117 protein-coding genes, 3 tRNA genes and 2 pseudogenes (1 of these 122 running past the window's edge) are annotated in these 115343 nt (G+C 45.9%); 52 read left to right on the top strand and 70 right to left on the bottom strand.

Features of this window, described 5'->3' with window-relative positions; translation table 11 throughout:
• Positions 1–636, bottom strand: the 5' portion of a protein-coding gene (locus tag QZZ22_RS04090) for an ABC transporter permease (RefSeq protein ID WP_292462957.1). 156 nt of this gene lie to the left of the window's left edge; the window shows 636 of its 792 coding nt (coding positions 1–636); the start codon lies at positions 634–636; its stop codon lies off the left edge, out of view.
• Positions 633–1493, bottom strand: a complete 861-nt coding sequence (locus QZZ22_RS04085) for an ABC transporter ATP-binding protein (protein WP_292463170.1) — start codon at positions 1491–1493, stop codon at positions 633–635. The genes QZZ22_RS04090 and QZZ22_RS04085 overlap by 4 nt, the downstream gene beginning before the upstream one ends.
• A gap of 182 nt (positions 1494–1675) precedes the next feature.
• Here QZZ22_RS04085 and QZZ22_RS04080 point away from each other — a divergent pair, with 182 nt between their 5' ends.
• Both QZZ22_RS04080 and QZZ22_RS04075 read left to right on the top strand, forming a co-directional pair.
• A complete protein-coding gene (locus tag QZZ22_RS04080) occupies positions 1676–2083 on the top strand; it encodes a fasciclin domain-containing protein (RefSeq protein WP_292462956.1) in 408 nt (135 codons plus the stop codon).
• A gap of 135 nt (positions 2084–2218) precedes the next feature.
• Positions 2219–2398: a CxxC-x17-CxxC domain-containing protein gene (locus tag QZZ22_RS04075; protein WP_292462955.1), complete on the top strand. Its 180-nt coding sequence runs from the start codon at positions 2219–2221 to the stop codon at positions 2396–2398.
• 252 nt (positions 2399–2650) lie between these two features.
• Here the strand turns inward: QZZ22_RS04075 and QZZ22_RS04070 are convergent.
• From QZZ22_RS04070 to QZZ22_RS04060, 3 genes are all read right to left on the bottom strand, one after another.
• Positions 2651–2728: transfer RNA gene (locus QZZ22_RS04070), tRNA-Pro, on the bottom strand.
• Positions 2729–2777: 49 nt separating this feature from the next.
• Complete coding sequence (gene ribB / locus QZZ22_RS04065) at positions 2778–3503, bottom strand: 3,4-dihydroxy-2-butanone-4-phosphate synthase (protein WP_292462954.1); 726 nt, start codon at positions 3501–3503, stop codon at positions 2778–2780.
• A 2-nt stretch (positions 3504–3505) separates the two neighbouring features.
• Positions 3506–4177 (bottom strand): winged helix-turn-helix domain-containing protein/riboflavin kinase, encoded by a 672-nt coding sequence (locus tag QZZ22_RS04060; protein WP_292462952.1) that lies wholly within the window; start codon positions 4175–4177, stop codon positions 3506–3508.
• Positions 4178–4468: 291 nt separating this feature from the next.
• Between QZZ22_RS04060 and QZZ22_RS04055 the strand changes: the two genes are divergently transcribed.
• A complete protein-coding gene (locus tag QZZ22_RS04055; protein WP_292462951.1) occupies positions 4469–5731 on the top strand; it encodes an ABC transporter substrate-binding protein in 1263 nt (420 codons plus the stop codon).
• A gap of 70 nt (positions 5732–5801) precedes the next feature.
• Here the strand turns inward: QZZ22_RS04055 and QZZ22_RS04050 are convergent.
• Positions 5802–6301, bottom strand: a pseudogene (locus QZZ22_RS04050) (IS1 family transposase).
• Between the two features lie 11 nt (positions 6302–6312).
• On the opposite strand from QZZ22_RS04050, the gene QZZ22_RS04045 reads away from it, so the two are divergent.
• The 4 genes from QZZ22_RS04045 to QZZ22_RS04030 all read left to right on the top strand — a co-directional run bounded on the left by QZZ22_RS04045 (position 6313) and on the right by QZZ22_RS04030 (position 8905).
• Entirely contained in the window at positions 6313–6600 is a 288-nt protein-coding gene (locus QZZ22_RS04045; RefSeq protein WP_292462950.1) for a hypothetical protein, read from the top strand.
• Positions 6601–6704: 104 nt separating this feature from the next.
• Positions 6705–6899, top strand: coding sequence for a hypothetical protein (locus tag QZZ22_RS04040; protein ID WP_292462949.1), 195 nt, complete (start codon positions 6705–6707; stop codon positions 6897–6899).
• 168 nt (positions 6900–7067) lie between these two features.
• Complete coding sequence (locus QZZ22_RS04035) at positions 7068–7850, top strand: hypothetical protein (RefSeq protein WP_292462948.1); 783 nt, start codon at positions 7068–7070, stop codon at positions 7848–7850.
• A 2-nt stretch (positions 7851–7852) separates the two neighbouring features.
• Positions 7853–8905 (top strand): rod shape-determining protein, encoded by a 1053-nt coding sequence (locus tag QZZ22_RS04030; RefSeq protein WP_292462947.1) that lies wholly within the window; start codon positions 7853–7855, stop codon positions 8903–8905.
• Positions 8906–9797: 892 nt separating this feature from the next.
• On the opposite strand, the gene QZZ22_RS04025 is transcribed toward QZZ22_RS04030, so the two are convergent.
• From QZZ22_RS04025 to QZZ22_RS03995, 7 genes are all read right to left on the bottom strand, one after another.
• Positions 9798–10493 (bottom strand): fibrillarin-like rRNA/tRNA 2'-O-methyltransferase, encoded by a 696-nt coding sequence (locus QZZ22_RS04025; protein ID WP_292462945.1) that lies wholly within the window; start codon positions 10491–10493, stop codon positions 9798–9800.
• Positions 10493–11416 (bottom strand): NOP5/NOP56 family protein, encoded by a 924-nt coding sequence (locus QZZ22_RS04020; protein WP_342765075.1) that lies wholly within the window; start codon positions 11414–11416, stop codon positions 10493–10495. Before QZZ22_RS04020 ends, QZZ22_RS04025 begins: the two co-directional genes overlap by 1 nt.
• 113 nt (positions 11417–11529) lie before the next feature.
• On the bottom strand, positions 11530–12489 hold the full coding sequence (locus QZZ22_RS04015; protein ID WP_292462944.1) for a beta-ribofuranosylaminobenzene 5'-phosphate synthase: 960 nt from the start codon (positions 12487–12489) through the stop codon (positions 11530–11532).
• Between the two features lie 55 nt (positions 12490–12544).
• A complete protein-coding gene (locus tag QZZ22_RS04010; RefSeq protein WP_292462943.1) occupies positions 12545–13276 on the bottom strand; it encodes a DUF2953 domain-containing protein in 732 nt (243 codons plus the stop codon).
• Positions 13277–13323: 47 nt separating this feature from the next.
• Complete coding sequence (locus tag QZZ22_RS04005; protein ID WP_292462941.1) at positions 13324–13761, bottom strand: spore germination protein GerW family protein; 438 nt, start codon at positions 13759–13761, stop codon at positions 13324–13326.
• 91 nt (positions 13762–13852) lie between these two features.
• Positions 13853–16033: an ATP-dependent DNA helicase gene (locus QZZ22_RS04000; RefSeq protein ID WP_292462939.1), complete on the bottom strand. Its 2181-nt coding sequence runs from the start codon at positions 16031–16033 to the stop codon at positions 13853–13855.
• 48 nt (positions 16034–16081) lie between these two features.
• The gene (locus QZZ22_RS03995) at positions 16082–16753 is read right to left on the bottom strand and encodes a type IV pilin (RefSeq protein ID WP_292462938.1); all 672 of its coding nucleotides are present in this window, start codon (positions 16751–16753) and stop codon (positions 16082–16084) included.
• Positions 16754–17032: 279 nt separating this feature from the next.
• On the opposite strand from QZZ22_RS03995, the gene QZZ22_RS03990 reads away from it, so the two are divergent.
• The 4 genes from QZZ22_RS03990 to pyrH all read left to right on the top strand — a co-directional run bounded on the left by QZZ22_RS03990 (position 17033) and on the right by pyrH (position 19775).
• On the top strand, positions 17033–17209 hold the full coding sequence (locus QZZ22_RS03990; RefSeq protein ID WP_015053842.1) for a 4Fe-4S binding protein: 177 nt from the start codon (positions 17033–17035) through the stop codon (positions 17207–17209).
• 70 nt (positions 17210–17279) lie between these two features.
• The gene (gene asd, locus QZZ22_RS03985; RefSeq protein WP_292462937.1) at positions 17280–18311 is read left to right on the top strand and encodes an aspartate-semialdehyde dehydrogenase; all 1032 of its coding nucleotides are present in this window, start codon (positions 17280–17282) and stop codon (positions 18309–18311) included.
• Between the two features lie 9 nt (positions 18312–18320).
• Positions 18321–19055 carry a hypothetical protein gene (locus tag QZZ22_RS03980; RefSeq protein WP_292462936.1) on the top strand — a complete coding sequence of 245 codons (735 nt, stop codon included), beginning with the start codon at positions 18321–18323 and terminating at the stop codon, positions 19053–19055.
• A gap of 15 nt (positions 19056–19070) precedes the next feature.
• A complete protein-coding gene (gene pyrH / locus QZZ22_RS03975) occupies positions 19071–19775 on the top strand; it encodes a UMP kinase (protein ID WP_292462935.1) in 705 nt (234 codons plus the stop codon).
• 22 nt (positions 19776–19797) lie between these two features.
• Here the strand turns inward: pyrH and QZZ22_RS03970 are convergent, their stop codons facing one another.
• From QZZ22_RS03970 to QZZ22_RS03960, 3 genes are all read right to left on the bottom strand, one after another.
• A complete protein-coding gene (locus tag QZZ22_RS03970; RefSeq protein WP_292462933.1) occupies positions 19798–20109 on the bottom strand; it encodes a hypothetical protein in 312 nt (103 codons plus the stop codon).
• A 276-nt stretch (positions 20110–20385) separates the two neighbouring features.
• Positions 20386–21513, bottom strand: coding sequence for an isocitrate/isopropylmalate dehydrogenase family protein (locus QZZ22_RS03965; RefSeq protein ID WP_292462931.1), 1128 nt, complete (start codon positions 21511–21513; stop codon positions 20386–20388).
• Positions 21514–21541: 28 nt separating this feature from the next.
• The gene (locus QZZ22_RS03960) at positions 21542–22021 is read right to left on the bottom strand and encodes a 3-isopropylmalate dehydratase small subunit (protein ID WP_292462930.1); all 480 of its coding nucleotides are present in this window, start codon (positions 22019–22021) and stop codon (positions 21542–21544) included.
• A gap of 168 nt (positions 22022–22189) precedes the next feature.
• On the opposite strand from QZZ22_RS03960, the gene QZZ22_RS03955 reads away from it, so the two are divergent.
• Positions 22190–22633 carry an Lrp/AsnC family transcriptional regulator gene (locus QZZ22_RS03955; protein WP_292462929.1) on the top strand — a complete coding sequence of 148 codons (444 nt, stop codon included), beginning with the start codon at positions 22190–22192 and terminating at the stop codon, positions 22631–22633.
• Here the strand turns inward: QZZ22_RS03955 and ablB are convergent, their stop codons facing one another.
• The 5 genes from ablB to QZZ22_RS03930 all read right to left on the bottom strand — a co-directional run bounded on the left by ablB (position 22634) and on the right by QZZ22_RS03930 (position 29167).
• Positions 22634–23476, bottom strand: coding sequence for a putative beta-lysine N-acetyltransferase (gene ablB, locus QZZ22_RS03950; RefSeq protein ID WP_292462927.1), 843 nt, complete (start codon positions 23474–23476; stop codon positions 22634–22636).
• Positions 23469–24782: a lysine 2,3-aminomutase gene (ablA, locus tag QZZ22_RS03945; protein WP_292462925.1), complete on the bottom strand. Its 1314-nt coding sequence runs from the start codon at positions 24780–24782 to the stop codon at positions 23469–23471. The genes ablB and ablA overlap by 8 nt, the downstream gene beginning before the upstream one ends.
• 251 nt (positions 24783–25033) lie before the next feature.
• Positions 25034–26311, bottom strand: coding sequence for a DUF87 domain-containing protein (locus QZZ22_RS03940; protein WP_292462923.1), 1278 nt, complete (start codon positions 26309–26311; stop codon positions 25034–25036).
• 319 nt (positions 26312–26630) lie between these two features.
• Positions 26631–28040, bottom strand: coding sequence for an NAD(P)/FAD-dependent oxidoreductase (locus tag QZZ22_RS03935; RefSeq protein ID WP_292462921.1), 1410 nt, complete (start codon positions 28038–28040; stop codon positions 26631–26633).
• A 59-nt stretch (positions 28041–28099) separates the two neighbouring features.
• Entirely contained in the window at positions 28100–29167 is a 1068-nt protein-coding gene (locus QZZ22_RS03930) for a formate--phosphoribosylaminoimidazolecarboxamide ligase (RefSeq protein WP_292462919.1), read from the bottom strand.
• Positions 29168–29298: 131 nt separating this feature from the next.
• Between QZZ22_RS03930 and QZZ22_RS03925 the strand changes: the two genes are divergently transcribed.
• The 3 genes from QZZ22_RS03925 to QZZ22_RS03915 are packed head-to-tail and all read left to right on the top strand — an operon-like array spanning position 29299 to position 31684.
• Positions 29299–30261, top strand: coding sequence for a helix-turn-helix domain-containing protein (locus tag QZZ22_RS03925; protein WP_292462918.1), 963 nt, complete (start codon positions 29299–29301; stop codon positions 30259–30261).
• A 16-nt stretch (positions 30262–30277) separates the two neighbouring features.
• Complete coding sequence (gene truA / locus QZZ22_RS03920; RefSeq protein ID WP_292462916.1) at positions 30278–31099, top strand: tRNA pseudouridine(38-40) synthase TruA; 822 nt, start codon at positions 30278–30280, stop codon at positions 31097–31099.
• Positions 31100–31684 carry a M48 family metallopeptidase gene (locus QZZ22_RS03915; RefSeq protein WP_292462914.1) on the top strand — a complete coding sequence of 195 codons (585 nt, stop codon included), beginning with the start codon at positions 31100–31102 and terminating at the stop codon, positions 31682–31684.
• Here QZZ22_RS03915 and QZZ22_RS03910 read toward each other — a convergent pair.
• The 6 genes from QZZ22_RS03910 to QZZ22_RS03885 all read right to left on the bottom strand — a co-directional run bounded on the left by QZZ22_RS03910 (position 31662) and on the right by QZZ22_RS03885 (position 36507).
• Positions 31662–32702: a TRM11 family methyltransferase gene (locus tag QZZ22_RS03910; RefSeq protein WP_292462912.1), complete on the bottom strand. Its 1041-nt coding sequence runs from the start codon at positions 32700–32702 to the stop codon at positions 31662–31664. The two genes, QZZ22_RS03915 and QZZ22_RS03910, sit on opposite strands and share 23 nt — an antisense overlap.
• A 52-nt stretch (positions 32703–32754) precedes the next feature.
• The gene (locus QZZ22_RS03905; protein ID WP_292462910.1) at positions 32755–33042 is read right to left on the bottom strand and encodes a DUF1805 domain-containing protein; all 288 of its coding nucleotides are present in this window, start codon (positions 33040–33042) and stop codon (positions 32755–32757) included.
• A 36-nt stretch (positions 33043–33078) separates the two neighbouring features.
• A complete protein-coding gene (locus QZZ22_RS03900; protein WP_292462908.1) occupies positions 33079–33825 on the bottom strand; it encodes a hypothetical protein in 747 nt (248 codons plus the stop codon).
• 51 nt (positions 33826–33876) lie between these two features.
• The gene (gene map, locus QZZ22_RS03895; RefSeq protein ID WP_292462906.1) at positions 33877–34773 is read right to left on the bottom strand and encodes a type II methionyl aminopeptidase; all 897 of its coding nucleotides are present in this window, start codon (positions 34771–34773) and stop codon (positions 33877–33879) included.
• 41 nt (positions 34774–34814) lie between these two features.
• On the bottom strand, positions 34815–35990 hold the full coding sequence (locus tag QZZ22_RS03890; protein WP_292462904.1) for a Xaa-Pro peptidase family protein: 1176 nt from the start codon (positions 35988–35990) through the stop codon (positions 34815–34817).
• A 91-nt stretch (positions 35991–36081) separates the two neighbouring features.
• Complete coding sequence (locus QZZ22_RS03885) at positions 36082–36507, bottom strand: hypothetical protein (protein WP_292462902.1); 426 nt, start codon at positions 36505–36507, stop codon at positions 36082–36084.
• 177 nt (positions 36508–36684) lie between these two features.
• On the opposite strand from QZZ22_RS03885, the gene QZZ22_RS03880 reads away from it, so the two are divergent.
• Complete coding sequence (locus tag QZZ22_RS03880; RefSeq protein ID WP_292462901.1) at positions 36685–36942, top strand: hypothetical protein; 258 nt, start codon at positions 36685–36687, stop codon at positions 36940–36942.
• 9 nt (positions 36943–36951) lie between these two features.
• On the opposite strand, the gene QZZ22_RS03875 is transcribed toward QZZ22_RS03880, so the two are convergent.
• Positions 36952–37764 (bottom strand): winged helix-turn-helix domain-containing protein, encoded by an 813-nt coding sequence (locus QZZ22_RS03875; RefSeq protein WP_292462899.1) that lies wholly within the window; start codon positions 37762–37764, stop codon positions 36952–36954.
• Between the two features lie 140 nt (positions 37765–37904).
• Positions 37905–38207 (bottom strand): hypothetical protein, encoded by a 303-nt coding sequence (locus QZZ22_RS03870; RefSeq protein ID WP_292462897.1) that lies wholly within the window; start codon positions 38205–38207, stop codon positions 37905–37907.
• A 923-nt stretch (positions 38208–39130) separates the two neighbouring features.
• Between QZZ22_RS03870 and QZZ22_RS03865 the strand changes: the two genes are divergently transcribed.
• Positions 39131–39916: a winged helix-turn-helix domain-containing protein gene (locus tag QZZ22_RS03865; RefSeq protein ID WP_292462896.1), complete on the top strand. Its 786-nt coding sequence runs from the start codon at positions 39131–39133 to the stop codon at positions 39914–39916.
• Positions 39917–40158: 242 nt separating this feature from the next.
• Here QZZ22_RS03865 and QZZ22_RS03860 read toward each other — a convergent pair.
• The 3 genes from QZZ22_RS03860 to QZZ22_RS03850 all read right to left on the bottom strand — a co-directional run bounded on the left by QZZ22_RS03860 (position 40159) and on the right by QZZ22_RS03850 (position 41912).
• Positions 40159–40231, bottom strand: a tRNA-Asp gene (locus QZZ22_RS03860).
• A 73-nt stretch (positions 40232–40304) separates the two neighbouring features.
• Positions 40305–40414, bottom strand: a tRNA-Tyr gene (locus tag QZZ22_RS03855).
• A 301-nt stretch (positions 40415–40715) separates the two neighbouring features.
• On the bottom strand, positions 40716–41912 hold the full coding sequence (locus QZZ22_RS03850; protein WP_292462895.1) for a methionine adenosyltransferase: 1197 nt from the start codon (positions 41910–41912) through the stop codon (positions 40716–40718).
• A 309-nt stretch (positions 41913–42221) separates the two neighbouring features.
• Between QZZ22_RS03850 and hisG the strand changes: the two genes are divergently transcribed.
• Genes hisG through hisB form a run of 3 tightly spaced genes read left to right on the top strand, consistent with a single transcriptional unit; the run spans position 42222 to position 44443 of the window.
• Positions 42222–43076 (top strand): ATP phosphoribosyltransferase, encoded by an 855-nt coding sequence (hisG, locus tag QZZ22_RS03845; protein WP_292462894.1) that lies wholly within the window; start codon positions 42222–42224, stop codon positions 43074–43076.
• Between the two features lie 8 nt (positions 43077–43084).
• Positions 43085–43825 (top strand): 1-(5-phosphoribosyl)-5-[(5-phosphoribosylamino)methylideneamino]imidazole-4-carboxamide isomerase, encoded by a 741-nt coding sequence (gene hisA / locus QZZ22_RS03840; protein WP_292462893.1) that lies wholly within the window; start codon positions 43085–43087, stop codon positions 43823–43825.
• Between the two features lie 42 nt (positions 43826–43867).
• The gene (hisB, locus tag QZZ22_RS03835; RefSeq protein ID WP_292462891.1) at positions 43868–44443 is read left to right on the top strand and encodes an imidazoleglycerol-phosphate dehydratase HisB; all 576 of its coding nucleotides are present in this window, start codon (positions 43868–43870) and stop codon (positions 44441–44443) included.
• A 6-nt stretch (positions 44444–44449) separates the two neighbouring features.
• Here the strand turns inward: hisB and QZZ22_RS03830 are convergent, their stop codons facing one another.
• The 10 genes from QZZ22_RS03830 to QZZ22_RS03785 form a co-directional block, all read right to left on the bottom strand.
• Positions 44450–46564, bottom strand: coding sequence for a helix-hairpin-helix domain-containing protein (locus tag QZZ22_RS03830; RefSeq protein ID WP_292462889.1), 2115 nt, complete (start codon positions 46562–46564; stop codon positions 44450–44452).
• A gap of 31 nt (positions 46565–46595) precedes the next feature.
• Complete coding sequence (locus tag QZZ22_RS03825; RefSeq protein WP_292462887.1) at positions 46596–47441, bottom strand: DUF4130 domain-containing protein; 846 nt, start codon at positions 47439–47441, stop codon at positions 46596–46598.
• Positions 47438–48529 carry a radical SAM protein gene (locus QZZ22_RS03820; protein WP_292462886.1) on the bottom strand — a complete coding sequence of 364 codons (1092 nt, stop codon included), beginning with the start codon at positions 48527–48529 and terminating at the stop codon, positions 47438–47440. Before QZZ22_RS03820 ends, QZZ22_RS03825 begins: the two co-directional genes overlap by 4 nt.
• Before the next feature lie 241 nt (positions 48530–48770).
• Positions 48771–49337, bottom strand: coding sequence for a winged helix-turn-helix domain-containing protein (locus QZZ22_RS03815; RefSeq protein WP_292462884.1), 567 nt, complete (start codon positions 49335–49337; stop codon positions 48771–48773).
• A 100-nt stretch (positions 49338–49437) separates the two neighbouring features.
• A complete protein-coding gene (locus QZZ22_RS03810; RefSeq protein WP_292462882.1) occupies positions 49438–50445 on the bottom strand; it encodes a TIM barrel protein in 1008 nt (335 codons plus the stop codon).
• Between the two features lie 13 nt (positions 50446–50458).
• A complete protein-coding gene (locus tag QZZ22_RS03805; protein WP_292462880.1) occupies positions 50459–51550 on the bottom strand; it encodes an adenosylcobinamide amidohydrolase in 1092 nt (363 codons plus the stop codon).
• 344 nt (positions 51551–51894) lie between these two features.
• Positions 51895–53295: an MATE family efflux transporter gene (locus tag QZZ22_RS03800; protein ID WP_292462877.1), complete on the bottom strand. Its 1401-nt coding sequence runs from the start codon at positions 53293–53295 to the stop codon at positions 51895–51897.
• Positions 53292–53777: a MarR family transcriptional regulator gene (locus tag QZZ22_RS03795; protein ID WP_292462874.1), complete on the bottom strand. Its 486-nt coding sequence runs from the start codon at positions 53775–53777 to the stop codon at positions 53292–53294. Before QZZ22_RS03795 ends, QZZ22_RS03800 begins: the two co-directional genes overlap by 4 nt.
• Before the next feature lie 79 nt (positions 53778–53856).
• Complete coding sequence (locus QZZ22_RS03790) at positions 53857–54771, bottom strand: ABC transporter ATP-binding protein (RefSeq protein ID WP_292462871.1); 915 nt, start codon at positions 54769–54771, stop codon at positions 53857–53859.
• 86 nt (positions 54772–54857) lie between these two features.
• Positions 54858–55700: a mechanosensitive ion channel family protein gene (locus QZZ22_RS03785; protein ID WP_292462868.1), complete on the bottom strand. Its 843-nt coding sequence runs from the start codon at positions 55698–55700 to the stop codon at positions 54858–54860.
• A gap of 131 nt (positions 55701–55831) precedes the next feature.
• Here QZZ22_RS03785 and QZZ22_RS03780 point away from each other — a divergent pair, with 131 nt between their 5' ends.
• From QZZ22_RS03780 to QZZ22_RS03760, 5 genes are all read left to right on the top strand, one after another.
• The gene (locus QZZ22_RS03780; protein ID WP_292462866.1) at positions 55832–57643 is read left to right on the top strand and encodes an ABC transporter permease subunit; all 1812 of its coding nucleotides are present in this window, start codon (positions 55832–55834) and stop codon (positions 57641–57643) included.
• The gene (locus QZZ22_RS03775) at positions 57636–58736 is read left to right on the top strand and encodes an ABC transporter permease (RefSeq protein WP_292462863.1); all 1101 of its coding nucleotides are present in this window, start codon (positions 57636–57638) and stop codon (positions 58734–58736) included. The genes QZZ22_RS03780 and QZZ22_RS03775 overlap by 8 nt, the downstream gene beginning before the upstream one ends.
• A gap of 26 nt (positions 58737–58762) precedes the next feature.
• Complete coding sequence (locus QZZ22_RS03770; RefSeq protein ID WP_292462860.1) at positions 58763–60595, top strand: hypothetical protein; 1833 nt, start codon at positions 58763–58765, stop codon at positions 60593–60595.
• 23 nt (positions 60596–60618) lie between these two features.
• Positions 60619–60963 (top strand): hypothetical protein, encoded by a 345-nt coding sequence (locus tag QZZ22_RS03765; RefSeq protein ID WP_292462857.1) that lies wholly within the window; start codon positions 60619–60621, stop codon positions 60961–60963.
• 137 nt (positions 60964–61100) lie between these two features.
• Entirely contained in the window at positions 61101–61277 is a 177-nt protein-coding gene (locus QZZ22_RS03760; RefSeq protein ID WP_292462854.1) for a hypothetical protein, read from the top strand.
• A 102-nt stretch (positions 61278–61379) separates the two neighbouring features.
• Here QZZ22_RS03760 and QZZ22_RS03755 read toward each other — a convergent pair whose 3' ends face one another.
• The 7 genes from QZZ22_RS03755 to QZZ22_RS03725 all read right to left on the bottom strand — a co-directional run bounded on the left by QZZ22_RS03755 (position 61380) and on the right by QZZ22_RS03725 (position 66848).
• On the bottom strand, positions 61380–61655 hold the full coding sequence (locus tag QZZ22_RS03755) for a ferritin family protein (protein WP_292462853.1): 276 nt from the start codon (positions 61653–61655) through the stop codon (positions 61380–61382).
• A 14-nt stretch (positions 61656–61669) separates the two neighbouring features.
• The gene (locus QZZ22_RS03750) at positions 61670–61954 is read right to left on the bottom strand and encodes a ferritin family protein (protein ID WP_292462850.1); all 285 of its coding nucleotides are present in this window, start codon (positions 61952–61954) and stop codon (positions 61670–61672) included.
• A 164-nt stretch (positions 61955–62118) separates the two neighbouring features.
• Positions 62119–63888: a ribosome biogenesis/translation initiation ATPase RLI gene (locus tag QZZ22_RS03745; RefSeq protein WP_292462849.1), complete on the bottom strand. Its 1770-nt coding sequence runs from the start codon at positions 63886–63888 to the stop codon at positions 62119–62121.
• 48 nt (positions 63889–63936) lie between these two features.
• Positions 63937–64356, bottom strand: a complete 420-nt coding sequence (locus QZZ22_RS03740) for a hypothetical protein (protein WP_292462847.1) — start codon at positions 64354–64356, stop codon at positions 63937–63939.
• Between the two features lie 94 nt (positions 64357–64450).
• The gene (locus tag QZZ22_RS03735; protein WP_292462845.1) at positions 64451–65464 is read right to left on the bottom strand and encodes an MBL fold metallo-hydrolase; all 1014 of its coding nucleotides are present in this window, start codon (positions 65462–65464) and stop codon (positions 64451–64453) included.
• Between the two features lie 121 nt (positions 65465–65585).
• Positions 65586–65855, bottom strand: a complete 270-nt coding sequence (locus tag QZZ22_RS03730) for a thioredoxin domain-containing protein (protein ID WP_292462843.1) — start codon at positions 65853–65855, stop codon at positions 65586–65588.
• Between the two features lie 201 nt (positions 65856–66056).
• Positions 66057–66848: a nicotinate-nucleotide pyrophosphorylase gene (locus QZZ22_RS03725; protein ID WP_292462841.1), complete on the bottom strand. Its 792-nt coding sequence runs from the start codon at positions 66846–66848 to the stop codon at positions 66057–66059.
• A 171-nt stretch (positions 66849–67019) separates the two neighbouring features.
• Here QZZ22_RS03725 and QZZ22_RS03720 point away from each other — a divergent pair, with 171 nt between their 5' ends.
• A complete protein-coding gene (locus QZZ22_RS03720; protein ID WP_292462840.1) occupies positions 67020–67784 on the top strand; it encodes a ribonuclease HI family protein in 765 nt (254 codons plus the stop codon).
• Positions 67785–67842: 58 nt separating this feature from the next.
• Here QZZ22_RS03720 and acs read toward each other — a convergent pair whose 3' ends face one another.
• The 5 genes from acs to QZZ22_RS03695 all read right to left on the bottom strand — a co-directional run bounded on the left by acs (position 67843) and on the right by QZZ22_RS03695 (position 72969).
• Positions 67843–69732, bottom strand: coding sequence for an acetate--CoA ligase (gene acs, locus QZZ22_RS03715; RefSeq protein WP_292462838.1), 1890 nt, complete (start codon positions 69730–69732; stop codon positions 67843–67845).
• Between the two features lie 346 nt (positions 69733–70078).
• A complete protein-coding gene (locus QZZ22_RS03710) occupies positions 70079–70429 on the bottom strand; it encodes a nascent polypeptide-associated complex protein (protein WP_292462836.1) in 351 nt (116 codons plus the stop codon).
• Positions 70430–70493: 64 nt separating this feature from the next.
• Positions 70494–70820, bottom strand: coding sequence for an iron-sulfur cluster assembly accessory protein (locus QZZ22_RS03705; protein WP_292462834.1), 327 nt, complete (start codon positions 70818–70820; stop codon positions 70494–70496).
• Between the two features lie 119 nt (positions 70821–70939).
• Positions 70940–72070: a hypothetical protein gene (locus QZZ22_RS03700; protein ID WP_292462832.1), complete on the bottom strand. Its 1131-nt coding sequence runs from the start codon at positions 72068–72070 to the stop codon at positions 70940–70942.
• A 134-nt stretch (positions 72071–72204) separates the two neighbouring features.
• Positions 72205–72969, bottom strand: a complete 765-nt coding sequence (locus tag QZZ22_RS03695; protein ID WP_292462830.1) for an ATPase domain-containing protein — start codon at positions 72967–72969, stop codon at positions 72205–72207.
• A gap of 141 nt (positions 72970–73110) precedes the next feature.
• Here QZZ22_RS03695 and hisI point away from each other — a divergent pair, with 141 nt between their 5' ends.
• The 3 genes from hisI (at position 73111) to QZZ22_RS03680 (ending at position 76412) form a co-directional block, all read left to right on the top strand.
• On the top strand, positions 73111–73473 hold the full coding sequence (gene hisI / locus QZZ22_RS03690; RefSeq protein WP_292462828.1) for a phosphoribosyl-AMP cyclohydrolase: 363 nt from the start codon (positions 73111–73113) through the stop codon (positions 73471–73473).
• Positions 73474–73575: 102 nt separating this feature from the next.
• The gene (locus QZZ22_RS03685) at positions 73576–75426 is read left to right on the top strand and encodes a PINc/VapC family ATPase (RefSeq protein ID WP_292462826.1); all 1851 of its coding nucleotides are present in this window, start codon (positions 73576–73578) and stop codon (positions 75424–75426) included.
• A gap of 77 nt (positions 75427–75503) precedes the next feature.
• Complete coding sequence (locus QZZ22_RS03680; RefSeq protein WP_292462825.1) at positions 75504–76412, top strand: Fic family protein; 909 nt, start codon at positions 75504–75506, stop codon at positions 76410–76412.
• A gap of 553 nt (positions 76413–76965) precedes the next feature.
• Here the strand turns inward: QZZ22_RS03680 and QZZ22_RS03675 are convergent.
• The 5 genes from QZZ22_RS03675 to QZZ22_RS03655 all read right to left on the bottom strand — a co-directional run bounded on the left by QZZ22_RS03675 (position 76966) and on the right by QZZ22_RS03655 (position 80560).
• Positions 76966–77388 carry a DUF86 domain-containing protein gene (locus QZZ22_RS03675; protein WP_292462823.1) on the bottom strand — a complete coding sequence of 141 codons (423 nt, stop codon included), beginning with the start codon at positions 77386–77388 and terminating at the stop codon, positions 76966–76968.
• Positions 77389–77835 (bottom strand): nucleotidyltransferase domain-containing protein, encoded by a 447-nt coding sequence (locus QZZ22_RS03670; protein ID WP_292462821.1) that lies wholly within the window; start codon positions 77833–77835, stop codon positions 77389–77391.
• Positions 77836–78208: 373 nt separating this feature from the next.
• The gene (locus tag QZZ22_RS03665) at positions 78209–78958 is read right to left on the bottom strand and encodes an ABC transporter permease (protein ID WP_292462819.1); all 750 of its coding nucleotides are present in this window, start codon (positions 78956–78958) and stop codon (positions 78209–78211) included.
• A 4-nt stretch (positions 78959–78962) separates the two neighbouring features.
• The gene (locus QZZ22_RS03660; protein ID WP_292462816.1) at positions 78963–79946 is read right to left on the bottom strand and encodes an ATP-binding cassette domain-containing protein; all 984 of its coding nucleotides are present in this window, start codon (positions 79944–79946) and stop codon (positions 78963–78965) included.
• A 2-nt stretch (positions 79947–79948) separates the two neighbouring features.
• Positions 79949–80560: a TetR/AcrR family transcriptional regulator gene (locus tag QZZ22_RS03655; protein WP_292462814.1), complete on the bottom strand. Its 612-nt coding sequence runs from the start codon at positions 80558–80560 to the stop codon at positions 79949–79951.
• A 623-nt stretch (positions 80561–81183) separates the two neighbouring features.
• On the opposite strand from QZZ22_RS03655, the pseudogene QZZ22_RS03650 reads away from it, so the two are divergent.
• Both QZZ22_RS03650 and QZZ22_RS03645 read left to right on the top strand, forming a co-directional pair.
• Positions 81184–82337, top strand: a pseudogene (locus QZZ22_RS03650) (ISH3 family transposase).
• A 1284-nt stretch (positions 82338–83621) separates the two neighbouring features.
• The gene (locus tag QZZ22_RS03645; RefSeq protein WP_292462811.1) at positions 83622–84080 is read left to right on the top strand and encodes a GyrI-like domain-containing protein; all 459 of its coding nucleotides are present in this window, start codon (positions 83622–83624) and stop codon (positions 84078–84080) included.
• A gap of 98 nt (positions 84081–84178) precedes the next feature.
• On the opposite strand, the gene QZZ22_RS03640 is transcribed toward QZZ22_RS03645, so the two are convergent.
• Positions 84179–84733, bottom strand: a complete 555-nt coding sequence (locus QZZ22_RS03640; RefSeq protein ID WP_292462809.1) for a DUF3795 domain-containing protein — start codon at positions 84731–84733, stop codon at positions 84179–84181.
• Between the two features lie 344 nt (positions 84734–85077).
• Between QZZ22_RS03640 and QZZ22_RS03635 the strand changes: the two genes are divergently transcribed.
• The 5 genes from QZZ22_RS03635 to QZZ22_RS03615 all read left to right on the top strand — a co-directional run bounded on the left by QZZ22_RS03635 (position 85078) and on the right by QZZ22_RS03615 (position 86659).
• On the top strand, positions 85078–85473 hold the full coding sequence (locus QZZ22_RS03635; protein ID WP_292462808.1) for a VOC family protein: 396 nt from the start codon (positions 85078–85080) through the stop codon (positions 85471–85473).
• Between the two features lie 114 nt (positions 85474–85587).
• Complete coding sequence (locus QZZ22_RS03630) at positions 85588–85719, top strand: hypothetical protein (protein ID WP_292462807.1); 132 nt, start codon at positions 85588–85590, stop codon at positions 85717–85719.
• The gene (locus QZZ22_RS03625) at positions 85712–86107 is read left to right on the top strand and encodes a DUF2283 domain-containing protein (protein ID WP_292462806.1); all 396 of its coding nucleotides are present in this window, start codon (positions 85712–85714) and stop codon (positions 86105–86107) included. The genes QZZ22_RS03630 and QZZ22_RS03625 overlap by 8 nt, the downstream gene beginning before the upstream one ends.
• 137 nt (positions 86108–86244) lie before the next feature.
• Positions 86245–86451 carry a type II toxin-antitoxin system HicB family antitoxin gene (locus QZZ22_RS03620; RefSeq protein WP_292462804.1) on the top strand — a complete coding sequence of 69 codons (207 nt, stop codon included), beginning with the start codon at positions 86245–86247 and terminating at the stop codon, positions 86449–86451.
• Positions 86444–86659 carry a type II toxin-antitoxin system HicA family toxin gene (locus QZZ22_RS03615; RefSeq protein ID WP_292463167.1) on the top strand — a complete coding sequence of 72 codons (216 nt, stop codon included), beginning with the start codon at positions 86444–86446 and terminating at the stop codon, positions 86657–86659. The genes QZZ22_RS03620 and QZZ22_RS03615 overlap by 8 nt, the downstream gene beginning before the upstream one ends.
• 37 nt (positions 86660–86696) lie before the next feature.
• Here QZZ22_RS03615 and QZZ22_RS03610 read toward each other — a convergent pair whose 3' ends face one another.
• Complete coding sequence (locus QZZ22_RS03610) at positions 86697–87254, bottom strand: class I SAM-dependent methyltransferase (protein WP_292462801.1); 558 nt, start codon at positions 87252–87254, stop codon at positions 86697–86699.
• 142 nt (positions 87255–87396) lie between these two features.
• Positions 87397–90516: a DEAD/DEAH box helicase gene (locus tag QZZ22_RS03605; RefSeq protein ID WP_292462799.1), complete on the bottom strand. Its 3120-nt coding sequence runs from the start codon at positions 90514–90516 to the stop codon at positions 87397–87399.
• A gap of 152 nt (positions 90517–90668) precedes the next feature.
• On the opposite strand from QZZ22_RS03605, the gene QZZ22_RS03600 reads away from it, so the two are divergent.
• From QZZ22_RS03600 to QZZ22_RS03590, 3 genes are all read left to right on the top strand, one after another.
• On the top strand, positions 90669–91964 hold the full coding sequence (locus QZZ22_RS03600; protein WP_292462797.1) for a UDP-glucose/GDP-mannose dehydrogenase family protein: 1296 nt from the start codon (positions 90669–90671) through the stop codon (positions 91962–91964).
• Between the two features lie 266 nt (positions 91965–92230).
• Complete coding sequence (locus QZZ22_RS03595; protein WP_292462795.1) at positions 92231–92491, top strand: hypothetical protein; 261 nt, start codon at positions 92231–92233, stop codon at positions 92489–92491.
• Between the two features lie 57 nt (positions 92492–92548).
• Positions 92549–93181: a hypothetical protein gene (locus QZZ22_RS03590; protein ID WP_292462794.1), complete on the top strand. Its 633-nt coding sequence runs from the start codon at positions 92549–92551 to the stop codon at positions 93179–93181.
• A gap of 162 nt (positions 93182–93343) precedes the next feature.
• Here QZZ22_RS03590 and QZZ22_RS03585 read toward each other — a convergent pair whose 3' ends face one another.
• The gene (locus QZZ22_RS03585; protein ID WP_292462792.1) at positions 93344–93790 is read right to left on the bottom strand and encodes a carboxypeptidase regulatory-like domain-containing protein; all 447 of its coding nucleotides are present in this window, start codon (positions 93788–93790) and stop codon (positions 93344–93346) included.
• 24 nt (positions 93791–93814) lie between these two features.
• Positions 93815–94312 carry a carboxypeptidase regulatory-like domain-containing protein gene (locus tag QZZ22_RS03580; RefSeq protein WP_292462790.1) on the bottom strand — a complete coding sequence of 166 codons (498 nt, stop codon included), beginning with the start codon at positions 94310–94312 and terminating at the stop codon, positions 93815–93817.
• A gap of 131 nt (positions 94313–94443) precedes the next feature.
• On the opposite strand from QZZ22_RS03580, the gene hisH reads away from it, so the two are divergent.
• Positions 94444–95052 (top strand): imidazole glycerol phosphate synthase subunit HisH, encoded by a 609-nt coding sequence (gene hisH, locus QZZ22_RS03575; RefSeq protein WP_292462788.1) that lies wholly within the window; start codon positions 94444–94446, stop codon positions 95050–95052.
• A gap of 21 nt (positions 95053–95073) precedes the next feature.
• The gene (locus tag QZZ22_RS03570; protein WP_292462785.1) at positions 95074–96396 is read left to right on the top strand and encodes an AIR synthase-related protein; all 1323 of its coding nucleotides are present in this window, start codon (positions 95074–95076) and stop codon (positions 96394–96396) included.
• Between the two features lies 1 nt (position 96397).
• Here QZZ22_RS03570 and QZZ22_RS03565 read toward each other — a convergent pair whose 3' ends face one another.
• Together QZZ22_RS03565 and QZZ22_RS03560 are read right to left on the bottom strand one after the other, a co-directional pair.
• On the bottom strand, positions 96398–97720 hold the full coding sequence (locus tag QZZ22_RS03565) for a nodulation protein NfeD (protein ID WP_292462783.1): 1323 nt from the start codon (positions 97718–97720) through the stop codon (positions 96398–96400).
• Positions 97721–97729: 9 nt separating this feature from the next.
• On the bottom strand, positions 97730–98497 hold the full coding sequence (locus tag QZZ22_RS03560; RefSeq protein WP_292462781.1) for a slipin family protein: 768 nt from the start codon (positions 98495–98497) through the stop codon (positions 97730–97732).
• 368 nt (positions 98498–98865) lie between these two features.
• On the opposite strand from QZZ22_RS03560, the gene QZZ22_RS03555 reads away from it, so the two are divergent.
• On the top strand, positions 98866–100989 hold the full coding sequence (locus QZZ22_RS03555) for a DHH family phosphoesterase (protein WP_292462779.1): 2124 nt from the start codon (positions 98866–98868) through the stop codon (positions 100987–100989).
• Positions 100990–101025: 36 nt separating this feature from the next.
• Here the strand turns inward: QZZ22_RS03555 and QZZ22_RS03550 are convergent, their stop codons facing one another.
• Together QZZ22_RS03550 and QZZ22_RS03545 are read right to left on the bottom strand one after the other, a co-directional pair.
• Complete coding sequence (locus QZZ22_RS03550) at positions 101026–101637, bottom strand: orotate phosphoribosyltransferase-like protein (protein WP_292462777.1); 612 nt, start codon at positions 101635–101637, stop codon at positions 101026–101028.
• Between the two features lie 55 nt (positions 101638–101692).
• Positions 101693–102169: an NOB1 family endonuclease gene (locus QZZ22_RS03545; RefSeq protein WP_292462775.1), complete on the bottom strand. Its 477-nt coding sequence runs from the start codon at positions 102167–102169 to the stop codon at positions 101693–101695.
• A gap of 365 nt (positions 102170–102534) precedes the next feature.
• On the opposite strand from QZZ22_RS03545, the gene QZZ22_RS03540 reads away from it, so the two are divergent.
• A complete protein-coding gene (locus QZZ22_RS03540; RefSeq protein WP_292463166.1) occupies positions 102535–103332 on the top strand; it encodes an NAD+ synthase in 798 nt (265 codons plus the stop codon).
• Here QZZ22_RS03540 and QZZ22_RS03535 read toward each other — a convergent pair whose 3' ends face one another.
• Positions 103333–104637 carry a tRNA(Ile)(2)-agmatinylcytidine synthase gene (locus QZZ22_RS03535; RefSeq protein ID WP_292462773.1) on the bottom strand — a complete coding sequence of 435 codons (1305 nt, stop codon included), beginning with the start codon at positions 104635–104637 and terminating at the stop codon, positions 103333–103335.
• A 137-nt stretch (positions 104638–104774) separates the two neighbouring features.
• Here QZZ22_RS03535 and QZZ22_RS03530 point away from each other — a divergent pair, with 137 nt between their 5' ends.
• The 9 genes from QZZ22_RS03530 to cofE all read left to right on the top strand — a co-directional run bounded on the left by QZZ22_RS03530 (position 104775) and on the right by cofE (position 113487).
• Positions 104775–105758: a transcriptional regulator gene (locus QZZ22_RS03530; protein WP_292462771.1), complete on the top strand. Its 984-nt coding sequence runs from the start codon at positions 104775–104777 to the stop codon at positions 105756–105758.
• 27 nt (positions 105759–105785) lie between these two features.
• Positions 105786–106394: a phosphoribosylglycinamide formyltransferase gene (purN, locus tag QZZ22_RS03525; protein WP_292462769.1), complete on the top strand. Its 609-nt coding sequence runs from the start codon at positions 105786–105788 to the stop codon at positions 106392–106394.
• A 50-nt stretch (positions 106395–106444) separates the two neighbouring features.
• Positions 106445–107680, top strand: a complete 1236-nt coding sequence (glyA, locus tag QZZ22_RS03520; RefSeq protein ID WP_292462767.1) for a serine hydroxymethyltransferase — start codon at positions 106445–106447, stop codon at positions 107678–107680.
• 38 nt (positions 107681–107718) lie between these two features.
• Positions 107719–108579, top strand: a complete 861-nt coding sequence (locus tag QZZ22_RS03515; protein ID WP_292462765.1) for a bifunctional methylenetetrahydrofolate dehydrogenase/methenyltetrahydrofolate cyclohydrolase — start codon at positions 107719–107721, stop codon at positions 108577–108579.
• An 80-nt stretch (positions 108580–108659) separates the two neighbouring features.
• Entirely contained in the window at positions 108660–109895 is a 1236-nt protein-coding gene (gene folP / locus QZZ22_RS03510) for a dihydropteroate synthase (protein WP_292462763.1), read from the top strand.
• A complete protein-coding gene (locus tag QZZ22_RS03505) occupies positions 109892–110503 on the top strand; it encodes a methylenetetrahydrofolate reductase C-terminal domain-containing protein (protein ID WP_292462761.1) in 612 nt (203 codons plus the stop codon). The genes folP and QZZ22_RS03505 overlap by 4 nt, the downstream gene beginning before the upstream one ends.
• Positions 110504–110581: 78 nt before the next feature.
• Positions 110582–111463: a methylenetetrahydrofolate reductase gene (locus QZZ22_RS03500; RefSeq protein ID WP_292463165.1), complete on the top strand. Its 882-nt coding sequence runs from the start codon at positions 110582–110584 to the stop codon at positions 111461–111463.
• Positions 111463–112710, top strand: coding sequence for a phosphomethylpyrimidine synthase ThiC (gene thiC, locus QZZ22_RS03495; RefSeq protein ID WP_292462759.1), 1248 nt, complete (start codon positions 111463–111465; stop codon positions 112708–112710). Before QZZ22_RS03500 ends, thiC begins: the two co-directional genes overlap by 1 nt.
• Positions 112711–113487, top strand: coding sequence for a coenzyme F420-0:L-glutamate ligase (gene cofE, locus QZZ22_RS03490; RefSeq protein WP_292462755.1), 777 nt, complete (start codon positions 112711–112713; stop codon positions 113485–113487). It begins immediately after the preceding gene.
• Here cofE and QZZ22_RS03485 read toward each other — a convergent pair.
• Positions 113484–114929: a dihydrolipoyl dehydrogenase gene (locus tag QZZ22_RS03485; protein ID WP_292462754.1), complete on the bottom strand. Its 1446-nt coding sequence runs from the start codon at positions 114927–114929 to the stop codon at positions 113484–113486. The two genes, cofE and QZZ22_RS03485, sit on opposite strands and share 4 nt — an antisense overlap.
• Positions 114930–115343 lie beyond the last annotated feature (414 nt).

The following is a 115343-nucleotide window of genomic DNA, read 5'->3' as shown; positions in this document are numbered from 1 at the left end:
GGCAATGGCAAAATACTGAACGGGCAGAGGCAGTGCGCTCAGGGGGAAGAAAGTACCGCTGAACAGGAACATGGGAGTGATAAAAAGCAGTACAGGATAATTGATAGACATTATATTGGGAGTAACTGCGGTGAAACACATGCCTATTGCTGCAAAGAGTAAGCCTCCCAGGAAGGCGAAGGGTATTATCAATAGTGCATATCTTATATCTATCAAGCCAAACAGTGCTATCACAGGTATCATCACCGCCGCATTGACCATGCTCCTGGTAGCGCCCCAGAGCAATTCTCCCGCAATCACATCCTCAATAGTTACAGGGGTTGCGATAATTGCATCGAAAGTCTTCTGGTAGTACATACGCACATAGGAACTGTAACTGCATTCAAAGAACGATGCGTACATCACGGAAATAGCTATGAGTGCAGGAGCGATGAAATTAGCATATGGCACGCCGTCGATGTCCTCGACAAACCTGCCAAGCCCAAAGCCAAGAGCTGACAGGTAGAGGAGAGGCTCAAGGAAAGGAGGAAGGAAGTTAAGCTTGATATCCTTCATGAAAACGTCCTTGTTCCGCTGCCAGACTTTGTAAGACTTGGAGCTGACTTTTGGAAGACTGAAATACTCGGAAATCCTCATTCCCGAAGCCTCCTGCCCGTCAGCTTGAGAAAGACATCTTCAAGGGTTGCCGGCCTTGCACTCAGCTTTGAAAGAGAGCACTCCATTGTCAGGTACTCTGCTATCTGTTTGGGATTGTCGGTGTAGATATGCACAAGGTCACCTATGACCTCATAGTTGGCCTCCTTCTTCTCCAGGCAATCGATAAGTTCCGGATTGTGCTCAGCTTCTACGATACCTGAACCCACATATTTTTCAATGACCTGCGCAGGGCTGCCTTCCACAAGGATTTTACCATAATCCATCACAACCAGCCTGTCACATAGCTTTTCTATTTCATCAAGATAGTGTGAGGTCAGTACTATTGTCACTCCCTGTTTCTTGAGAGAGCGGAGCTTGTCCCAGATCATATGGCGTGCCTGGGGATCAAGACCTACCGTAGGTTCATCGAGTATGAGCATTTTAGGACGGTTTATAAGCGCACGGGCAAGGATAAGACGGCGTTTCATGCCTCCGGAGAGGCTCTCGGTCATTGTATCCTTCTTGTCTTCAAGATGGACGAATTCCAGCAGTTCATTGGCCCTTCTTTCAGCTTCATCACGGGGTATGTCAAAATATCTTGAGAATACAAGGAGGTTCTCATACACGGTGAAATCCATATCGAGATTGTTCTCCTGAGGAACCACGCCTATATGGGACTTTATTTCCCTGGGGCGCGACATGGCATCCAGCCCGAATATCTCCAGGTTTCCGGATGTAAGAGGAGACACACACTGGATCATGCGCATGGTAGTGGTCTTACCGGCACCGTTTGGCCCCAGAAAACCAAACATTTCACCTTCCTCGATAGTGAAGCTGACATTATCTACTGCAACCAGGTCCTTGTATTTCTTGACAAGTTCCCTGGCAACTATAACCGCTACTATAAATCATCACCCTTATGGAAGTTGTGTGGAACGTTCTTATTCTTTTCGATGTAGGCTCTGTAACTGCACCGGAAGCGAACCGGTTTTTAATGAAAAGATACAATTAAGGTACAATTAAGACCCGGAGAAACAAAATGGCTGAATTGAATAACCTGATAGATACCGCCAGAAAGAAAGGTTCATTCTCAACCCTTGTTAAAGCTGCTGAAGTGCTTGAGCTTACTGGAAAGTACAGTAAGGAAGGACCATACACGGTGTTCGCGCCCTTAGAGTCGGCTTTTGAAGCAATCCCTGCCGAAGTGATAGATGAATCATTTGAGGACCACCCATATCTGCTGGGGATAATCAATTATCATATAGTTAAGGGGAAATACACAACAAATGACCTGCAGAACTTTACTTCACTTGAGACTGTCAGCGGTAAAGTACTAAAGATAACATCAAACGACGGATTCAAAATAGATAGCGCGAAAATAGTCGAAGCAGATATCGAGTGCACTAACGGCATTATCCATGCAATTGATGAGATACTTATACCCTAAGTAGACACTGTGACAAAAGTTCTTTAAGCCAGAGATGTCTAAATAGTAGTATCGATCGCTCTTACAGAATGCACCAGGGCAACATATCCTAATAGCACTCTTTTTGACCGGTTGATCAAATAGGTGGATTAAATAATGAGTGACAGAAGAAGCGGTGGCGGTTTCAGACCGAGTGGTCCAAGAGAGATGCACAAAGCAAAGTGCGCAGACTGTGGCCAGGAAACGGAGGTTCCTTTTCTACCGGATCCCGACAGACCCGTGTATTGCAGGGAATGTTACCAGAGCCATAAACCCAGCAGGCCTGATAGATATTGATATGCAGGAGATCACTACTGTACATGGTTATTGGCTTTGTATTGCCTGATTGAAAAACAGGATCTACTAAAAGGGAACAATTTAAGACAAGATCTTAAGCCAGGATACTTCTGGCTTATAGTATACTTTTTTGAGCAGGACTTTTTGTGAATAAATGGTGGGACCGCGGAGATCTGCAACCCAGATAACGCTTCTGGAGCGCGAGAAGAGGCGTAACACTTCGTGTAACACCTCAACAGCAAATGATTAAAATGGTGGGACCGCGGAGATTTGAACTCCGGTCGCTAGACCCCCAGCCTAACAGGATGGACCAGGCTACCCTACGATCCCGCGGGAATGATACTTAATACGCGTACCAGTATTTCACTCTTTCTGATGGTCAGGCCCTGCTCAGCCACAGATCATAAGCCTTAACGACTTCCCCGCCTTCGACAAAGACCAGATCCTGATTCTTTCCATATTTAATAGCATCTTCTTTTGAAAGCGCACGTCCGGTATTATCGTCAAGCATCTCACATACGACCATGGCCGGAGTTATGCCTGCGATCTTTGCAAGAGCAATGGATAGTTCGGTCTGTCCCATGCGTTCATGAACAAGAGTCCTTGCTGCACGCAGGGTTGCAACATGTCCTGGTGTACGGAACTCTTTACCGAAATCAGGAATCTCACCATCAAGGGCCCGGTCGACTATCTCTCCCAGTTTATTGATGGTCAGTGCCCTGTCATTGTCAGGAATGCCTGTGCGAGTGTCCCTGTGATTGACCCATATTGAAAATGAGGAGCGTGAATCGTACTTGAGGTCTCCGCCCTTTTCCACGATGTTGTTCAGGGAATCAGTGCTCTGGCTTGCATCCCGAAGGACATCCGCCATGAAAGGCAGGCCCAGCTTTTCAGAGGCCTGCGGGTCAAGGGCCACACATATAAGGCCGCCTGCATCCTTGCGCATCCATTTCACATCAGCCGGGGTGACAGATTTCGCAGGGATCGTGAAGTCGGTCTCAGCCTCACGCCCTTCCAGATCGAAAAGAAGTATCATTCTGCCATTTTGCAAGGCTTCTATAGCCTTGCTTATATTCTCGCTGTATCCGTTTGTAACCGCACTCATCTTCATTCACACCTTTGTGGATCCCTTACCACTATCCTGACCTTGTCATCATCATTTATCCGTAGCATTTCCCGCAGCTTCACAGGAGCTATTATCTCAAGCAGGTCCGCCGGGTAATGTGTCCTGTCCGGGATAATGACCGCCCCCTTGATGCCCTCTATCTCTATCTGATAGCATTTCCCTCCTCCAAAACTGCGCTCACCGTCACTGAAGCCGTGGACAACTACAGGCCTTATGAGAGTTATCCTGTCCCTCATCTCCGCACTCGAACCATCGAGTCTGACATTAAGGGTTCCCGGATAGGGCTTAAAACCCAGTTTGTCCCTGAACTGGGACATGTAACCCTCTTTTGAAATATAATACTGCCCTTCTCCAAGACCTGTTATGACATGTCCGTATAGTTCAAGGTCAGCATAGTCTTTGCAGAATATCTGCTGGTAATCAACATACTCTTTTTTGAGAAGCTCGATACCGATATTTGTAAGCTGGACAAGCTGTCCGCCGACAACAAGCTTTCGGGAAATGTAACCTTCCTCCTCAAGCTGTTTGAGCACCCTTGCAGCAGTCTTAGAACTGGCGGATATGTGGTGCATGAACCCAGTGGAAGATATCTTCACAGGTTTCTCGATCGCACCGAGCAATGCCAGCTTTTTAAGGGACTTTGTTGTGTACATTCATCTACCACGTTATTCTCATATTTGAGTAGAATCTCATTTATGAGAAGAGAGTAGATAAATGTTTTGTTTTAGGAAGCGAATAAAATAAAACTACTGTAGGTGCTGATGGTCAGATTAAATTAATAAATGTAGTCAAACTGAAGTTTCCGAATCTTGTTTTGAGATTAGTCTTAGAAATATTGCATAGGAGGAAGATGCCAACAACATATTAAAATGAACAAAGACTAAAAGTAGTATAAAAATATAAACATATAAATACAGATGCGCTGTATGAACTTATGTGATCTAATGAAAAGAACAACGAGTATTTTAATAGGTATATTACTTATCGCAACTCTATGGTCAGGTTGTATTGAATCGACCGGAGAGGCTACCGATGAATCTGAGGATATAACCATTGGAGCACTTTTACCGCTTACAGGAAATCTTGCCTCTATCGGAGAAGCAAGCCAGGTAGCACTTGAAGTCTCAGCCAAGGATATAAACGACTATTTCTCAGGACTCGGTTCCGGAAAGAACGTAGAAGTAATTGTGAAGGATACAGAAAGCAATCCAGAAAAGGCTCTGGAACAGCTCAAGGAACTTGATGAGATGGGGATAACGATGGTCATCGGCCCGCAGGCAAGTAATGAGGTAGAAGCTGTTCTGGACTATGCAAACGAGAATGGAATCATCCTTCTGAGTACTGCATCAACAGCTCCATCTTTAGGAATCCCTGAAGATAACCTGTTCAGGCTTGTGCCTGATGACATAAATCAGGGAATGGCATTGGCTAAATTCATGCAAGAAGATGAGATTAGTATTGTGATCCCGATGTACAGGAATGATGTATGGGGTAACGGACTCGTTGATGAGATAAAAAAGAGTTTGGAGATTCTTGATGGCACAGTTCTTGAAGGAGTTACATACGAAACAGATAACCTGGACCTTTCCACAGAAGTAGAGTCACTCAATGAGAAAGTAGTAGCAGCCACTTCAGAATACGACGAGGGGTCCATAGCTGTGGTTCTTTGTTCCTATGGAGAGGTAACAGAGATCTTTACGCTAGCCCAGAACTATCCTGCCCTTTCAGAGGTCGACTGGTATGGCACCGACGGTATAGCACTGAACAAGGGACTGATCAACAATGATGATGCAGCCGGTTTTGCTGCAGCAACCAATCTCAAGGCACCAATGTACGGATACGTGAGAGCGAATGACAGATATCAGGAGATTGTACCAAGAATCGAAGAACAGCTTGGAAGAGTTCCTGAGTCTTACGCATTGACCACATATGATGCTTGCTGGATAGCTACATTTGTTGACCTGGATGCCCTCCCGGATGACGAAGAAAGTATCAAAATGGCAATGGATACCATTACAGATACATATTTTGGAATTAGTGGATGGACAATACTCAATGAGAACGGAGACAGAGAATACTGGAACTATGACATCTGGACAGTCACCGAAGCAGATGGAAGTTACCATTGGGAACTTTACGGCAAGATACTTCTCCCTATCAAGGATAACATGATTATCATGCGTGGCGAAGAACTGATATTTGCTTAACAAATGATGGTGTATTCACACCACCATTTTTATTTTCAGTATATTAAAATTAAATAGAATTTTGGTATTGTTAATTAAGTATAGTTAATTCTTTACTCCATACTTTATCAAAAGAAGAAGAGTATTTTAGCATTTCAAGACTTTTAGTATAACACTTCGTTTTTCTTCTCAATCTTGCCAGAAAATGTCTGAATATGCTATTGTATCATTCTGATGCATAGATTTCTGCTTTTGACCGGGCATGAATGTCCTCTGGAATAAACTCTGCGTACGCTCCCCAGTTATCGGTCATTACTTCTCCGATCTCCTTCTCTAGTTCTTTCCAGAGCTTTTGTCCAGTTTTGGACAGAGACATGACTAACTCCTAAATAATGTCCTATCTAACGGAATCCCAATCCTTCAAGGCATAGCTGTAATGCTTGCCGTTTAATATAAGGGGAAAGGAGTTGATTTAAGTTCTACTGTGTAATTATATCCACAGTGGCGGCATTTATAATGTTGACGTTCGTTAACTATACCGTTCTTTTTGTGATTAAAGCTATTGCAATTGGGGAGTCCATATTTAAAAATAAGCGGTCATTATGACTGCCGGGTGTTTTGGTGTTGGGAACAACCCTTCAGGGACAGTAGAGAAGTTTGCTTCCGAGTTTAAGAAAGGGAATTACGATACACGCTATGGCTTCATGTCATACACTTATAAAGAAAACACTGACCTTGCAGCATTCGTAAGCACATGTAAGAATGTGAACCCTGACAAGTACGAGTTCATCGAGGTCACAAAAGAATACGTTGACCAGGATGCTGCGCTGGTCGATATTCGGGTCAACGAATCCACAGTAAGTCTCGAGTTCTCGCGGGAAACATTCTAGAAATTTCGCCAAAAATAGAACAAACTACAAAACAGATAGAACTGGTTAAACAGGAAGAGGAATGGAGAATAACCAGATTTCCGGAGGTGCTGACATGATACTCAATGGAGTCTATAATAATATATCCATTAATTGGCCTGAACTCAAGGTGTTCACTGTATGTTGATGAAGTTGTTGACCATGTTTTTGATAAAGAATACCAGATCAGTGAAGAGAAGGTGAGCTACGAGTTCCAGAAGAGAGGAGATACAATTCTGGAGTTTCTAAGAGTCAAAGCACACCCACAAACGGGTCACTAAGAAACGCAAATTTGTTGAATCAGTATCGTGCGTGATAAAAAGCATATAGTGTTTTTTGAATATCTCTAGTAGACTTTTATATATAACTTTTATATATATGTATTTAATTATATAATATTTATAATAATAGCGCAACCTATATATTAAACATAATATTTAATAATAGTGATGGAATCTAAATTTAGATACTATTTTGGGTCAATGGTATTCCTATCAGGCCTCATTTTATCTATAGGTGCAATAGCGTTTGCTATTATGGTTCATCTCAGGAGAACATCTGATCCCTCGGAAATAATCACCACTTATGGCTTTCTGGGTGTTGGGCTTTCCTTCACACTCTTTGGAATAAACCTCATGATGAGCCAGCGCAGGCCTTACGGTCTTTACAGCAGCGGGGTCATGATAACCGGTTTTCTGTTCTCGATTATTGGAGTAGGTTCCTTTGCGATGACCTATACAAGCAACTGGGTATATCCAACTGTCAGCTATGTGTCTTTTGCATATGCTTCTGGTATCTGTTTGCTTTCAGGAAATGCATTTGGGAACGCAGTGCTAAAGCTTATTGAAGAACGTTCTGTGCAATTGCATGAAAATGCAGCCTGCCATTACACGACAGAGGATATTGAGAAAGAAGTTGAAGAGACTTTAAACAAATCCTTTTCCGATGGCAGCCGGTTTTCTGCATTTAATCTGGATATAAAAGAAGATGAAACGGTTTTTGTCCATGGGAAAACTCTGAAAGAATCACCGCAGGACAGAATTGAGATAAAAGATAGTATCAGAGAAGTTGAATCCCTGCAAAGCGCCATCAATGGAAAGGTCAAAGTGAACGATTATGCTATCGATCTGACAACGAAAATGCTGAGTGCAACAATGAAGCAGCAGACAGAAGAACAGAACAAGAAGATGTCAAACAAACTTAAGATGAAATTGAACTCTATGAGGCGGTAAATATGGCAAAAGGATTGGACGTCGGAACAATGAACATTATCTGTGCAGAGAAAGGAAAGGGCGATTCCATTACATTTGCACAACAGAGGAACGCATTTTTGAAAATGGAAGCTGGCGACTTGGCACAAAACATGCTGGACAGCGCCAAGATACTTTACACGCAGAAGGATGAGACCATCAACGTGCTTGGTGAAGATGCTTTTAAGTTTTCGAACGTATTCAACAAGCCCATCAGAAGACCGATGAAACAGGGCATCATCAGTCCCGATGAGAAAGAGTCCATACCGATGATCAAACTGATCATTGAAAGAGTGCTAGGTAAGCCTGAGAAGGAAGGAGAGATCGTTTATATCTCAGTCCCTGCAAGTCCTGTTGACAGCAAAGTCAATGTCCTGTATCACAGCAAAACCGTTGAAGCCCTGGCAAAGAGAGTGGGTTACCAGACAAACCTGATAGATGAGGGATTGGCTGTTGTGTTCTCGGAACTCGGCGACTTCAACTTCACAGGTATCGGTATAAGTGTGGGCGCAGGTATGACAAACATTACTGTCGCTTATCTTGCAACTCCAATAGTCTCATTCAGTATTGCAAGAGGTGGGGATTGGATAGACGAACAGGTCTCCAGCGCCACAGGCGTACCTAACGAGAGAGTAACGGCAATTAAGGAAACCGACTTCTCGTTCAACTCCGACTATGAGATCGGAAGCATCCAGGGTGCACTCGCTCTCTATTATGACGCCCTGATAACTTACATCATTGCCAACCTGAAGAAGAAACTCCTGGAAGTAGCACCCCCAGATGTCGAATTCCCAATAGCCGTCGCAGGTGGCAGCAGCCGTGCAAGGGGATTCCTGGACGTATTCGAAAAGAGGATATCAGAAGCGAACCTCCCCATAAATGTCTCGAAAGTCAAAAGGAACAGGTCTACCACAGCTGATTCTAAGGACCCGATCTATTCAATTGCAAGAGGATGCCTGATCGCAGCCCTTACAAGAGAAGATGCAGAAGCTGTTCCTGCTGCAGAGGAAAAGCCTCAAAAGGCAGTCACAGCTTAATTCCTCTCTTTACTTTTTCTTTTTTATTATAGTTTTCTTTTTTTCATATGCTGGTGTTCATATCAGACCAGTTGCTTAGTCTAACTCATTCAGTAAATCCTCTGAAGCAAGTGCCGGAAACTTGTGAAGATGCAATCGATAAATTGGAAAAGGAGATGGCAAAAGCATCTACAACACATCAATCTTTTGAGATATAATTCTATCCTCGTGGAACACACCAAGCTTTTTCCTTTTGAATACCTAGAATACCATCCCAAAGCCGCTTCCCGGTTTGCTGACCTTGCCCTTGAATCTTCTTTGGATTAGCGATGGTGTCGATACTATTTGGCCATATGTAGGCATAAAACAAGATTAATAAGCATATTTGGTCTAATAGGCCAAATAAACTGATTATATTTGGCTTAGTAAACCAAATAGACGTCAAAAAACAAGTCTGTATTGGCGGCCTTAAACAGATGTTCAAATGAGCCATAGTAAAAATGACTCATCGTTGCTATTGAGAAACATTTAACTTATAAAAGTAATTATGACTGCGAGGGATTATGAACACAATTGTCAGACTCAGCAGTGAACATACAATTGCCCTCCCTGAAGAACTTATAAAGAAAATACATTTAAAACAAATGATGAGATTCTTGTTCAGATTGAAGGGGATAAACTGATTCTTTTAAAGAAGATTGGAAATTACACTGACATACTTCGTGGCCTTCATAAAGAAGTATGGGAAAATGTCGATTCCGAAGAGTTTCTGAAAAAGGAAAGGCAATCCTGAGAAAAACATGCTGAAAATTGAAGAGCATTAAAAGTATCGGAAAAATGGAATTGCCGCCTGCGGCGGGCGGTCATGTTGGCTTTAAGTCTAAGAGGAGTATACCCCATAAGCAGTTTCAGCTCATTCCTCATCTTCCACGAACATCCGCGCCACCAGACCCAGGTGATCCTCGTGGAAGGGCTCCAGTTCTTTTCTCTGCAATACTTCGAACTCCACATCAAAGCCAGTTTCCAGTTTCTGGACCTCTTCCTTGAATATGCGTTTGGGGCTGGCTACTGTGTCGATGCTTCTTGACTTGATGGAGAGCATGAGGTGACCGTGCTGTTCGAGGAAGTACTTTGAGTTGACGGCGGCTATCTCGGCCTGGTTGGGCTGGGCCACGTCCTGGAAAATGGCATCCACTTTTTCCACTATGTGGGTGTAGGATTGGGGTTTGTTGGCGTCTGCGAGTATCGGGATGATGTTGGGGCGCTGGTCGCAGAGCTGCAGCAGGTCACGCATGGTACGGGGGGAGAATTCCACCGCGTAGACCAGGCCATCCCGAAGTATATCGGAGACATGGCTTACTGTAGTGCCCGATGCTGCTCCAAGGTAGAGCACCGTGGAATCATAATGAAGGGGAATCTCAAAATTCTTGAGCACCATGGCTCCGAGCTTGCTTCTGTTGGGGTCCCACTGGCGATATTCCACGCCTTCCTCAACAATCAGGCGCTCACCGTACACACTGATTCCCGACACGAGGTTTTTCGTGGCAAGCATTTCCCTGTCATCGATATTAATACGGAATATACCGTCACTCAATTCTTCAACCGGCATTATCGTCTGCCTCCTTTCTTATTTCTGCTTTTGCCTCTGGAACCGGGTTTCCCCGCAGGTTTTGACTCCCTTTTAGGCGGAGAGGGATTAGCTGCGCGAATAGCGTTCAGTTTCTTATCCATGCTTTCCCTGATAGATGGATCCCGCTTGCCTGTATAGAAGTCCGTCCTTGCTGCAAGGCTTATCTTTGAAGCAAAAGATCTGGCAAGTTTACCCCTCTGCCACCAGGGTGCGTTCTTGATAACAACGTTATTGAAGATTATGCCATGCTTTGGAGGTGGTGTATTGCCCCGAAGGTGCTTGAAGAGAGCTCGGTGTGCGCCTATGACCTGCACTGTGCTCGAAGGGAAACTGGCAAGCTTCTGCAGGCTTCCAGCCATGCTTATCAGTCTGGCTCCAAGCAGTGCACCTGCAATATCTGACAGGTTCGGTGCCAGGGAGCCCATAGCCGTCACGATGTAGCTCTCGATGTGCCTGCGTGTGTCATAGAGACTGCAGATGTTCAGGGCGAAGGTTCTCAGCAGTTCCTCATCTGCAAAAGAGAGTTCAGAGCCCATGGACATTGACGCCTTCACAAACATCGGGTGGCTTTCAGGCACATTTGCCCGCGAACCGAAAGTGGAAACAAACCGTGCCAGTGGCTCGCCCGTCAGCTCCAGCTCAGGGAAATAGGCGCCGTACCATTCGAGCAGGCGTTCACTGAGCTCATTGGAGTTCCTGTCGATATCATCCAGCGCCTGGACCGCCTGTATGATGCGTCTGTCATCGGTATCATTACTTGATATCCTGCTCTTGGCCGCTCTTATACAGACTTCCCGCAGGAGGATATCATACTCTTCATCCAGTTCAACAAAACAGGAGTCAATAGCAGCCTGCCTCAGGTCAAGGTCTTGCAGCGCGGCACTCTGGCCGCTCTCCTGCACTGCCAGAAGCCTCTCAGCCAGCTCAGCCGGGTCCTTCCCGAAAAGCTGGCAGTCCGTTACCTCTCCCTGTTCGTTGACGTTAAGCCTGCCAAACCATGCAATGAATTCCAGGCCTATACCTCCTTTATTTCTGCGCCCGTATTGTTTGCCCTTGTGATCATAACCTTCCCACCGATAGTACTATCCAGCAGGTCCTGTGCATCCTGCATAATGTTGGAAGCATCCTCTTTATTGTCCACAACCGCATACACTGCAGGTCCGAACGAGCTCATACCTGCCCCGTATGCACCTGATTCCTGCATAAGTGCCATCACATCCCTTACAACCTGATGCTGCAGTTCCACTTCATATCGCTTGAAGCCCAGCCCCTGTATGTGATTAACAGCATGTCCAAAAGCCTCAATATCTTTTTCAATTACAGCGGGCATCATTTTCGTAAGAATAATATGGGATAGTTCCTGCACCTGTTCCAGAGGTACAGGGCAGGCCTTGCGGAAGATATCAACCTCATTTGCATCATAGGCACCCTGTACATCCGGAAGAGCAAGTACTATTTCCCAGTCGGGGAAGTCATGCCTGAAAAGTACCGGTGCCGGGTCTGCTCTGCTCGCAGATGACGGTGAGAAAGAGCCCTTGTCACTGAATCTGTGGCCCCCGTCAACGATAAAACCGCCGGTCTCAAAAGAAGCTACACCTATACCGGACGTACCTCCGCGACCTGCGGCGATTGCAAGCTCCCGCACACTCATCCCGAGGCTGTAAAGTTCATTTACAGCAGCTGCAGCTGACAATGCTGCCTGGGTCCCTGAACCAAGGCCAACGTGTGCGAACATGTCCTCTTCAATAACTATACGTACACCCTCACCGTCAGGAAGAACCTTCCTGGCTGCAGTTTCTATCCTGTCCTTCAGTATGGGTCCGCCTGTGACCTCTACCACATCAGACTTTTGTGCTGATATGACCACCTGAGGAGAACTCAGCGATATGCCCGCACCGCCATCTATCCGGCCCTGCGATGCGTTCATATCGATAAGTGTCAGATGTAACCTGGAAGGTGACGTTATTCTGATCATGAAGATGTCTATCAGTTCAGCATACTATTAAACATTAGCACTCAAGTGAAGTATTTCAACCAGGAAGCTCCTTTTTCCTGATAAGCGCCCATGAGACCCGCCTTACATCTCTGTTGAGCAGGAATGTCACAACCGCAGGCAACAGGTTCACTACCCTGAAACTCACGTCGGCAAGCATGTGCATATCCATTTTCTCCTCTGTGAAGGTCGGCTCTGCGTATAGCCTGATTCTCTCGTACTGGGTGTTCAGGTAGCCCCTGAGAGCATATATGTAGCCGCTTACTATTCCTGTATCGGCCGGATTATCTAAACCATACAGTAGATTGAATTTCATCTCCGATATGTGTATAGCCTTCAAAATATCTTCAACAAGCCGGAGTACAGGACTTAGAAGCATCCGGGCAAGATTGACTATCTTTCTGAAGGTCCATTTCTGCTTTTTTTCCTTTTTCAGACCTATAACATCTTCATCAGCAGGTTTTTGGTCTTCTGTGGATTCAGCCCCGAGAATCTTTCCTTGGGAGAGATCTTTCTCCCATTCCCTGGACTCCGGGCCTTCACGGACCTTACAGGGTACAGGCTCCCCTAGGATCTCACCCTTAACAGGCTCATCCGGGCCGCCTATCATACGGGTGTTGATGGTATAACTCAGGAAGAGCCATTTTATCTTTACCTTGTAAGATGCTTGCTTCCCGGCCTTATCAGCCTCAAGTAGTACATGGAATGAAACAAACAGGACCAAGAGTATCAGCAACGCTATCAATAATATGATTGTTTCCAGGATCATAGGCCCCTCTCACCTATAATAAGTATGGAAAGAAGAAAGGCTTAGCCTTATCTTCTTTCGACTGGCTCAATTATGATCTCGCATTCCTCTTCCGGCATCTGGCCTGCATCCTGGTTTCCGCCATCTTTTCCCTTTTTGACCTTGTCCTTCATGGACTTCATCTTATCGATAAGATCCGGGACAGAATCGATAATCTGGCCTATATCGGCTTTGCCCGAGACCGGCATCAACTTTACACCTTCGGGAGAGATCAGGATGAATGCAACTGGTTCGATCTTGGCACCAGCTCCTCCGCCGCCACCAAAACCTTCGTCCTCTCCTTTCGTCTTCCCCTCTCCACCGCCTGTACCGAATCCAAAAGAGATTTTACTTACAGGTATGATGGTGTTGGCCCCAAATACCATCGGCTCCCCGATGATGGTCTTTGTATTCACAAGTCGTTCCAGTTCACAGGATACCCCTTTAATTACATCTTCAAGTGCCATATTACAACCCCTTTTAACTGAAGAAGAATTTCTTCCTGAATTAATATTGATACTTCTACTAAAAAAGTGTATCTGGAGAATTATACGGATTTTAAGTCCTGTTATCCTGGAAAAAGTTAAGCAGAGAGTATTTTACTTTCTCAGGTTCCACGTTTATGAACTCCTCTCTTTCCTCGGGTGGGAATACCTCAAAAACAGAGAACTTACCAAACTTCCTGGGAGCATCTGTCAGGAAACGCCCGTCCAGCAATATTCTTACACCATAGTCAGCGGGCGAGCGCACGACCCTTCCCATAGCCTGCCGGATTTTGCGTATGGTAGGTATCTGCACCGCATAATCCCATCCTGCACCATAGCTGAACATGTGGTCGTATGCCGATTCAACAGCATTCATCCGGTCATTCAGGGCCGGATATCCCACGCCTACGACTATGACGGTCCTCCCCCTGCCATCACGATAGTCTATACCTTCACTGAGCGTGCCCCACAAATATGACACCAGCACAGCTTTTCCATTCTGCTCACCAATTTTAAAGAATTCCTCCCTTACTTCCTGGGATGAGACACCCACCTCATCAAGGAAAACGGGTATATCGAGCTGCTCGTTCAGTTTGCCATAGTAACGTTTGGCCTCAAAGTAGCTCTGGAAGAAGATGATGATGTTGCCTGGAGTGTTCTCCACCGCATCAAAAATAGTTTCCTCAATTGCCTGGGAAGTGTGCGGATCATCCCTGTTCTTTGCAAAAAGAGGCGGAACAGATACCGCAATTGTCAGGCGCCTTTCCAGAGGAAAAGATGTGCTGTAGGCTATTTCACAGGTATCCCTGCGGATGCCGAAGGTTGACTTCACCATATCAAAGGGACGCAATGTCGCAGACATGAGTATAGCCGAGAACACCGACTCAAAGAGCGGCTCGGTAACGTTCTTGGGAATGCATGTAAAAAGCTCCACACGGCCGTATATATCATCATTCATATCCCTTTTTACATTGAGTATGGGATAGTAGCTGAGATTGTTCGCGAGCACAAGGTATGAGGAAAGGAAATCCGCGGTGTAGCGTATATGGGATTTTTTCAGGACCTTGCTGAGACCTTTCTTGTACTGGTCTTTATAGTTCTCATCAAGCATGGAACCAAAAGCACTTGCTTCCGAGAGATTGATCTGTATATCGGGCTCATCTCCGAATCCCGCCTCTTTTGCAAGCTTGAGGAACTTACCGCTTATCATGTCGTTGCGCTCATAGGGATCGCTTATGCGTATATCATACCAGTTCCTTCCAACCCGCTCCCGCTCCCCGAACTTGAAACGTGAGGTGTAAGTGTCCCTTATCACATTGAGCAGTATCTTGAAAAGGTTGTGAGCACCACCATCAGGCATCTGGTCAAGATTGGCCTCGATCTCCGAAATGGCCTTGTCGATCGTATGCTCCGTGATGGTTATCGATGAGTGTGATCTTGCAGCAGACTCGATATTATGGGCTTCGTCAAAGATAACGATAATATCCTGTGGCTCCTTTTCCAGCCAGTTCAGGACCGTGGAGAAGATATCTGCATTCAATACATGGTGATAGTTGCAGATCACAAAGTCAGCATGCTTTAGCTCGCGCTTGAGCAGCTCGTACCCGCACATTCCTTTCTGGAAAGCGTAGTCGTTCACCTCTTCCGGTGTGCGCACATCCGCAAAGAGCCACTGCCTGAAGGATTCACTGTCTGAACGCAGGACTTCGTACAGATGGTTGCAGGACCTGTCCCTCATGTCTTTCATCTTTTCCTCTGCAACGTCCAGCTCTTTTGCAAGGGCATCACGCAGGGCTACCAGCGAGAGATCCTTTGAACGCTTGTAGTTCTCACTCGCAGATTTCATCTCTTGCTTTTTCAAGGCTATCTCGCGCTCTGTTTCAAGCAACTCAAAAGTGTTGTCTCTTTTCAGGGCACACTCATCGTAGTCCACACCATTTGGACACATGCTGGTCTTGCCCTTGACCACAGCCACTTTGACCTCGTTTGATTGTTTTATCTCGCGGGCCTCATTAATGAATTGTACCATCTGCTGATGTACATTAGTTGCAATTATCACGGTCTTCTGGAGTTGTCTGCCCACATGCAGTGATGGTGCAAGCGCACTGAGGGTCTTGCCAGTACCGCAGGCTCCCTCGAACAGGATGATCTCCTTGTTCATCAATGAGGTATGTATCTTATCCATCGCGTCCTGCTGATTAGGGTAGCAGGTGCCCTTGGGGAAATATTTCATATAACCGCGTTTCTCGCTCATTGAACACTCCTATGACCTCACATTACTTAAACGGTTTTGATAATAATGTCACTTTGCAGGAGTGACTTTGTGCTTTGCCTCAGCGATGATCTTGTTAGTGTCCCGGTCAAACACTTTTATAGTGATGACACTATCTTCTTTGAGGCCATAATTGTCGGAAGTACTGCTCATGCCTTTGATATTTACAAGTACGGAAGATGCCGCATTTCCACCTATGCTGTCCTTGCCGTTCAGAAGAAGTCGTTCCCCCGCAGACCAAACGCCGTCAGACAGGTCCGGATTCCGTGAAGCATATTGTGAAGCTTTCCCACCGTATTCAAGATTTTCATATCTGATGAATAACTCCCCCTTGGGTATTGTGTTATGAGGCCACGCACCTATAGTACTGGCACCTTCGCCAGTAATTATGATATATGTAGAGTTTGTGTGCAAAGGGCTCCCGCTAGTATGTTGAAAAACAATAAGGTTTTTCTCATACCCTATACCATTGGGATACCCTATATATGGCACCCCGCCCACCACGCTCTCGACTTCTATCACTGCCATCGGGGCAGGCTGCAGTGAAGACGAATAGTCTTTCCCATAAACCGAAGAAACGGTGATACCTGCAAGTAAAAGTGTGAGTAGTATCAGTAATACGATACCGATTACCGGAGAGATGGCAGTATTATTTGTACTTATATCGGAGGGTCCAAGAGTTGCAGGCAATGTTTTTTTCATAGTGAGACGTTTAAATGCAACTATATGAATTTTGCTTAATGAATTTATTATAATTTTACCTTAATTCAATGATAAATATGCTTTAAACAACAAATATTTAAAAGAAATAGCATAGGGAGAATCAAAAGCAAAGGTACATTATCCTCCGAACGCGTGCCTTTTTTAGATGAGCAACGATAACTTTTTATTTCATTTCTGTTATGATAGAGTGTAGATTTGTACTAATATAGTGAAGACTAGTATACAATTGCAGATCGAATGTAAAAGGAGAAAACTAAAATGGTAGCAATAATAATTGTCGATGAGTGTGTAGGTTGCGGAACATGCGTTGATGAATGTCCTTCAGAAGCGATAAGCATGAATGGTGACAACATTGCAGTCGTAGTTGCAGACGAATGTCTGGATTGCGGTGCATGTGTTGACGTGTGCCCGACAGACGCAATCAAAATGGAATAAGCACACTGCTTATTCCGGGATTTCCTATTTTTAAACTTTTAAACTTTTTATCATTCCCCGAGGAAAGGTTATGCCAGAAACGATCAGAGCAGGTATCCTGGGTGCTACCGGCGCGGTAGGACAGAGATTTGTACAGGCATTGGAGAACCACCCATGGTTCGAGATCACATGTCTTGCAGCATCAGAGAAGAGTGCAGGCAAGAAGTATGCTAAAGCAGCCAACTGGAGGCTTGAAAGCAAAATGCCTGATATAGTAACAGACATGGAGATCGTGCCAGTTGATCCAAAAAAAGTTGATGCTGACGTTGTATTCTCAGCAATGCCTTCAAGCTTTGCCAAAACAGTTGAAGCAGAGTTTGCAAAAGAAGGCTTTGTGGTAGCAAGCAATGCATCTGCTTACAGGATGGAAAAAGATATTCCCCTGGTAGTACCAGAGGTCAATGCTGACCATCTCGGGCTGATAGACGTACAGCAGGACAACCGCGGATGGGACGGATACATTGTGACAAATCCTAACTGTTCGACCATTATCATGGTGCCTACCCTCAAGCCTCTTATGCAATTTGGACTTGAATCAGTTCAGGTTGCCACTATGCAGGCCGTATCCGGCGCAGGTTATGACGGCGTTGCTTCTATGGCAATAATGGACAACATAATCCCATACATCGGTGGCGAAGAAGAAAAGATGGAAACCGAGCCACTGAAACTTCTGGGAGAGTTTGACGGGTCTGAAATTATCCCTGCGGACATCATGATCAGTGCATCATGCAACAGAGTCCCTGTTATGGACGGCCATACAGAAGCCATCTGGGCGAAGATGACAGACAACCCGACCCCTGAACAGGTCAGGCAGGTATTTCTTGATTTCAATCCAAAACTGGGAGATCTCCCGACAGAACCAAAGCAGGTCCTCATCGTCAGAGACGAGCTGGACAGGCCACAACCCCGCCTTGACAGGAATATGGGCAAGGGCATGAGCATCACAGTTGGCAGGATAAGAGAGGGTATCCGCTACACAGCAATGGGACACAACACCGTTCGCGGAGCTGCAGGTGCAAGTGTGCTTAATGCTGAACTCCTACACAAGATGGGAAAACTCTAAGGTGATATATTGAAAAAAGGCAGTACATTCAGAGTGATAGCTATCTTGTTGCTTCTTATCGCATGTACTGCCACTTTTGCAAATGCCTCGATGTTCGAACTCGAGATAGTACCTATCTCAAAGCTCATTGAGAAACCTTCGGTATATGACAGTACCACGGCCTACCGTAAAATAAGTGTCGTAGGCAACCTTTCTGAGATCAGCAAATATTCCGCAGTTCTTGCAGATGGCGATATAGTTTTGAAGACCGATGTTACAAAGATTGGACTTTTCAACGGTTTTGAACAGGGAGAGCAGATTATGCTCACCGGCGAATTCAAGCATAATCCAATCGGAGATGATATCATGTACCCTAACTACGTGCTGCGCTATCCGGTACAGGACGTGGGACAGGTCAATATAAGTGACATAAACGGGAATCCGGCCTCGTATAACGGCAAATATGTCACTGTCACAGGGAACCTTACAAGTATAGAGCTGTCAGTGGGACGCTATACGGCCATCGTTGCTGAAACAGGGACAAATGAACACATCCGGATATTCTATTACGGGGCAACTGACCTTAAACCGGGAGAGGACATAAAGATACATGGCCTTTACAACGGCGGTATCCTCCATAGCGAAAGCATGGCAAAGAACCTCTCACCCTTATCAATAACATCCCTTGTTCCTGGTTTTTCATTCATGGCAGCTCTTGCTGCCCTTGGAGCGGTGGCGATACTTTTAAGCCAAAGAAAGCGTTAACGACTAAAGATTATCATGCTGGTCGTATTATCTGTTGGTGGATCCATTCTAGCAAAGGATCTGAAGCCGGAAAGTTTTCGGGCGTATGCTGTTGCACTTAAAGAACTTGCAAAGGAAAACACCATAATAGTTGTAACAGGCGGCGGAACTGCTGCACGTGATTATATCGATGCGGCGCGCAGCGTCGGGTGTAATGAAGTAGAATGTGATTATATCGGTATCGACATAACCCGTCTGAATGCAAAGCTACTCATATCGGCATTGGGAAATGAAGCCTATCCTCAGCCACCACATGACTATGTGGAAGCCAGGGAAGCTCTGTCCTCAGGGAAGATAGTTGTTATGGGAGGTGTCATCCCCGGGCAGACAACTGATGCGGTTGCAGCCATACTGGCAGAATACCTAAGGGCTGACCTGTTCGTTATCGCAACAGCCGTTGACGGCGTATACACCGCAGATCCAAAGCAATATACGGATGCAAGAAAGTATGAAGTAATGTCACCAAAGGAACTTGTCAACATCGTCATGACCATCGAAATGAAAGCCGGGTCCAAGTCACCTGTCGACCCTCTTGCAGCAAAGATCATTGAGCGCTGTAACATAGAAACCATAGTGATGGATGGCAGCGACGCCCAGGACGTACTGCAGGCAATCATCCAGGAAAGTATAATGACCGAACCTCTGAAAGGAGCCCACTTGGGCACCCGCATCAGAGGATGAACATTGTCATAAAAATGTAATTTCAGTTATAAGCCACAAGATATTCCGGTTTCTCGTAATCCGGCTTTTCAGTCTTGTGGATGACTTCTTTCAATTTTTCCCTGGAATCTTTCAGTGTCCGGATAGTCCTCTCGAAGGTATCTATCTGTAACTTTGCCTTCTGTACTTTTTCATTTTCCTGTGTTAGCTTTTCCAGCAGTGCTTTACGCTGCTCTTCAGGTATGTTCGCGCTATCGACCTGCTGCTGGTAATGCTGAGAGATTTTCACATATTTTCGGAACATCTCGTTCATCGTATCCAGGTCCTTTTCAAGGTCTTCAATTGATCTTACCATTACATGCACCTCAATAAGCAAATTATCAGCAGGGAATCAACGCACCAGATTAGAGCAGGACTCAAATCCTTTCCCCCCGTAGCTGATATATCAATGTCAGTTATAACTTAAAGTGATGTTACTTGTATTTAAAAATATCTATACATTAGTATATAATGGTTATAATGATGATGAGGTATTAATTGAAAACGAGCGCTAACTGTAGAGTTTGCGGTAAACAACATAGAAAAATAGAAGAAAAAATAGATTGCACCCTTTCGGATGCAAGTAAGGAAGTTATTTGCCCAGTACTATCCTTGCGATATCGCTGCCGACATCGGAAGTGGTGGAAGAACCGCCCATATCATAGGTCCTTACCTTGGCATCAAGGATGTTGGTCTCAATGGCAGAAACGATAGAATCTGCAGCTTCTTTTTCACCGAGTTGCTCCATCATCATGGCACCTGCCCAGATAGTGGCTATAGGGTTAACCTTGTTCTGGCCCTTGTACTTGGGTGCCGAACCATGGATAGGCTCGAACATGCTGGTACCGTTGGGGTTGATGTTACCTCCCGGAGCCAGTCCGAGTCCGCCCTGGACCATTGCACCAAGATCAGTGATGATGTCACCGAACATATTAGGTGTTACGACCACGTCAAACCACTCAGGATTCTTCACAAACCACATGGTCATAGCATCCACATAATTGAAATCAGTGGTCACTCCGGGATGCTTAGCTGAGACAGCCTCAAATTCCTTCCTCCAGAAGCCATAGATGTCAGAGAGCACGTTTGCTTTGTCAACAGAGGATACATGTTTCCCCCTCTTTTCAGACAGGTCGAATGCATACTCGATGACCCTTTGGGTACCTTCCTTTGAGATCATGCCTATCTGGTAGGCTATTTCCTCACTGTCGGTCTCAATGTCAAGACCAAACTTGGCTGAGTAAAGGCTCCTGGAGACTTCCAACAGATCCTTACTGGTTCCACGGCTGGCTTTTCCACCTATGCCGATATAGAAGTCCTCTGTATTTTCCCTGACAACTACAAAGTCAATATCTTTGGGCGTCTTGTCCTTGATAGGTGTCCAGACTCCCTCAAGCAACTTGATCGGGCGCAGGTTCACGTATTCATCGAAATAGAACCTGGCAGCTAGCAGTATACCCTTCTCAAGGACACCGGGTGCCACCCTTGGGTCACCTATGGAACCCAGGTAGATCACAGGGTTCTTATTGAGTTCTGCAAGCGTATCCTCGGAGATAAGCTCACCTGTTTTCAGGTAGTGGTCAGCCCCATGTGGATACTCGGTCCACTCTACATCAAAGCCAAACTTCTCTCCTGCCGCATCGATAACTTTGCAGCCCTCAGCAATGATCTCTGGCCCGATACCGTCACCGGGTATTACCGGGATCTTATATTGTGTCATGTTATTCTCCTTAATCGTTATAATGGAATCAGATGGTTTTCCTGGTATATTCTATCAGGCCGCCGGCGTCCATGATACCCCTTACGAAGTCAGGAAGCGGAGTTGCCTGATATTTTTCATTCCTTGTTACATTGGTGATAACACCTGTTGCAAAGTCCACATCCAGCTCGTCACCATCCAATATCCTGTCGGTGTCAGGACATTCGAGAAGTGCTACACCGATATTGATGGAGTTCCTGAAGAAGATACGTGCAAAGGATTTGGCTATCACGCAAGATATCTTAGTACCCTTCAGGGCTATAGGTGCGTGTTCCCTTGAGGAGCCACAACCAAAGTTATTCCCTGCGACGATAATATCGCCTTCTTTTACCTGCTTTGCAAATTCCGGCCTCACGCCTTCAAAGGCATGGGCTGCAAGTTCTTTTGGGGTATTGAGGATAAGATACCTACCGGGAATAACAGCATCCGTATCTATATCATCTCCGAATTTCCAGACTCTTCCTTTCATTTTAACACCGGATTGAAACTTAGATTATCATAGTCAACGTTGAGAGCATATAATACATACTATCATACTAAATGGTAATGGTTAAAAAGAACTTTTGTATAAATATTACAGGCAGATACAAGAGAGACTTAATAAAGCCTTAATATTAGTACCCATTACTTATTATCAATGGTGAACAAAAAAGACCTGATAATACTCTCTATCCTACAGAATGGTGCCAGGATACCTATCTCTGAGATAGCCAAGAAGGTCGGTCTTAGTGAGAATGGTGTCAGGTACAGGCTGGAAAAACTGGAGGAAGAAGGATACATAAAGAACTATGTCGTCCTGCTCAATCCCAGAAAGTTCGGGAAAAAGACTTTTGCCATCTTCAACCTTGAACTGGAGAACAAACAGATAAAGACCAGCATCAGGAAACTGGCCGAGATCGAAGACCTGATAAAGATATATCAGACAACAGGGCAATACTCAATAAAAGCTTTCGGGCTTTTCGATGATGAAGAAGACCTTACTGATTTCATTAACGACAGGCTCCTGCAGGAGATACCTATCCAGAACTACAGTGTCGAGATAATCACCAAAAGTATCAAGGACGGCATATATAGTGTCTGATCAGAGCTTCTTGTGCCAGACGTTCATGCTTTCAAACCCGCCCGAGATGTTCGTATTGTTTACAAGGGTTCCTGCATACCTGTAGGAGTTACTCGAGAACACTATATTCATCCCGTAAGAACGAGCTCTTGCGATGGTATAAGCTACACGCATATCACGCCTGAGCATCTCCCGTTCCATCTCGTTAAGGAGAAAGTGCGAGTAACCCCTGCCCCGATATGAAGGCAGCGTCGCAAAATCCGTCATCTCCACAGTCATGTTCTCAGTATCCATCTCACAGGATGACAGTGCAACTATCCTGCCTTCAGTCCTGATACAGAAGTACACAAAGCCTTCTGTCATAGTCTGTAAAAGATACTCCGGGTCGAACACCGGAAATGGATAAGTGGGGAACACTTCCGTGAAAACACCGGCCATCTCCACCACATCAGCAGGGGTACAGATATCGCAACTGGCATTCATCGGAAGTCTGACCTCTTTTTCTTCATCCTGTCTCCCCAGCGCAATATTCAGGACCTTGCAATTCTCCTCAGAGCTTTCATCATACATACGGTATTGAGAAAGATACCTGCACATGAAGCTTGCATCCTCTGAACCGCCGAAAAAGCCTGGTATATGTGCTTCCTCCACATATCCTCCTGAGAGGAAATCATCCTTCAGGGAGGAAGGGATTTTGCAGAATATCTTCGAATAGCTGTTTTCAGATGCCAGAGACTCCACAGCTTCAAGTACCGGATGTATAGGGTCAGAATCCGAAGAGGACAGGCTCATCAGGTACACCCTGTCATTATGCCTGCCGTGCTGGACTACCGAATCACCCAGACGTATTATAGCATCAGTCAATGGACCTTCTCTCCACCCGTATCGTATTTCCAGGGATCAGGCTCTGCGTTTTCTCACTATCTGAAAGAAGCTCTGCGATTCCTACTGATCGGTATTCAGGTGCATCATCAAGTTTTAATTGGAGCTTACACTCCTCACAATCGCGGTCACAATATACAGGCCTGTATTCTTTAGGCTCCTTATAGGATGTGATCACCCCTTCGTAGTTACGGAGGATTACTTTATGGGTGGACCTGGATATCATATAGGAAGGAAGTATAGGTATCTTACCTCCTCCTTCAGGCGCATCGATCACGTACCTGGGAACTGCAAAACCACTTGTATGGCCGATAAGGTTTTCCATGATCTCAATGCCTTTCCCGACAGATGTCCTGAAATGTGTCAGGCCTTCGGAAAGGTCGCACTGGTACAGGTAATATGGACGCACACGATTTGCCACAAGCTTGTGGAAAAGTCGCTTCAATATCCTATAGCAATCGTTGACCCCACTGAGAAGTACGGTCTGGTTCCCCAGAGGTATACCAGCATCTGCCAGTTTTCTCAAGGCTTCCTTGGAAGAGGATGTGATCTCACGGGGATGGTTGAAATGAGTATTCACCCATATAGGATGATGCTTGCTCAGCATACTCACAAGTTCATCGGTTATGCGGTAAGGTAGTACTACAGGAGTTCTTGTACCTATCCTTATAACCTCTACATGAGATATTGAGCGCAATTCCGTGAGTATCCAGTCAAGATAGTCATCCGGAAGCATGAACGGATCCCCGCCGGACAGAAGCACATCCCTTATGTAGGGATTGCTTGCAATGTAATCGATTCCCTGCTGCACAATATACTTGTCAGGAATATGATCAATATCTCCTACCTTTCTTTTGCGAGTGCAATGCCGGCAGTACATAGCGCATACGTTGCTCACATGGAAAAGCACCCTGTCAGGATACCTGTGCGTTATTCCTGGTGCAGGACTATCCTTGTCCTCGGAAAGGGGATCGTGCATGTCATCCTCTGAAACTATCAGTTCCTTTGGTGAGGGAAATGCCTGCATGAATATGGGATCGTTATTTATGTCTTCAACTTCGATAAGTGAAAGATAGTAAGGTGTTATGGACAAGGGGAATTTTTCAAGCGTGGACTTGAGTGCTTCTTTCTCTTCAGGTTCAAACTCGATATTAAGCAGTTTTTCAAAGGTGGCTATATCTCTGACACAATGCTTGACCTGCCATTTCCAGTCTTTCCAGTTAGAAATGACGACGTCAGGATTAATTTTCTCTGCAATGTCTTGCTGTCTTTTAAGATGTGTTTTCATCGGATCACTATCCGTTGTTTAAAAGTTTAATTTATAAATGCCCAAGTTCTGAAAACTTGGATTAGAACACGATATGCTATGATATGCTGTATTACAATACTGGAGTTAATAGATTAGTAACTTTTAGAGCAATGGTTGTTCAGCAGATGGGTTATCCATCTGATATGATAATCTTCGTTTCAGTCCTTATATAATTAATTTTAAGAATCCGAGGAAAAAAGATGCTTTTTCTGCTGAAAAGGATGAAGCAATCATCCGATGTCCACAAGCTGCTCACTGCCACCGTGCCAGCTTAAGCGGGGCCTCATCCGTATAATATGAGCTGTCTCGGTGGTATCATCCACCACAAGGGCAGTTCCCCTTTCATTTCCCATTTTTCGAAGTGATTCGCCGAAATCCTCTCTCATATAAGTAGGCCTGGCTGATTCAAGAGCAATGATATCCTCCCTGGATGTAAGCCTGTGGCAGATCACAATATCAGACTGGGACATCACATCCGGATGAAGAGAAGAGGGGCGCTGTGTTGCCATGACCAGTGACAAGCCAGGCTGGCGGCCCTGCCTCAACCATTCGTTTATGAGGATATCTGAAGCCAGCGTGCTTCCCTCGCGGGGCACGAATTGCTGGGCTTCATCGATGAACATCCATACCATAGGAATTCCTTTCCCAACGGTCCTGTCACCCATAAGCATCCTCTCATATGAACGCCTTGCTTCCAGTCTTTTATGGTAAATATCCTTTGCAATAAAACCAACAATAGCCGATCGTACATCACGGTTCCGGATAGTGCTTACGTCGATAACCGCAAGAGATCCCCCTTTTACAAGATCGGATGTATCCCATCCCTCTGCCGCAAATACACCCCATGACATGGCAGTCCTGAAATAATTGTTCGCGGCAGTCCTGGAAACCACATCAGAACGCTCATCTTCCATCAATGCATCCATCACGTCCTCAAATGAAAAAGAAGATGACCTTTCTCTCAGGAACTCCAGAACCCTCACGATCAGGACACCGGCAGAAGATATCGGGTCAATGCCAAACAGCTGGCACCACTCGTAACCATCCATGTGGGAGAGAGGAATAGCAACAGGCTTTACATTTATGCCTCTCTGAACATAGCTTTCTTGACTGTTTTGCGGGACAAATACATTTGTATGAAAACCCGCAGGTTCGAGTCCCCAATCCTGCAGGGACCGAAGTTGCATGTCGTTCCCTTTTGCGAAAGTCCAGAATATTCCCATAGTGTCAATAACAACAGGTGCTATGTCCATTCTTGCAACTTCCGGCAACATAAGCAGTTCCTCAATAATGATAGACATCGTGTAGGACTTACCATATCCTCTCTTGCCGCTGACCAGGATAGCATGAGGCCTGCGAACATCCAGCTTCACATGGGAGCCTGCTGACCTGTCGCGCGCAAGGTACCTTCCAAGATACAGCATGGCACCCTCCTGTGAGCCGTCCCCGCCAAGAACATACTGCTTTTTTGATACTCCTGCGTTAAAATCTGCTGAGTAGTAATCCATGGATAACAAGGGAACAACATCATCTATAATAATTTTTCTTTTTGGTTAAAGAAAGATGCCCCATAATATATACATTTTACAGCTGGTTCAATGATATTCATGGATAATCACCAGGAAAGAAAAAAGAGAGCTACAGACACGGAGCAATAGAAAACCAAACAGGAACACATATATAGGGAAGTGAACATTTACGGCCAGAGGAAGACCTGCATTCAATCATCCATTCTTTTACAGTAGTCCTTTTTAAACGGACATATCACAACCCCAATACCCAACCAACCCATGCAGGATTCCTCTTTCTTACCTTTTTCTAGCAGGTTTACAAATTGCCGTATTCTTCTTCAAGAGCCATGATGCCTCTTGCTGCAAGCACCCCCGTAGCTGCAGAATTTATCAGGTCTCTGGAAAGGCCTGCACCATCGCCTGCTGCGAACAGGTTCCCTATACTGGTCTGCATGTGGCTGTCCACCTTCAATTTTATAGAATAGAACTTGACCTCGGGCGCGTACAGGAGGGTCGAGTCAGAGTTTACTCCGGGAATTATATTATTAAGGACTTCCAGACCTTCAATTATATCCATTACTATCCTGTGAGGCATTGCCATGGAAATATCACCAGGAGTTACATCCTTTAGAGTATTGATCACTGTGTTCTTTCTTATGTGCTGTTCTGTTGAGCGCCTGCCTCTGCGCAGGTCACCCATTCTCTGGAGGACAGGTTTTCCGCCTCCGATGGTAGTTGCCAGTTTTGCTACGGACCGTGCATACTTAATTGTGTTTTCCATAGGCTCGGTCAGTTCCACGTGCACGAGGAAAGCAAAATTAGTGTTCTCCGACTCTTTAGTATGCATCGAATGACCGTTTGTAGCAACGAATCCTTCGTATTCTTCCTTTACAACAAAACCATGTTCGTTCGTGCAGAATGTCCTGATGAAATCGTCATAGCGCCTTGTACTAATATGGAACTTGGGGTCATGATTGATCCTGGTCACTGGGTCCATTATAATGGACGGAACCTCTATACGGACCCCGATATCTACCCCGCTGAAAGAGTAAACTATGGAGTACCTGTTCACAAGTTGATTCACCCAGTCACATCCCACTCTGCCTGGCGCAAGCAGCGTGTACCGAGAGCCCAGCTTCAGGCCGTCTTCAAGCAGTACACCATGGCAGATACCATTGTCTACGATAACATCAATGACTTCTGTGTTAAGAAGGAAAGTTATTCCTTTTGATTCAAGATCCGTCTTGAGCTCAGATATCAGGGCGACAGAATTATCGGAGCCTATATGACGTTGCCTTATGTCAATGAATTTTGCACCTGCCGACGCAGCCTTCCTTTTAAGGGATTCGATCTCCCCGGCAGGAGGAGAAGATACATTGTTCGGTGCACCATACCTGAGGAATATCCTGTCAACATGATCCACCAGGCGCCAGGCAGAATCCTGGTCACCTGTGAGCTCAGAGAGAGTGCCCCCGATGTCCGGATGCAGATTGAGGGTCCCATCAGAATAAGCACCGGAACCCCCAACCCCACGCAATATAGAACATGGTTGGCAGTGCTTGCAGTTGACAACATCGCTCAGCGGGCAATCCCGTTCGCTGATATCCCTGCCCGATTCAACTATAAGAGTATTAAGACCTGAAGATGCAAGTTCATGCGCCGCAAAGAGACCCGCAGGTCCCGCACCTACGATCACAACATCATAGTCAGTATCTGAAGAAGTCAAAACATATCACACCCAGGATGCGCCATCTTTCAGGCGTATCCATGGATATGTTGGTGTCCTTATGATAAAATCTTGTCCAGTTGGTTCACGGACTTTGCGTACTTTATCTCCTGGGCTATCCTCTTACCGGTGGACAGGCCAGGCTCGATAAGATCAGAGTAAGGAGAACCATTGAGATAAAGATTGGTACCTGCAACGATCCTGGCAGATATTTCGAATACCTTGATCTCAAGGTTGTCAGTGACCACGGTCTCAAGACAGAAAGGACCGATCATGCCTCCAAAGAGACTCAGGGACTCTTCGACAACCTTTTCCCCCAGCTCGAATATGAGCGGTAGCAGAGATTCCCTGGCCACAAGAGGTACGTTACCTGTAACAACGTATGTCGGATGTATGCCTGCCTCCTCAAGTTCCCGGGGAGAACCCAGCCTGAATATCTCATCTGCATTGGACTCGACCCTGCGGTCCATGCTCAGCATCTCCAGTATGCCCTCACTAAGGCGATAGCCTTCCTGACGCAATGGAGAATAGAAATAGTGGAAATAGTACCTTGTGCCGGTTATGAATTCCTGGATCGTGAATTTCTCATCAGGTTTGAGATGCTCAGTGAACTCTTCGTAGTTCTTTGCGATGAAGAAGCCCTTACCACCCTTTGCTCCATGGTATTTGACCATGACAGGACCGTTGATATCCCTGGGATCCACCTTTCTTGGCATGTGGATACCTGCACCCTCAAGCCATACCCTCTCTTTCTCCCTGTCAGATTCCCATTCCAGCACAGCCCTGTTACCAAAAGAGGGCACTGCCAGATCTACGAAATTCTCATGACCCAGATATTCAACAAAAGATCCGTGGGGGATTATAATGGCGTTCTTTGCAACAAGCTGGTCGACAATAGACGGGATGTCCTTGTAACTATCAACTATAATGAACTCATCCGGTTTTGACCTGGGGAATGCGTCATAGAATCGGGGAGGCTTTTTAACACATATTCCTATGGTCCTGAAACCTTCCTTCCTTGCCCCGTCAAAGATCTGAAGGCTTGAGTGGGAACACACCGTTGCAATGCTAAGGTTGTCAAGGTCATAGTTCCCAATAATCTCCATTATACGTTCTTTAGTAATCATAATATAGCCCCGAAATTTACCCCATATTGTCCTATTCATTCTTTAACTTTACGAGTTATCCTCAAATAAGACTTCAAATCAGTTTGAAGTTAAAGTAAACGATATAATTACCTAAGAATATAGTATCCATAATGCAAGAAAACGAAGAAATCTCAAGTTCAGAAAAAGTTCTGATCTTGCCTCTTAATGAGGGGTCAAAAAAGATCACCCAAATCCTTTCTAATGACAGGGCCATGAAGGTCCTGGAGATCCTCACTGACAAACCGATGTCCGCAACGGATGTGGCTGAAAAACTATCAATGCCCCTTACCACTGTCAAGTACAATCTGGATGCACTGGTAGAAGTCGACCTTATCAAGGTCAAGCAGACAAAATGGAGTAAGAAGGGCAGGGAGATCAAGATATATGAACCTGTCCAGAAGTTCATAGTCGTGGCACCGGGGAGTATTCAGAAAGATAAGTCCTCAGTACTCAGCATGCTCAAGAAATACCTTGGACTTGTAGCAGGAGCCGCATTTGCAGCCACGGGCCTGGAAGCGCTTGCCAGGAGCAGAGGGTTTGGTATCGGAGCAGCTCCGTCGGGCATCGCTGCAGACACAGTTTACAGTAACACCGAATATGTTCCCAGGATGGACATTCATGAGAATGCTTCACAGGAAGTCCCCACATACGAGCCTTCCATAAGAGACGGGGCAATCCCTGTGGAAGATGAAGTTACGGGCATGGGAGTTCCAGAGGAGGATTTTAGTGGTACCGAGTCCATGGAGACAGCAACAGAGAAGGCAGTATATGATCCGGACACTGGGATTTCCGATAATTCCACATTTGATGGCTATATGCCAGAAGATATGGAATCCGGACTCGTTTCCTCGGTTCCGCCCGAGGGTTTTGATATCGATAGCCTGACAGGCTCACCGGTCATGGACAATTCCCAACTTGTAACAGACAACATGTCCATTGTATCCGAGCCTGCTTCAAGCCTGATACCATACGATCTCCTGTCCCATGTAAGCATATGGTTCCTGTTTGGCTGTCTGTTCATCATCATCCTGCTTTTCGTGAGAGAACTGTATTATAGAAAAAAGAATATATGATTCCCTGTGAACTGGCATGAGAGTAGCACTTAAGATCGCATACGTTGGCACGGGATTTCACGGGTCACAGATACAGCCGAATGTTGCAACCATTGAAGGGGAGATCTTCAGGGCACTCACGGAACTGGAGATTATCCAGGACCCCAGGTCAGCCAATTTTACAAGTGCGGGAAGGACAGATGCAGGCGTGCATGCACGTGAGCTGGTTGTCGCTTTTGATACAGATAAGATCCATCTTGCAATTCCAAGAGTTATCAATTCGAAACTGCCCACAGCTATATGGGCCTGGGCACATGCCGAAATACCTGAAGATTTCGATCCAAGAAGAGCAGCTATCGCAAGAAAGTACAGGTATATTATGAGCGGAGAGCAGTATGATATTTCAAGGATCAGGTCGGCCTCCAGAATACTGGCGGGCACTCATGATTTTTCTAATTTCTGCACCAAGGAAGGAGAGAAAAGTACCGTACGCACCATAGAGAAGGTCGATGTGAGGGTTAGCGGAACATTGACAAAGATCGATATCCAGGCAAACAGCTTCCTCTGGAATATGGTACGTAAGATCGTGACAGCTCTTACCATGGTTGGAAGTGGCGCCAGGGATGAGGCATGGCTGCAACAGATGCTTGAGCCAGAGATATATGAGGAAGGACTGGAATCCGCACCAGCATACGGGCTCACTCTTATGGAGATAACTTACCCGCAGCCCATAGAATGGTGCGAGGACGCCTACTCAATCCGTAAAGCCAACGAGAATTTTCATGAATACATGATACGCCACCGTGTCATGGCAGAAGTCATGGACCATCTGGTGCCAAAAGATCAGGGACCACACTGAATGGAACATCAGGTCACTATAAAGGATGCTGTTATCTGCTACGATGTCATCCGAAGGAAAATCAAAAACCCCAGGCTGGAGTTCAGAAAAGGCAGGTTGAAGCTGATAGTCCCGAAGGATCATTCAGGACACGAGACGATTATCCACCGTCATCGGAGATGGATATATAACCGCCATTCCCGGCTGCAGGAGACGTTTGCCGGAGCGGAGGAGATACAACTTGCTGACCGGTCGGAGGAGATTTTAAGGCTGCTTGTCGAAAACATGGTAACGGGCATATCAAAAGAACTTGGAGTTGCACCACAGGCTGTGCGTTACAGGAAAATGAGAACAAAATGGGGAAGCTGCAGCTCAAAAGGCAACCTTAACTTCAATACGCATATCCGATACCTGCCCGAAGAACTGATAGAATACATCGTGTTCCATGAGATGGTGCATCTCATTGAACTCAACCACAGTCCTGCATTTCACAGCCACATTAAAGCTCGTTTCAGCGACCACAAGGCTTACGACAGGAAACTTTCATCATACTGGCTGCTGATACAGGACCAAGTCAACAGCGTCAGTCCTTGCGCAGCACAGTGAAGGTTCTTGTAAGGCTCTTGTGAACCCGCTGGGTGAATACGTCCACAACCGAAAAGCCGGCCTTTGTAGCGTACTCAAGTACCGGGATCTCCGAAACTGCCACTGCAAGCTTACCTTTTTTCAGCACCCTGTACATCTCAGAGAAAGAATCAGAATACAGGTGATGAAGAGATTCAGCTCTTATGGCTGCCGAGCGTCCGTAAGGAGGATCGGTTGCTATCGCATCCACACTGCAGTCCTTCAGGGGAACCCGGCAGGCATCCCCGACAAGGAGGGAGTGATCTGCACCAAACATTTCAAGGTTCATCCTGGCTCCATGGGAAATCATCTGTCTCACCTCAAGTCCTATGACATGGACAGAAAGCATTCCTGCTTCTACAAGTATGCCGGCAGTGCCGCTAAAAGGGTCAAGGAGCGCTTCTCCTGGCTTCACTTCACTGATATTCACAAGGGCCCTTGCAACCCTGGGCATCAGTACACCGGGATAGAAGAAGGGTTTTTTATGGGGGGCCCTGTGCTCATAGGCACTCCTGTCAACTGACGCGACGACTGATCCAAAGACAGCCCTGTCGGTCATTATCAGCCGGAACTTGATATCGGGAGAACTAAGGTTTGCCTGATAGCCTTTACGGAAAATGACACCACCTATCCTGCCTTCGATATCTTCCCTTTTCACACCTTCCCCATAATGCTTTATTCTCTTTGAACGCACTACATAGGTGCTGCCGTATGCGATGTGTTCAGAGAGGTCACAGTCCTCAGCCAGCGATATGATGTCTTCAGCCTTAACATCACATATGCCTGCTACCCTGACAATATGATGGGACATGGCAAGCCTTTCTGCCACAGCTTTAAGTCTCATATCTATGTCAGGTGCATATCCATCGATATCAACCACGAGACACTGGTCCAGGCGGGCATGTTCCCTGAAGCTAAACCCTGCCAGCCTGAGACAGGAAAGGATCTCTTTTCGGGGAAGTTCATCGTGCTCCCCTGACAATTCAAAAGCATACAGCATGTACCGCAATAGAAGCAGGAAGTACTATTAAAGCGTTTCAATCATAAACTGGTCAGAACATCAGTTCAAGAGCTTCTTTTCCTGTCATCCCCACCTTGACACCGAGACTGATGGCTGAAGGGGTTGCGCCCACTACAGGTGCTTTCAGCATGTCTTCGAATGTTTTAACGCCTTTTACCTTGACAGCCACATCTCCCAGTGTTGTTGCAGCTTCCAGGTCAAGATAACCGCACATCACAAATCCCCGGTCCGCATTGATCAGGATCAGTGGGGCTTTCTGTAGTTGGTAGCTGAGACCAATAGCTGTCCCATTTTCAAGTTCTATTTTCTCAATTAGCATGCGTAATCACACCCTACAGATTGAAAAATGTGTAAATTAAAGTTTTGAGTTTCTCCTGAGCCTTTCAAGGAGTTTGTCTGTGGAACCCGGGAATACCTTATCCAGCGGGGAGGAGGGTTTCAGGGACTGAACATCCTGGAGATCAGTTCTTAAGGATATTGATTCCAGTGTTTGCGGGTTAGATGTTACTGTTTTATTCATGCTGAAAACTATCACAGACTCTCCCGTGAAATCAAAGTATCCTTCTACGTATGGAACAAGGCCCTGCACGCCGGTGGTGGCATTATCGACCCCGTGCACAGAGGTTATCTCAGTTCTTTCAGGCATACTGATAAACACATAAGTACCCGGCTCTCCCTGGAACCATATTCTGCCGCCCTGCTCCGGAAGAGGATCCCTGAAAGCGTAGCAGACCATGTAAATGTTGCTGACCTCACCTTTTTTAGACACAGGTCCAATGAGTTCTGAGGATATAGCGCACTCCACTCCGGAAAGGGAAATACTTGCAGAGGAGTCATTTATCTTTACATCCATTTTCCGGCTGACTGACGTGTGCAGGTTCCGCCTGCTAAAAGTGTCCATTTTGAGGAGTTCCCAGGCAGCAATGAAACCGTCCTTGTTACCCATTTCTGAATCGATGACCGATCTCATAATAACAGAACTCTCGCCTGAGTATTGCTCGGCATATTCCCACGTCATGCTTCCCATGCCCACTGTTATGTTATTCTCCCAGGAATAAGCGGCATCTACAGGGATGGAGGTGACTGTTGCAACAGATAGCATAAATAGGAAAAGGAAGACGTTATTCGGCTTCAGGGTAACGCTGCCTCCTTGTCACTTTGTTGTTACATGGCACCCGTCATCTGTTACGATGAGGGTGTGTTCAGTCTGGGAGACCATTCCTCCGGCCACTTCCTTGAGCACCGGGAATGAGTGGACTATGCCTGCCTTCTCAAGCTGGAGCAGGGAATAATCGAGCTTATCACCCTGGAGCCACCTTCTTGCAAAAGGCAGGGTCCTGTATGGCTCAAGATCCTTCAGCAATTGCCTTGCAGCAGGCAGTCTCACCGGCTTGCTGCGTATCACCTGGAAGATCTCAGTGAGGCTCCCATCAGTAACCTTTCCTGCACCATCGGTGGCGAAGGGTTCGATAGCTATGGCATCACCGGTGTGCAGTAAGGAGCCACCGCCAATCCTGCGATTGGGGACACTCGGGGAAGCATGAGGGATGTACTGGGCCAGGCCATGCCCTGTGAGATTACCTATAGGTTTGAAGCCATGTGATGTTATGGCATCCTCTATAGCTGCACCGATCTCTGAGGTGGTCACACCGTTCTTCACAGTGTCAATAGCAGCATGAAGGGCAGCTTCCGAGGCTTTTACAAGGTCACCATATCCCCCGGTGAGGTCTACTGTTATAGCTGAGTCTGCGATATAGCCATCAACATGGACACCAAGATCAAGTTTTACCACATCCGCTCCGAAAACGGTTTCATCACCCGGCAGAGGGGTCGCGTGAGCGGCCTCATCATTGCGCGAAAGGTTACATGGAAAAGCCGAACCGTCGGCTCCCAGTTCTACTGTCCGCTTCTCGACGAAATCAGCCACTTCCAGCATGCTGGTGCCAACCTTTATCCTGTCCTTTGCCTCACTTCTTACCTGCGAGAGTATCCTGCCAGCTTTAAAATATTTCTCCAAAATCTCATCTGTCATAAGGGGTACTTCTTTCATGTGCTATCTCCTGTCCTTAAATAAAATAAAGTTTTTGCGGATCACACCACAAACCGCTTTTCCATCTCTGTCAGGTTCTCATGTCCGTCAGCTGTTACAAGGATAAGATCCTCCAGACGAATGCCACCCACATCGGGATAGTACAGCCCCGGCTCGATGGTGATAACATTTCCCTCCTCAAGGACCACATCACGCTCGCCTACGGGAGGAGCCTCATGTATCTCAAGACCTACGCCATGGCCGGTAGAATGAATGAAACCCACTGATGATCCGCTTTTGTAGGTTGCATAGCCTTTCTCTTCGAATATCTCGCATACCCTGCTGTGTATATCGCTGCATCTGACACCCGGCTTTACCATTGCTATGGCAGTTTCCTGCGCCAAAAGAACAGCTTCATACATGTCTGCAAGCCTTTGGGTAGCTTCACCTTTAATCACTGTGCGGGACATATCCGCATAATATCTGTCACGTTTATTGCGGGGGAAGATATCAATGATTATGGGTTCATCTGCCATGATCAGGCCTGAACCTTCCCAGTGCGGACTGGCAGAACCTTTGCCGCATGCAACTATTGTGCCTTCGGCCTCGCAACCATGCTCAATGAGTGTGGTATCGATAACAGCGCGTACTTTCTCAGCCGTCAGGTCGTAGCCGTGGTAATTAAGGTGTCCGTTAACAACCTCTGATTTGTGTATCATTTCTGCCGCAGCTTTCATGGCAAGATTGCAGGCATCCTGCGCCTTCCTGATCTTCCCTATCTCAGCTTCACTCTTTTTGGCACGCAACTGCTGGAAGGGACTTTTTATAGCCTCAAAAGAAAACCCATCTTCCTTGAGTACCTGGGCTATATGATAGGGAAAATCCCTGGGAACGGCTATCCTGCGCGCGCCCAACTCCTGGAGCATCTGGGCCAGGCAGTCGCAATAGGCCACTGCAGGATCCCCTCTTTCCTTAGCCTTGACACGATAATCATAGTCCTGCAGGGTACGCACCCGGGAGACCCGGGATTCCAGCTCGGCCCGCTTGCGTTCCATATCAGGTACCAGGATTGTTTCGGAGGCGTCCTTTGTCTGCACGTAGGCAAATTGATCTGAAGAAAATAAATGAGTGGAATAAAATATGTCAGGGTTATTCGAATTCCCTACAATCAGAAAGGCATCGGACTTATGAGCCCTGAGAGCCTCGCTGATATCAAGCAAATTCTGTTCGGTTTTCATATTGACTATCTTGTACCTGCTAGTACAAAATTGTTGTTAAGGTTCATATGTGGGAAAGTCCCTCATGTATCCTGCCAGGTGACAGTATACTTTACTGCTCTTGCGGCCCTACCCTGATACTACTTCTGTGCGCAATGTTTTCCTGTGCATCCTCGATGAGCATCTCAATCTCATACAAGGAAGAGCTTTGCCGGGTAATCTCGACAACTACCGGCTCATCAACTGAAATATTCTCGTATGATTCACGGTCGGATACTGTCAGAATATTTCCGTCAGCCTTGATGTTGTAAGTAACATAATAATCACCAGCTGCATCGACAGTACGCGGGACATAGCTGAACACAAGCCTGTCATCGTAAGCATTCACCTCAGCCACGAACCTGTCACTATTCTGGTGCTTTTCATCCACACTGATAACCTGCATGCATCCTCCCGCGCCGTAGGAATAGTTGCCTGCAGCAGTTATTGCCACCAGGATCAGAAAAGAGATTCCAAGAACTTTTAATATATCGCCCACCGGATGCCTCCTGTTTTTAACTGATAGTGTAACTTAGGATTCATGTAGTTTGTGTAAGATTTGGATTGGCTTTGGTTTAATTCCAATTGTCCTTTATGATGTGTAATCCTCTTGTAAAATGCAGTCATTATTAGGTTATGGGAACTCAGGCGGGGATTATTCCCGCAGGGAGCAGAGATGAAAGACAGAGATGAATTTGACAGGGATATCAGAGCATGCATAGGGATGTTCGAGAATCCGGACGAAAAGACAAAAGATATCTGCAGGAGCTTTATAGACAATGTTTACATGGTCCGGGAAAAGTACAATGAAGGCGAGATAGAAGACGTGGAGGATTACAAAGAAAGGGTAATTGGCCTTTACCAGGCCATGTTCATTCTCGGCGCCGATCATTCTATCCTGGATGAGATAATGGAGCGTGTTTATCCGCAATGAACAGGAAGATCAACGCACCGTATCCGGAAACCGCACCTGGACTTCACTAACCGGAGTTGAATCCTGCAGGTACCACTCGAAAAACTCCCTTCCCCACCGGACAGTACCGGAAAAGGATGAAAAGAGTTGCACCCCATCGTAATCACCTGATGTTGTTAGAAGGCGGAAGATGGACGCATGGTCATTCATAGAGAATGTTATGAAGTTCATAGGTCGGTCATACACATAGAACTTCGTCCGGGCTGATTTTATCAGATGCCGGAGACCTTCAGGGTTTTCTTTTGTGACTTTGCGGAAAAGATCATCAGAGAGTATTACAGAGACTTCCACCCCCTTGTCTGCAAGCCCGGAGTATATCTCAATGAAATTGGGGTGCAGGAAAGTCGTGATCGTGAAAAGAGACTTTGAGGAATAGGTATTCTCCATGAACTCTCTGTTGAGTTCCATCATGTCAGTTATTGTGGGTTTTACGAATTTGCACTCTCCCAGTTCATACAACCTTTCCAACAAATGCGGAGGAATAAAATCCATGCGATGGCTTCCCCAGTAACTGAGGTCACTTTCCAGCGTTGCCACAGTACTTATCAGAGGCGCCATTTCACTGACCACCAGTTTACCGAGTGTTGTCAGTTCACACATATTACCTTCCTTGGTGATAAGGTGGGAATCCTGCAGAACATTTAGCTGTGGAAGTAGTGCCGTTCTTGTCGTATCCAGGTATTCCATGAGATACTCGATATCTTTTGGCCCCTCTTGTAATAACAAGAGCACAATCTTACGCTTTTCAGACATGAATATGGATTCAAGTAAAGTTCTTCTCAATAAATACCTCCGATCATAGAGAAAAGATAACTCTCCTGCGATTGTAATATGACCAGATGAGTATTTGCATTAAGGTATAAAAAAGAAATGATTAAGATAAGTCAAATTAGATATGATACCAGATACAATTAGGAGTATTACTAAACTGTATCTTCAATCTTATCCAGCATATTTAGCAGACTTGTCATTTTATCAACAAGTAGTTCCCCTATAATAGTCAATTTATACACCTCATCATCACTCTTGATTATGAGATGATATTCCTGTAACTCTGCCAGACAGGAAAGTAATTCTTTTTCTGGCGTATTAAAATATGCAAAGAATTGTTCCGGTGTTTTTGGTCCCTCCTTCAGAAATAATAGCGAATTCATTGTCATTTCCGATTCAAACAGCACTTTAGTTAATGATCTTTGTTTCACATTACCACGCTCTGAACCAGTCATACATCAATAAATCATAAAATTCCCTGTAAATGTTGCCACCACTGAAGAAACACATAAGGAACAATAATACTTAACATAATCTTGTGTTAATTTCTAATCATACCGCGCATATCTAAAAACAATTGAAATTATAATGATAACCATATTTCTAACGTGGTGTTAGTCTATAAATTGTAGCCACAAATGAATACAAATAATGCCCTCATCTACTCTATAGATATAATCTCAAAGCTTTATAGATCATAGTAATTGACAGCATTGATTATATGAAAAAACGAAAAACTGGTTGAATAAAGATAATGACTAATATTAAGAATTATTATATACTATAACGACTTCTATATCATAGATTATATATTAAATGCAATTTGAGATAAGATGAGGCGCCTGGAAACCACCACGCTTTAAGGCGCCTCTCTCCTAACGAATCCGAGATATTCCCCAATATCTCTTCAATTCCACTCCCGGTTTACGGTTCATTCCCCACGACCCGCAATACATAGTAAGTCATGTTCTTATTTAACCTAACCTCTGTTTAATCTAAACAAGAATACTAAGTTTTGCTTGCAAGAATTCTTTTAATGCCGCTATAATTTCAGCTTCCTCATTAATTAATACTAATTTTATACCCTTTCGAAATGATCAGCTTTCTAGATTAACTAAGACTTAATCCGTCTGCCAAACTGCACACTTGGCAGGATTTGATTTGTAGCTGTATCAGCGATATTTTTCGGAGAACAAAAATATTCTGTTATGTGAATAATGGAAAGGTTTCACCGAATCTTTACAACACTTATAATTCATGATACATATTTTTAAATTAATTATAGAGATTAAGATTTAATTCATTTTAAATAACAGTAACTTTTAATTCAAAACATCGACATCTAAAATTACAACCACTCGACAGGATATATGCCAGCATGAAAAAAGCATTGCTTGATGTTCTATTTGCCTCAGAGAAGAGAAAAAGCGTACTCTTGACCCTACAGAATGATTCCGCGAGGGCAGAGGCTATCCTCAAGTCTCTTAACACAACAAGACAAGCCTTGCTTCCTCAGATAAGGATACTCGAAGATCACCATCTTATTTCCCGTCATGAAGATACCTACAAATTGACAACTCTCGGGAAACTGATAGTTAATAAGATGGCGCCCCTTATAGATACACTGGAAGTCCTGGAAATGGATATTGATTACTGGGGTACCCATAACCTCGACTTCATCCCAGCATCTCTTCTGAAAAAAATGAACGGACTTGGGAAATGCGACATAATAAACCCGGCAATTACAGACATACACGAATTTGATAATGATTTTTATGAACGCTCCAAAGTATCAAGTTCTGTATTTAGAGTGAGTACATATTTTCATCCCATGTATTCTACTCTGTATCCCATACTGATGGAGCACAATGTTGAAATTTATCTAATCATTTCCCAAGAGGTGCTTGACAGGTTACGGGATAAGCCGGATCCTGATTTTGCAAAGCTTCTTGAGAATGATCTATTCAAATTATACGTATATCCTAAAAAAGTGAACCTGTTGACTTTTGCATATAACGATTACTACTTTTTCATGCATCTGTTCAAGGATAATGGAGAGATAGACCAAAAATACATATTGTGTTCCAAACCATCTGCACTTGAATGGGGGAAAGAGCTCTTTGAATATTATCTGAAAGATTCAGTGCCTATTAATGAAATCTAAAAGATTGTTTTTGCCATGAATCTCCGATCAGCCAGAGTTGAGAAAACAGCGAGTGCCCTGGGTACATATTTAAAAAACCATCAAAGCAATTATTCACAATAAATACATCATTTACACCTACAACAATCACAAGATACCGGGACATGTCAAATTTTAAAAAAGATACAATTTTTCCACAATTTACATTAAAAGCCAGATGAAATATAAAAACAATCCCGGAAGAGCCGGGATTGAAGATTTAGCGCCCGAACCGGGATTCGAACCCGGGTCGAAGCCTCGACAGGGCTTCATGATAGGCCTCTACACTATTCGGACACGCGGAGGTTATCGCTTTTGAGCACCCCTAAAAGGAACTCTTAGCATATAAACCTTTTTCTGGTTTTGGAAGTCCCGCCTCCCAGACTCGAACCGGGGACATCGCGGTGCCTGCGCGGTATGTGTGAACAAGTCACATGAACCATACTACAGCCGCGCACTCTACCACTGAGTTAAGGCGGGTCTTGCAAACCATGAATCGTCACGGCATTGCTGTGCGATGTAACACTCCAATACGCACAATAATACTTATCTCTTTCGCCGCAAAATCCACTGGATCCTGGAAAGGTATAGCAACAGGACAATATTAAGCGTTGATTAAAAACAATAGCAACAAAGACAACAGCAAGATGAGACAAATACAAATACAAATACAAAAAATAAGCATTTTTAGGGAACCTCTGCCAGTCTGAGGCCAGCATACGGAAATATTTCATGTCTCCCGGACTATCCGGGAGACTTAGGACCTTAACAGAGCAACGGATCAGAACGTATCCAGTTCGCCCTTGCTAACCATCTCTGTTATTCGGGTGATGTTGGACAGCCATTCATCCATGACACCTTCGGTTTCCGCCCTGACGGATGCGAAGTTTGCGCCGTCTTCCGGGATAATCTGGGCGCTTGCCACAAGAGGCTGGTCTATAGGTTTGCCTATCTGGGACAGCAGGCGTATGTAGACATCCTGAACCTCGGGTACGGCCTTTACAACATCTCTTGCCATCTGGGTGGACAGCAGGTTGTATATCTTACCTATATGGTTTATAGGGTTCTTGCCGCTGGTAGCTTCCATGCTCATAGGCCTGCCCGGTGTGATTAGCCCGTTACAGCGATTACCACGTCCTACTGAGCCGTCATCACCCATCTCTGCAGATGTACCTGTAACGGTCAGGAAAATAGAACCACAGCTTGCATTGTCTCCTGTGTTGAGCGCTGCAGAAACGTTCCTGTCAGTACGCTTCATCGCAAGATCAGTTACATAATCCACTATCTCTTCCTTGAGATTGATATAGTGATCCATATCATCGATATGGCGACCTACCATTCCGCAGCAGATCGTAAGAGAGATATCATTATCATCTCTGAGTCCCATGACCTTGATATCGGTCCCTATGCCCGGAATTTTCGTTTTAAGGTCAGTGATGAGTTTCCTCTCGGCCTCATAGACGATCTGCTCAAGTTCCGAGAAAGGAGCGTGGCCGATGCCAAAAGAAGTGTCGTTTGCAACCGGCACTTTGGTCCTGTTGAAAACATCCCTCAGGTCGGATGAGCCCGTACCCATTTTACAGTCGATGATCATGTCCCTTTCCAGGTCCAGATCGATTATATTCTTGCGGATATAGTCCCTCGCAGCTGAAAGGGCCACTGACTCCGCAGGTATCTCTACACCTTCGAATTCTTTTGTGGCCCTTCCCACGAGCAGGGCATAAATGGGCTGGATAACTTCTCCACCACCAAATTTAGGACTGGACCTGCCGGCCACGATCTGTGTCTCATCAGTATTGTGATGCAGCACGACACCGCACTTTTTGATATATTCCTTACATAATGCACGGCTTACTGCCTCTGAAAGGCCATCCGAAATGCTGTCAGGGTGGCCAACACCCTTTCTTTCCACAATTTCGATCTTTTGCTTTTCAATAGGCGTTTGTATCAGGTGTTCGACGTTGATATTACGCATCATTTTTTGACCCTCGTATGAATAAATAACAACTGCAAGAATAAATAATCGGACAGATAATTAAGTATTCTTCCTGTATCAACTATCAACGTATTATTTAATATTAACTCTCAACCATTATTACCCTGGGTAATTATATATGCATAGGAGCAATCGTTAATGATACATCCATCAGCGTGAAATCTATATCATATAAAGGACTTTGTGAGAACATTCCAAATAACAACCGGACATTACCGGACAATACCATATAACTGCCCGGCACATTAAACGATAACATGCCCGGTATTCACTTTTACCAGAAGGATATACATGATACGTATTGCCATACCCAACAAAGGGCGCCTGCACGACCCAACAGTCACCCTGCTCAAGGAAGCGGGACTCCCTGTGCTCGAAGGCAGCACAAGGAAGCTTTTTGCAAAAACCACTGATCCTGAGATCACGTATCTTTTCGCGCGGGCTGCAGACATACCCGAGTACGTCCAGGATGGTGCAGCAGATGTGGGCATCACCGGTCTTGACCTGATAAACGAAACAGATGCCAGCGTAGAAGTGCTGCTGGACCTTAAGTTCGGAAGCGCCAATCTTGTACTGGCGGTCCCGGAAGATTCGCCCATAACATCCGCAGAGCAGCTTAAAGGCATGCGTGTGGCTACTGAATTCCCAAACATCACCCGTAAGTACTTCGAGAACGCAGGAGTGGGAATAGAAATAATAAAGGTCAGTGGCGCATGTGAGATGACACCGCATGTCGGCATTGCCGACGCGATAGTGGACATCTCAAGTTCAGGTACCACCCTTGTCACAAATCATCTCAAAATGATAGAAAAGGTATTCTCTTCTTCAGTTTACCTGATAGCGAACAAAAAAAGCATGGACAAGGATGGCAAGATCAGCCAGATAAAGACTGCTGTTGAAAGTGTGCTGCGTGCGAAAGGAAAACGCTATCTTATGATGAACGTACCTGCCGAAAGCCTTGAGAAGGTCAAGAAGGTGCTTCCGGGTCTTGCAGGTCCGACCGTGATGAAAGTAGAGTCTGATGAAGCCATGCTTGCAGTCCATGCCGTGGTCCAGTCAGATATGATCTTTGCAACAGTGAGCGAGCTTAAAGCGGCCGGGGCAAAAGACATACTGGTAATGCCTATTGAAAGGATGATGTCTTAGGTGTTCCCATGACTTTTGAGATCATACCCGCGGTAGACATGAGAAACGGCAAGTGCGTTCAGCTTGTGCAGGGCGTACCTGGCAGCGAACTTGTAAGCCTTGACGATCCTGTAGCGGTTGCAAAGGACTGGGTATCCCAGGGTGCAAGGACCCTCCATCTTATCGACCTTGACGGTGCCATAGAGGGCAAACGCCACAACGCCCCTATCATAGAGGAGATAGTTAAAGAGTGTAAACCTATGGGCATAAGCATCCAGGCTGGAGGAGGTATCCGTTCTTTTGAGGATGCTGCAGGCCTGCTCAGGCTTGGGGTTGACAGGGTGATACTCAGTACTGCTGCCATCAATGATCCCCAACTGGTAAAGGAGCTGGCAGATTCATTTGGTAGTGAGTGTGTCAACGTCGCTCTTGACTCCCGTAACGGAAAAATATCCATTGAAGGCTGGAAAAAGCAATCCGAGCATACTGCTGTCGAGATGGGAATCAAGTTCGAGAAACTGGGCGCAGGTAGCCTGCTTTTCACCAATATAGATACCGAGGGGCTTATGCAGGGTGTTAACACTAAACCAACTGAAGAACTGGTAAAGTCCGTCAGCGTACCTGTCATCGCATCCGGCGGAGTCACAGGCCTTGCAGACCTCATAACCATCAAAAGAACAGGCGCTTCAGCTGTTGTTGTCGGAAGCGCCCTCTATACAGGCAAGTTCACACTGGCAGAAGCGATAACTATTATTGAAAAAGACATATGAATTGTAGAATAATCGTAGAAATTGATAAACACGAGGTGCACCATGAGAGAGGCAAAGATTTCACGCAAGACCAGCGAAACTGACATCCGCATCGAACTTAACCTGGATGGAACCGGCTCATCTACCATTGATACAGGAATAGGGTTCCTCGACCACATGCTTACGGCATTCTCAAAACACAGCGGATTCGATCTCCTTGTTAATGCAAAGGGTGACCTTATCGTGGATGACCATCACCTCATAGAAGACGCAGGCATCGTCCTGGGACAGGCAATTGCAAAAGCCCTCGAGGACAAGGCTGGTATTGCCAGATTCGGAGAGGCCCGTATTCCTATGGACGAGGCGCTTGCAAGTGTGGCTCTCGACATCGGAGGACGCAGCTACCTGGTACTTGAAGCAGCGTTCACATCTCCAAAAGTAGGCGAATTCAGCACCCAGATGGTCAGGCACTTCTTCGAATCTGTAGCCCAGCATGCAAAGATCAACATGCATGCAAGCGTCTGCGGAGATAATGACCACCATAAGATAGAGGCGCTTTTCAAGGCATTCGCATACGCCCTTAAGAGAGCCACAGTTATTGAGGGGCAGGACATAAAGAGCACAAAGGGAACACTCTAGTTCAGCTCACCTGAACTTTTCTCTCAGTTTTGCATAAAAGGCCTGTTCCCTGCCGTTTGTTTTCTTTGAAAGCCTCTCTACTATGAGTTCAGGCGTACTTTTTGCTATGTAATTATACCGGGGGCTTCGGTCCACAATAAGGTTGAGGTCGGCATCAAGCCCACTGGCCTCGATACCATCCACGCGGATACTACTTTCCGTATTCTCCAGTATCAATTCCGACAGGTGAGATACGAACACAGCCATGCTCTGCTTATTCTCTGCCAACACTTCCAGTATGCCGGCTATTATCTTTGCTGAAGCTCCCGGTTCGGTTATTGATTCAAGCTCATCAACCAGCACAAGCTTACTTGAATCATCCGCAACCACGGCAAACTCGGTCAGGGTTGTCTCAAAGGCTCCTGCATCCAGGGTACCCTTTGATTTGGCAAAGTAGTAGATCCCGTCAGTAAAGGATATCTCAAATGCAGAGGCCGGTACCGGGAAGCCCATATGTGCCAGGATGACCGACTGCGCAAGGAGTTCAAGCATGGAAGTCTTACCTCCGGAGTTCACCCCGCTGAGAAGTATAACACGATTTGCATCGCCCTGTGGGCTGAAACTGGTCATACCTACCGAATAGTCTATCGGGACAACCTTTCCATGCCTGGAAAGGATGAACATGTTCCTCCCCTTCTCAAAACCAAAACCAGGGCCTTCAACTATTTCCGGCATGATCATGCCGTGAGCGGATGCAAAACACCCGATGGCAAAACCAACATCAAAGTCCAGCACCTCCCGTACCATGTCCCTGACTATTCCAAAGGAGGAGGCAAACACCTTAGAAACCTCGCGCTTGTGCTCAAGCTGCCTTTTGAGGATCTTTTTCTCAAGATGCTGTTTAAAGGAAGTCAGATGTTCGCGGTCAGCCTCAAGCGGATGAGTAATCTCTTCCGGGAATAATGAGTCTATAAAGATAGTTTCTTTCTTTTCCAGGTCCAGCGTGCTGCATATCTCGCTGGCACATTCCTTCACAACGGCATGATAGGATATACGAAGCTTTTTCCCGACAAGCTCCTTCAATTCCACCGACCCTTTCATCACTTTCAGCATTTCCTGTCCGCGCAGTGTGAACTCACTGTTCAGAAGACATTCATCCAGTTTTGAATTGGCATTCTTCACGGCATCGGTTACACACTGATCAATGCCAGCTGTGGCAGAGCGCAGCCTGTCCACCTCCTTGTCCGTACCAGTTGTGATATTGCCGCTCTCATCTATCACTGAAAGGACAGAAGCGAGTTTTACCAGATCACTATCAGGAATACCAGCATAGAACTTAATACCTTTTGAGCGGAGCAATTGCACTGCCTGTATAGAGCAGGTGATGCTCTCAAGGTTTTTGGCAAATACCGATATATCTTTCTCAGGGATAATTTGCCAGTTCCCGGCACTTTTCAGGTCAGACAGGAACTCAGGTTTGACATCTTCAGGAAAATCAAAGGCCATGTAAGTGTCATCCGCTGCGATAACATGGGAGTAACCTCTTGCAGTATCAATGAACTCTGACAGGGACCTTGCCAGATGCACATCCAGCATCGAGCCAAATCTCTCCCTGGCATGCTCGAAGATCTTCTGATCAGCTGTTATGACTACCCTGTCCCGCACCTTAGGGATTGTGAATTTCAAATTGAGCTGTTTTACTTTCGTAAGCAGAGATATTATTTCCTTATCATCCTGCAGGAGAGCTGCAGTCTCCATGTAGGAAGATACTGACCTGCGCATCTCCAGAATGAGATCAGATCGGCTTGAAGGATAAGGGATGAAAATGTTCATTTTATCCCTGGCATAGGAAGTATGAGCAAAACCTTTCACAAGATCAAGCACTTTCTCATACACATCCATCGCTTCTCTGGTCTTTAATAGATCAGAGACTGTGACACCATCTTTTTTAGACTGTACATCGTGTACAAGGGAGATCGCATAACGCTGCCCCATGCCTTCCACCTCGGAAATGCTGGCGATATCGCCACTTACTATAGCTTCGAGGGCCAGGCTCTCACTGCCGAAATGCTCTATAAAGCGCTTGGCCATCTTGTCCCCGATGCGGGGTATATCACGTAAGCTCCTGATATCAACCGACATGAAAACTACCTTCATTTTTAAACATAAACAATTAACCGGTAAAATTGTCAAGGGTGCAGTTCGGGATGCCTCTTTCCACCTTATACCTGTCCCGTGCGGACATCTCACTAATGGCGGATGAAATCCTGGGCTGCAGATGCTGAGCATGTTTTTTGTTCCTTCTTACAGGTATCATCTGGGAATCATAATAGACATCCCAAAGGTCATCAACATCATCCTTTTCCTTTGAAAAGCTCAGGCTCTCAAAGAAAGAGGAGCGAATATGCGTGAAATTCTCAAGGCCCAAGTACCTCCCATTGCCGATCCAGGCAGTTTCCTTTTCCAGGACAGCAACAGGAAGGTCCGGGTTCTTTCCTGAGAGCCAGCGGCAGAACATATCGCCAATCCTGTGAGGGGAATCTACTTTCACCGAAAGTATGCCGTTCACAAAGTCAGGCCGCGCAAACATGGACAAACTGTGATAGGAACGTGACACATCACGCATATAATTGTAATATTTCCTGCCTGTGGGAGTCTTGCCGGAATATAACATATCTGCATTGCCTTCACAGGAGCACATGAAACGAACCAGCTCTGCAGGCTCGCACGAAGAGTGACGGAGGACCAGACGGATATAGCCTCCCACGTCCGGGTCTCTTCCGGACATACGGCTCTTCCTTTTACCAAAAAGACTTTGCACAAGGACAGAACAGTTTACCACTGGCCTGAACCCCACAGCCGTCAGGTCATGTTCAATTCCGGAGAAAGACATCTTGCTCCTGAGCTCATCCATATCCTTTGCAAAAAGAAGTTCCGAATCAGGATGCTGCAACAGTTCATGACATGCAAGGAGCACTCCTTCCACATTATCCTTAAAAGCTATAATCTGTGGACTCATGCGCCGGCCCCCATGAAAGAGGAAAGATTTGTCTGCCTGCAGCCGTTGATCTCTATATAAGGCCTGGCCCTTGAGACCACAATGCCCATACGCATGAGCTCCTTCTCGGAAGATATGGGCCGGGACTGGATTATCCTGTTCGCGCTTACCGGGCCAATCCCCGGCACAAGTAAGAGTTCATCCCTGCTTGCAGAGTTCACGTTCACCGGGAACCGCTCCGGATGCGACATCGCCAGAAGGAGCTTGGGATCGGTGTCCAGCAGGAAGCCATTGTCATCGTAAACAGCATCGAAATCAAAAGCTTTCAGGCCATAGTCTTTCAGCAGATAGGATGTTTGATAAAGCCGGATCTCCCTCCATTTAGGAGAGGGGAGATTATTCTCAAGGGGCGTGGAGGGGACCGGGTCAAAGCTCATAAAATAAGGGCGTCTCAGCTCATACTCCACCATGAACTTGTCCACGGTCCCGATTATCTCCCTGTCAGGTTCGCTCAGGGCCCCCACGACAAACTGTGTGTCGTTGGCACCAATAATTCGCCCCCCATACCCAGTTTCCCGCCGTTTCTTGTTTATCAGGTCCCTTGTCCATTTGAGGCGCTGGAGTACATCGCTGGTATAATCGAAATTGGGACATATCTCCGAATAGTTAACGGAGTTGGTCGTTTCGGCGTTCACACCGAATTTGTTGGCGTAGTCCGCAATTTCCTCCAGCAGGTACAGAGGGGTGCCCGGCATCACACGCATATGAATGTACCCGGTAAACCCCTGAGTGCGCAGGAGCTTTGCAACTTCAAGCTGCTTTTCCGCGGTCCTTTCGGCATCCCCGATTATCCCGGAAGAGAGGAACAGCCCCTCAACTGCATTTCTCCTGTAAAAGGACCAAGTGATCTTTGCTATCTCTTCCGGTGTAAGGGAAGTGCGCGTGGAATGGCGGCCACACCTATTGGGGCAGTATGTACACTCACCAGCACATGAATTTGTAAGAAGGGTCTTGTAGAGCTGTATGCATCGTCCGTCGGGACCAAATGCATGGCACACCGCACTCTGGTTGCAACTATCATACTTTGTCCCCTCCGAAAGTATTTTCATCCTTTCCGTGAGGGTGAAGTGATGTTCATTAGCAGTGTGCCGATTTATCATTGCATACTAATTGCCTTCCCGGAATATATAAGCGGGAACCATGCGGGGTGAAAGTATTCCGGGCAGGGATAAAGATAAAAATCAGTTTGAAAAGAAAAGGAATGAATGCGAGTTAATGATCCAAAGAAAACAACAGCCTACGTTAACATAGACTTAACTTTTGTTTTCATTCTCAGTTGAATCTTCAGCTTTAACTCGTAGTGTCGCTATCCTTGACCCTGACCTTGACTTTCAGGACGCTGACAGGCTCAAGCTTTTTCCACATGACCGTAGAATTTTTATCGAATGTGAAATTGTTCACTGTCTTGTCAGAGAACTCACCATTCACTTCATAAACAAAGAAGCCGTCCTCACCGTTCGTGGAAACGACATTTTCCTGCCCCCTTATATTCCGGACTTCGACTACAGCTACCTTCTTTATTGCTTCAAGCAGTGTAGCACCTTTCTCGACCTCAACGGTCTTGGATGGCGCGAACATGTCAAGTGCATTGAAGAGATTCCTGTTGTTCAGTTTAAGCACGTGCGTCTTACCATATACCTTGCGCTGGATAAGTGCGGCAGCTTCAAGTATGTTAGCATGTTTCGCTGCAACAGGGACAGAAATATGAAGCTCTCGGGCAAGTTCCGAGATATGCATCTCTCCCTCGGTAAGCTTTTCCAGCATCCTGAGGCGTGTCTCACTACCAAGTGCACTGAACAGCTTCAGGCGATCCAGATGTTCAGGGTCTTCAATATCATTGTTATCGGGCATGCTCATAAATATAAGGGATATAAAGACTTATATAAATATGTTCCTGATAATGGATACTATTGAACAAGATTTATAGCACATGACAAAGACTCCGAGGGCATAAGAATTATGTTTTTGATATTCTTCGCATTCCGTTGTTCAATGCATCCCTCTGAGTCCTGAGCTTGTGCTCTGTTGACTGCAGGTCGTGAAGTATGAATTCATGTGTCAGATAGTCGGGAGAAACATAGTCAACGATCTCAGAGCATCTCTCGTCGGTGAAAGGCATGTGCCGGTCCATTCTTTCAACGACCTGCATAACTTTACCTAAGCGGTCGTAGAACGGCATTTTATCGAAGTTTTCGGGTATGTCCATATCAAGGCATGCGCGCATGTATTCACCTGAGAGGTTGCAATGGAAATGCATCCCTTCGATATGATCCACGATGTCATCAGAGTGCTTTGAGAGCACTTCAAGCACGGTATCTACGGCATCTCCCTCTTTGTTGCAATCCATAGTTGCAGCCATCAGATGACCTACATCAAGCACAAAAGCCCAGTTGTCAAAATCAAGCTGTTCAGTAAAGTATGATATAGCGCCCGGATCCAGGAACGTAAGACCCGGCCACCAGAGATTCTCAAAAAAGAGGCGCACAGGCGGTTCACCATTGGGAAAAGATGAAACGGACTCATTCAAAAAGGCCGCAGTTGTGTCCATTACTTCTCTGTCAGTGCAGTTGAAGGAACGGGTGAACACATGTTCAAGCTCTACATAAGTAACATGGAACACCCCATATGCGGCATCCAGGAAATGCGCGTTCTCCATGGCCCTGCGGAAATTCCCAATAACTTCACCGCGGCTGAGTCCACCGAAGAGGTATATCTTTTCGGACTCATCCATTTCGCAAGAGAAGGCATCATTATCCAGCCAGGCCCTATGCCTTCCCATCCAGTAAGGAAGATGCACACCCTGTATAAGGCGGTCAGGGATACCATCGGGGAGAGGAGACTGGTCTACATACAGCTCTATTCCGTCAAGCTGGTGCCGATCCAGGAAACTTTCCACCGTTCCCCAGTCAGAGTCAAACATATCCATCTCGATCTTGTAAGTCGAGAGATTAATCAGTTCCTTCATAGCAATCTTCCTTTCAGCCTTCGGCCAATACCTGAGACAACTCATTACATTTTCTATTCTTGACTAGCCATGCAGTGATCCGAACCCAATTGTCCATTATGGAGTCCTTTTCATCCAGCAGATCATCCAGCGGCACAATCCCATTATATCCCAGAAGCTCCGGCAGGCCCTTCATTATAGATATTGCAGCCTTCCGTCCGGCAGTCTCAGGAAGAAGCCCCCAGGATATCTCATCCATCACATGCAGGACGGCGCAAGTGCTTGCCACAAGCGACGGACTCCTGGAAGCAGCCCTGAGTGCCTTTAAAAAACCGACCTTACGGTTCTCACCTTCGATCCTCGAAGCCGCTTTCCAGTACATTGCTTCATCAACACCGAACCTCTCAAGGCGCACCAGCATATCCCTTTGGGAAATAGCCGTCATTTCGGATTGTAGCTCAAGTGCCTTGACTACCGCCTCAAGCACACACAAGCCTATCATTTCCCCCAGCTTCGAATGTTTACCGGCATCCGTCAGACAGTGAGGGCTTGTCCTGTCTGCGACCACTGCAATCATATCCGTGCCGGACCCGGTGGCAATACCTTGTGAATAACGGCTTGGGGCCATGAGTTGCTGCAAAGCTGCGGTCTTTGCCTCGGTTGCTGTGACAACAGCGCTCGTCATCGTATGCTGGGACAGGTTTGCGCCGACAAGCAGTATCGTGTTGATCGTACCCGGTATGAACTGGAATGACCCGTTCTCCTCGTAGTATGAGGCCGGGTCACCTACTCTTCCACCATTTATCTCGACACCTGCAGTGACAACGGCAGTGACCTCAACACCCCTGAAAGAACGCACGACAATGGCAGCATTCTCCATACCGGCTGCTGTCAGCAATCCTGAGGACCTCTCCGGGTCAAGTCCCAATCCCGTGGAAATGAGACCCAGGTAAGCATGTATACTGCCACCCTCAAGTTCCTTTGCAGAGTTCTTGTCCCGGGGAACGTGATGATTGAAGATAGCATGAAGGTCTTCCCTATACCCACCGCCTACCCATGAGGTCGTGAGAGTGCTTCTGCCATCAGGCAGCATGACGACAATGGAATCCTTATGCCGGTAAATCATCTCACCACCGGAGGTCTCTAACAGGAGTACAGCTCCTTCATTGAGTAAAGGCTCACATTCTTCGGGATTAGGGGTTACAGGGGGTTCTGCTCCCGGATTCTGTCCTATACTATCACCTTCATTTTATAGATATTATATGTAAAGTGGAATTGTTCAATTTAAGTGCCGTTAAGTATGAGTGTTTATGAAGATAGAGGCATTGGTAAATAAGGTACATCAAATCTTTATGTGTTAATAACAAGTAGTTATCAGGACTACCTTAAATAGATATTTAAAGTGAGCGGGACCTGCACAAGAGACCTGAGTATAGGAATAACATAAGGATAACATTCCCCAGTCATGGTTCACACTGGCTCTGCAGTTGAAAAACCAGACTCCTTCTTTAGCAAGGCCCCCACGTGCAACCGTGCCCAGATAAAGATCACAAGTGACCCAAGTACATTACCGACCACTATGCCCCACCAGATCCCAACAAGCCCCTGTCCGAGGTATATAGCAAAAAGTGCTGCAAAAAGTGGAACCAATATGACAGCACGCAGAATAGTTGCGATAAGTGCATTCACACCTTTACCTATTCCTTGGAAGAGCGATGACGAGAGCATTCCAAGAGAGACCATTGGGTAGAAGAGGCAGATGATCCTGATGAATATCACCAGATCGCCGGTGATGTGGGAAGCACTTTCTGACATTGTGAAAACATAAGCTATCTGGGGAGCCAGGATGAAAGTAAGGGCAGCTATGGCTGTTTCCACAATGAAGGATATCTTTGTTGCATAAAGATGTGAAGAAGACAACTTACTGTAAGATCGCTCCCCATACGCAAATCCGCTCATCGTAACAACAGCTGTCGAGATCCCCATCAGAGGAGCGATAGCAATAGTAGCAACGCGCCAGCCCACTGTATAGACAGCCACCCCATCAGTGTCGCTGACTGTTATCAGTATCATGTTCATGACAAGCATCATCAAAGCCATTGAGGATTGCTGGACAGATGCCGGGAAACCCACCCTGAAGATGTCTTTCAGGATACTCCTGTCAAAGCTGAAGTCCTTGAAATCAAAGGATATGTAGGTGTCCTTGCGGAAAAAAAGCCAGTTGGACATAAGAACGGCAGTGACAGCAAGAGAGATCACGGTCGCCCATGCAGCACCGGCTATACCCATATCAAGCACGTATATCAGTATCGGGTCCAGGATGATATTCAGTATGGATCCCAGGATCATGGCATTCATGGCTCGTTTGGTGTCTCCCTCGCTGCGGAGGATGGCATTTGCAACGTTGGGGAAGAATATGAATAAAGTACCTGCAAAGATTATCTTCCCGTATGAAGTTGCCATATCTGCTGTACTTCCCGCGCCTATGGAAACGAAGATACTCTCTGCGAAAAGGAACAGAGGGACAGCGAACAGCAGTGACAGAATAAGCATTATAATCATCGTGTGCACTGCAACGTTATCAGCCCCATGCTTATCTTTTGCACCAAGCCTGCGGGATATGGCCGAGCCTCCGCCTACGCCAAGTCCCGTGGAGATGGCTATCGAGGCAAAAAAGAATGGAAAAACAAAACCTACTGCTGCAAGTGCATCAGATCCCAGGCCTGATACCCAGAAAGTGTCAACCAGATTATATACGGTCTGAATGGACATCGCAAACATCATCGGCAGGCCCAGTTTAAGTATGGCTTTTTTGGGATCACCTGCCATTGCCCGCATCCCGGAAGTGCCTGCTTCAATTTCCTCTTTCATTTTCCGGCCTTCCTGATATCGTTCTCACAAGAGATGTTACCTATAGCCCGTTTTATCATCTGAACAAAAAGGATTTTTTCTTCCCCGGTGAAACCATCAAATACAATATCATTGATCAGCACAGACATTTGCTTGATCACCGGGCCCAGTTGCCGGGACTTATCAGTCAGGCACACCCTGTAGGCGCGTTTGTCCTGGGGATCAGTTTCCCTGCGCACATATCCGTTCTCCTCCAGCTTGTTAATTGCCCTGGTACCTGTAGCCCTGTCACAATCCAGGTCCCTTATAAGTATTTCCTGGCTGATACCATCGTGATGCAGCAGGCGTATCAGGAAAGGAAACTGTCCGCTACCTATACCATATGGCTCCATCTCTCTTGCAATGAAAGTATGAATTTCCCGGGAGAACAGAAATGCGTCCCTTCCAATTGACTGGTGGCCTCTTGACGTGAGGCAATCTGTGCTTTTAACTGAAGAAGTCAAATAACCACTCTATTTATTGCTATTGCAACAATTGCATACGCAACAAATAGTATATAAAAAAATCGCTTTGCCTGCCAGATCAATCTACAAACAGTTCGACTCCCATCAGCTCCAGGAAGATATCTTCCAGCGAAGGTACGATTGTACGCATCTCAACAATATCCCCGCCTTTTGAAGCGACCCATTTGGTTGTGTTGTTGATAATGCTGATATCATGGGTGATAACAACATAGCCACCATCGGTCTTTTTCAGTTCGGCAAGGCCATAATCATCGAGATTGTCCACCCTGAACTCAAGCCTGTACTGTATCCGTCCGAATTCCTCGCGGATATCGGCTGCCGTCCCCAGAGTAATGAGCTTGCCGTTTTTCATAATCAGGATATTGTCACACAGGCTTTCAACCTGATACAGATTGTGAGCACTGAAAATGATAGTTTTACCTGCCCCCTTGAGAGAGCGCACGTAATCCGTGATATATCTGGAGGTCATCGGATCAAGGCCTGATGACGGTTCATCATATATCAGGATGTCAGGGTCATTTATTAGTGAGCGGGCGATAGCAACCTTGCGCTTCATACCCTTGGAGAGGTCGCCTATCTTCTTGCCGTCAGCGTTGAGAGAAAGATCAAAAAGCAGGTCATTTATCCTTTTCCTGGCGACATTCTTTTCGACGCCATAGAGTTCCGCGAAGAACATCAGATAATCATCAACTTCCATGCCTTCATACAGGGGTGACTCTTCAGGAAGAAAACCCAGGAAGGATTTGATCTTAACAGCATCCCGACCTATGTCCAGTCCCTTCATCGTAATATTGCCTCTGCTTGGCCTGATAAGGCCGCTCAGCATCTTCAAAGTGGTTGTCTTGCCTGCACCGTTGGGACCTACTATTCCAAATATCTCTCCTTTCGCTATAGAGAAACCGAGGTCTTCAACAGCAACAAAATCTCCGTATTCTTTACGGAGTCCTTCCACTTCGATGATATTCTGTTCCACATAAACAGGATATACTTCACTATATATAAGCAATGTTATAAAAATAGAGATACGGTTGCTCGTGGCAACCGTGACTTACTCTTGCCTTAATCAGTACTTTGCTTACTGCCGGAACTGCTCCTGATATAAACATCCATCTGCGGGAACGGGATGTTTATGCCCTCCCTGTTGAAAGCGTCATAGATAGCGATGGTCAGGTCATCCTTGACAGACCAGAGGTCAGGAGTATTTGTCCATGCGCGAAGCTGCAGGTTAACAGAAGAATCTGCAAGTTCGGTGGTGACCACAGCAGGAGCTGGTGTCCCGAGCACCTTGGGGTGACCCTTTATCAGTTCAAGGGCGACGTTGACAGCCCTGCCAATATCTGTTCCATAACTAATCCCAACATCAACACTGACCCTGCGTATGGGCATGCGCGTGGCATTTATTATGGGACTCCCCCAGACAAGCTTGTTTGGTATAGTAATAAACTGGTTGTCCGGGGTAAGGATCTCAGTAGCCATGATACCTACAGCATGTACAGTGCCTGAGAAACTATTGATAGTGACGAATTCTCCCTTGTCCATGGGCCTGAGGGAGGCTATCCACACACCTGCAGCCACATTGTTCAGGGAGTCCTGCATGCCAAAACCAAGCACCAATCCGATAATCGCGGAAAGGCCAATGACGACAGCACTAACATCGACCCCCAGTGCACTGATGAAGGCAAGCAGTACCGCTACATACAGCAGTATGCGCATGAACCGTACAAGAAATTCTGCGATAAGTTGCGGAAGTTTTGCAGTTTTCAGACCCCTGCGAAAAGCCTGGGAAAGGATTCCTGCAACCACAATACCGGCAGCAAGAATAAAAAGAGCGAACAGAAACTGTGAGATCGGAAGGTTTGTGTAGGGAATGTTATTGGATAAGAGTATTGGGATGTTTATCATTTTTACAACTCCTGAACATACTTCAAAGACTGATGTTCCATTTGGAGTTACTCTCCATATAATATAAGAATGGCCTTAAATATCCAAATAACTACATACATATTAATATAATAAATTACTAATAAAAAGTGATGTCCGGATGGTTAACGATAGCAAAATGGGAGTTTTTCAGGTCCAAACTCAAATTCGATTCAAGGTCAGCCATATTGCTGACACTTACTCTGGCACTGGTCATAGCAGCATCTTTCGCAGCCGCACAGACACAGATGAGTATGAACCAGAAGATATACACTGCTGCATCAGCAGAACCTGCACTTCGCCCCATACTTGAAAGTGACCAGAGATTCAGTTATCTGCCTGTCACGGTATTTGAGGCTACAGAGTTTTACCTTTACGGAGCAGATTTTGTAATTATCGGTAATAACGTATATCTGGGAGACAGTTACAAGTCAGCGGCTGCCGGAAGTGCACTGGAGAATACGGTCAAGGAATATCGTGAGATCGTACTTACTTCCTACGATGATATTAACAACAGCCATCCGGTGTGGGTCACTGTACATGATATAGAGAGGCCCCAAAACTACCAGCTACTGAGTGCCCGGAATGCTGCCCGCAGCTTAGAGACGGGCGTGGAAAGCAGCACCAATGATCGATCGCATCAAGGTTACCCTGCAGGAGAAATAACACAAGAATACCTTAATGCCGGTTCCTCATTCACGATTCCGGAGGACATCAATGATCTTGACGATTACAAAGGAAGGGCATTCTTCCAGAAGCAGACGCTCTCTACGCCATCTTTCTTTTCACCGCCTATTCCATTCACGGCGATACTGTATGCTTTCCTGTTCATATTCCCTATATATTTCATCTCGCAGTTCTATTCCACAAGTATCATGGATGAGCGCACTAATAAAAAAGGAGAGCTCATACTTGCCGCACCTCTGTCCAGCAGAGAGATCGTAATCGGCAAAACATTACCCTACGTCCTCGTTACTCTACTCATTCAGGCTGTTATCACTCTATATATAATGGGCATCCCGGCGGACATAAGAACAGCACAGAGCTCACTACTGATCCTTGCAGCAATACTACCGGTTGTGCTTCTGTTCTTCGCGCTCTCATTTTTCGGCGCCATACTTTCAAGGAGCTTCAAGGAACTGACCTTCACAAGTGTCTTCCTGTCAGTGATAATCTCCGGATACCTCTTCTTCCCGGCGATGTTTACAAATATCCACGCCATCAGTTCTATCTCCCCGATCACCCTTATAGTTCGCCTTATAGAAGGCGAGACCCTGCAGATCGGCACATATCTGTTCTCAACCCTGCCATTCTATTTTGTCGCGTTTTCCGCCTTTTTATTCGGGACCTATATATACAGGGAAGAGGACCTCTTCACACAGAAAGCAGTATCAGAAAAGATAACAGATTGTCTGGAAATATTCCTTTTGAACCCATACGGTTCTGTTTTCCTGCTGAGCATTATCTTCATCCCGTTCGTTTACATGACGCAACTAATGTTGATCGTCATGCTGTTCAACCTGCCGGCTCCGCATTCTGTCATCGTGATGATAGCACTTTCTGCGATGGCAGAAGAACTGGTCAAATCAGCCGGAATATACACAATCTTCAAAAGAAAGCTTCAGCTGGTAACTATGAGAAACGCTCTCAGGCTTGCTGTCCTTTCAGGTACAGGCTTCTTTGCCGGAGAAAAGGCAGTTGCTGTCCTTACGCTGGCACCCATTGCAAGTTCCGCATTCGGGGCAGTGATGACAATGGGTACACTCCTGTTAATACCTCTCCTGCTGCACATCTCGACTGCAGCTGTCAGTTCGATAGTAATGTACAGGTTCGGCACCAGGAGATATCTGCTTTCAGTGATACTGGCAACAGTGGTCCATAGCGCATACAATCTTTTCATTCTCAGAGGTGTCCTTTTTGTCTAAGCGTCCAAGATATTGCGGAAAAGTAAGGAGTATCGCTAAAAAGGAAGTAGGCGAGCTCATGCGTGAGAAGACGTTCATACTTTCCGTACTGATCCAGCTTTTCATAGCATCATTCTCAACATTTCTTGTCATAGGGCTCACTTCGTTCTACGATCCCACGATCATGGGTGATATAGAGATGCAAGGTATAAGCGTTGCAGTTGTCGGAACTGAAGAAAATGAACTTTACAAGCTGCTTCAGGAAAGTAAGGTCAATACCCGTTTGTACAGTGACCTGACACCTGCTTACGGGGATTTCTATGAACACAGGGTCGATGCCATCTTAATAGCTCCTCCAGGCCCCTCAGAAGGGACGGATATACTGAACGTGGAGATATACCTTCCCAAATCGGAAATTAAGGCTACTCTGATATCACTTCAGTTAAAAGAGCCACTTGAGAAGTTCGAGCAGCATGTGCGTGACATAAGGACCCAGCGTTTGCCGGGATATTCCCCTATAGAGATCAATATCAACAAAAGAGGTATAAAGACCTCATCCACTTATTTCGAGTTCATTTACGTTGCACTGCTTCCACTACTGGTATTTACACCAGCATTCATTTCAGGAGGGCTTGTTATTGACTTCATTACCGAGGAGTTCGAAAGGAAGACAATGGAATTACTGCTTGTCACTCCCGCGTCTATGCTGGAGATCGTGAGTGGGAAGGTGCTTGTTGCGGCCGCTATTGTACCCCTGCAGGCTCTTGCCTGGATGTTGCTGCTGAGTATGAACAGGATATCCATCATGAATTACTTTACGATACTGTTCGTGGTCACGCTTATCGGGCTGATACTTGTCCTTACGAGTAGTATCATATCTGTTATTTTCAAGGAGAGAGGCGTTGCTCAGCTCCTGTATTCCATGGTACTCATTTTCCTGTTCATGGCCTCCTATCTGTTCACAAATTCACCGCTCAATCTTGTAACAAGACTCTCTATCAATAGTATAGGGTCATCCGAGTCAGCCCTCTGGATTGGCCTCTATACACTAGTGGCTGTGGCGCTGTGCATGCTTACAATTGCCACGGTGAAAAAGACATATAAAAACAATTAAAAGATAAAAATACATATATGCTCCAAATGGCTGTGAGAACACTGACGGTCCTGATCTTTGCGATAACACTGCTACCCGCTTTAGTATACCCTGTCAGTGCCTACGATATCCAGGATGAGAGCCTATGGATATTCCAGGGTGCCTACGAACTTGCTGCCGGGAACAGAGCGGAACTTGAAGGATTCACAGTCAAAGTACATTCTGTAGATATGGATAGTGCTGAACCTTCTGCCATAGTTCTTGTTTACCACAACAGGGACTTCAAAAGATCGTTCTTTACGGATGCCTCTGCAAACAGTGAGCAGATCTATGATAATGAATTGAAGATCAATGTCCTTGGTATTAACTCGGGCATTGTTTCACTGGAAACATATAAACAGAAATCGGAAAGGGTCTGGGTCACAAGCGTGCCGAAAACAAACATGAAAGTCGGTGACACACTGGAAGATGGCAGTTACCGTGTGAAACTCAAAGAGGTTGGTGAGAGCGGCGCTCTTGTCAGCATAGAAGGAAAGAATGGTGTTTTTGAAGAAACATACCAGTCGGGCAGCTACAGGAAATTTGCTGGTGATTTCATGATCCGTGTTATCTATATCAATCCAAACACCAGAGATGTATCCATTGAGACTTTCAGGCCGGGTGCGCCCGCATTAACAGTCGATATCCTGACAGATAAGATAGTCTATGGTTCAAATGAGGATATATCGTACGTATTAACTCTCACCAATAGCGGCACTATTCCACTGCATGGCATTACCATGACCACCGGTTCCTCAGCAGGAATGGTTGGGGAACCACACCTCCAGCAGGCAGTTCTTGATCCGCTGAAAGTGAAGAAGTTCATTGTGCCTGTCAGAACTCCCGTAACTCCTGTCACCAGAAACATACTGATAGAGTCCCAGGTTACAGGGTATGATTACATGGGTAACGAATACTCAGAGCCAGCTTCTTTTGAAGTGCAGGTCAGGCCATACATCTCTATCGAGAAAAAAGTGGAAGCTGTCAGGAACTCCCCAAAGGACACTGAAATGGGAACTGACGGGCATTTCATGATAACGCTCACACTTAAGAACACGGCAGGCTACAGGACAACTCTGGAAGTACGGGACGAACTGCCATCATCAATGATCCCTGAAGGCGTGGAGGGGACGGAATGGACAATGTTGCTTGATGCAGGTGCTACAAAAGAGATCAGCTACACTGCAAAGCCAACTGAAGCAGGCAGTTTCACCTTCAAGCCTGGGACGGCTCAGTGGAAAGATGGAGGAGAAACATATATTGTGGAATCCAGCCCCTTTACGGATGCTTTCATTGTCAGAGGCTCGAAAGTCATTATTGAGAAGAGTATTGTTTCCAGCTACCTGTATACCGGAGAGATGACCGAGATAGTTGTAAGTGCAGTGAATGCAGGAAATAGCAATGTCCGTATAACACTTACGGATAGTGTTCCCGAGGGGCTTTCCTTGGTTTCAGGCCAGCCCTTATGGGAAGGAGACATTGAAGCAGGTGCATCAAAGAAGATCAGCTATGTTGTAAAGACCATAAGTGCCGGAACCGTCATGTTACCTGCTGCCAGGGCAGATTACACTGATCTGGAGGGAAAACAGTACAGCGCAGTTTCAGATACTCCTGTGATCTACATTGATGATGTACTCACTACTGAACATAATCAGATAAGCACTGACGCAAAGCCGGGTTCGGTAAATGTACAAACCGGCGAAACTCCTGACATTGGAAATACTGAGCTGACACGCATTGAGGCTGCCGGCTTTCTGCTATCTGCTTTCATCACCCTGTTCTCATTGCTTGCGATCATACCGGCTCTTATGTATCTAGCTATCAGGGGTGTTTACAGATAAAACAAAACGGAAGGAGGATTTGAATGGAGATTCTGGCTTTTATAGGGTGTGCGATGCTTTTTGTCACTTTTGCACTCACCGTGCTTTTCATACTGATAAAAATATCATCCCGGCTGGCGATGCTGGTCCTGGTAGCTGTGCCTGTCCTTGCGGTCATCATTATGCCTGGCACATCATTAGCCTTTCTTTCATACAGGCACTTCCTTTTTGCCGGGGGATTGGTACCTGTGAATAATTTCCATATACTGCTTACGCTCTGGTCCACACTGGCAGGAATCATCCTCTATACAGAATTCCTTACCTGGTACCTTACAATCGGGAAGAGAAAAAAAGCAGAAGGAAACGTTTCAGGAACATCAGGCAAATGATAAAATACTATGGGAGATAAAAACCAATTGGGGGAATCTATCTGGAAAATGATGAGAATATTAAGACAGATGATACAGGAAGCGGAAGCACCAGACAGCGAAAGCCGGTCCCTTGGAAGTCGGCCATCTACTCACTTGTGTTTCCGGGCCTTGGACAACTGAACAACGGAAATATAAGCAGAGGACTGTTGTTCTTTGCCATTGCATTCACCCTGATAATTGCAGGACATCTGATAGTTACTCTTATTATACTTGCGATCTTCTGGCTTTACAATATCTATGATGCTTATTACGGTGCAAAGAAACTCTCATGAATAGCTGCCTATTGGCAGCTCATGCATTCGTACCAATGTCCCGGTTTGCTGACAGCGGGGTGAAAAATACTTTTTTGAAGTGCTTGCCCGGCAACTGGAGAATTACATTCTCCCTTTCCCAAGAGCGTAATCTGCCATGATCTTCATGTATTCCCTGTCAACTTCCATGAGCACGGTCTGGAACATCGCTACATGCACCTTTTCCTCTTTAGCGACATCCAGTAGGATCACTTTAAGATCCTCACTGTCAGTAAGTGCAGCCATGGATTCGTACAGGTTCACAGCATCCAGTTCCGCAATCATGGCAGCCCTCATTATCTCCTTATCAAGGTCCTTTTTATTCACCATCTGCAGGTTGATAGGTATCTCTGATAACATGCTTACCCCCTGGATTACTTTGAGAGCTCCTCATCGACTTCTTTTTCCCCGGCCTTGAGTTCCTCTTTCTGCTGCTCATCAGCCCTCAACAGTAAAGTCTGGAATTCGCCCACATGGGTCTTCTCTTCAAGTGCAACATCCATAAGGACTCTTTTCACTTCATCGTTGTCGGTTAGACCTGCCATTTGTTCATAGAGATTGATAGCATCCAGCTCGGCAATGATTGCCGCCCTCAGTATCTCCAGATTTAAGTCCTTCTTATCGACCTTGGACAGGTCCACAGGTATCTTTGATAACATAACTCACACTCCCTTGATGTATACAGGTACAGCGCCCGCTAATTTGGCACGTATGCTTGTTCAAGCCACTGTTCCAGTCCCAATATTTGATGAGACCCGCATGTACTTATATATTTCGTGAAAGGGAGACAAATAGGATAAAAAAAGGGCGGGAGGAAGTATTATTACTCGAGGTTATGATAGTAATATTCCCCGCTGGCCTTCTGTTCCCTGTCAAGCCTTGAATCGGGCTTGTTGACTCTGGGCCGGGAAGTATCCTCATCACGCCTGAATGTGATGTGCAGGTTAGCCAGGAATTTGTTCATACCATCCTGCATGCTGGAGGGGCGATGTGCTTTACCGCGAACTGCAGGCTCTCCTTCAAAGACAATCAAACGTTCGCTAAGCATGTCTATCATGTAGATATCGTGGTCGACCACCATTGCGGTCTTGCCGCTGTTCTCGGCAAATCTCTTGATCACTCTTGTGGTCATGGAACGCTGTTCGACATCAAGGTGGGCGCTTGGTTCGTCAAGGATATACATATCAGCATCCCTGCACAGGCAGGCAGCGATTGCCACCCTCTGGAGCTCTCCGCCACTGAGGTCCGTAAGGTCACGTTCATACAGGGGCTCAAGCTGCATGGGTTTGGCTACCTCGGACTGGAAATAGCTGGTATCGAACTTACGGGAGATTCCACGCAGGAAGTACTGCACCTGCATGGAAACATCAGGCTTGATGTATTGAGGCTTATAGGAAATAGTGATATCCAGGTCCAGTTTGCCTTCATCCGGTTCCACCTCTCCGGCCAGTATCTTTACAAAAGTGGACTTACCGATACCGTTGGGTCCCACTATGCCGAGAACTTCACCCTGCTTCAGGGAGCCACCATCGGTCTCAAGAGAGAACCCATTCCCGTATTTCTTGGAGAAGCTATCGTAATCAACAAGAGTCGCAATATCTGATCCTACACGCGGGGGATGAACCTCAAACTTTATGGCATCGGGCCTGATACGCACGTTCTCTTCGGGAAGGTAACCCTTCAGATACTGGTTTATTGCAATGCGCACACCTTTTGGATAGGTCATGACACCATACGCTCCCGGCTGACCGTATGCCACATGTACAACATCCGCAAGCATGTCAAGGATAGCCAGGTCGTGCTCGACAACAAGCACCGCTTTATCTTTGGCTATCTCCTGGATAAGCTGGGCGGAATTAATGCGCTGGTAGATGTCAAGATATGGACTGATCTCATCAAAGAAATAGAAGTCAGCATCCCTTGCAGCACATGCTGCAATAGCTACTCTCTGGAGTTCTCCTCCACTAAGCTCGGATATATTCCTGTCAATAACAGGAGACAGGCCAAGCTTTTCTATCAGTTCCCCAAGAATACCTCTCTCGTCAGTCCTGTCAAGCAACTCGCTGGCTTTCCCCTTAAAAGCCTTGGGGATCATATCCACATACTGAGGTTTCTGGGAGACCTTTGTATTGCCGTCAGCCACATCACTGAAGTAGTCATGCAGGGCTGTGCCTGCGTAGTGCTGAAGCACATTTTCCCAGTTACCTACACCATCGCCGAAATTGGGTATAAGGGCACCTGAGAGTATCTGCACGGCAGTACTTTTTCCGATGCCGTTAGGACCCAGGATACCTGTGACCCTGCCAACCTGGGGAACCGGCAGGCCATAGAGCGCAAATGCATTTGCTCCGTACCTGTGAGTGGGTTCTTTAAGCTCTTCCGGAAGGCCGATAATCATAATAGCATCGAAAGGGCACCTGTTGATACATATACCACAACCTACGCACAGCTCTTCCGAGATAACCGGCTTTCCGCCGCCTTCCGGGAAAACGATGGTTTCGTCCCCTGTCCTTACCCTGGGACAGTACTTTTCACATTCATGACTGCAGCGCCTTGGCTGGCACCTGTCCTTGTTCAATATGGCTATTCGCATGTGGGATCCCTGACATTTAAATAAGGTGCATGTTCAAAAAAGAGATGATCAATTCAGAAGCAGCGTCCATGTCACAAGACAGAAATCTATGACGAGGAATTCAACAAAGAACCAATCCTTGAAACCGAATTCCTTGGTATCGATCTTAATGAGCGGGAAAATCAACTTCTGTGCATAATATGCAAGCGCAACAACTATAATGAGCACTGCATACCATCTTATCTCATCACCAACACCAAACTGGATATAAGCCAGTAAACCGGCTATGACACCAATGATCGATGCAACTGCGGTCTTTATTATGCCCTCTATGTGTGCCTGTTTTCTCTCCTCGGGGGTCTTTACCTTCTTAACAGGTTTTAAGGCACCTGCATCTACATCTGGCTGCGCCGCCCCTGCCTCAACAGGCTCTTCCCCGGAAGGGACAGAAGGAGCAAGCGCTTGTTTTCTCTTGGACGATTTTGACAATTGACAATCTCCTGGAACAACTTGGATAATGTGGATACTATAGAAAGCTGATAGTTATATAAACTTTTATCCTGCGCAGGGTAATATGCCATAACTAGATAAAATCATTGCTCAATACATTATTCACCTTGTCAAGCGAAATAGCATTAAAACCTAATCCCCGGAGATGAGCGGCGAACTTACCGGGCCTATGCCCTGACGGATGGTAGACCAGCGTGAATTTAGGGTCCATAGCCTGCACCATGCCAGTCAGCCCCCTTGCGTCCAGATGGTCACTTATCTGTATGGACGGATATTTGTAGTCGCATCTGCCTGTCATCACATACTTGGACATGTTCATGGGAAGTTTGTCAAGGTCCCAGGGGGGCACGACACAGATAGAGTCACCGCATGCCTCCCCCAGCCCGATGATGTCACCAGCATCCTCAAGCAGGTAGCGTGTCAGGGCAAGGGATTTCTCCTCCATGGCTATTGCACCGTTATACCCCAGACCTCTCAGCAATCCCACGGCCCTCTGCGCCTTACCAAAAGCATATGCTCCAAAAGCAAGGCAGGCATTGTCCTGCAGGATGTTCCTGAAACCTATGATATCGTCATCAAAATAGCATGTCGTATCCCCGGGATCTCCGTAGTTGGCCTCGGTAATGAGAACATCACATTTGGGTAACATGGAAGCGTCCTTAACATCCCCTGTGACTAGGATACGTGTGCCCACTTCGTTCTCCCAGTAAAAGGATGTGGATCCCACGGTATGAAAATTAGGATAGGCAGTTATTGTGACACCATTAACTTCAATGGAACCGCCAATCTCCATTGTTCTGCCTTTATATATCCTGCCATGCCTTATCTCAAGAGCCCGGGCAGTCTTAGCAGAGCAGACGGCGCGTTCGGAGAGCATGGCAGACATACCATGATGATCGGAATGTGCATGAGTGATAAGATAAGCATCAGGCTGAAGATATTTCGTCGGAGTTCTTGTTGTGTCTATGGAAAAAGTAGTAAGATTGCCTTCGTTGGACCTGAACTTAATAGAAAGATGGGGTTTGAATGTACCTTTTGTGTTCTTCTGCCTGAAGACCATCACCCCAAGATCGATAAGTTCCTGCAATATCCGTATTCCTCGAACAGGGATGAATCTTATAGTATTTACGCCTTTTCAGGAACGGGGACTGTAGCAAAAATCATAATGAATGAATACATAATGAACGGACAGTAAAAAAGGAAGGTGCTTAAAGCACCTTTTTAAGTTCTTCAATAAGAACACCCGCTGTAGTGACACCTGTAAAACGTTTTACAGGATTTCCATCCTTCAGGATGACAAGAGTTGGAACTGCCTGAACACCATATTTTGATGCAAGTTCCTGGTTCTGGTCAACATCAATGACCTTTACTTCGACTTTATCCCCCAGCTCTTCCTTTACTTTCTCAAGGAAGGGCTTCTGCATCTTACAGGGTCCGCACCACGTTGCACTAAAATCCAATAATTCAGGTTTGCTCATGTTAACACCTTATATTTCAAGCTAAGAATTGTTAAAGTTAAGAATGACCTGTTGATATAACTGTTTTACTGGCACATGCACGGGCAGAACATCTGGTTAGATTTCTGACCCAGGCAGCATAGCCAATATACAGCGGTCATGCGAATATTGCACACAACCTCTGTGTCAAAAGCATATATACTTTTCTGATTACTGCCAGAATTAGAGTTTCCGTATCTTTGCTGTCAGATCCAGTGGTTTTGAATAGTAGAGTTCACTGGTTACAATGATATCGACAAATGGCGCATATTCAGCAACCCTTTTCAGTTCAATTCCACCCACTGCAACCTCAAGCCCTTGATTGAGAGAGCGAAGCTCAGGCACAAGGCTTTCCAGTTCCTCAGGAATGAAATGGTCAAGCAGCAGTACGTCTGCAAGGGGTGCATACTTATATGCTTCCTCCCTGTTGCGTGGCTCTATCTCTATCTTTCTGGTGGACCTCAGTCTTCCGATATCTTCAATGATATTGAGATGGTTCTGGCTGAGCAGGACAGAATCGCTCAGTGAGTTGCGGTGATGGTGACCGCCTCCGGTCTTCACAGCCTTGAGTTCATACTTACGAAAACCAGGATGTGTTTTCCTGCTGGTGGCTATTATAAGATCAGGATTAACCTTATGCGCCAGCTCGACGCTAAACCGGGTATTGGAAGCGATTGCACAGACAAGCGAAAGAAAGGTCTGTGACACCCTCCATAATCTGAAAAGAACAGGAAGCTCACCCTGTGCCTCAAATATCACATCATGAGCATTGAATTCGGCACCGTTGCCGAGACTGCTGACAACTTCCAGACCGTTTCTCCTATAGAACTCAGAAAGGTCATCCATGCACGCAGCTACTCCATGTTCCCGGGACATGATACGCAGCCTCCCCTTGCCTGCTATACCCAGAAGCTCGGTGGTCTCGTCACCATATGGGCAATCCTCCGAGAGATAGAGATCAAAAAAGTCAACCATGATATCACCTGTAATCAGCAATACTTGGTTTACATACTTCATAACTGTTACCATAGTGTGAGGCTGTAGTGACAGGACATGTGAGAACACTTCAGAGAACAGCCGCTGAAGAGAATATTGCGGGTATGTCAACAGACAAGTAAAAAAGCAAAGAGGTCGTTCAAATACGCTATGGATAAACTGAACTTTGATGGTTCGTGCGATCCAAACCCGGGCGGAAGAATGGGTTTTGGATGGGTCATTGACTGGAAGAACAAAAAGGCTCCCACGGAAGGAAGAAAAGAGAAGCAACGCTCTCCCGCAAATACAAACAATGTAGCCGAATACACTGCACTGAAAGAGGGAATAGCGAATTATCTGGAACTTGGTGGAAAGGGGCCGCTCCAGGTGTGCGGAGACAGCAAGCTGGTTATCAGTCAGATGTCCGGAAAGTGGAAGATAAATAACGAGAACCTTGCAATTATCAAAGAGCAGATAGCATCGCTCATACACAGTAATGGTCTCAGGGTAGCTTTCAAATGGATTCCCAGGGATGAGAATAGTATAGCTGACAGGCTGGCAATGCCGGGTGATATACCAGTCAGGCCCGTTGAAAGGAAAGTGATAGCAGATGTGAATACCTCGGAGGCCTTGCCTTTGCTCAGGGTACAGATTAATGAATTGAACACACATCCTTCCCCGGGATTCAAAAGCTTCGCCGGATTAAAAGTGGGTGGTATGGACACCTATTCCAGGATCAAGATAGATGATCTGAAAAAGCAGGCAGGTGCAAATGCAACGACCCTTGTCCTAAAAGAGTTCCCACAGGATGAACTGCATCAGGCCTCTGCCCTTAGATGGATGCTCAGGGGTCTTGCGGCAGATCTTGCAATAAGGAAAGTAAAAGTGGATATAGAGCTTGGCAACAAACGGGCAAAAGGAAATGTAAAGCGCTAGATTCCCACTGTTTTTATGACCAGTGTGAACCATGCGCCCCAAAAATGCAAAAAGAAGTTCAGTCGTCCAGAGAGGAGAGGTCTCCCGGATCCATGCCAAGCTCCCTGGCTTTGAGTACCCGCCTCATAATCTTGCCACTGCGGGTCTTTGGAAGGGATTCCACGAATTCTATCTCTGATGGTATGGCGATAGGACCCAGATCCATCCTTACATGATATACAAGATCCAGCTTGAGTTTATCACTGGGCTTGTAACCTATGCAAAGTATGACGAAGGCTTTGATGGAATCTCCTTTGAGGGGATCGGGCTTGCCTATGACCGCCGCTTCAGCAACGGCTTCGTGAGAGACAAGTGCGCTTTCCACTTCCGCACTGCCTATGTTATGACCAGCGACTATAAGCACATCGTCAGAACGACCCAGTATCATTATATAGCCTTCCTCGTCCTTCACAGCAAGGTCACCGGCGGTATAATAATTGCCAATAGTGCTCCAGTACTGCCTGTACCTTTCATCATTGCCGTATACAGTCCTCATCATTGAGGGCCAGGGTTCCTTAATGACCAGGAGACCGCCTGTACCTGGAGGTACGGGCTGGCCGTTCTCATCGACAACATCCACAACAATGCCAGGAACAGCACGGCCTGCAAATCCCGGCTTCATGGGTTCACCTACAGTCGTGGTGATCATGTGCATGCCCGTTTCTGTCTGCCACCAGGTATCCAGGACGGGGCATTTATTCTTACCGACGACGCTGTAGTACCACTCAAAAGCCTCCGGGTTGAGAGGTTCACCTACAGAACCCAGTATCCGGAGAGAATTCAGGTTATATTGTTGCGGCCACTGCTCACCCTGTCTCATGAACATACGAATAACGGTCGGCGCTGTATAGAATACGGTCACATCAAACTCTTCAATAATGCTCCACCAGATGCCGGGGTCAGGATAATCAGGGGTTGCCTCTGTTATCAATATTGTGGCACCCATTGAGAGAGGGCCATAGACTATGTAGCTGTGGCCGGTAATCCAGCCAGGGTCGGCAGTGCACCACATCACGTCACTGTCTTTGAGGTCTAGCACACACTTGGTGGTATAATAGGTGCCCACCATATAGCCACCACATGTATGGACAATACCTTTTGCGGGCCCGGTGGTGCCGCTGGTGTAAAGTATAAAGAGCGGGTCCTCGGAATCCATCACTTCCGGTTCGCATTCCTTATCCTCTTTCTCCAGGATGTCATTAAAGTCGACCTCTATCTCCGAAAAGAGCTCCATCGGTGGTGACATTCTCCTGAGGACAATTATCTTTTCCACACAGGAGGCATTGACAACAGCTTTGTCAACAAGGGATTTAAGGTCAATGCGTTTGCCACGTCTTATAGCTGCATCTGCAGTTATGACTATCTTTGCCTGCGCGTCCTTGATCCTTGAGTGCAGTGCATTTGATCCGAAACCACCAAAGACAACACTATGAACCGCACCTATACGGGCACATGCCAACATGGCAATTATCTGCTCGGGTACCAGGGGCATGTAGATGCACACCCTGTCTCCTTTGACCACGCCCAGTGACTTCAGCCCGTTGGCAAACCTCATGACCTCGCGGTAAAGCTGCCGATATGTGATCACCTGTTCTTTGCCATCATCGCCAACCCATATTATTGCGACCTTGTTCCTTTTACCATTGAAGATGTGGCGGTCCAGGCAATTATAAGTTATATTCAGTTTTGCATTAGTGAACCATTTTGCATACGGATGTTCCCATTCCCTGACATGGTCCCACTTTTTGAACCAGTCCAGCTCCTCTGCAATACTTTCCCAGTGCTTTTCAGGATCCTTGAGAAATCCAGCGTAGGCAGTATCATAATCCTGTAGCCAGGAATTCTCTTTAACAGAGGGATCAGGCAGGTAACTCTTGCCGTTAAGTTTGACATCAAAATTCTCAGACATGTTCACCTCGAAGCAATCCTATTGACAATGATCTCCATGGAAGGATCTTGTTTTTTGACAAGAGGGGCAAGTCCAATGCTATATCTTGTGCCATGTTTGCACACAGTTGCCGGTGGCCCGGATGGAAATGCAAAGTAGCAACAGGACAAGTCAGACTGATTGAACGCGAGACCCAACAGTGAAGAAGATTGTACACTTGACTATATCATGTATAATCATGATATTAATATAAGAGTATTGTGGTCTAAGAAAATTAACAGCTTTAAAAACAAAGTTAGAGCACTTCAAATGTTAATACAAAAGAACAATTATAACTAAAATTGCACAAATATCAAAAAAAATAAATTCAGGAAGAGAGAGCCAGTATAGCTTCTGCAAGGTCGCCGTTGGCATCTTTTAATGCCTGCCGTGCTTTCTCTGCAGGAACTCCGGTCTGCTCTGCGACCAGCCTCACATCATCTTCGGGTATTTCAATTTCCCGGGCGATCTCTTCCGGAGTGCCGACTATCTGATAAGTGTCGACACCCTGGGCGGTCATTACAGAAACGTTTGCATCATTGAACACGATATCCTTATCAGGAGTCCTGATTATCACTTGTTGTACATCGTCGATCTCGTTAACGTTTATACCCATCTGTTTCATCATTTGTTTGACTTTTGCGGGGTTCATACCCCTACCGCCAATTCCCGGAAGCATATAATCACCTTGTAGAAATACCCGATCTGTATCTATTTAAATATTCTTATGTGACCCGTTACAATTAGTGGCATCCGCCGCCACATGGACCACATGAACCTGCGGATGAGGCATTATCAATGATAAAACCGTTTCCTTGCGGACCTTCAACGTAGTCAATGGTTGCTGCGGTAAGGCCTTCTACATCATTCTTGTTGATGACGATCTTCAGCCCGTTCTTCTCTTCGACGATATCTTCGTCTTCGCTGATATCATTGTCCAGAGACATACCATACTGGACACCGCAACAGCTTGTGCCTGCTACGAATACCCTCAGTGAGTAATCCTGCTTATCCTGCTCCTGAAGCAGGGATTTCAATTCTGATGCTGCCTTTTCGCTTACTTCTACCATATTAAATCCTCTTTGTTTTACTTAGTACAAGGTGCTTTACTGGGTAATCCTTTATATGAGTTATTGCTATATAAAATATTCGTGCCAGTGCGAACAATATTACTGAAATTCATTGCACCTTAAACAAATTCTGCATCATCATCTACAGGGTTATTCAACACTTCTCCGGTATAAGCATTCACCTCAATGGAGCTACGCGGTCCCTTTACTTCCCATATTGGTATATAAACCATATTGATATTCAACTGGATATCGGAGAGCAAGGGCTTGAAGCGTTTGTGCTCAGAGATGATAGCATCACCCTGGGTATTATCAAACCGCAAATCCTTCGTATGCTCATCAATTATCCTGGAAATCATGTTCTTCCTGGCTTCTTCTTTTGTACTGGCGGACTGCCTTAATTCATAAGGCATATCAGGGATAGCTATGCTCTCGCGCACGTCGTGCAGCACAAAGTTTTCACTCTGACCGTTAAGGGCATTCAGACAACCTGACCCTTCCCCCGTGATATCCACGATCTTTGACCTGTACTTTTGTTCGCTCTTAAGGTTATAATCGTATTGCCAGAAAGGTACCAGTTTCAGGATAGCATTCTGATATGAATGGATATGGGGTTTTGCAATAGTGATAGCATGATCCTTTGTGACATTCAGAGGGACCGCCCTCAGGTTGAGAAGAATACTATCAGGATCCATGGCAGGGGCAGGAGCCTGCCTTTCCTCTATTACCACAGGAGGTGCTACCTGAGCTCTTTCCTGAATCATTTCAGTACGCTGAGACATGCGGGCTAGAAGAGGGCTTCCCTGTACAACAGGCTCCTCTCTCACGGACCCCCCACCGCCAAATATCGCATTTATAGCCATTTTTGCAACTTCATCAGCCTTGGACACAGTCTTTTTCACAGGGTCGCCCAACAGGTCAAGCTCACCGTTACTGCCTTCGATATCAGCAAGTACTGCCCTGCCTATCTGCAGCGCCACATCATCCCGACCCCACACCCTGAGGCCCGAATCCTGGGCATGCTGTAAGAAATCCCTGTCAGCCTTCCCTGTCACAACATACAGCCCTTCACCATCGGCTATCATGCTGATGAAACTGTTCGTTTCAGCGATATCAGCGTGAACGGCAAGTTTGATGAATGTCTTTTTGCCGTTCTTCTCGGCAATCAGATCATGCTGGTAAGAATCAACGACAGAATAGCCTGCCGAAGTAAATATATCTTTTAATATACGCACTAGGTCCTGTTTCATAAAAATCAGCATCCGTTGTTTTGAAAACTAAAATAGGGCTCATTAAATAAAAAGATAAGCAATTAATACTCATTAATAATCAATTAATAAGCAATCCAACGTGAAAAAACAGAATAACACGGGATTTTGGTGTATCAGAGCACACGGGTAGTAGTTTCAAGTTCAATTCCTTTTGCAGTAACCGAAAATGGGATAGTTCTGTTTGGGACCAGCATGCCACGCATTTTCCGTATCATAATCGTACGCTCTATCTCACTGCCATGTTCCCTTAACCTTAGTTCGATCACACCATCACAGATATGCTTAAGATTGTTCTCTGTAATCGTATCGTGCATCCCGCTGGTCATCAGTATCAGCTGGATGGCTCCTGTTGCCTTGCCTACGGAAGACATTATCTCAATAGCTTCAACTACATTGTTCAGGGGATATGAGCGCAGGAAATAAGATATGGAATCAATCACTCCACGATACCTGTTTACCCGTTTCTGCACTACAGTACCCTTTAACATATTCATGGAATCAGTTCCCTTTTTAAGGAAATCCTTCGCAGAGATGGTGCTTGTGAATTCTTTGGGAAGTACATTGTAGAACCTGGGGCTGTAAGCGTCAATGAATTCAAGCGAGCCATTGTCGATATATTTGCGGATATCCAGTTTCATATCCTGCATGTCGGATATTATCTCCTGAACGGGATGTTCTGACGAAAAATAATAGACATCTTCGTTGTTAAAGAGGCCTCCCTGAACAAACTGTCTGGCAAACAGATCACCATTAGCCCCCGGCTCTGCGAGTACAAGAATAGTGGTCCCGGCGGGCACACCTCCCCCCAGTTGTATATCCAGGCCTCCTATACCTGTAGCGACACGACAGCCACCGGTACCTTCAAAACTGAAATCCATTTCTTCACCCTTCTCTCATATGCACAACTATAAAAACTCTATATAAATTATATTTAGATTTAATAATAATAGGCTTTTATAGTATATATCAATTAGTGATTGCTATCTATAACATTACTGAGTAAGGTGTAAGTGACTATTATGATCAACATAGACGATCTGAAATACGAGAATGGGCTCATTCAGGCAATTGCACAGGACCATGCTACAAAAGAGGTACTTATGTGCGCTTTCATGAACAAGGAAGCACTTCAGAAGACAATGGAAACAGGCATTGTACATTACTGGAGCCGAAGCCGGGGGAAACTCTGGAAAAAGGGAGAGAGCTCAGGCCATATGCAGAAGGTTAAAGAGATGTTCATCGACTGCGATATGGATGCAGTGCTTATCCTGGTGGAACAGGAAGGCGGTGCGTGCCATACAGGATACCGGTCATGCTTCTATCGCAACATGGAAGGAAAAGTAACCGGTGAGAAGGTCTTTGAGCCGGATGATGTTTACTGATAATTATTAACTGATGTGGGAGGAACTCTCCGGAAAGAGCGACTCCCCGGATATTTTGTGGGTCGCAACTGAATTATATAATCCAATTCATAAACCTTCAATATGAAAGAAGGCAAAAAGAATGCGCAAAGGATAATACCGGATACAAGTTCTGTCATTGACGGCATTATCTCTACTGGTGTGGAAAGGGAAGATTATAGGGATTATGACATCTGTATACCTGAAGGTGTAGTTGCAGAGCTGGAAGCTCAGGCTAACCGGGGACTGGAAATAGGATTCAGAGGGCTTGAAGAGCTACAGAAACTGCAGGATATGGCCAAGGAAGGCGCCATCAGGCTTTATTTCTGTGGTAAGAGGCCAAATCTGGATCAGGTGAAACTCGCGAGAGGCGGGGAGATAGATGCCCTTATACGTGAAACTGCAAGGGAGGCGAAAGGTAAGTTCATCACGGGAGACCGCATCCAGTCCATGATTGCAAGAGCAAAGGGGATAGATGTTGATTTCGTGAAACCGGAGTACAAAGAGCGGGGACCCCTTATAGTTGACAAGTTTTTCACACCCGATACAATGTCGGTGCACCTGAAGAACAAGGTTCCTCCTATGGCTAAGAAGGGGTCCATCAAAGAAGTCAGGTACGTACAGATAAGGGATGAGCCCTGTACATTCTATGAACTGAAGGAAATATCCAGGGAACTGATGGACCGGGCCCGCTCCGACCAGAACTCTTTCTTTGAGCTTTCCTTTACCGGAGCATCGGTGCTGCAGATAGGCAAGATGAGGATTGCCATAGCCAACCCGCCCTTCTCGGACGATGTGGAGATAACGATCGTGCGTCCTGTGGCGTCGGTGTCTCTTGACCAGTATCGTATGAGCGAGATGCTCAAGGAAAGGATACGCGCTCAGAGGGGCATACTTATAGCCGGACCTCCGGGAGCAGGGAAGTCCACCTTCGCCGCAGGAATAGCAACTTTCCTCAACGATAAGGGGTTCGTGGTAAAGACCATGGAGTCTCCCCGCGACCTGCAGGTGCCGCCGGAAATTACCCAGTATGGGCCCCTTGATGGCAGTATGGAGAACACCGCGGATGTGTTGCTGCTGGTGCGCCCGGACTACACTATATATGATGAAGTACGCAAGACAAGGGATTTTGAGATCTTTGCGGATATGAGGCTGGCAGGCGTGGGCATGATCGGCGTTGTGCATGCAAACCGCGCAGTGGACGCTATCCAGAGGCTTATCGGAAGGGTTGAGCTCGGTGTGATTCCCCAGGTTGTGGACACGGTCATATTCATAGACAAGGGTGAAGTTGCCAATGTCCAGACCCTGCAGTTCACTGTAAAGGTGCCCGCCGGAATGATGGAGGAGGATCTTGCAAGGCCTGTGATTCTGATATCCGATTTCGAGACAGGCAGGAACGAGTTTGAGATATACACCTATGGAGAACAGGTCGTGGTGATGCCTCTGGGAAATGAGGAGGCCAGGAAACCAGCCTGGGCACTGGCTGAGGGTGAGGTTCAGTCAGTGCTGCAGGAATATGCCAGCGGTCCTGTAAGCGTGGAGATGGTATCGGATAGCCGCGCACTTGTGAAAGTCCGGGAGAAGGATATGCCCCGTATTATAGGTAAGGGGGGAAGCACCATCGATGATATCGAAAAGATGCTCGGCATCCATATAGACGTACGCAAGTTCGAGTCGGAGAAAGAGGAAAAGAAGAAAGGTGCAAAGGACACAAGGCCCCACCGCCCCATTATAGAGCGTAGCAGCAGGCATGTGATCCTGAATGTCCCCGAGCTTGCCACCCAGGACGTAGAGGTCTACGCCGGTGAAACTTTCCTGTTCTCAGCTACCGTAGGCAGACATGGTGACATCAAGGTCCGCACAGATTCAGATGTTGCCGGCAACGTTATGGAAGCCGTGGAAACCGGAGAAGCCGTGTGGGTGAAAGTGGCGTAAAAAAGACTTGGCTGAGATAATGATCGGACTGGAGGTGACCACAAAAGTGCTATATACAATGTGGTCACCCATTTATTATGCATATTGAAAAAAGAAAACAGGGAAACAACACGAAGTATTACCTGTCCCATTCCTACCGCGTCGGGAAAAAGACAAGGAAGATACGGAATTATCTGGGCCTGAACCTGACAGATGAAGAGATTGGGGAGCGCAGGGAAGAAGCGGAAAAGGAAATAGAGCAGCAGATAGAAGCCAGGACCGACCTGCTGAAGTTCTCCCTTACCAAAAAAGAAATCGAAAAGCTTAACGAATACGACAGGGAGATAAAGATAGTCCATCTTGATGTGGAGGGCTGGAAAGTCTTTACAGAGAAGTTCGTCTTCAACACTAACGCCATCGAGGGTTCGCAGGTGACCCCTGATGAGGTCCATGACCTTCTCCGCAACCCAGAGGAGAAACGGAACGCTACTAATTCTGATGAACTGGAGGCACTAAATGTTGCAAGGGCCGTGGAGTTCATACATAACACAGATGAAGAGCTCTCTCTTGAGCTAATCACAAAGTTGCACAGGCTGTGCTTTGAGGGCTCCAAAAAGTTTGCCGGCAACTTAAGGGATGTGGAAGTGGTGATACGGAATTCCTATGGCGAGGTGGTGCACCGCGGAATCCCGAAAGAGGATATCAGGAGCGAGCTTGAGGAATTGTCTAACTGGTACAGGGACAATGCCGATGAACTGAAACCACTCGTGCTGGCCGCACTCATCCATAACCAGTTCGAGTTCATCCATCCCTTCGAGGATGGCAACGGCAGGGTCGGAAGACTGCTGCTGAACTATGTCCTGCTCCGGCATGGCTATCCGCCCATCAATATACTTTTCGAGGACAGAGGCAGGTACTATCACTGCCTGCAAAAGTATTCCGGCGAGGATAAGCTGGAGGATACGCTTGAGTTTCTGGTGGAGCAGTACAGGAAAGGACTGGGGTAAGGGGACATTAAGAAAGGTGACCACATAATTTAGACTAAATTGTGGTCACCTGCAGAAACGCTAACTATATGCCATGTTCCGGCTCCCTGGTCAGCCAAAGTCAATAATTTGGGGTCAACAATGAGGTTATCCAATTAGAAGTTTGATTTAAAAGTCTATTCATTTTTTATTACGACTATCTATTTTTCGAACGATTATTAGACACGGATTTACAGGATTAACACAGATTTGCAAGGACATTAGATCTTAGAACCCAGTAAAGATGAAATCCATGTAGATCTGCGTTAATCCATGTCTTTATATTTCAGGGATGAACGCAAATAGTGAAATACTAAGGAACGCCGTCAAATTAGAACAGGAGGGTTTCAGGAGCTAATTTGATAACATCAACAATAAACGAATATAATATCAGCTCTCTTGACACCCATATTTCATAAAAGAAGGATTATCTTGAATGAGGCTTGCTTTACGATATTGTTGTGAAGATTAAACCTCGAACTAATGGATCCAAAGAGCAAGGGCACAAAGGTGCTGGTTCAGAGAAAAGCCGGATTCAAGATTCCCCGTTAAGATATCGTGCTATATGCCGGGCAAATTCATCGAAGTCCTCCAACCTTTCGGCCAGGAACATATGCAGGATATCGATATCTACTTCCTCATACATGTGGACAAGGATATTCCTGAAACCTGCTGCCTGAGCGAAACATTCTGCAAACTCTTCCGGCAGGATTCCGTGCTTACCTAGTATGAGGAACACGCTCCTGTATACTTCGGGTCTTTCAAAGCCTTCCCTGGAGATGATTATCTCGCCAATGTCTATTGCACTTTCGATGGCAAGCTGGAAATTACGTTCGACAGCACTGCGCAGTTCGTAGTTATCCTCAAGTCCTGTGCTGTCCGCATCTACGGAATTGAGGTAGATGACACATCTTTTCATGAATCCCAGTTTTCGGAGAATCTTATCCTCATCGCGCATTCAGGCCAGCCCCCTTTCCGTTATCCTCTTGAGCAGATTCCGGTTCATGCGGTCCTCATAGTACTTCCAGTCCAGATACACTGACATGATGCGCTGCTCCACATCCACTTTCAGGCGGCTGTCCCGTTCAAATATCAGGACGTTGGGTTTTATTATCTCAAAACTCAGTACCGGTGGTGTGTCGTTGAGCACAAGCAGGTCGACCCTGTCACTTCCAAGCAGGGACGTGAGACCGGATATCAGTTCGATGCGCTTGTAGCCCCTTTCTGCCTTTGTCAGTATGTCAGCAAGATAGACACCTAGGTCTATATCGCTAAAGGCGCCGGCCTTTCCTTCTGCCACCGACCCGAAAAGATATACCAGCTCCACTTGATCCTGTGCACGGAAGAACTCTTTGAGGAGAGAAATCAGGCGTTCTTTTTCCGGGAAGGAGGTTTGTGCGTTCATAAGGGTAACTCAGTCGACATTCTTCTAAATATTTTGTAGGGCTTTATGCGTGATAAAGGTTAAGTAACCGCTTCGGATGTAAAGGAGACAAGGAACGGCAGAATATCCCAGAGATTAACCTCTCTTTACTTTATTCCGGCCGAAAAGATATCAATCTTGTGAAGCCTGGTTTCGTGGTCGTGAGACCGGGGGGGAGACACGTGTCCCTTCAATGCGGAAGCTACACCGTGTGACCGTACCTTTGCATGATTCACTCAAAAAAGGTACACTGAATAGTATCCTCAAGCAAACTGATATATCGCTTGAAGATTTTTTATAAAAAGGCGACCACAAATATATCTTTTTGTAGTCACCTATCTCAAATATACGACTCTTAAATGCTTATTTTCCTGAACAGATAGGAACCAAATCCGACCATCAGGATGGTAAATCCGGAAAGGATTACAAAACAGATGGCCGGATCTATATGAGAGCTACCAAGAAGACCATACCTGATGCCTTCGACACCGTATGTAAGAGGGTCTAGCAGTGTCAGGTATCTGACCCATCCGGGCAGGCTCTCAATAGGGAACAGTGCACCCGATAAACCGAATATCGGGAAGATGACAAAGTTCATTATGAGCTGGAAACCGTGCATATCCTCCATTCTTGAAGCTATGGCAATCCCAAATGCCGTGAATGAGATCCCGATGAGCATCATAAAAACTATGGCTATCAGGAATCCCGGAATACTGCTTATCTCAAGACCTATCAATAATGAGAGGACAAATATCATGAGTCCCTGTATGAGGGCTGTGGTGGCTCCCCCGAAGGTCTGCCCAAGCATTATCTCAAGCCTTGAGACCGGAGCTACCAGCGTCTCTTTCAGGAAACCGAACTGCTTGTCCCATATTATTTGTATACCGGCAAACACGGAAGTGAAAAGAACGCTCATGGAAATTATTCCGGGAATTATGAAGCCAATATATCCTTGTTCCATACCCGGGATCGCAACTACGGAATTCAGGCCAAATCCGAGTACGAGCAGAAGGAACACGGGCATACCCAGACTACCTACCATCCTGCTTTTTGAACGAGTGTAACGCTTTACACTCCTTAACCAGAGAGTATAAACTATGTCCATTCTATCACTTCCTGCTCCTCTGCATCATGCGCATCTGCTCTTTCCCGGTGGCTTCCTCTTCCCTGATGGTCCGGCCTGTGAAGTGCAGGAAGACATCTTCAAGAGTTGGTTTATGGATGGATATCGAGTCAATGGGAACACCACTTTCTGATGCCATATTGACTATCTGTGCAACATGCTTTTCCGCGTTATGTAAACCAATGGTGATGGACGAATCGTGAACTTCAATGTTGTTGATTCCCGGCAGGGATTCGACAACCGAATACAGGTTATCCTTTTCAGAAGACACTATAGTAATAATATCGCCACCAATATCGTTTTTCAATTTCTCAGAGGTGTCAAGGGCTATGATCTGGCCTTTGTCGATAATGGCTATCCTGTGACAGAGTTTGTCTGCCTCTTCCATATAGTGAGTGGTGAGAATGATCGTGATACCTTTTTCCTGGTTCAGCCTGTGAATATAATCCCATAGGTGATTCCTTGTCTGGGGATCAAGTCCGAGGGTTGGCTCATCCAGGAACAGCACTTTTGGTTCGTGCAGCAAGCCTCTTGCGATTTCCAGGCGGCGCCTCATGCCTCCGGAGTATGTTTTGACAAGATTGTCCTTTTTCTCGTCCAGCTCCACCAGCTTAAGTAGCTCGGTTATCTTTTTTTGCCGTTCATTTTTGGGGATACGATAAAGACGGGCATGAAAATCCATATTCTCATAGGCTGTGAGCTCTTCATCCAGGCTCGGGTCCTGGAAAACTATCCCAATGGACTTGCGTACTTCGTCTTCGTTCCTGAGTATGTCATATCCATTAACCCATGCCTGTCCTGAACTTGGCTTGAGCATTGTTGACAGCATGGCCATGGTAGTGCTCTTTCCGGCTCCATTGGGTCCAAGAAGGCCGAATACCTCACCTTTTTCTATATCAAAGGAAAGGTTGTTTACGGCGGTAAAATCACCGAATTTCTTAGTAAGATCCTTAACTGTAATTGCAGACATTTTCATTCTCCGATGCCCTCGAACACTAAGTCTATCTTTGCAGAGAGATCCCTGGAAAACGAGTCATCCGTATCTGAGTGCATCCACATCATAAGTGAGTGGAAATAGACGGCATGCAGGGTCTCTGATGCGATCTGAAGGTCAACCCTTTCCTTAATCTCTCCGTTCTCCACACCCTCTTTGAGAAGATCACGGAGTATACTTATGAACCGTAGCTGATTACCGTGCCCGTGTTGCTTTCTGTCCGGGTGCTGCCCTGAGGCCATGACCAATCGCCTGTGTTCAAAGAACAGCATCCTCAAAAGCACCTTGTCCTTTTCATAGTTCTCTGCAAGGAGAACAAGGAAATTCTTTATTTTATCCTTTGCAGGCGCATTTGTAGCTATCTGTGATCCAAGTATATTGAAAACAAGTTCTTCCTTGCGTTCCCTGAAGTAAAGCAGAAGCGATTCTTTTGTGGGGAAGTAATTGAAGAACGTACCTTTGGCTATGCCGGCTTCCTGTGTGATCTCATCAACTGTGGTGTTCTCAAAGCCCTTTTCCCTGAACAGCCTTCCGGATATCTCAAATATCCGGTCTCTTGTTTCCTGTTTCTTTTTTTCACGGAGGGACATATTGCCTCATTTATTTGCTGGCCGATGTCAATGTGACCGTGGTCATTAATGACCATAGTCATATTTAAGCATTTTGAGGCATGGAGTTCAAAAGAAAGAGATATCCTGCCCGAAGATCCAAAGAGCCGGTTTTTGAAACAGAGGTGACCACAAAATGGATATATATCTGTGGTCACCTATTTGAAGTGCATTGGCTCTTTTTTGTTAAATGAGGCAGATGAAAGAAAAGTTAGAAGAGCACCACGGGATATTTTTGCTGCTTTGCGCTCTGTAGATTGAAACATCAAATTCGATTTCGGATTCAAAAGTCCGCTTTCTTTTCCATTCAGACTGATGCTTTTCACAATCTTCTTTGAGACACAGATTTACGCGGATGAACACGGATTCTTGGAATATGGGTCTAGAAATCCTCTGCAGGTCAAATCCGTGTAAATCCCGTGTTAATCCGTGTCTGAAAAATAAATCCAGAAATGCAAACCATTTTAGCTCAAAGACACCGATTTACACAGATGAACACGGATTTTAAGTTGTGGGCTTTCATCAAATTCAGTACTTCGCTAATTTTGAATAGACTACCGAATTATGCTATCCAATAGCTTTATATGCGGCTAAAACGCCGCCATATGTCATTTCTACCATACAATTCACGAACCACTTCTAAACTTGAATTAAGACCAAAACAATGTATTGATGCTGTTCTGAAACCACTTATAAATAATATCGATATAAAGATAAACGGTAAACTTAACTCTAAAAATCTATTTAACACTGCCATATGTATGGCAGTCGATAAAAGTTCAGTTCATTCTGCGTCAAAACACTATCAAGAGATTCCCTGTGAGACATCATTAAGATATCATCTCAGGAAACTAAGTCTCGAAGAGCTTATCCAGGCAAATCAAAGCATTCTTCTTCAAAGTTCTGTCAGTACTCTAAAACCAGAGAAAAAGTATGAGTTTGCTATCGATTTTACAAATGATCCATATTATGGAAAAGTTGATTCATCCAATGAAGACTACGTGATACGTAGTCAGGCCAAGAAGTCCACTAACTCTTTTTATTCATATGTATCACTGTCTATAATAAACAAAAATTATAGGTATACTCTTGCAGTTATTCCTGTTGAAAGGAATAAAACAAAGGTTGACTACCTCACTTATTTCATAGATCTTATCGATGAACTGGATTTCAATATCAAGGTGCTTTGTCTGGACAGAGAGTTCTATTCAGTTGATGTGTTTGAGTTCTTGCAGAACAAAGATATCCCTCACATTACACCAGTAGTAAGAAGAGGAAAAGCAATCAAACAACTGCTTAACGGGAGAAAGGCAAGGTCTACTGAATATGTAATGAAGAATGCTCAAAAGAAAGAAGTTCATCTGGATATTGTAATTGATGTGAAGTATCTGAAAGGTAAAAGAGGCAAATATGGGTGTGAAAACCTTGCTTTTGTAGTTTATGGGATTAAATGGTCTCAAAGAAAGGTTAGTAACGTCTACAGAAGAAGGTTTGCTATCGAGTCATCATATAGGATGAGAAATATCGTTAAACCAAGAACATCAACAAAAGATGTAACTTTCAGATACTTCTTTACACTAATATCGTTCCTGCTGAGAAATACATGGCTTTGTCTCCAGAAAAAACATTTCACAATAGTAAAACCAGGTCCAATAACCATTGATGAAGACAAGTTCAGATTTGCCAGGTTTATTCTGTTTGTTGAAGAATGGCTTAGGAGAAGGTTAAAAATTCAGTAGTAGTGCAATGTTTAAGGTAATCCAATAGTGGTAAGGACACGAGGAGACGAAATTAGCGAACCACTAACTTTGTATTCATAGGTTATTTACGTTGGGAGTAATATATATTCTATTTATATACTATGGCCATATCTTCCAACTGAAATTTGGTGAATACCCTATAATCTCCACTATATTTTTTCACAATGTTCTGTTGTATGATACATTCGCAATTATGTAGCAACATTATAGATAAAATTATTAAGTTTGGTGTTATTTTCATATATTTTTATAGCACAAACAGTTCAATCAATGGACATAATACTTAAATAATATAATCTATTACCATTTAATATCACATTGTAAGAATGTGAGCCGGAGTTCACACTGAATTTGCAAAGTCGGCTTGAACCCCGGCATTGCCCAGAGGCATGGTAATGTTAGCTTTGATCAAGTTTAAAGTTTGTGTATCCTTGCTTCTGGAGTACATTAAAAGAGGTAAGAATATGAATACCAAAACCAAAATTTCTTCCTGTCTTTTTATTAGTATCAAAAAGACTTGATATTATGAAACTAAATAAATTATACAAAACAGTCGAGTGTCGAGACAAGATTAGAGAAACGATTACGAATCCAAATAATTCAATCATCTTTATTCTTGGTATTCCATTCATATTCGCACTAACATGGGTACTTTTTGAAAAAGGAAGATATTCAGGGATACTAAGCTTTTTCATATCCTTTGTCGATCCGTATTTTTATTACTTTATAATAATTGGACCATTAATCCCATTATTCTTTTATGGTCATTATACTGAACATAAAATAACTTCTACCATATTTGGATTTTTGTTGTATCCACTTATCTTTTTTCAAACTGATGTTCTAGCCATTATTCTTGACTTCGGATTCGAACAAGCTATCAATCACTTAACTTGGCATCGCATGTCAAATCTTATTTTGGAGGTTTGGCCACTTTCAATAATTCATGCACTAATAGGGTTTTTAGTAGCACACAGGAAACAAACCTATTTGGTTATCGCATTTCTGCTATTTGTATTACATGTTGTTGTATTTTACTTTGCAATCGACTAAGTTAATAATTAATCAATTATCTCAACTGCATATTTTACTAGAATAATAAATTGAGAAATACTAAAATTAGTGAAGTACTGAAATTAGAAGTGGCGTTTAGGAACTTGTTTGATATCCTCAGATAAGCCATTCAAATCAATAGCAAAGCAACAAATCAAAGCTACAGTACATAAGAATTATTTACCAGAAATACACAGTAATTTTTACGCTCAAATATTGGAGAAGTTAAAATGAACAATGGAATCGAGATGAAAGAAGAGCAAGTACAACCTGTGCTGTCGATCAGGACCAGGGCAGCGGTTCGGGACCTTCCAAACATAATCGGGGAGAGCTACGGAAAGATCATGCAGTATATGGAGAAGATTGGCAAGCAGCCAGCAGGAGCACCTTTTGTCGCCTACTATAATATGGATATGGATGACCTGGACCTGGAGATCGGTTTCCCGGTTGCGGAGCCACTGGAAGGCAACGATGAGATCAACAGGTCAGAGATACCCGCAGGCAAATATGTGTCCACGACATACAAGGGCCCTTATGCAGGCATGGAAAAACCCTATACTGATATAGCAAAATGGATCGAGGAGAATGGGTACAGAGCAAAGGGCATCTCTTACGAGTATTATTACAATTCTCCCATGGAAGTGCCTGAGAGCGAACTCCTGACACGCATAGTGATGCCGGTTGAATGATGACTTTCTGTTGTTGCTGCAGCAGAGTATTTTGTATTGCTGCCAGCTATGTGATATGAAGTGTACCAGGCTGTTTATGCATTGGAGAGCCTTACCGATCATTTTCTCAGTTTCAGATTGTAATGTTTTCTGGCGGCGATATCGTCTAACATAGAATGGAGTAATCCGGATCGCTCTTTAAGAGCTAATCCTTCAGATCCCTTTGTTGCTTTATCCAATGCTTCTTTTAATTCCGCTATCTCTAAAACCGTAGCTGCAATACAGAAGTAACTTTTCGAACGCCCCTCGTTGAATTGCTGCAACATTCCCTGTAGCAACTGTTCCCTTATCTTTTGTGACTTCTCAAATTCGGTCACACCATTTTTTTGGATAGAGGCGATATCGACTTCAAGTTTCTGATAGCACTTGAAGGAATCATTCTTTTTTCCTGCACCCCGGTGCTTTTTCCACTTCTGGCAGGTTTCATTCTCCCCGCAATCCCAGCAGAACTCAACCCCTTTCTTCTTTACTGCACAGGTGATGAAAGGACAGCCTACTGCCATCCGGCCTTCGCTTTTACAGCCCAGGCATCGGCTTTCTGTGGTCATGTGGTAATTCGGACAGAGCCTGCAGGAAAGTCCGCATATTCCAATTTCAGGGTATCTTATATCCATATTTTCCTGTGATAGAACCTGTCCTCTTTGATTAAATAGTCCATGCTGCTACTGCCCTGAGCCACGTACTTTGAAGGCTGCAGGTTACCACAATAATGCATTCAGGATGTGGTCACCCGTCTAAGTGTACATATAGAAAAGAGAAAACAGAGAAACAGGAAGAAATTCCCTGGTTTCTGCCATATGGTAATTATATATCATTATCCAAATATTTTCTTTGACGAGTGATGTATACAGGATTTCAAATGGAAGAAAACTTGATTTTTTTGTGGAATATAATATATTTTTTCTATTTCACCTAAGAAAACGAATATTTATAAGCAGCTAACTCCAAATGAATAACTATGAAAATCATACTAACCTCAGTGTTTGTAAGTGATCAGGAAAAGGCTCTGAAATTCTACACCGAAGTGCTGGGCTTCGTGAAAAAGAGTGATGTTGCTGCTGAAGGATACAGGTGGCTTACCGTCGTTTCCCCTGACGATCAGAACGGGACCGAGCTTTTGCTTGAGCCCAACGACAATCCAGTGGCACAGGCATACCAGAAAGGAATATTTGAACAAGGTATCTCTGCCGCATCCTTTGGTGTCGGGGACGTCCGTGCAGAGTATGAAAAGCTAAAAGAACGGGGTGTGAAGTTTACGATGGAGCCGACAGAAGTGATGCCCCAGGTGACCATAGCAGTCTTGGACGATAGCTGTGGCAACCTGATACAAATACAACAAACGGCACAAAAGTAAGCTGTTCTCCGAATCCTTGTCAGAATATCCGGCTTGAGAATATTCAAACTGCAATCAATACAATGGAATTTTGCCCAATGAATAAATCTATGCCAGAACCACTGATGGATGAGCATGGAGTACACAATCGTTGAAGAATATGATCTCATTGTTATCTTTGGCATTATTGACTCCAATCCTGTAAAAATATCACTGATAACATGTTTTAAGGAAACACGCAGCAGAAGAGTGAGGACAAATGAGTGAACCAGTAACCGTTCGCAAAGGCGATGCAGTGGATTATGATCTTCAGAACGACAGCCTTTTCAGCTATGCTCGTGGCCTGAAGTACAGGACATCCGTAGATGTGGATGGGATCATACTGGATATCGCAGAAGACAACTCTCTCATGAGCGTGGAGATCCTCTATGTCTCGGGGAGATTCGGCATTACCAGACAGGATGTCCGGCAATCCATAGTTTCCCGAAAACTCGGACTTGATGTGAAACTGGAGGTATCTGAGAATCTCATCAATGTAACGCTGGACCTGAAAATACTAAAACGGAATGTAGAGGTCGAGCGTGTGGCCTGTGCATCGGCAATGAATTCAATGAACCTGCCAACAGGCAGCGGATCGCTTGCCATGATCACATAGAATACGAACATTTAAAGAATAACTACGAGAGGTGACCACAATAGTGCGGTCAGGATGTGGTCACCCATGGACACACTTAGTAAAAGTGGACTTCCCGATAAATCAATTTAATATACAAGAATCACAGATGAATGAGCATGGAGTACACAATAGTTCTTGAAATAGCAGAAGAGGGTGGATACACTGCACGTTGCCTCGAACTCCCCGCAGCGATCAGTGAAGGAGATACTAAAGAAGAAGCCCTTGAAAATATCAAGGAAGCCATCGAACTGGTGCTTGAGGTCACTGAAGAGCAGGCCAGAGTACTTGGCGAGATCGCAAAGGTTGATGTTGCAAGTGCCTGAGATTCCTGTAATTTCCGGCCGGAAGGCTATCAAGATCCTGGTGAAACTTGGTTTTGTGGTTGTTAGGCAAAAAGGTAGTCACGTGTTCCTTCAACGCGGACATGACACCGTGACCGTACCTTTACATGACCCTCTGAAAAAGGGCACATTGAATAGTATACTTAAACAAGCAGATGTATCGCTTGAAGACTTTTTGAATGAAAGATGACCATAAGTCACCCATCTAAAACAGATAGATACTCATCCTACGGCTTTTTCAGCACCGCCGCCCTGTCCGGAAACCTCTTCGGCCTCCCCGTAACCTCAAGCCCCGCGTCACCGGCGATCCTCAGCGTTTCCTCAAATGCCTTCCCTGAGACCTCAAAGGGCGGCTCCTCAACATAGACCAGCCCTCCGTCCTTGAGCAGCGCCACCACTTCCCGGAAGAGTGCCCCCCTGTCCGGCACCTCATGCACCACGTAGAACAGGAACACCAGGTCAAAGCTCCCGGACACGCCCAGCCGTTCCGCCTCACACCTGTGCAGCACGATCCTCCCTTCCACTCCAGACCCCCGGACCTTATCCCTCACTATCTGAAGCATGCCTTCCTGCAGATCAACAGCCACCACCCGCCCGCTCTTCCCGACCATGCGGGCTATGTCAAGCGTGAAAAATCCCGGCCCGCACCCCACTTCCAGCACGTCCATCCCTTCTCTGACATAGGGTGCGAGTATCTTCTGCGGGTTCTGCAGCCATCTGCGGATACTGCTGTCGAGGCGGCCGGAGTGTTCTAGGGGGCAGATGTGGGTGTTTTCTGGAGACATGTGTAGGGATTCCTTTTTGAGATTGGATATTGTTGATGTGAAAGAAATGGTGGTATGAGGATAAATAGAGCTTGTTGTGCTTATTTGCAAGCTATTGGGAAGGAGTGGGCTGAAATGGTGACTATATATTAGATAAAAGTAGTCACCCTACAACAAGTCTTGCAGTTTCCCTTAATAAATGAGCTGGCATTGGATACTTTAGTTGCCATACAAAATTGATAGGTTTTTCACCTTCATGACTCACATAATCTACTGGTCCTAAGAAATAGTATGGTTGAGATAAAGAATTGATACTTTTGTTTACTCTCACAAAAAGAATAATTGTTTGATTCTTATCTATGTGATTGATATATCTTTGCCCTGTTTCAGAATCGATCCGAGTAGATGCTTGGCTTTGCCAGTGAAATAGATTTTCATTAATTGCATAGTCATTATACATTGTAGTTGGAGAATAGTCTTTTTCATTCTTGTTTAACGTAATGAAAAACACATCTGTCTTTTTATCTTTGATGTATAATACTCCAGTCTGTATAGTATGATTATTTTGCAAATCAAAGTAACCAACTCCAGCAAGTGCTTCAGCTTGCGTATATCTGGAATGCAAACTTAGAGATGAAACATATGGCAATGCTATGTCAGAAGAAATTGTTTTTATGATGCTTTTTTTGTATTTTAGCAGCATGATTATTTCATCATAAAGTACAGGATTATCTAGTAATTTAGAGAAAGCATCTTTTAAAGAGGCAAACTTATCCTTATTCCAAATAGTTAGAACAAACATTGTTAAATAATATCTTTCTTTTCCAGATAGAGCTTCTTCATTTATACTTTTGCCAGTTAGACTCCTAAGAACACAATCAATGTAATTACTGTCATCTATATGTTGAATTCTTCTTAGACCACTTGTTAATTGTTCTTCATGTGGTTCATTGAAACCACCAATAATTTCAGCTTCTGCGAGTGCTCTAGACCAGCACATCTTCTTGTAAATATCATCAAGGTCTAAATTATAGTAGCTTATGAAATTTTCAAAAGATAATTCCATTCCTGTGTCAGCAACAAAACTAGAGATTCTATTAACGATTGTTTGTCGCCTTAAATTAAGGGCCTGACTAATGTTATCTAATATATATTCCTTAGATTTTCTTTCAAGTTCTATGCTGCAACCGGCGGGCAAATGTGGAAATCCTTGCTCGATTTCTAAATCAATATCTTGACCGATATTTTCAATCAATGCTTTAAACTTCAAGTCAAATCTATAGTTTTTGTTCGCTTGTCCCACAAAATCCAATACCGTTAAGCAGTCTTTATCGTCACTTAATCTAAGTCCACGCCCTAATTGTTGCAAGAATATTGTTAGACTTTCAGTTGGACGCAAAAAGAGAACAGTGTCTATTTCTGGAATGTCAACTCCTTCATTGTACAAATCTACAACAAAAATGAAATTAATCTCTTTGTTGAGCAATCTTTTCTGAACAGAACTTCTTACATCTTTGCTAGAATCTGAAGTTAGATATTCACTTGGAATTCCATATTTATTGAATATTCCAGACATGTATTCTGCATGCACTTTAGAAACACAGAAACCTAGACCTTTAACATATCTAATATCCAAAACAGTCTGTACAGTTTTCTCACAAATCATTTCTGCACGATGATTATCTGCGAGATATAGATCACTGAGTTCACTCTGAACATAACCACCACGCTGCCATTTCAACTTGGAATAATCTACACTATCGGCAATACCAAAATATTGGAAAGGACACAACAGCTTTCTGTCTATTGCATCAGGTAAACGAATCTCTGCAGTTATGTGATTATCGAAAAACATTTTAATGTCTAAATTGTCAGCACGTTCAGGAGTCGCTGTTAAACCAAGCAAGCAACTAGGTCTTACATGATCTAAAAGCAGCTTATAGCTTGGTGCTGCCGCATGATGAAATTCATCTACTACGATATAATCATAATATTCAGAATCTAGAAGGTCATGAATTTCTTTAGAGTTATATGTTTGAATTGATGCAAATATTTGTTCTGTATTCGTTGGAACATTTCCATCAATCATCATATCCCCAAAATTGTGATTTCTTAGAACCATTCTAAATGTGTACAGGGATTGTTTCAGTATCTCTTCTCTATGTGCTACAAACAACAAATATGGTTCTCTTTTGTGGGCTTCAAAAAACTCATGTCTGAATTTTTTAAAATCAAAAGCTGCAATCATCGTTTTTCCCGTACCTGTTGCAGCTACGATTAAGTGTTTGTTCCTATGCAGTTGACGTTCTGCCCATATTGATTCAAGTATTTCTCTTTGGAATGGATATGGTGTTAAATCAAAATTTGGCATCACAAATTCAGTAGTATTATCGTATTTTTCTGCTTGTAGTGCCTTTATCAATCTAGACTTGTCATCTTTACTATATGTCTCAAATTCCCTATCATTCCAATAAGTATCAAAAGTAGCCTTTATTTTAACCCATTGAAACAGCTGCTCATATTGACTAATTTTTATATTCCATTCCAATCCATCAGTCAGTGCTGCATTAGAGATATTAGAAGAACCGATGTATGCCGAAGAAAAACCAGTTTGCCTTTCAAACAGATAGGCTTTTGCATGCAATCTTGTTCTTCTAGTATCATAGCTTACTTTTAAACTTGTATTTGGCAAATTTTCTAGAAATTCAATCGCTTTTGAATCCGTTGCACCCATATAACTGGTTGTTATAACTCTTAATTCACTCCCTTTTCTTGAAGTGAACTCTTTTAGTTCCTCTTGTAATATTCTTATACCACTCCATTTGATGAAAGAACAAAGAATGTTTACTCTATCGGATGATAAAATCTCTTTTTTAAGTTGAGAAATTAATGAGGGGTCCTGCCTTGTACCTGTGAGTAAAGCACCTAAAGAAAGTGGAGTATCAGGGCGTGAAAAATCTAAACCTAGATTTTGATCTAATACTGCCATGAGTTTTTCAGCAGTTTCAGAGATATCTAAACCGTGGGTTTCTATGCCATAGCTTTTTAAAATATCTACTATTGCATTGCATATTTCTATCTGTTTATCGATCTTTGTTTTTCCGTTCTTATCGCCTTTAATCTCAGATAAACCATGAGAAAGAATTCGATATAGATATTGTGCTAAGTAATCGTTGCTATCAGCATCATTTAGTCGAGACAAATGTTTATGCTTGTCATCAATATCGAACAAGTTTTTAGAAAGGAATTCGTTCACAATATGTTCATATAATCCTGATTTCATAGCATTCACATTCACAATTAATATTTATCAGAGTATTAGATTAAGAATATATTAAGAAATTGCTTTTGAAAAATAAAGGTTCATTCATAATCACTTTACCCCAAATCCTAATATACACTCCCCAACAATCCTCACACAGGAGAATTCCAATCATGAAAGTCTCAATAATCGGTTCCGGCTATGTCGGCTCGGTCTCAGCAGCCTGCTTTGCTGAACTTGGCCATGAGGTTATCTGTATAGATGTCGATGAAGAAAAGGTGAAGCTGATCAATGCGGGCAAGGCGCCTATCTGGGAGGAGGGGCTGGACGAGCTGCTGCTGAAGCACTCGCAGAAGAGCCTTATTGCGACATCGGATTATGAGTATGCCGTGGCGAACTCGGATGTGTCTTTTATCTGCGTGGGGACACCATCGGGGGAGGACGGGAGCATCGACCTGGGCATCGTGAAGGCGGCCAGTGCCAGCCTGGGTGCGGCCATCGGGAGGAAGGATGGTTATCATGTGGTCGTGGTCAAGAGCACCGTGGTGCCGGAGACTACAGAGAAAGTGGTGCTGCCCATCGTTGAGGAGTTCTCGGGGAAGAAGGCGGGGAAGGATTTCGGGGTGGCGATGAACCCGGAGTTTCTGAGAGAGGGCAAGGCTGTTTATGATTTCATGCATCCGGACAAGATCGTGGTGGGCGCCATTGATGAGAGGTCAGGTTTTGTGGTGGCGGAGCTGTACCGGGGGCTGGAATGTACGGTCACGCGCACCAATCCAAGGACTGCGGAGATGATCAAGTACGTCAACAACTCCTTCCTGGCCACCAAGATCTCCTTTGCAAACGAAGTGGGCAACATCTGCAAGCAGCTGGGTATCGACACCTACGAGGTCATGGACGCCGTGGGTACGGACTTCAGGATCGAGCGCAGGTTCCTCAATTGCGGTGCGGGTTTTGGGGGGTCATGCTTTCCCAAGGATGTCAAGGCGCTCATAGGCAAGGCAAAGGGGATCGGCTACGAACCTCAGCTCCTTGAGTCCGTGGTTGCTGTCAACGACCACCAGCCCCTCAAGATGGTGGAGCTGCTCCAGCGCAAAACAGGACATATCAGGAACAAGAGAATAGCTGTCCTGGGGCTGGCCTTCAAGAACGACACCGACGACATAAGGGAATCACGCTCCATCCCCGTCATTGCTGAACTGCTGCGCCTTGGGGCCGATATCGCAGCCTACGACCCCATGGCCGCAGGGAACATGAAGAAGATCTTCATCAATATCACTTATTGCGCCACCTCATCCGAGGCCCTGTCAGGGGCCGATGGATGCCTGATAATGACAGAATGGGAAGAGTTCGGGAAACTGGACAGCGAATTCGGGGGCATGGCCGACAGGGTGGTCATCGACGGGCGGCACATGCTCAAACCCGATCAGCTCAAGACAAAGATTGATTACGAAGGCATCTGCTGGTAAGCATGAAGCCAGGAAGCATACAAGTCCCTGGCACATCGTATGCATAAAAGTAAAGAGACTCTGCAGAAGACCTGCATCTTCATTTGAACCACAAGAGTTCACAGAGACTGAAACGGCATTTAATACATCTCTGTGAACTCCGTGCCCTCTGTGGTTAAGAATGATTTTAGATGTATTCAAGAGCATTTCTACAGAGCAAACACGGATCCAACATATGAAAGCGAGACTCGCCCCTGTACAGGACACACATCTCAGAAGGTTCTTACATGACAGAAAGATTCACCATCGGAACAGGAGAAAGGAAAACGATCAAGAGCAGCTTTTTAGGTGGCACTGTGGACATTATCTATTGCGGGATCTCCGGGGAGAATACATTCTCCATAGGACTTCTCCTGTCAAAAGGCTATCATGGGCACGGCCTCAACCTGTTCTTTCCCAAAAAGTCTACATACATCATGCTGGACAAGCAAAAGTTCTACGTCCATAATGTCACTAATGAAAACATTACTCTCCAATTATCCGAGTAAAATCGAAGGATTTTAATAGATGAAGTGAAAAACTGACAGCTCACGTGGTGGGCACTCATGAAAAACGACAACCAGATAAAAGAAGACATCAACGGCAGGATCCATTCCCTCGACCAGGGTTTCAGGAGCCTTGAGAAGCGATTGCGTGCCATCGAAAGGCGCCTTTCTGCAGGAGAGGTACCTGAGGGTCTGCAGCAGACTGACAATCACGAACTTGAAGAAGAGATAGAGGAGATCAGGAAATATCTCGACGCCGTCACGGAAAGGCTGATGGAATATAAAAGCTCCCAGTCGCTTGATGAAGAACTGGCTGCAAACCGTCAACTGGTCCTTGAACTCAACAGGCGTATAGAGCTGCTCAATGAAGATAACTCAAAGCTCCAGGCAGTGCATGGTCCCGGTGAGCCGGCTTACGGGCAGCTTGTGGCAGAGTTAAGGAATGAAATAACATCACTCAGCCAGCGCCTTGACAAAACTGAGAACAAGAATCGTATCCATATAGGCTCTATGAAAGTGCCTCTGGAAATGTCAGGCATCGTCGGTGCGCTGGTGCTGGCCCTGACAGGCGGGCTCATCATAGCGGGAAGGTGGGACATCATACGCTCCCCGTATTTCTCTTTCAGCATCGCACTCGCACTTGCCGTGGCAGTTCTGATTAAGTTCTATTTTGCTAACAACTCAAAAGCGTAAATGCAAAATATCACATATCAGGATATCTGAATATATCTAACCACAGAGAACGCTGAGTTTACAGAAGGTCTTCCTCTCTCCATTCTTGTAATTTAGTTGTTAATAGTTCAATACAGCTATTCCACAAAACCGAAAAATAAGATGTGAGAGCAATCCAAAGGTTCACCCTCTTCTGACCTTCACGAAGAATTCATCGGAGTAGTCCATATATCCTTCCTGCATCACCCGCACAGCGATATAACCCTCGTTCTTTCCTGTCGGCAGTGATATATTTGTCAGGGTTGCTTCAAAAGTACCTCCGGGGCCGGTAACCCCGCCAATAGCCTTCTGTCTTGAAGGGCACCAGAGCACGATATTTGCTCCTCCCACCGGCACATCCTTTGAGTCAAGCACCCGCACCTGCATTACCGGGGAGTCCCCCTGTCCGCCAGGCAACGCAAAACTGGTGTTGTCGACAGTTGCATAGATAGCCCCGGGAGCAAGGGGAGTATTGAGGACAGCGTAGAGGATTACGTACATCCCTATCATGCCGATAATTGTCAGTACCACCATCCGTATGGGAAGCCCCAGGGCTGCGGAACGGTCATGAAAAAAGCGCTTTGGGTTCATAGGAATTAGAAAAAGGTGTCAGGATCATGATGTCCTGACGATCATCACTGCATTCGTCTTCTCGTAGTCGTAGAAACCATTTGCCGTGATCTTCAGGTCCATGGTCCCTTCATTCTGGTTGGCTCCCATGCTAACCGATGCTCCGCTGAGTGTCGAATCGGCTTGCAGTGTGCACATGCCTGCATCATCCGTAACACCTGTTGCAGCACCGCCAAGACCGCGCAACACTACATTCGCATCCCTCACGGGATAACCATCAGGGTCCTTTGCAGATATTTGTACTGTTACTGGGAAAGGACCGGCTGATATGACTGTGGAATCAACAAGGATAGTGTTACCAGGCGATAGAGTAGTTGAATCCAGGCCTGCCTCATCGACATTCACGGACATGTTCTTGGTGGGAGGCGGGATTATCGCAATCAGGGCTGCAAGGGCAACCATCCCGACCACCAGCATCACAACGATATTGATGGGCAACTCAATAGCCGAATCATTACTAAACAATTTTTTTGTTTTTTTCAAAAATTACCACCGACATACAAGAAAATGACCTTGTATATAAATTATGCTATTTGCTTCTGATTTTTTATAAAGTGCCAACAATAATAAATAATCGTCACATTCATGTACCAAAACCCTGCTTTAAATCACACATGAAAAAGATAGTTATCATCGATTACGGCCTCGGTAATCTCAGGAGCGTCCGCAAGGGCCTGGAACATGCCGGTGCTGATGTACTGATATCCAGTGACCCCTCGGAGATACTGAGTGCAGACGGTGTCATCCTGCCGGGGGTCGGGGCCTTCAGGGATGCGATGAAGAACATCCAGGGACTGCTTGACACCATTAACGGCTACGTCGATTCAGGTAAGCCCATGCTAGGCATCTGTCTGGGGCAACAGATCCTCATGAGCCGGTCTGAGGAAGGCGGGCATACAAAGGGACTTGGCCTTATAGAGGGCAGTGTCCTGAGATTTCCTCACAGCGATCTTAAAGTACCTCACATGGGCTGGAATTCCATCGGTATGACCCGGCAGCATCCTTTCTTTGAAGGCATACCTGATAACACGTATGTGTACTTTGTACATTCCTATTATGTAGATACGGCACAAAGTAATGCACTTGCATTGTGCGAATACGGCACAAAGTTCGCAGCATCTGTTGTCAACAATGCAGGCAACGTCATAGGCACGCAGTTCCACCCCGAGAAGAGCGGGGATATAGGCCTGAGAATGCTCAGGAATTTCGTCAATATGTGTTAGAATTGTTAGAACGAGGCTTACATGGATATCGAAGGCTACGCAAAAAAAGGGCTCAAAAATAGTGACCCCGACCTTGAGGAGAAGCTCACATCCAGGATACTGGAAGTGAAAAAGACAACACCGGAACATGCCCGTAAACTTGCAAGAGCTGCCATTGTGGAAGCGAAGGCAACCCTGCATGTCAGTGGCGATGCACTGGAACCAACCATATCCGGCGTGACAATGGGAGAGTTCGGGGTCGGCTCAAGAGGCATCGGGGATTTCTATACTCATGAGAAGATAGCCGAGGTCATCGGCAAGACCAGTGCCATTGTTGATACCACCCAGCTTGACGACTCAGGTGTTGTCAGGTCAAAGGACCCTGGTGAGTATATCATAGTCACCATAGACGGCATACATTCCAGACTCAGCGATTTCCCCTTCCTTGCAGGCTTTCACGTAGCCCGTGCGGCTTTAAGAGATGTCTATGTTATGGGAGCCCGCCCGGTGGCAATGCTTTCTGACATCCATGTTGCAGATGACGGCGACGTCGCAAAGATCTTCGACCACATAGCAGGCATAACTGCAGTTGCAGAGCTCTCTGGCATACCGCTCATTACAGGCAGCACCCTGAGGATAGGCGGGGACATGGTAATCGGGGAGCGCATGACAGGCGGTGTAGGTGCTGTTGGAGTGTCATCTGACCTCACCGCCAGGCAGCAGACACAGGTGGGAGATGTCATCCTCATGACCGAGGGAGCAGGCGGTGGTACAATATCCACAGCTGCACTCTATTATGATATGCACGAGGTCGTTGACGAAACGATCAATATCAAATTCCTGGAAGCATGTGAGAAGATCCTCGATTCAGGTCTTGTCAGGCATATCCACGCCATGACAGACGTGACCAACGGAGGGATACGCGGAGATGCAAAGGAAATATCACGTACAGCTGGTGTAAAGCTTGTGTTCGATGAAAAAGAGATGCGCAAACTTGTGAATCCTATTGTTCTCCGGATGCTGGAATCTCTCGAGATAGATTATCTTGGAGTATCACTGGATGCTTTGCTCATCATTGCCCCGGCGGAAGTGGCTGAGGACATCATGGGAACCGTAAGGTCGGCAGGTGTGGGAATAAGCATCATTGGAAGAGTAGAGGGAGGTAGCGGCGCCATGATCATGGTCGACGGTGAGTTGAGGGACTTCACTCCAAGATTCAGGGAATCCGCATACACTCCCATCAAGAAAATGATAGGTGAAGAGCAGCCCCGCAACTTTGAAGAAATGCAAAAGGCAATCGACAGGGCCGCACTTGAGGCCACAGGGAAGAAAAATAGAATAATAGAGAAGGTGAGGAGCAGGTAATTTACTGATTACCGGCCTCTCTCAATTTTTCCACTACCAATATCACATTGTCTTTTTCCAGTATAACGACTTTTTCACCTTTTTCCAGGGGCTCTGCAGAGCGTGCTTTCCAGTATTCTCCCCTGTGTATCACATAGCCGGTCTGGTCAGGAGTTATGGGCTTATGAACTATTGCAGTATCTCCTATGATCTCTCCGAACTGAGGCTTGCGTTTCCTCACCTCAAGGACCTTGTACATAGCAAATAGCAGGAACAGCCCTACAATGATGGTGGGAGTCACTATCGAAGCGATAATTGTCCTCTGGAACTCGGCAGGCGAATAATTGCGCGGGAAATCAGTGGGTGCAAGCAGCACACTCCCGGCCACTATGCATATCATCCCCGCTATACCGAACACACCCACACCCGGCGACTGCAGTTCCAGGGCCAGCAGGGCTATGCCCACCAGTATGAGGAAAATGGCGCCTATGTTCACATCAAAGCCTGTGCCAATGAGTCCCAGCACGATGGCAACCACGCCGAAAACCTCAGCGCCGAAACCAGGATTTGAAATGCCAAGGATCACAGCATACACCCCTAACAGCAAGAGCAACGAGGAAACAATAGGATTTGAGACAATGTTCATAAAACCAAGCCTGAGGGGAGCTTCATAATAAACGATCTCTGCACCTGCTGTTTCAAGCGTCCTGCCTTTTACCTCCAGTCCATCGATCTGTTCAAGCAGGTCCTCTATAGAAGGAGCAACATATTCTATCACACCGTACTCAAGAGCTACTTCCGAGTTGAGATTAAGATTCTCAGTTATGAACTCCCTGGCCGCGGTCTCATTCCTTCCATGCATCCTGGCATTTTCGGTGGCCCTTTCAACAAGCGCGTTTACGATCTTGGTATCAGTGACAGGTTCTGAGCCGCTGGGTGTCACGCTGACCGGCTGGGCAGAACCGATGACAGTAAAAGGAGCCATCGCAGCAACATCGGTACTGATCAGTATGAGTGTCCCGGCTGACCATGCCTGCGTACTTTCAGGATATACATACCCTATCACAGGTATGTTTGTCTGTGGTATCATCTCCGTTATCCTGAGTGTTTCATCCAGTCCGCCACCGGGAGTGTTCAGGGTTATAACAAGTGCCTCATAGCCTTCATTCTCTGTTATGGCTATGGCATCTGCCACGATATCATCTGTTACAGGAGTGATAGCACCTGATATTTCAAGTACCAGCACATCCCGGTTCTCCTGGGCTCCGGCGGCAGAGGACAACAGGATAGTGGTTAGTGTCAGGAAAAAAAGAAGGCTTATAAAAAGCCTGTTTTGAAAATTCATATTGTTACCTTATCTGGGTTTGTTCTGGAGAGCCTTGGACATGGCTGCGATCTCCCCCATCTCGATGGAGTTGGCCACAACTATCATATTCCGCTCTCTTGCGATCTCGGCAAGAGTTTGCAGTTCCCTGAGCTTGATGGTTACAGGGACCTCTTCATACAGCTTGGCAGCCTGTTTCATCTTCTCAGCCGCAATGAACTCACCGTCTGCAAGGATGATACGGGCACGCTTCTCACGTTCTGCCTCTGCCTGCTTTGCAATAGCACGCAGCATTGTATCGTCAATGCTGACATCCCTGAGGGTCACGCCTGTTACCTTGATACCCCATGGATCTGTGGAAATGTCAAGTGATTCCTGTATGTTCAGGTTGATCTCATCTCTCTTGGAGAGCACGTCATCCAGGTCGATCTGGCCTATGACATCACGGAGTGTGGTCTGTGAAAGAGTGGAGGTCGCATATTTATAGTTCTCAACTTCGTTGACAGCCCTTGAAGGGTCCACAACCTTGTAATACACAACTGCATCAACTGCAACTGTAACATTGTCCCTTGTAATAACTGCCTGTTTGGGGACATCTATTGTAACCACACGCAGGTCCACTTTTACCACTGTATCGATGACAGGGATTATAAAGAAAAGACCCGGTCCTTTTACACCGCTTAGTCTTCCAAGACGGAAAATAACAACACGCTCGTATTCCTTGACGATCTGTATTGCTTTGGAAAGAATAAAAATTGCAACTACTGCTGCTATAATTATGATTTGTTCCAATACCATTTTATTTAAACTCCCGGGAGATTAAAAAAGTCTATATGCAATAACTATAAAGAGCCAGGGCATTAAAAAGACATCGCTTATCTTTTGAAGGACACAGAAGAATTAATAGGAGACGGGCCTGAAGCCTTTTCTGAGGGGATGTACACGAAAGCATTACTGTCAGTTGTTATTTTGATAATAACCTTCAGACCCGATAAACAATAATCTCACTTATCGTTTATTAATGTGATTGATTTTGCCGTTAACAATTTCAAACCGTTGAAAGAAAAACGACATCAGATAACTAAGAGAGTAGTAAAAACAATATAAGGACGGGGACTCTGAAGCAAAGACATAAATCAGATATATGCCTTTTAGGGTTTGATACAATGAGCGAAAAATGTCAGGAGTGCGGCGGGAAAGGACACAAAGTCGTCGACTCAAAGAAATGCCCCGAATGCAAAGGGGCAGGTAAGTCCAGATCGGTCGATTTGATGAAGCTTTCAGAAAAAGATATGGATAGTTTCCTCAAGAACGGTTCCAGTTGCACTAAATGCAATGGCACCGGCGAGATAGAGATAACGGAAGAATGCGTTGCCTGCTCTGGAAGAGGTGCTTTTTACAAGTGCAGGATATGTGGAGTGGCAACTGAGGGATTATACAATGGCGAAGAGGTTTGCTCGTCATGTGCTAAAAAACAGATCGTGTATAAGCTCGATGATTCCTGCAATATTGAAGAGCTGGAAGTTGGAAAACTTTACCACGCGGTTGTCAGGAACATAGCGGATTTCGGAGTTTTCGTCGACATGAATTCCAACATGAGAGGACTCATCCACTCCAGCAACATGAAGGAAGAACTCAAAGTCGGCGAGGATGTAATTGTGGCTGTCAAGGAAATAAAACCAAGGGGAAAAATGGACCTTGTGCCACGTAAGCTTAAAGAGTACCAGACCGTGGACCTTGAAAAGGACCTGCCAACAAAGCTTGCGTCAGAGATCCAGAAGCTTGTCGGGACGAGCGTAAGGGTAGAGGGAGAGATCATACAGGTCAAACAGACTGCAGGCCCGACCATATTCACTATTGCCGATGAGACCGGACAGATATCCGCAGCAGCGTTCGAGAGCGCAGGCGAGAGGGCATATCCCCACATCACTTCGGATATGATAGTGTCCGCCACTGGCGATATCACTGCCCGTGGGGACAGTGTGCAACTGGAAATTAAGAGTCTCAAGAAGCAGAGCGGACCAAAAGAGGCAGAGATACGTAAACGTATCGAGGCTGCCCTTGACAGGAGAGCGGAACCGCATGAGATTGAGTTCATGGTGGAGAGTGAAGTGCTTGAGAAGCTGAGACCTTCCATGAGCCATGTTGCAAAGGAGATTCGCAAGGCTATAATCACTTCCACACCTATATTATTGCGTCATCATGCTGACGCTGACGGAATGACCGCAGCACTGGCAATCGAAAAGGCCATACTCCCCCTGATAAAGGAAGTGAACGGTCAGGATGGTGAATATCACTTTTATAAGAGGGCACCTTCAAAAGCACCTTTCTATGAGATGGCCGATGTTGTACGCGATATCAGTTTCGCTCTTGAGGATACGGTGCGTCACGGACAGAAGATGCCTCTTGTTGTCAGTGTTGACAACGGCTCTTCGATAGAGAATATACCTGCAATGAGGAAGGCCAGTGTATATGGTATCAGGATGATAGTTGTCGACCATCACCACCCTGACCAGGAAGTTGATGAGTTCCTGATAGCGCATGTCAATCCGGCACATGTGGGTGGAGACTTCGGCATAACAGCCGGGATGCTGTGCACTGAAGTAGCACGTATGATCAACAAAGATGTGGAGAATGACATAAGGCATTTGCCTGCTGTTGCAGCTGTCGGTGACCGTTCAGAAGCTCCTGAAGCGAAGGTATATATCCAGATGGTGTCCGATAAGTACAGCCTGCAAGACCTGAAGGACATGGCCCTTGCGCTTGACTTTGAAGCATACTGGCTAAAATTCAATAATGGCAAAGGTATAATCGACGATATTCTCAATTTTGGAGACGAGAAGATACATAAGAACCTGGTGAAAGTGCTTTGCGAGCAGGCCAACGAGATGATAGATGAGCAGATGGAAGTATGCACGTCTCATGTCAAAACACAGACACTGGCCAACGGAGCTTTACTTAACGTCCTTGATGTGGAGAACTATGCCCATACATTCACTTTCCCGCCACCTGGAAAGACATCCGGGGAAGTACACGACCGCCTGTGCCGCAAGTTTGAAGGAAAGCCGCTCATCACCCTGGGCTTTGGGCCGGACTTTGCAGTTATAAGGTCAAAAGGCGTCAAGATGAATATTCCGCGCATGGTAAGGGAGCTTCATGACGAAATAAAAGGTGGAGGCGTGAACGGCGGAGGACACCTTGTAGTTGGCAGCATAAAGTTCGTAGAAGGTATGCGTACCGAAGTGCTTTCAAAATTAGCTGAGAAAATAGGCGCTGTAGAAGTAGAATAATACTTCTACGCAATCTTTTATTTATTTCTGATCATATCAGTCTACGCGCACTATGCGTACAAGAGAGCTTACAGGTACTTCTGAGATAGTCTCCGAGCCGCTTTTATCGACAAGCACTGCGATAGCTATGGGCTTTGCGCCGGAGCTGCGAAGATGAGCTACAACATCGTTCACTGTACTTCCGCTGGTGATGACATCATCTACTATGACACACCTCTTGCCCTTGATGCTTGCGAAGTTCCTGCTGAAGGCACCCCTTATCTGTGCATCCTCAGTCTGCTCGTTGTACGAATGGTAGACCGAAAGCTCCAGTTCGAGTTCGTCAGCCATGAGGCTTGCCAGAGGAACACCGCTTAAGCCGATGCCTACGATGACATCTGCCTCGGTATCTGCCTGTTCCAGTGTCTCGATGACCATGTCACAGAGAGCGATACCTATATGGCGCAGCCTGAAAGCACTCTTGCCTATACCACTCCAGTTAACAGATATATCCTTGGGAGCAGGAGAAGATTCTTCCTTTTTTGAACGTGTTAAAAGCCAGGTCACTGTGTCCCTGGAAACGTTGAGTTCGTCTGCTATCTGCCTTGTAACAAGCCCGTTAGCCTGCAACTCCACAGCCTTCTGGATCAATTTGTCAATATTCTTCATATGAACCCCGCTATTCTAGATAAGATTCGTTTCTTCCTTATGTATGTAAGACATGTTATATTTTTCTTTTACGCTTCTTATTAAGCTGCGAACCACACACGGGGCAAATATCTCCCGTGGGAAAGCGTCTTCGGCATCCGAAACACTCTTTCTCCCATTCGAGCACATCCCGTATCTTTTTCTGCGCCACAGGCATTACCCTGATGCCAAGCACGCTGGCAGTGTTCTGTACAGCATAATCATCTGTCAGGAGGACAGCATCCTTACCAAACTCGAGGGCTTTTGCGAGCACGTCTATATCCGTTGCAGACAACTCCTCAGAGTCTCTGGTGCTACCTGCAGCCTCAATTACCCGCTGTTTCATGACCGGGTCAACAGACTCCACCCTTGCACCATTTTCCTGAGCCAGCTCGAACCTCATAGAAGCCTCATGGCTCCTGAGTTCTTTCACAACGGAACTCACAGTTACAATCGTTGAAGGGTCGATATCCTTTCCCATTATAAAGACTGCCGAATCAGCGATATAGATCATTGGTCAGTATAGAGATTCTGCACTGATTAACTCTTTGGGTGTTCAGGGAAGAAGCACTTTGCAAGAGACATAGATAAATATTATAAAATAAATATTAAATAATTATAACTAATTTAAACAGACCATTTTGCGAAATACCGCATATGGATAAAATATTCCACTTGTGGAACAATAGAACTGAAAGTCAAGGAAAACCTCTATGCGGTGAAGACAAAAGGTTTCATGTCCATCCCGAAAATGAGAGGAACTAAAGTATTACTGGAATTATGATATAACCGGTGAAGGAATTGCACTGCTGGCATCCCATGGTAAAAAAGATAAACCTAACTGCTGATAATCCCTTAAAAACATCCGGTAATGATAATATGGACATCAATAAATCTAAAGATATCATCGTCAGGTTCATCAGGGAAAAAGTGCGGGAAGCAGGATGCAAAGGAGCGGTTGTGGGTATCAGCGGGGGCATTGACTCTGCACTGACAGCATATCTTTGTGTCGAAGCATTGGGAAAGGAAAATGTGTTGGGAATTCATCTTCCGGAAGTCAACCTCACGCCCGCCGAAGATGTCCTTGATGCCACTGAAGTGGCCGAGCGTCTGGGAATAGAATTCAGGACCATAGATATATCCGGTCCTCTGACAGCTTTCATGGTGGCAGTGCCGGATAGCGGACCGGACTTTCGCCATGCTAACGGCAACCTCAAGGCCAGGATACGTATGTCAGTACTATACTATTATGCCAATACGATGCAAAGAGTTGTAGTCGGCACAGGTAACAAAACAGAGCTCCTGCTCGGGTATTTTACGAAGTATGGTGATGGCGGCGTAGACCTTGAACCAATAGGGGACCTGTACAAGACAGAAGTAAGAGAAATGTCAGGTCTTGTAGGAGTACCACAGGGCATTATTGATAAGGCGCCTTCAGCGGGGCTATGGGCCGGACAGACTGATGAGGGAGAACTTGGCATTACCTACGCAATTGTAGACAGATTCCTGGCAATGCTCCTGGAAGGAGAAAAGCCGCAGGTAGCCCAGAATACACTCGGTATGACACCGCAGCAGAGGGACTCGGTGTTTGCGCGCATCCATGCGAACATTCACAAAAGGAAAGCTCCCCCACTTCCGGAACTGGATGCATTGAGGAAGTCGGATATAGTGGTATGATCATCTGCCCGGAAAAAGAGAAGCATCGGAGTCCCTGAACCTTATCAGGGGTTTGGCAAGATGTCTCCTGGCACATGGAGGGACTTCATAGAATCCTGCCTCAAGATCCCTTTTCACCTGCAGAGACTGGGTCTCAAGAGATTCAGTCGCACATTTCCTGCACCTGTAACCCTGGCCGGTGCCTGCGGATTTCATTCTTTTACCACAAGACGGACACAAGGGGTTCCTGTTTTCAACAAGTTGTGCAAGAGATATAATTTGAATCTTCTCGATATTAAGGGTGCTTTCCATAACACTGCCATACACAATGACCCGATCTCCCGGGATAAGTTTGCGAATGATTTCCCGGAAATTCTTGGTCGGCTCAAAGGCTGCGCAATCTATTGTTTTCCCTGAATCGTCCTCTAATATGAAAATTGAATGCCCACCCCTGATCGTATGAGATGCAGTTGCAACTGTCCCTTCCAGCATATAAGAATGCATGTCCAGAACATCATCCACCCCCTGCGTATGCATGAGGTGCATATCTGTTCCCTGATTAGTCCTGTAAATACATGAACGCTCGATCTCTTCAGAGCGGACCATTGCTACGGCTGCCTCTACAGCAAATCTTGTGTTCCCTCTGATGCCGTACAGCACCGGGTCCGGGGATCTTGGCACGCATACGACCAATTCATTGAACCTGTCAACTGAATCCCATGTTCCAGGATATGTTCTCAGGTCAGCCTCAAAGAGCGAATCACTATCCACAAAGCGTTTTGTACCGCATGCCTCAGTCTTCCTGTAAGTAAGGAATTCGTAGGTATGTTCCCATTCCTTATCAAGCATCGCGCCGCAGGCTGCAAGCGCACCTATAAGGCCGCGCCCGTTCTTGAAGGCCCGGAATGTCAATCCCAGGTTTTCTGCAAGCGACTTTGCTTCTTCTATGGATATGACATCCCTTACAGCGTGCAGGAAGAACTCCGACAGCAAAGGTTTAGCTTTTCCGAAATCCTCTTCCATGATGAATACCACACCCGGATTAGTATTCTCACATTCCATCCTGGCAAGGGAGGAAATCCTTGAGACAACATGCCCGATAAGCTTTTCAGGTTCATTGCAATTGAAACACATTGCTACTGAAGCGTTTCCCCTGGTCTTGTATGGAATTGTAGGGTTCAGGCGGATAAGTAAAGGATCACCTACAGGATTGCAAAAATCAGAGAGCTCATCTATCAACAGGGCTCCGAGATAAGTTGTGCACATGCCTTCCCTGGAATCAGTATCATCTATTCCGATGATAATTCTTTTGCAGCTTTTATCCATCGAACCGATAACCCATACTCGTGCCTATAATTAAACTATTCCGCATGTCGTACTTCATAATCTCCCCCTTAATAATCTTCCTGCATTTCCGGGTGAAGATATATTTATATAGACATGCAAACAAAGGCTAATCTGTAATGACAAAAGAGATTCTAATACATCAGATTGTCGATGTATTGAGGCAGGCAGGTTTTATTGTTTCAAAACGCTGCAATATCCGGCCCCGAAGTTTTGATCTCGCCGCCAGGAACGCTGAAACTCTCCTTTTCTGCAAAGTACTGTTTAATATTGACGGACTTAATGAAGAAACGGCAAGGGAAATGAGAGGACTGGCCCATTGCCTTGGCGGATCTGCACTGCTAATAGGAGCAAAGACAAGAGACCAGTTGCTTGAGGACAATGTCGTTTACATGCGTTATGACATACCTGCAATCAATGTTCAGACCCTTTACGATTACTTTATTGAGAACGTACCCCCACTGGTATCAGCATCCCCCGGAGGACTTTATGTCTCCATTGATGGTGACGTACTGAAGGAAGCCCGCCAGCGTACATCTATGTCACTTGGATCCCTGGCATCCCAGCTTGGTGTTTCACGCAGGACGATAAGTAAATATGAAGATGGAGGGATGGACGCTTCCATCGACATAGTCCTCCAGCTTGAAGAGCTGCTGGATGTGGCCCTGGCCAGATCCATCGACCTGCTGCAATGCTTTGAGAAACACAAGGGAATAGGTGCCTCTCCTGAAGCGGAAACCGAAACAAAAATAGAAAAGCAAACCCCCGATGAGGGAATATTAGACATGCTGCATGCCCTTGGATACCAGGTGATGTCAACGGCCCAGGCGCCCTTTAAAGCGATCTCAAAGGATACTTCAGATATCCTGCTCACTGGGATCAGCAGCTACAGTAGCGCAATGATCAAGCGTGCAGACCTTATGAGCAGTATTTCATGTGTCACCATGACAAAGTCAGTGTTCATCATCAACGGGGAAACAAAGTCACAGAACGTTGAGAACACAATCCTTATCGAGAAGAGGGAACTTGATAAATTATCAGGAAGCGAGGAACTTGCGGAACTGATAGATGAAAGGACAAAGCGGCATATTCCAAAACCCTAATATACAGAAATCCCTTTAAGAGTAGCAATGACTACGAATATCGCAGTACTTGTTTCCGGAAGGGGCTCAAATCTGCAATCAATTATAGATAGCATTGAGAGTGGAAGTATCCGGGATGTTAAGGTATCTGTGGTCATCAGCGATGTCAAAAATGCATTTGCCCTTGAGCGCGCCCGCAGGCACGGAATCGATGCTATATTTATAGACCCTCGCTCTTTTGTGGATAAGAAAGCATACGAACAGGATGTGCTCAAAACCCTGGGCCAGTATGATATCGGATTGATACTCCTTGCAGGTTACATGCGGATAGTTGGCAGGGAGGTCATTGAGGCCTACCGCAATAAGATCATCAATATACATCCGGCACTGCTGCCATCTTTCAAAGGACTGCACGCCCAGAAGCAGGCTTTTGACTACGGTGTCAGGGTATCGGGTTGCACTGTCCACTTTGTGGACGAAGGTATGGATACAGGACCCATAATAATCCAGAAATGCGTACCGGTCCTGGAAGGAGATACACCGGATACTCTTGCGGCGCGTATACTTGAAAAGGAACATCAGATATTCCCTGAGGCCGTGAAACTTTTCGTTGAGGGTAAACTTAAAGTGGAAGGCAGGGTTGTAGTACGCACATAATCCACATTAATACATATATTATTTATTACACTAGTCTAACGGTTGATAACATGTCATATATCTCGGAAGTTGACCCAGAGATCGCCGAAGCCCTCAGGCTTGAAGCGAACCGCCAGGATTACAAGCTGAACCTTATTGCATCGGAGAACTATGCAAGCCGTGCAGTCATGGAGGCCCAGGGCTCCGTGATGACAAACAAGTATGCCGAAGGCTATTCAGGTAAGCGCTACTACGGCGGGTGCGACTATGTCGATATAGCTGAAGACCTTGCTATCCAGAGGGCAAAGAAGATATTTGGTGCTGAGCACGTTAATGTCCAGCCTCATTCAGGTTCCGGTGCCAACATGGCAGTTTATTTCTCGGTACTGAAAGTAGGCGATTCCATCATGTCAATGGACCTTTCACACGGCGGTCACCTTTCACACGGCAGCCCTGTGAATTTTGCAGGCCAGCTATACAAGATAGTACCATACGGAGTAGACAAGGAAACCGAAGCACTTGATTACGACGCTCTTATGGCAATGGCAAAGGCCAGCAAGCCCAGAATGATAGTTTGCGGCGCCTCGGCATATTCAAGGACTATCGACTTTAAGGCATTCAGGGAAATAGCAGATGAGGTAGATGCATACCTGCTTGCGGATATCGCCCATATCGCAGGTCTTGTAGCAGCAGGAGCACACCCCAGCCCGGTACCGTACTGTGATTTCGTGACCACCACCACCCACAAGACCCTGAGGGGCCCCAGAGGTGGAATGGTGATGTGCCGCGAGGAATACGCAAAGGAAGTCGCTAAGGCAGTGTTCCCCGGACTACAGGGAGGACCCCTTATGCACATTATTGCTGCAAAGGCAGTGGCATTCAAGGAAGCTATGAGCGAGCAGTTCAAGAAAGACCAGTTCCAGACTGTCAGCAATGCCAGGACACTTTCCGACGAACTTCAGACCAGCGGCTTTGACATAGTGTCAGGAGGTACTGACAACCACGTTATGCTCATCAACCTTAACAAGTTCAATGTTACTGGAAAGGAAGTTGAAGCGGGCATGAGCAAGGCAGGCATCATCCTTAACAAGAACACCATTCCCTTTGAGACCAGAAGCCCCTTCATCACAAGCGGTATAAGGATAGGCACTCCGGCAACCACCACCAGGGGTATGCAGGAAAAGGAAATGAAAGAGATCGCCGGCTACATCAAGACTGTTATCGACAACCTTGCTAACGAAACTGTGCTCAACAGCGTCAATTCCGATGTGGAGCAGCTCTGCAGCAGTTTCCCGATATACAAGTAAAAGTATTACTTCGGAAGGCATGAAACGGGGTGTCCACAATGGCTCAAGAGAACTATGATTCCAGAAGGATTGACGGCAAAAGCCTGGCAGGCAAAGTGGAAGCACAGGTCAGGCAGGGAGTCGGGCAACTTAAAAAAGAGAAGAATGTGACTCCAGGCCTTGCAACCATACTTGTGGGAGAGGATCCGGCCTCAAAGATGTATGTCCGCCTGAAGCATAAGGCCTGTGAAAGGATAGGGATACATGCAGAGGATCATAACCTGCCTGAGTCCACAAGTCAGGAAGAGCTTATGGGAGTTATCAGGGAACTGAACTCCAGAAAGGATATCCATGGCATACTGTTACAGCTCCCCCTTCCCGGACACTTGGATGCGAAGGCCGCCATGCTGGCCATTGACCCCGCCAAGGATTCAGATGGTTTCCATCCATGCAACATGGGAAAGCTTCTCATAGGTGAGGAGGGACTTGTACCCTGCACACCTAAAGGAGTCATCAGGGCACTGGAAGAGTACAATGTCCGGATCCAGGGAAAACACGCTGTGATCGTAGGACACAGCAATGTCGTGGGAAAGCCCATGGCTGCAATGCTCATCAACCGCAATGCAACGGTCTCTGTCTGTCATGTCTTCACAGACAACCTGAAAAAGTACACACTTGATGCTGATATTCTTGTTGTTGGCACAGGCGTGAAACACCTCATAAAGGAAGATATGATCAAGGAAGGTGCGGTCATCTTCGATGTGGGCATTACCGAAGAAAATGGTAAGGTCTATGGGGACGTTGATTTTGACAATGTGATCCGGAAGGCTTCTCTCATCACCCCGGTTCCCGGTGGTGTGGGGCCCATGACAATAGCCATACTCATGGAACATGTGCTTAGGGCAGCAATGAATGCCTGATAAGCACTCTTATATACTTTTATAATTTAGTAGCCAATGTCCTTTTATCCAGTGGTGAATTGATCCTGCCAGGTTGAACTATGGTTGTTGATGTTGATATATGTGGCTTGAAAATTGGTGACGAGCACCCTGTCAGATTGATGGGCGTTATCAACCTGAGCAGGGAGTCGTTCTATAAGGACTCCGTGGTAAGTACTGATTCTCTCCTTGATGTTGCCCGGAAAATGGTAGATGACGGTGCAATGATAATAGATATAGGAGCCCGCTCAACATGGCCTCTTGCAAAACCCCTTGTCAGCAAAGAGGAGGAACTGCAGCGCATGTTACCTGCACTGGACATGCTGAAGGATAACGTGGATGCGCTTATTTCTGTGGACACTGTTTACTCTGATGTTGCTGAGGGTGCTCTGAAGCATGGTGCTGATATTGTTAACGATGTGTCGGGATTCACCATCGACCTGCGTATGATGGATGTAGTGGCAGACCACTCCTGTCCTGCTGTTATTATGGCATCAGATAAGCTCCCGGGGGACCCGATAGGCATGGATGCCATCATGGGGTCCCTTGCATCCATCATTTCCAGGGCCGATTCAAAGGGAATAGATACAAACAAGCTCATACTCGACCCTGCCATTGGAAAGTGGATCCCTGAAAAAGACCCCATTTATGATTTTGAGACCATCGACCAGTTCGAGAGCCTGAAGGTTTTTGGGAAACCACTGCTTGCAGCTATATCCAGGAAATCCTGCATCGATGCGGTGCTGCATAAACCCGCAAGTGAGAGGCTATATGGAAGCCTTGCAGCCACGGCTATTGTCGTACACAAGGGAGCTCATATCATACGGACCCATGATGTCGCGGAAACCAGGGACGTTGTCGAGGTTGCAAGGGCGATTAGAAACAGGCAATCCGTTGTCCAATCAGACAATTTTGAGATATCCATCATAGATATAACTCATCCTGATGACGCTGAATATCTCATGAAGGGCATTGGTGTCACTGGAACCGGTGCAAAGGTAATGAAGAATAAGACCGTGAGCAAAGTTATACGTGTCAGCAATATCACCACCACCGAAGCCCTGATCATCAAGCAGGAGATGCTGGCCAGAGGAGGGGATGCAGCCCTTGAGCGTGATGCCGTATCCCATGAGACCGAAAAGACGGACATACTGATCATAGGTACACTCCTGCAGTTCGAGAAACTGGTCCGCAAGCTCTCATACCAGGCACGCAGCCTTCCGCTCATTGCAGAGATGATGGCAAAGGCCCTGGAACAGGACATGGATGTGGAATACCGCTATCAGAGGGAGCTATGATAATCTCATCTGCAAAGCCATTTGAAGAAATACTGGAACTGCTTAAAGAGGAGGACGATATATTTATCCTGGGCTGCAATGCATGTGCCGCAAAACTGCATGTCGGCGGCGAGCCCGAGGTCATCAGAATGCAGCAGCGTCTTGAGGAAGCAGGAAAGCGCGTAGTGGGATGGGTGGTCCCAAGCGCCGCCTGCAGCGTGGCATCCTTTGATGCGCTTGTTGAAAAGAGCCCTGCCCTGAAGGAAGCAAAAGTGGTTCTTGTCATGGCCTGCGGAAGCGGAGTATCCACAGTATCCAGAGTTGCAGACCTGCCGGTCTACCCATCGAACAACACGGATTCCCTGGGGGGGCGCTCACAAGGAGAAGTGATTCCCCAACTCTGTGCCATGTGCGGGAATTGTACAATATATTATTTCGGTGGCATCTGCCCCAGGGGACAGTGTCCCAAGCAGCTAATCAACGGACCCTGCGGCGGATCGCTGGATGGGAAATGTGAAGTAGATCAGGACAAGGACTGCGTGTGGGAACTGATCTATCTGAGGCTTGAGAGGATTGGCAGGCTGGATTTGCTGGAAAAGATATGGGATTCTGATGGCATACCTGAGTAGGATTTCCTGTATCAGGCAAAATATGCTCTCCTGTGAATTGCGATGCTTTTAAAAACCAGACTCGCATATAGTCCCACGATGCCCCGGACTTTCAAAGAAAAACTTTTATTTGATGATTTTCTTGTTACGGCTGAGATCACTCCCCCGAAAGGAACAGACCTGAGCGAAGCCCTTGAAGACGCGGAGATGCTCAGGGGGTTGGCGGATGCACTCAATGTTACCGACAACCAGCGGGCAGTTATGAGAATGAGCCCTCTTGCGGTCAGTAAGACACTGCTGGACAAAGGACATGAGGTTATTATGCAGCTGACATGCAGGGACCGAAACCGGCTGGCGCTCCAGTCGGATGTGCTTGCAGCTTATTCACTGGGAATAAGGAACATATCTGTAATGTCAGGGGATCATACTACCAAAGGAGACCATCCCCGGGCCAGACCTGTCTTTGATATTGACTCCGTACAGCTTCTGGGAACTATCCAGAAAATGAAAGAAGGTTTCGATCTCTCAGGTAACGAGATAGGTGGCCTGCCTGACCTGACAGTGGGAGCAGTATCCAACACCGACCTGTCCAAACCCATGCAACTGCTGAAGCTCAGGAAAAAGATAAAGATGGGTGCAGAATTCATACAAACACAGGCTGTATATGATACCGGGCAGTTTCAGACATTTATGGAACATATAGTTGACATGGATGTTCCTGTGATTGCCGGGGTGATTCCCCTCAAGTCAGCAAAAATGGCAAGATTCATGAACGGGAACATACCCGGAATCAATGTCCCTCCGGAGATAATCAAGCGCATGGAGAATGCGGAAGAACCGGCCTGGGAAGGGCTTTCAATATGTGCACAGACCATAATGGAGCTTAAAGGGCTTTGCCGGGGTATTCATGTGATGCCTATCGGCAATCATAGCAGGACACCTGAATTGCTAGAGATGGCAGGGATCAGGAAGGATAATTAATGTCAAAAACGCAGGTAGACTATGCAAAGAACGGGGTCCTGACCCCTGAGATGCGATATATTGCAAAGACCGAAGGCCTTGATGAGCAACTTGTAGTGGAAAGGGTCGCCAATGGTAGCCTTGTGATAATGACCAGGAAAGGATGCCCAACGATTGCTATAGGAAAAGGAGCATCCACAAAGATCAATGTAAACCTGGGTACTTCTTCGGCTTCCATTGACCTTGATTCCGAGCTTGAGAAAGTGATGGTTGCCGGGAAGTACGGCGCAGACACTATCACAGACCTGTCAATGGGTGGTGACATCACCGGAATAAGGAGAATGGTGTTTGAGAACACGGTGCTTCCTGTCACAACGGTGCCCATATACCAGACCATTGTGGAATGCGGGATGGATGGCGCAAGCATTGATGATATCATCTCTTATATCCGAAAGCATGTGGAAGAGGGCGTCAGCTCCATTCTGCTGCATTGCGTTGACAGGGATATGCTTGAACGTCTGAAAGGCTCCGGCAGGGTCATGGGCATGGTGTCCAAGGGCGGGTCTTTTACCAGCACCTTCATGCTGCTGAATAATTGTGAGAATCCTTTTATAGAGCACTTTGAGGAAGTCGTGGAGATACTCAGGAAAAACGATGTTGTGCTTTCCCTTGGGAATACCATGAGGAGCGGCTGTGTTCATGATCTGCAGGATCAGGCACAGCTAATGGAAGCCAGAAGGAACGCCGACCTTGCAAAAAGAGCGAACGAAATGGGCGTGCAGGTAATCATCAATGGTATGGGCGGACATATACCGGCCTCCTCTATTCCTGCAAGTGTCAGGTTTTACAAGGAAATGGGAGACTACCCCCTTTTTGTAGCAGGTCCGCTGCCAACTGATATCGCTGTGGGATACGATCACATCGCGGGAGCAGTTGGAGCAAGTCTCGCAAGTGGGGCGGGGGCGGATTACCTGTGCTACATCACTCCTGCAGAACATCTCTCACTTCCAAACCCGGAGCAGGTCAGAGAGGGACTTATCGCATTCAGGATTGCGGCGCACATCGGTGACTCCATGAAGTACGGACTTGACGACAGGGACCTGATGCTTGCCAGGAAGAGAGCGGATTTTGACTGGAAAGGACAGGCAGAACTTGCCCTGGACCCTGACCGACCGGAACAGATGTGCCCCCAGGAAGGACCCTGTTCCATGTGCGGGGATTATTGCGCGATAAAGATAATGAAGGGCTACCTGTCAGGGGCTAACTGAATGAAAGCTGATTTTCCATCCTTACAGATGTATGGCATAAAGACACCACTCATAAAGCCAGGAGACAACATTGCTGAAATCATAGCAGACTCCCTTAAGAGGCAGGGCCTGCAGCTCAGAGACAATGATGTCCTTGTTATCGCAGAGTCACCGGTTGCTACTTCAGAACACCGGCTGGCCCTGCTTGACGAGGTAAAACCTTCAGAGAAGGCTTTTCAGCTTGCAGAGCAGTACCAACTCGACCCCAGGGAGATGGAACTTATCCTGCAGGAGTGTGATGAAATATTCGGCGGTGTGCCGGGAGCTGCATTGACTATCACGAGGGGAACACTCGCACCCAACGCAGGCATAGACAGCTCCAACGCACCTGATGGTTATGTGGTGCTTCTTCCGAAGAACGCACAGGAGAGCGCCGCGAGGATTCACAGATACATACAGGATCGTTGTAATTGCCGTATCGGAGTTATCATAGGTGATAGCCGTACCCAGCCCCTCAGGCTCGGTTGTGTGGGTATCGCCATCGGCACATCAGGCATCGTACCCGTGGAGGATGCCAGGGGCACATTTGACCTTTTTGGAAAGGAACTGAAGATAACACGCAAGGCCGTTGCCGATAATATGGTTTCCGCCGCTCAGCTGCTCATGGGGGAGGCAGGAGAAAGCGTACCTGCAGTATTGGTAAGAGGTGCACCTGTCCAGGTAATTGAGGGTAACATGGAAATGCCCTTATTCACAAGGGATGAGTGCATGTATTACAGCAATATAAAAAATGGTTAGGAGGAAGTGTCAGAAGCCTCTTCCAGTCCCAGTGCCTGCATTATCATGTGGTACTCGCTAATCGGCATCCTCGAATAAAAAGCTCTCTTAATGACCTCGCTTAGTGAAGGATGGATGTCCATTGCGTACATTATAGGGGTAGCATTCTGCTCCGGGGTGTACATGAGAGGGATTATCTCATGGATAAGAACAGAAGCATGGGGGCCTATGATATGGGCGCCAAGTATCTTTTGCGTCGATGCTTCAAGGATGATCTTTACAAACTCATCCTGAAGATCCATTGCTTTGCCTTTGCCTGTTTCCTCGAAACGATAGAATCCGATAATAATATTTTCCTCACCGTAAGTTTCTGTGGCTCTTATCTCGCTCATACCCACACCGGCTATTTCGGGATAGCAGAATATGGCATGTGGAACAGCATGGTAATCTGCTTTGGCCTGCCTGTCCAATACAGCATTATAATAAACGACCGTGGATTCGTGATTTGCGACATGCTTGAACAGATATTTTCCTGTAGCGTCACCGAAAGCCCATATGTTCTCCTGAGAAGTTTTCATGCCCTCATTCACTTTTATCCACCCCAGTGCATCAGTCTCTATGCCTCCAAGGCCAGGGCTGAGGATGTCACTGTTGGGTGAGCGGCCTGTGGCAACCAGGATCTCGCTGGCAATCACCACTTTTTCTTCACCAGTTTTGCGGTCCTTGGCAAGGACCTTTTTACCTTCGGGAGAAACAGAAACTCCCAGAACCTCATGATCTGTGAGGATTTCCATGTGATTGGACATCATTCGCTTAGCAAGGACAGATATCTCGGGCTCCTCATCAGGGATGAAGTAAGGGTTCCTTCCGATTATTGTAACTTTTGAGCCCATCGCCGAGAAGAAGTGTCCGTATTCGGCAGCGATGTAACCACCTCCAATTATTGCCAGGCTCTCAGGAAGCTCTTCCATGGAGAGTAACGTATCACTTGTAAGGTAACCGGTCTCTTCAAGGCCTGTTATTGGAGGGATTGCCGGCTTTGAACCTGTGCTCAGAAAGATCATTTTTGAAGTGAGTGTCTCATCACCCACCTGCATGGTATATGGCGCAACAAAACTGGCGGAAGCGTTATAGTAATCTATTCTGTTATTATGAGAAAAACTATGCCGAATGTTGTCAATATCTTCAGAGATTATCGATCGCATCCTTTCCATTACATCCCTGAAGTTTATACTTTCAATGCGAACATTGATCCCAAACCTGCCAGCTTTACCAATATCCCTTAAAAGTTCTGCAGGATAGAGAAGCATTTTAGATGGAATACAGCCTCTTGTGAGACAGATACCGCCAGGCTCGTCCTTGTCGATGACAGCAACTCTCAGATGAGGGTCCGCATCCAGCATGGGATAGATATAATTGGTTCCTGAACCTGTGCCAATGATAATCAGATCGTATTCTTTCATTAGTTCACCCCACAATAGAGTATTCCTATGGTATTAGATGTCATCCTGTTCAATAATATTTTGGTGTTCCTGATGTTAAAGAAAGTTTTTGAATATATCAAAAGATGGAATTGTATCCGGAAGCAAAGAAAGTGATAAAAAGTAAAAAGGGCCTCATGACCCCTACTTTTGAACTAGAGAGAAGCAGGTAAGTGAAGCAGGTAATGATATAAAGATTTTTTGATTATACCGCATATGCTAGATATGACGGAAAAGGTACAACCTCAATTACCCAAGAAGCAACAGGGATAGTGCAAAAGCACCAGTATCAGAACATAACAATAACAAAATAACACAATCATGACCTTCGGTCACAGTGATCATAACAATACAAAAAGAAGAGTGATAGAATAAGTGAGCTGGCAGCGATCCGTA

It is taken from the genome of Methanolobus sp., assembly GCF_016278365.1.
Taxonomy (GTDB): domain Archaea; phylum Halobacteriota; class Methanosarcinia; order Methanosarcinales; family Methanosarcinaceae; genus Methanolobus.
Note: the sequence above shows the minus strand (reverse complement) of the source record. Positions and strands in the feature narration are given on the sequence as shown.

Excerpts from the sequence above, each read along its gene's own strand:
- purN (WP_292462769.1), top strand. The coding sequence starts at position 105,786 with ATGACTACGAATATCGCAGTACTTGTTTCCGGAAGGGGCTCAAATCTG.
- hisA (WP_292462893.1), top strand. The coding sequence starts at position 43,085 with ATGACTTTTGAGATCATACCCGCGGTAGACATGAGAAACGGCAAGTGC.
- QZZ22_RS03700 (WP_292462832.1), bottom strand. The coding sequence starts at position 72,070 with ATGAAACAGGACCTAGTGCGTATATTAAAAGATATATTTACTTCGGCA.
- QZZ22_RS03730 (WP_292462843.1), bottom strand. The coding sequence starts at position 65,855 with ATGAGCAAACCTGAATTATTGGATTTTAGTGCAACGTGGTGCGGACCC.
- QZZ22_RS03810 (WP_292462882.1), bottom strand. The coding sequence starts at position 50,445 with ATGAAGGAACTGATTAATCTCTCGACTTACAAGATCGAGATGGATATG.
- QZZ22_RS03645 (WP_292462811.1), top strand. The coding sequence starts at position 83,622 with ATGAACAATGGAATCGAGATGAAAGAAGAGCAAGTACAACCTGTGCTG.
- hisH (WP_292462788.1), top strand. The coding sequence starts at position 94,444 with ATGAAAAAGATAGTTATCATCGATTACGGCCTCGGTAATCTCAGGAGC.
- acs (WP_292462838.1), bottom strand. The coding sequence starts at position 69,732 with ATGTCTGAGAATTTTGATGTCAAACTTAACGGCAAGAGTTACCTGCCT.
- QZZ22_RS03780 (WP_292462866.1), top strand. The coding sequence starts at position 55,832 with ATGTCCGGATGGTTAACGATAGCAAAATGGGAGTTTTTCAGGTCCAAA.
- QZZ22_RS03515 (WP_292462765.1), top strand. The coding sequence starts at position 107,719 with ATGGCTCAAGAGAACTATGATTCCAGAAGGATTGACGGCAAAAGCCTG.
- QZZ22_RS03720 (WP_292462840.1), top strand. The coding sequence starts at position 67,020 with ATGGATAAACTGAACTTTGATGGTTCGTGCGATCCAAACCCGGGCGGA.
- QZZ22_RS04015 (WP_292462944.1), bottom strand. The coding sequence starts at position 12,489 with ATGATCAGAATAACGTCACCTTCCAGGTTACATCTGACACTTATCGAT.
- QZZ22_RS03880 (WP_292462901.1), top strand. The coding sequence starts at position 36,685 with ATGAAAGACAGAGATGAATTTGACAGGGATATCAGAGCATGCATAGGG.
- glyA (WP_292462767.1), top strand. The coding sequence starts at position 106,445 with ATGTCATATATCTCGGAAGTTGACCCAGAGATCGCCGAAGCCCTCAGG.
- QZZ22_RS03665 (WP_292462819.1), bottom strand. The coding sequence starts at position 78,958 with ATGGACATAGTTTATACTCTCTGGTTAAGGAGTGTAAAGCGTTACACT.
- ablA (WP_292462925.1), bottom strand. The coding sequence starts at position 24,782 with ATGAAAACACATCTTAAAAGACAGCAAGACATTGCAGAGAAAATTAAT.
- QZZ22_RS03925 (WP_292462918.1), top strand. The coding sequence starts at position 29,299 with ATGCAAGAAAACGAAGAAATCTCAAGTTCAGAAAAAGTTCTGATCTTG.
- QZZ22_RS03635 (WP_292462808.1), top strand. The coding sequence starts at position 85,078 with ATGAAAATCATACTAACCTCAGTGTTTGTAAGTGATCAGGAAAAGGCT.
- QZZ22_RS03595 (WP_292462795.1), top strand. The coding sequence starts at position 92,231 with ATGACAGAAAGATTCACCATCGGAACAGGAGAAAGGAAAACGATCAAG.
- QZZ22_RS03600 (WP_292462797.1), top strand. The coding sequence starts at position 90,669 with ATGAAAGTCTCAATAATCGGTTCCGGCTATGTCGGCTCGGTCTCAGCA.
- QZZ22_RS03915 (WP_292462914.1), top strand. The coding sequence starts at position 31,100 with ATGGAACATCAGGTCACTATAAAGGATGCTGTTATCTGCTACGATGTC.
- QZZ22_RS03890 (WP_292462904.1), bottom strand. The coding sequence starts at position 35,990 with ATGAAAACCGAACAGAATTTGCTTGATATCAGCGAGGCTCTCAGGGCT.
- asd (WP_292462937.1), top strand. The coding sequence starts at position 17,280 with ATGCCAGAAACGATCAGAGCAGGTATCCTGGGTGCTACCGGCGCGGTA.
- QZZ22_RS03800 (WP_292462877.1), bottom strand. The coding sequence starts at position 53,295 with ATGAAAGAGGAAATTGAAGCAGGCACTTCCGGGATGCGGGCAATGGCA.
- QZZ22_RS03555 (WP_292462779.1), top strand. The coding sequence starts at position 98,866 with ATGAGCGAAAAATGTCAGGAGTGCGGCGGGAAAGGACACAAAGTCGTC.
- QZZ22_RS03590 (WP_292462794.1), top strand. The coding sequence starts at position 92,549 with ATGAAAAACGACAACCAGATAAAAGAAGACATCAACGGCAGGATCCAT.
- QZZ22_RS03675 (WP_292462823.1), bottom strand. The coding sequence starts at position 77,388 with ATGCGCGATGAGGATAAGATTCTCCGAAAACTGGGATTCATGAAAAGA.
- QZZ22_RS03485 (WP_292462754.1), bottom strand. The coding sequence starts at position 114,929 with ATGAAAGAATACGATCTGATTATCATTGGCACAGGTTCAGGAACCAAT.
- QZZ22_RS03500 (WP_292463165.1), top strand. The coding sequence starts at position 110,582 with ATGCCCCGGACTTTCAAAGAAAAACTTTTATTTGATGATTTTCTTGTT.
- cofE (WP_292462755.1), top strand. The coding sequence starts at position 112,711 with ATGAAAGCTGATTTTCCATCCTTACAGATGTATGGCATAAAGACACCA.
- QZZ22_RS03705 (WP_292462834.1), bottom strand. The coding sequence starts at position 70,820 with ATGGTAGAAGTAAGCGAAAAGGCAGCATCAGAATTGAAATCCCTGCTT.
- QZZ22_RS03660 (WP_292462816.1), bottom strand. The coding sequence starts at position 79,946 with ATGTCTGCAATTACAGTTAAGGATCTTACTAAGAAATTCGGTGATTTT.
- QZZ22_RS03765 (WP_292462857.1), top strand. The coding sequence starts at position 60,619 with ATGGAGATTCTGGCTTTTATAGGGTGTGCGATGCTTTTTGTCACTTTT.
- QZZ22_RS04035 (WP_292462948.1), top strand. The coding sequence starts at position 7,068 with ATGGAATCTAAATTTAGATACTATTTTGGGTCAATGGTATTCCTATCA.
- QZZ22_RS03755 (WP_292462853.1), bottom strand. The coding sequence starts at position 61,655 with ATGTTATCAGAGATACCTATCAACCTGCAGATGGTGAATAAAAAGGAC.
- QZZ22_RS03685 (WP_292462826.1), top strand. The coding sequence starts at position 73,576 with ATGAAAGAAGGCAAAAAGAATGCGCAAAGGATAATACCGGATACAAGT.
- hisG (WP_292462894.1), top strand. The coding sequence starts at position 42,222 with ATGATACGTATTGCCATACCCAACAAAGGGCGCCTGCACGACCCAACA.
- QZZ22_RS03990 (WP_015053842.1), top strand. The coding sequence starts at position 17,033 with ATGGTAGCAATAATAATTGTCGATGAGTGTGTAGGTTGCGGAACATGC.
- QZZ22_RS03870 (WP_292462897.1), bottom strand. The coding sequence starts at position 38,207 with ATGACTGGTTCAGAGCGTGGTAATGTGAAACAAAGATCATTAACTAAA.
- truA (WP_292462916.1), top strand. The coding sequence starts at position 30,278 with ATGAGAGTAGCACTTAAGATCGCATACGTTGGCACGGGATTTCACGGG.
- QZZ22_RS03995 (WP_292462938.1), bottom strand. The coding sequence starts at position 16,753 with ATGAAAAAAACATTGCCTGCAACTCTTGGACCCTCCGATATAAGTACA.
- map (WP_292462906.1), bottom strand. The coding sequence starts at position 34,773 with ATGAAAGAAGTACCCCTTATGACAGATGAGATTTTGGAGAAATATTTT.
- QZZ22_RS03625 (WP_292462806.1), top strand. The coding sequence starts at position 85,712 with ATGAGTGAACCAGTAACCGTTCGCAAAGGCGATGCAGTGGATTATGAT.
- hisI (WP_292462828.1), top strand. The coding sequence starts at position 73,111 with ATGATCAACATAGACGATCTGAAATACGAGAATGGGCTCATTCAGGCA.
- QZZ22_RS03905 (WP_292462910.1), bottom strand. The coding sequence starts at position 33,042 with ATGCTAATTGAGAAAATAGAACTTGAAAATGGGACAGCTATTGGTCTC.
- QZZ22_RS03745 (WP_292462849.1), bottom strand. The coding sequence starts at position 63,888 with ATGCGAATAGCCATATTGAACAAGGACAGGTGCCAGCCAAGGCGCTGC.
- QZZ22_RS03605 (WP_292462799.1), bottom strand. The coding sequence starts at position 90,516 with ATGAAATCAGGATTATATGAACATATTGTGAACGAATTCCTTTCTAAA.
- QZZ22_RS03695 (WP_292462830.1), bottom strand. The coding sequence starts at position 72,969 with ATGGATTTCAGTTTTGAAGGTACCGGTGGCTGTCGTGTCGCTACAGGT.
- QZZ22_RS03955 (WP_292462929.1), top strand. The coding sequence starts at position 22,190 with ATGGTGAACAAAAAAGACCTGATAATACTCTCTATCCTACAGAATGGT.
- QZZ22_RS03565 (WP_292462783.1), bottom strand. The coding sequence starts at position 97,720 with ATGAATTTTCAAAACAGGCTTTTTATAAGCCTTCTTTTTTTCCTGACA.
- QZZ22_RS04010 (WP_292462943.1), bottom strand. The coding sequence starts at position 13,276 with ATGATCCTGGAAACAATCATATTATTGATAGCGTTGCTGATACTCTTG.
- QZZ22_RS03560 (WP_292462781.1), bottom strand. The coding sequence starts at position 98,497 with ATGGTATTGGAACAAATCATAATTATAGCAGCAGTAGTTGCAATTTTT.
- QZZ22_RS03570 (WP_292462785.1), top strand. The coding sequence starts at position 95,074 with ATGGATATCGAAGGCTACGCAAAAAAAGGGCTCAAAAATAGTGACCCC.
- QZZ22_RS03930 (WP_292462919.1), bottom strand. The coding sequence starts at position 29,167 with ATGATTACTAAAGAACGTATAATGGAGATTATTGGGAACTATGACCTT.
- QZZ22_RS03710 (WP_292462836.1), bottom strand. The coding sequence starts at position 70,429 with ATGCTTCCGGGAATTGGCGGTAGGGGTATGAACCCCGCAAAAGTCAAA.
- thiC (WP_292462759.1), top strand. The coding sequence starts at position 111,463 with ATGTCAAAAACGCAGGTAGACTATGCAAAGAACGGGGTCCTGACCCCT.
- QZZ22_RS03750 (WP_292462850.1), bottom strand. The coding sequence starts at position 61,954 with ATGTTATCAAAGATACCTGTGGACCTGTCCAAGGTCGATAAGAAGGAC.
- QZZ22_RS03535 (WP_292462773.1), bottom strand. The coding sequence starts at position 104,637 with ATGGATAAAAGCTGCAAAAGAATTATCATCGGAATAGATGATACTGAT.
- hisB (WP_292462891.1), top strand. The coding sequence starts at position 43,868 with ATGAGAGAGGCAAAGATTTCACGCAAGACCAGCGAAACTGACATCCGC.
- QZZ22_RS03865 (WP_292462896.1), top strand. The coding sequence starts at position 39,131 with ATGAAAAAAGCATTGCTTGATGTTCTATTTGCCTCAGAGAAGAGAAAA.
- QZZ22_RS03960 (WP_292462930.1), bottom strand. The coding sequence starts at position 22,021 with ATGAAAGGAAGAGTCTGGAAATTCGGAGATGATATAGATACGGATGCT.
- QZZ22_RS03585 (WP_292462792.1), bottom strand. The coding sequence starts at position 93,790 with ATGAACCCAAAGCGCTTTTTTCATGACCGTTCCGCAGCCCTGGGGCTT.
- QZZ22_RS04030 (WP_292462947.1), top strand. The coding sequence starts at position 7,853 with ATGGCAAAAGGATTGGACGTCGGAACAATGAACATTATCTGTGCAGAG.
- QZZ22_RS03505 (WP_292462761.1), top strand. The coding sequence starts at position 109,892 with ATGATAATCTCATCTGCAAAGCCATTTGAAGAAATACTGGAACTGCTT.
- ribB (WP_292462954.1), bottom strand. The coding sequence starts at position 3,503 with ATGAGTGCGGTTACAAACGGATACAGCGAGAATATAAGCAAGGCTATA.
- QZZ22_RS03940 (WP_292462923.1), bottom strand. The coding sequence starts at position 26,311 with ATGGATTACTACTCAGCAGATTTTAACGCAGGAGTATCAAAAAAGCAG.
- QZZ22_RS03530 (WP_292462771.1), top strand. The coding sequence starts at position 104,775 with ATGACAAAAGAGATTCTAATACATCAGATTGTCGATGTATTGAGGCAG.
- QZZ22_RS04025 (WP_292462945.1), bottom strand. The coding sequence starts at position 10,493 with ATGCCGGTTGAAGAATTGAGTGACGGTATATTCCGTATTAATATCGAT.
- QZZ22_RS03820 (WP_292462886.1), bottom strand. The coding sequence starts at position 48,529 with ATGAAAATACTTTCGGAGGGGACAAAGTATGATAGTTGCAACCAGAGT.
- QZZ22_RS04060 (WP_292462952.1), bottom strand. The coding sequence starts at position 4,177 with ATGTACACAACAAAGTCCCTTAAAAAGCTGGCATTGCTCGGTGCGATC.
- QZZ22_RS03900 (WP_292462908.1), bottom strand. The coding sequence starts at position 33,825 with ATGCTATCTGTTGCAACAGTCACCTCCATCCCTGTAGATGCCGCTTAT.
- QZZ22_RS03620 (WP_292462804.1), top strand. The coding sequence starts at position 86,245 with ATGGAGTACACAATAGTTCTTGAAATAGCAGAAGAGGGTGGATACACT.
- QZZ22_RS03850 (WP_292462895.1), bottom strand. The coding sequence starts at position 41,912 with ATGATGCGTAATATCAACGTCGAACACCTGATACAAACGCCTATTGAA.
- QZZ22_RS04075 (WP_292462955.1), top strand. The coding sequence starts at position 2,219 with ATGAGTGACAGAAGAAGCGGTGGCGGTTTCAGACCGAGTGGTCCAAGA.
- QZZ22_RS03655 (WP_292462814.1), bottom strand. The coding sequence starts at position 80,560 with ATGTCCCTCCGTGAAAAAAAGAAACAGGAAACAAGAGACCGGATATTT.
- QZZ22_RS04055 (WP_292462951.1), top strand. The coding sequence starts at position 4,469 with ATGAAAAGAACAACGAGTATTTTAATAGGTATATTACTTATCGCAACT.
- QZZ22_RS03965 (WP_292462931.1), bottom strand. The coding sequence starts at position 21,513 with ATGACACAATATAAGATCCCGGTAATACCCGGTGACGGTATCGGGCCA.
- QZZ22_RS03910 (WP_292462912.1), bottom strand. The coding sequence starts at position 32,702 with ATGCTGTATGCTTTTGAATTGTCAGGGGAGCACGATGAACTTCCCCGA.
- QZZ22_RS03770 (WP_292462860.1), top strand. The coding sequence starts at position 58,763 with ATGGCTGTGAGAACACTGACGGTCCTGATCTTTGCGATAACACTGCTA.
- QZZ22_RS03640 (WP_292462809.1), bottom strand. The coding sequence starts at position 84,733 with ATGGATATAAGATACCCTGAAATTGGAATATGCGGACTTTCCTGCAGG.
- QZZ22_RS03630 (WP_292462807.1), top strand. The coding sequence starts at position 85,588 with ATGGAGTACACAATCGTTGAAGAATATGATCTCATTGTTATCTTTGGC.
- QZZ22_RS03610 (WP_292462801.1), bottom strand. The coding sequence starts at position 87,254 with ATGTCTCCAGAAAACACCCACATCTGCCCCCTAGAACACTCCGGCCGC.
- QZZ22_RS04005 (WP_292462941.1), bottom strand. The coding sequence starts at position 13,761 with ATGGCACTTGAAGATGTAATTAAAGGGGTATCCTGTGAACTGGAACGA.
- QZZ22_RS04000 (WP_292462939.1), bottom strand. The coding sequence starts at position 16,033 with ATGAGCGAGAAACGCGGTTATATGAAATATTTCCCCAAGGGCACCTGC.
- QZZ22_RS03725 (WP_292462841.1), bottom strand. The coding sequence starts at position 66,848 with ATGGTTGACTTTTTTGATCTCTATCTCTCGGAGGATTGCCCATATGGT.
- QZZ22_RS03670 (WP_292462821.1), bottom strand. The coding sequence starts at position 77,835 with ATGAACGCACAAACCTCCTTCCCGGAAAAAGAACGCCTGATTTCTCTC.
- QZZ22_RS04045 (WP_292462950.1), top strand. The coding sequence starts at position 6,313 with ATGACTGCCGGGTGTTTTGGTGTTGGGAACAACCCTTCAGGGACAGTA.
- QZZ22_RS03805 (WP_292462880.1), bottom strand. The coding sequence starts at position 51,550 with ATGATTTACCGGCATAAGGATTCCATTGTCGTCATGCTGCCTGATGGC.
- QZZ22_RS03550 (WP_292462777.1), bottom strand. The coding sequence starts at position 101,637 with ATGAAGAATATTGACAAATTGATCCAGAAGGCTGTGGAGTTGCAGGCT.
- folP (WP_292462763.1), top strand. The coding sequence starts at position 108,660 with ATGGTTGTTGATGTTGATATATGTGGCTTGAAAATTGGTGACGAGCAC.
- pyrH (WP_292462935.1), top strand. The coding sequence starts at position 19,071 with ATGCTGGTCGTATTATCTGTTGGTGGATCCATTCTAGCAAAGGATCTG.
- QZZ22_RS03680 (WP_292462825.1), top strand. The coding sequence starts at position 75,504 with ATGCATATTGAAAAAAGAAAACAGGGAAACAACACGAAGTATTACCTG.
- QZZ22_RS03830 (WP_292462889.1), bottom strand. The coding sequence starts at position 46,564 with ATGTCGGTTGATATCAGGAGCTTACGTGATATACCCCGCATCGGGGAC.
- QZZ22_RS03785 (WP_292462868.1), bottom strand. The coding sequence starts at position 55,700 with ATGATAAACATCCCAATACTCTTATCCAATAACATTCCCTACACAAAC.
- QZZ22_RS03970 (WP_292462933.1), bottom strand. The coding sequence starts at position 20,109 with ATGGTAAGATCAATTGAAGACCTTGAAAAGGACCTGGATACGATGAAC.
- QZZ22_RS04080 (WP_292462956.1), top strand. The coding sequence starts at position 1,676 with ATGGCTGAATTGAATAACCTGATAGATACCGCCAGAAAGAAAGGTTCA.
- QZZ22_RS03815 (WP_292462884.1), bottom strand. The coding sequence starts at position 49,337 with ATGAGCATGCCCGATAACAATGATATTGAAGACCCTGAACATCTGGAT.
- QZZ22_RS03825 (WP_292462887.1), bottom strand. The coding sequence starts at position 47,441 with ATGAGTCCACAGATTATAGCTTTTAAGGATAATGTGGAAGGAGTGCTC.
- QZZ22_RS04040 (WP_292462949.1), top strand. The coding sequence starts at position 6,705 with ATGGAGTCTATAATAATATATCCATTAATTGGCCTGAACTCAAGGTGT.
- QZZ22_RS03540 (WP_292463166.1), top strand. The coding sequence starts at position 102,535 with ATGGACATCAATAAATCTAAAGATATCATCGTCAGGTTCATCAGGGAA.
- QZZ22_RS03545 (WP_292462775.1), bottom strand. The coding sequence starts at position 102,169 with ATGATCTATATCGCTGATTCGGCAGTCTTTATAATGGGAAAGGATATC.